Origin of the sequence: Paraglaciecola hydrolytica (genome assembly GCF_001565895.1) — a bacterium.
GTDB classification, from domain to species: domain Bacteria; phylum Pseudomonadota; class Gammaproteobacteria; order Enterobacterales; family Alteromonadaceae; genus Paraglaciecola; species Paraglaciecola hydrolytica.
On record NZ_LSNE01000006.1, the window covers coordinates 128,965 to 244,307 of the forward strand.

102 protein-coding genes (1 of these 102 running past the window's edge) are annotated in these 115,343 nt (G+C 40.8%); 51 read left to right on the forward strand and 51 right to left on the reverse strand.

Translation table 11 applies throughout. The features are described from left to right. Window positions 1-148 precede the first annotated feature (148 nt). From AX660_RS12625 to AX660_RS12635, 3 genes are all read right to left on the reverse strand, one after another. Window positions 149-874 carry a hypothetical protein gene (locus AX660_RS12625; protein WP_068377471.1) on the reverse strand — a complete coding sequence of 242 codons (726 nt, stop codon included), beginning with the start codon at window positions 872-874 and terminating at the stop codon, window positions 149-151. A 100-nt stretch (window positions 875-974) separates the two neighbouring features. Next, complete coding sequence (locus tag AX660_RS12630; protein ID WP_068377474.1) at window positions 975-1,922, reverse strand: glycosyltransferase; 948 nt, start codon at window positions 1,920-1,922, stop codon at window positions 975-977. Window positions 1,923-2,060: 138 nt separating this feature from the next. After that, window positions 2,061-3,206 (reverse strand): glycosyltransferase family 4 protein, encoded by a 1,146-nt coding sequence (locus AX660_RS12635; protein WP_068377479.1) that lies wholly within the window; start codon window positions 3,204-3,206, stop codon window positions 2,061-2,063. Window positions 3,207-3,556: 350 nt separating this feature from the next. On the opposite strand from AX660_RS12635, the gene AX660_RS12640 reads away from it, so the two are divergent. The 3 genes from AX660_RS12640 to AX660_RS12650 are packed head-to-tail and all read left to right on the forward strand — an operon-like array spanning window position 3,557 to window position 6,637. After that, complete coding sequence (locus AX660_RS12640) at window positions 3,557-4,858, forward strand: O-antigen ligase family protein (protein ID WP_068377480.1); 1,302 nt, start codon at window positions 3,557-3,559, stop codon at window positions 4,856-4,858. A 58-nt stretch (window positions 4,859-4,916) separates the two neighbouring features. Then, window positions 4,917-5,786: a glycosyltransferase family A protein gene (locus AX660_RS12645; RefSeq protein ID WP_131811800.1), complete on the forward strand. Its 870-nt coding sequence runs from the start codon at window positions 4,917-4,919 to the stop codon at window positions 5,784-5,786. Continuing rightward, entirely contained in the window at window positions 5,783-6,637 is an 855-nt protein-coding gene (locus AX660_RS12650; protein WP_157884337.1) for a sulfotransferase family protein, read from the forward strand. The genes AX660_RS12645 and AX660_RS12650 overlap by 4 nt, the downstream gene beginning before the upstream one ends. Before the next feature lie 80 nt (window positions 6,638-6,717). Here AX660_RS12650 and AX660_RS12655 read toward each other — a convergent pair whose 3' ends face one another. The 15 genes from AX660_RS12655 to AX660_RS12725 all read right to left on the reverse strand — a co-directional run bounded on the left by AX660_RS12655 (window position 6,718) and on the right by AX660_RS12725 (window position 27,013). Continuing rightward, complete coding sequence (locus AX660_RS12655) at window positions 6,718-7,806, reverse strand: glycosyltransferase (RefSeq protein ID WP_235594739.1); 1,089 nt, start codon at window positions 7,804-7,806, stop codon at window positions 6,718-6,720. Window positions 7,807-7,829: 23 nt separating this feature from the next. Beyond that, complete coding sequence (gene asnB, locus AX660_RS12660) at window positions 7,830-9,737, reverse strand: asparagine synthase (glutamine-hydrolyzing) (RefSeq protein ID WP_068377489.1); 1,908 nt, start codon at window positions 9,735-9,737, stop codon at window positions 7,830-7,832. Between the two features lie 60 nt (window positions 9,738-9,797). Next, window positions 9,798-10,862 carry a FemAB family XrtA/PEP-CTERM system-associated protein gene (locus AX660_RS12665; protein ID WP_068377492.1) on the reverse strand — a complete coding sequence of 355 codons (1,065 nt, stop codon included), beginning with the start codon at window positions 10,860-10,862 and terminating at the stop codon, window positions 9,798-9,800. Further along, window positions 10,855-11,847 (reverse strand): polysaccharide deacetylase family protein, encoded by a 993-nt coding sequence (locus AX660_RS12670; protein ID WP_068377495.1) that lies wholly within the window; start codon window positions 11,845-11,847, stop codon window positions 10,855-10,857. The genes AX660_RS12665 and AX660_RS12670 overlap by 8 nt, the downstream gene beginning before the upstream one ends. Next, window positions 11,847-12,962 (reverse strand): glycosyltransferase, encoded by a 1,116-nt coding sequence (locus AX660_RS12675; protein WP_068377497.1) that lies wholly within the window; start codon window positions 12,960-12,962, stop codon window positions 11,847-11,849. The genes AX660_RS12670 and AX660_RS12675 overlap by 1 nt, the downstream gene beginning before the upstream one ends. A 10-nt stretch (window positions 12,963-12,972) precedes the next feature. After that, a complete protein-coding gene (locus AX660_RS12680; RefSeq protein ID WP_201027448.1) occupies window positions 12,973-13,929 on the reverse strand; it encodes a glycosyltransferase in 957 nt (318 codons plus the stop codon). A gap of 14 nt (window positions 13,930-13,943) precedes the next feature. Next, a complete protein-coding gene (locus AX660_RS12685) occupies window positions 13,944-16,529 on the reverse strand; it encodes a hypothetical protein (protein WP_068377501.1) in 2,586 nt (861 codons plus the stop codon). After that, a complete protein-coding gene (locus AX660_RS12690; RefSeq protein WP_082768898.1) occupies window positions 16,523-17,674 on the reverse strand; it encodes a GNAT family N-acetyltransferase in 1,152 nt (383 codons plus the stop codon). The genes AX660_RS12685 and AX660_RS12690 overlap by 7 nt, the downstream gene beginning before the upstream one ends. Window positions 17,675-17,713: 39 nt before the next feature. Beyond that, window positions 17,714-20,452, reverse strand: coding sequence for an XrtA/PEP-CTERM system TPR-repeat protein PrsT (gene prsT, locus AX660_RS12695; protein ID WP_068377504.1), 2,739 nt, complete (start codon window positions 20,450-20,452; stop codon window positions 17,714-17,716). Between the two features lie 142 nt (window positions 20,453-20,594). Next, a complete protein-coding gene (locus tag AX660_RS12700; RefSeq protein WP_068377507.1) occupies window positions 20,595-22,232 on the reverse strand; it encodes an FAD-binding oxidoreductase in 1,638 nt (545 codons plus the stop codon). Between the two features lie 141 nt (window positions 22,233-22,373). Then, window positions 22,374-23,219, reverse strand: coding sequence for an Npun_F0296 family exosortase-dependent surface protein (locus AX660_RS12705; RefSeq protein ID WP_068377510.1), 846 nt, complete (start codon window positions 23,217-23,219; stop codon window positions 22,374-22,376). 190 nt (window positions 23,220-23,409) lie between these two features. Further along, window positions 23,410-24,228: a PEP-CTERM/exosortase system-associated acyltransferase gene (locus AX660_RS12710; RefSeq protein WP_068377513.1), complete on the reverse strand. Its 819-nt coding sequence runs from the start codon at window positions 24,226-24,228 to the stop codon at window positions 23,410-23,412. Between the two features lie 3 nt (window positions 24,229-24,231). Next, entirely contained in the window at window positions 24,232-25,092 is an 861-nt protein-coding gene (locus AX660_RS12715; RefSeq protein WP_068377516.1) for a patatin-like phospholipase family protein, read from the reverse strand. An 85-nt stretch (window positions 25,093-25,177) separates the two neighbouring features. Next, window positions 25,178-25,930 (reverse strand): YdcF family protein, encoded by a 753-nt coding sequence (locus tag AX660_RS12720; protein WP_068377519.1) that lies wholly within the window; start codon window positions 25,928-25,930, stop codon window positions 25,178-25,180. Window positions 25,931-25,999: 69 nt separating this feature from the next. Next, the gene (locus AX660_RS12725) at window positions 26,000-27,013 is read right to left on the reverse strand and encodes an NAD-dependent epimerase (protein ID WP_068377522.1); all 1,014 of its coding nucleotides are present in this window, start codon (window positions 27,011-27,013) and stop codon (window positions 26,000-26,002) included. A 122-nt stretch (window positions 27,014-27,135) separates the two neighbouring features. Here AX660_RS12725 and AX660_RS12730 point away from each other — a divergent pair, with 122 nt between their 5' ends. From AX660_RS12730 to AX660_RS12745, 4 genes are all read left to right on the forward strand, one after another. Beyond that, on the forward strand, window positions 27,136-27,903 hold the full coding sequence (locus AX660_RS12730) for a S1 family peptidase (RefSeq protein ID WP_068377525.1): 768 nt from the start codon (window positions 27,136-27,138) through the stop codon (window positions 27,901-27,903). Between the two features lie 142 nt (window positions 27,904-28,045). Next, complete coding sequence (locus AX660_RS12735; protein WP_068377532.1) at window positions 28,046-28,636, forward strand: hypothetical protein; 591 nt, start codon at window positions 28,046-28,048, stop codon at window positions 28,634-28,636. 267 nt (window positions 28,637-28,903) lie between these two features. After that, the gene (locus tag AX660_RS12740; RefSeq protein ID WP_068377535.1) at window positions 28,904-29,773 is read left to right on the forward strand and encodes an HprK-related kinase A; all 870 of its coding nucleotides are present in this window, start codon (window positions 28,904-28,906) and stop codon (window positions 29,771-29,773) included. Next, a complete protein-coding gene (locus AX660_RS12745; protein ID WP_068377538.1) occupies window positions 29,766-30,875 on the forward strand; it encodes a nucleotidyltransferase family protein in 1,110 nt (369 codons plus the stop codon). Before AX660_RS12740 ends, AX660_RS12745 begins: the two co-directional genes overlap by 8 nt. On the opposite strand, the gene AX660_RS12750 is transcribed toward AX660_RS12745, so the two are convergent. The 3 genes from AX660_RS12750 to AX660_RS12760 all read right to left on the reverse strand — a co-directional run bounded on the left by AX660_RS12750 (window position 30,872) and on the right by AX660_RS12760 (window position 36,004). Further along, window positions 30,872-33,070, reverse strand: a complete 2,199-nt coding sequence (locus AX660_RS12750; protein WP_068377540.1) for a malate synthase G — start codon at window positions 33,068-33,070, stop codon at window positions 30,872-30,874. The genes AX660_RS12745 and AX660_RS12750 overlap by 4 nt on opposite strands. Window positions 33,071-33,195: 125 nt before the next feature. After that, on the reverse strand, window positions 33,196-34,134 hold the full coding sequence (locus tag AX660_RS12755) for a LysR family transcriptional regulator (RefSeq protein ID WP_068377542.1): 939 nt from the start codon (window positions 34,132-34,134) through the stop codon (window positions 33,196-33,198). 268 nt (window positions 34,135-34,402) lie between these two features. After that, a complete protein-coding gene (locus tag AX660_RS12760) occupies window positions 34,403-36,004 on the reverse strand; it encodes an isocitrate lyase (protein WP_068377548.1) in 1,602 nt (533 codons plus the stop codon). Window positions 36,005-36,276: 272 nt separating this feature from the next. Here AX660_RS12760 and AX660_RS12765 point away from each other — a divergent pair, with 272 nt between their 5' ends. Together AX660_RS12765 and AX660_RS12770 are read left to right on the forward strand one after the other, a co-directional pair. Then, the gene (locus AX660_RS12765; protein WP_068377914.1) at window positions 36,277-37,227 is read left to right on the forward strand and encodes a chemotaxis protein CheV; all 951 of its coding nucleotides are present in this window, start codon (window positions 36,277-36,279) and stop codon (window positions 37,225-37,227) included. A gap of 141 nt (window positions 37,228-37,368) precedes the next feature. Beyond that, the gene (locus AX660_RS12770) at window positions 37,369-38,661 is read left to right on the forward strand and encodes an alkaline phosphatase (RefSeq protein ID WP_068377552.1); all 1,293 of its coding nucleotides are present in this window, start codon (window positions 37,369-37,371) and stop codon (window positions 38,659-38,661) included. A 128-nt stretch (window positions 38,662-38,789) separates the two neighbouring features. Here AX660_RS12770 and AX660_RS12775 read toward each other — a convergent pair whose 3' ends face one another. The 9 genes from AX660_RS12775 to AX660_RS12815 form a co-directional block, all read right to left on the reverse strand. Continuing rightward, the gene (locus AX660_RS12775) at window positions 38,790-39,491 is read right to left on the reverse strand and encodes a VC0807 family protein (protein WP_068377554.1); all 702 of its coding nucleotides are present in this window, start codon (window positions 39,489-39,491) and stop codon (window positions 38,790-38,792) included. An 85-nt stretch (window positions 39,492-39,576) separates the two neighbouring features. Beyond that, the gene (locus AX660_RS12780; RefSeq protein WP_068377916.1) at window positions 39,577-40,140 is read right to left on the reverse strand and encodes a rhomboid family intramembrane serine protease; all 564 of its coding nucleotides are present in this window, start codon (window positions 40,138-40,140) and stop codon (window positions 39,577-39,579) included. Between the two features lie 76 nt (window positions 40,141-40,216). After that, window positions 40,217-41,380: a glutathionylspermidine synthase family protein gene (locus AX660_RS12785; RefSeq protein WP_068377557.1), complete on the reverse strand. Its 1,164-nt coding sequence runs from the start codon at window positions 41,378-41,380 to the stop codon at window positions 40,217-40,219. Between the two features lie 10 nt (window positions 41,381-41,390). Continuing rightward, a complete protein-coding gene (locus AX660_RS12790) occupies window positions 41,391-42,056 on the reverse strand; it encodes a DUF1190 family protein (RefSeq protein ID WP_082768901.1) in 666 nt (221 codons plus the stop codon). 10 nt (window positions 42,057-42,066) lie between these two features. Next, on the reverse strand, window positions 42,067-42,483 hold the full coding sequence (locus tag AX660_RS12795; RefSeq protein WP_068377558.1) for a DUF350 domain-containing protein: 417 nt from the start codon (window positions 42,481-42,483) through the stop codon (window positions 42,067-42,069). Between the two features lie 33 nt (window positions 42,484-42,516). Beyond that, on the reverse strand, window positions 42,517-43,161 hold the full coding sequence (locus tag AX660_RS12800) for a YjfK family protein (RefSeq protein WP_068377559.1): 645 nt from the start codon (window positions 43,159-43,161) through the stop codon (window positions 42,517-42,519). Beyond that, window positions 43,154-44,215, reverse strand: a complete 1,062-nt coding sequence (locus AX660_RS12805; RefSeq protein ID WP_068377564.1) for a potassium channel family protein — start codon at window positions 44,213-44,215, stop codon at window positions 43,154-43,156. The genes AX660_RS12800 and AX660_RS12805 overlap by 8 nt, the downstream gene beginning before the upstream one ends. A 59-nt stretch (window positions 44,216-44,274) precedes the next feature. Then, window positions 44,275-44,955, reverse strand: coding sequence for a PspA/IM30 family protein (locus AX660_RS12810; protein ID WP_068377566.1), 681 nt, complete (start codon window positions 44,953-44,955; stop codon window positions 44,275-44,277). A 14-nt stretch (window positions 44,956-44,969) separates the two neighbouring features. Next, the gene (locus AX660_RS12815; RefSeq protein ID WP_068377570.1) at window positions 44,970-45,359 is read right to left on the reverse strand and encodes a YjfI family protein; all 390 of its coding nucleotides are present in this window, start codon (window positions 45,357-45,359) and stop codon (window positions 44,970-44,972) included. A gap of 217 nt (window positions 45,360-45,576) precedes the next feature. Here AX660_RS12815 and AX660_RS12820 point away from each other — a divergent pair, with 217 nt between their 5' ends. From AX660_RS12820 to AX660_RS12855, 8 genes are all read left to right on the forward strand, one after another. Further along, window positions 45,577-45,870 carry a DUF6471 domain-containing protein gene (locus tag AX660_RS12820; RefSeq protein WP_068377573.1) on the forward strand — a complete coding sequence of 98 codons (294 nt, stop codon included), beginning with the start codon at window positions 45,577-45,579 and terminating at the stop codon, window positions 45,868-45,870. A gap of 70 nt (window positions 45,871-45,940) precedes the next feature. Then, complete coding sequence (locus AX660_RS12825; protein WP_068377575.1) at window positions 45,941-46,435, forward strand: TIGR00645 family protein; 495 nt, start codon at window positions 45,941-45,943, stop codon at window positions 46,433-46,435. Between the two features lie 250 nt (window positions 46,436-46,685). Then, window positions 46,686-47,732: a tRNA preQ1(34) S-adenosylmethionine ribosyltransferase-isomerase QueA gene (gene queA, locus AX660_RS12830; protein ID WP_068377577.1), complete on the forward strand. Its 1,047-nt coding sequence runs from the start codon at window positions 46,686-46,688 to the stop codon at window positions 47,730-47,732. A gap of 221 nt (window positions 47,733-47,953) precedes the next feature. Continuing rightward, window positions 47,954-49,066 carry a tRNA guanosine(34) transglycosylase Tgt gene (tgt, locus tag AX660_RS12835; protein ID WP_068377579.1) on the forward strand — a complete coding sequence of 371 codons (1,113 nt, stop codon included), beginning with the start codon at window positions 47,954-47,956 and terminating at the stop codon, window positions 49,064-49,066. A gap of 71 nt (window positions 49,067-49,137) precedes the next feature. After that, complete coding sequence (gene yajC / locus AX660_RS12840; RefSeq protein WP_068377581.1) at window positions 49,138-49,476, forward strand: preprotein translocase subunit YajC; 339 nt, start codon at window positions 49,138-49,140, stop codon at window positions 49,474-49,476. Between the two features lie 103 nt (window positions 49,477-49,579). Beyond that, the gene (gene secD / locus AX660_RS12845; RefSeq protein WP_068377583.1) at window positions 49,580-51,424 is read left to right on the forward strand and encodes a protein translocase subunit SecD; all 1,845 of its coding nucleotides are present in this window, start codon (window positions 49,580-49,582) and stop codon (window positions 51,422-51,424) included. A 10-nt stretch (window positions 51,425-51,434) separates the two neighbouring features. Then, complete coding sequence (gene secF / locus AX660_RS12850; RefSeq protein ID WP_068377584.1) at window positions 51,435-52,376, forward strand: protein translocase subunit SecF; 942 nt, start codon at window positions 51,435-51,437, stop codon at window positions 52,374-52,376. 173 nt (window positions 52,377-52,549) lie between these two features. Continuing rightward, a complete protein-coding gene (locus AX660_RS12855; protein ID WP_068377585.1) occupies window positions 52,550-55,447 on the forward strand; it encodes an insulinase family protein in 2,898 nt (965 codons plus the stop codon). A 46-nt stretch (window positions 55,448-55,493) separates the two neighbouring features. Here AX660_RS12855 and AX660_RS12860 read toward each other — a convergent pair whose 3' ends face one another. Together AX660_RS12860 and suhB are read right to left on the reverse strand one after the other, a co-directional pair. Then, window positions 55,494-55,889 carry a rhodanese-like domain-containing protein gene (locus AX660_RS12860; RefSeq protein ID WP_068377586.1) on the reverse strand — a complete coding sequence of 132 codons (396 nt, stop codon included), beginning with the start codon at window positions 55,887-55,889 and terminating at the stop codon, window positions 55,494-55,496. Window positions 55,890-56,075: 186 nt separating this feature from the next. Further along, a complete protein-coding gene (gene suhB, locus AX660_RS12865) occupies window positions 56,076-56,849 on the reverse strand; it encodes an inositol-1-monophosphatase (RefSeq protein ID WP_068377587.1) in 774 nt (257 codons plus the stop codon). Window positions 56,850-57,107: 258 nt separating this feature from the next. Here suhB and trmJ point away from each other — a divergent pair, with 258 nt between their 5' ends. The 10 genes from trmJ to AX660_RS12915 all read left to right on the forward strand — a co-directional run bounded on the left by trmJ (window position 57,108) and on the right by AX660_RS12915 (window position 64,654). After that, the gene (trmJ, locus tag AX660_RS12870; RefSeq protein WP_068377588.1) at window positions 57,108-57,830 is read left to right on the forward strand and encodes a tRNA (cytosine(32)/uridine(32)-2'-O)-methyltransferase TrmJ; all 723 of its coding nucleotides are present in this window, start codon (window positions 57,108-57,110) and stop codon (window positions 57,828-57,830) included. A gap of 2 nt (window positions 57,831-57,832) precedes the next feature. Then, window positions 57,833-58,654, forward strand: coding sequence for a serine O-acetyltransferase (gene cysE / locus AX660_RS12875; RefSeq protein WP_068377590.1), 822 nt, complete (start codon window positions 57,833-57,835; stop codon window positions 58,652-58,654). Window positions 58,655-58,747: 93 nt separating this feature from the next. Further along, on the forward strand, window positions 58,748-59,236 hold the full coding sequence (gene iscR / locus AX660_RS12880) for a Fe-S cluster assembly transcriptional regulator IscR (RefSeq protein WP_068377593.1): 489 nt from the start codon (window positions 58,748-58,750) through the stop codon (window positions 59,234-59,236). A gap of 12 nt (window positions 59,237-59,248) precedes the next feature. Beyond that, complete coding sequence (locus tag AX660_RS12885) at window positions 59,249-60,472, forward strand: IscS subfamily cysteine desulfurase (protein WP_068377595.1); 1,224 nt, start codon at window positions 59,249-59,251, stop codon at window positions 60,470-60,472. Window positions 60,473-60,568: 96 nt separating this feature from the next. Continuing rightward, window positions 60,569-60,952 (forward strand): Fe-S cluster assembly scaffold IscU, encoded by a 384-nt coding sequence (iscU, locus tag AX660_RS12890; protein WP_068377597.1) that lies wholly within the window; start codon window positions 60,569-60,571, stop codon window positions 60,950-60,952. A gap of 24 nt (window positions 60,953-60,976) precedes the next feature. Then, complete coding sequence (gene iscA, locus AX660_RS12895) at window positions 60,977-61,300, forward strand: iron-sulfur cluster assembly protein IscA (RefSeq protein WP_068377602.1); 324 nt, start codon at window positions 60,977-60,979, stop codon at window positions 61,298-61,300. Window positions 61,301-61,382: 82 nt separating this feature from the next. Then, a complete protein-coding gene (gene hscB, locus AX660_RS12900) occupies window positions 61,383-61,910 on the forward strand; it encodes a co-chaperone HscB (RefSeq protein ID WP_068377604.1) in 528 nt (175 codons plus the stop codon). 32 nt (window positions 61,911-61,942) lie between these two features. Beyond that, entirely contained in the window at window positions 61,943-63,811 is a 1,869-nt protein-coding gene (gene hscA, locus AX660_RS12905; RefSeq protein WP_068377605.1) for a Fe-S protein assembly chaperone HscA, read from the forward strand. Between the two features lie 49 nt (window positions 63,812-63,860). After that, the gene (fdx, locus tag AX660_RS12910; RefSeq protein ID WP_068377606.1) at window positions 63,861-64,199 is read left to right on the forward strand and encodes an ISC system 2Fe-2S type ferredoxin; all 339 of its coding nucleotides are present in this window, start codon (window positions 63,861-63,863) and stop codon (window positions 64,197-64,199) included. Between the two features lie 269 nt (window positions 64,200-64,468). Continuing rightward, window positions 64,469-64,654: a hypothetical protein gene (locus AX660_RS12915; protein WP_068377607.1), complete on the forward strand. Its 186-nt coding sequence runs from the start codon at window positions 64,469-64,471 to the stop codon at window positions 64,652-64,654. Between the two features lie 64 nt (window positions 64,655-64,718). On the opposite strand, the gene AX660_RS12920 is transcribed toward AX660_RS12915, so the two are convergent. Further along, window positions 64,719-65,945: an MFS transporter gene (locus AX660_RS12920; protein ID WP_068377608.1), complete on the reverse strand. Its 1,227-nt coding sequence runs from the start codon at window positions 65,943-65,945 to the stop codon at window positions 64,719-64,721. A 477-nt stretch (window positions 65,946-66,422) separates the two neighbouring features. Here AX660_RS12920 and AX660_RS12925 point away from each other — a divergent pair, with 477 nt between their 5' ends. Further along, a complete protein-coding gene (locus AX660_RS12925) occupies window positions 66,423-66,893 on the forward strand; it encodes a YehS family protein (protein ID WP_068377609.1) in 471 nt (156 codons plus the stop codon). 180 nt (window positions 66,894-67,073) lie between these two features. On the opposite strand, the gene AX660_RS12930 is transcribed toward AX660_RS12925, so the two are convergent. From AX660_RS12930 to tsaA, 4 genes are all read right to left on the reverse strand, one after another. Continuing rightward, window positions 67,074-68,204: a patatin-like phospholipase family protein gene (locus AX660_RS12930; protein ID WP_068377614.1), complete on the reverse strand. Its 1,131-nt coding sequence runs from the start codon at window positions 68,202-68,204 to the stop codon at window positions 67,074-67,076. A gap of 12 nt (window positions 68,205-68,216) precedes the next feature. Next, window positions 68,217-69,056, reverse strand: coding sequence for an MBL fold metallo-hydrolase (locus AX660_RS12935; RefSeq protein ID WP_068377616.1), 840 nt, complete (start codon window positions 69,054-69,056; stop codon window positions 68,217-68,219). A gap of 217 nt (window positions 69,057-69,273) precedes the next feature. After that, window positions 69,274-70,989 carry a proline--tRNA ligase gene (locus AX660_RS12940; RefSeq protein WP_068377618.1) on the reverse strand — a complete coding sequence of 572 codons (1,716 nt, stop codon included), beginning with the start codon at window positions 70,987-70,989 and terminating at the stop codon, window positions 69,274-69,276. A gap of 106 nt (window positions 70,990-71,095) precedes the next feature. After that, a complete protein-coding gene (tsaA, locus tag AX660_RS12945) occupies window positions 71,096-71,800 on the reverse strand; it encodes a tRNA (N6-threonylcarbamoyladenosine(37)-N6)-methyltransferase TrmO (protein WP_068377619.1) in 705 nt (234 codons plus the stop codon). A 190-nt stretch (window positions 71,801-71,990) separates the two neighbouring features. On the opposite strand from tsaA, the gene serB reads away from it, so the two are divergent. Both serB and AX660_RS12955 read left to right on the forward strand, forming a co-directional pair. Continuing rightward, on the forward strand, window positions 71,991-73,001 hold the full coding sequence (serB, locus tag AX660_RS12950) for a phosphoserine phosphatase SerB (RefSeq protein ID WP_068377920.1): 1,011 nt from the start codon (window positions 71,991-71,993) through the stop codon (window positions 72,999-73,001). Between the two features lie 189 nt (window positions 73,002-73,190). Continuing rightward, a complete protein-coding gene (locus AX660_RS12955; RefSeq protein ID WP_068377620.1) occupies window positions 73,191-73,631 on the forward strand; it encodes a hypothetical protein in 441 nt (146 codons plus the stop codon). A gap of 207 nt (window positions 73,632-73,838) precedes the next feature. Here the strand turns inward: AX660_RS12955 and AX660_RS12960 are convergent, their stop codons facing one another. After that, window positions 73,839-76,358 carry a PilZ domain-containing protein gene (locus AX660_RS12960; RefSeq protein WP_068377621.1) on the reverse strand — a complete coding sequence of 840 codons (2,520 nt, stop codon included), beginning with the start codon at window positions 76,356-76,358 and terminating at the stop codon, window positions 73,839-73,841. 313 nt (window positions 76,359-76,671) lie between these two features. Between AX660_RS12960 and radA the strand changes: the two genes are divergently transcribed. Next, window positions 76,672-78,036, forward strand: a complete 1,365-nt coding sequence (gene radA, locus AX660_RS12965) for a DNA repair protein RadA (protein ID WP_068377623.1) — start codon at window positions 76,672-76,674, stop codon at window positions 78,034-78,036. Between the two features lie 58 nt (window positions 78,037-78,094). On the opposite strand, the gene AX660_RS12970 is transcribed toward radA, so the two are convergent. Beyond that, window positions 78,095-78,463: a PilZ domain-containing protein gene (locus AX660_RS12970; RefSeq protein ID WP_068377624.1), complete on the reverse strand. Its 369-nt coding sequence runs from the start codon at window positions 78,461-78,463 to the stop codon at window positions 78,095-78,097. 388 nt (window positions 78,464-78,851) lie between these two features. Between AX660_RS12970 and AX660_RS12975 the strand changes: the two genes are divergently transcribed. Together AX660_RS12975 and AX660_RS12980 are read left to right on the forward strand one after the other, a co-directional pair. After that, window positions 78,852-80,831 (forward strand): S9 family peptidase, encoded by a 1,980-nt coding sequence (locus tag AX660_RS12975; RefSeq protein ID WP_068377626.1) that lies wholly within the window; start codon window positions 78,852-78,854, stop codon window positions 80,829-80,831. A gap of 164 nt (window positions 80,832-80,995) precedes the next feature. Continuing rightward, window positions 80,996-81,316 (forward strand): hypothetical protein, encoded by a 321-nt coding sequence (locus AX660_RS12980; protein ID WP_068377631.1) that lies wholly within the window; start codon window positions 80,996-80,998, stop codon window positions 81,314-81,316. A 69-nt stretch (window positions 81,317-81,385) separates the two neighbouring features. On the opposite strand, the gene AX660_RS12985 is transcribed toward AX660_RS12980, so the two are convergent. Further along, entirely contained in the window at window positions 81,386-83,464 is a 2,079-nt protein-coding gene (locus AX660_RS12985) for a trypsin-like serine protease (protein WP_068377633.1), read from the reverse strand. A 398-nt stretch (window positions 83,465-83,862) separates the two neighbouring features. Here AX660_RS12985 and AX660_RS12990 point away from each other — a divergent pair, with 398 nt between their 5' ends. The 12 genes from AX660_RS12990 to AX660_RS23410 all read left to right on the forward strand — a co-directional run bounded on the left by AX660_RS12990 (window position 83,863) and on the right by AX660_RS23410 (window position 91,921). After that, window positions 83,863-84,123 (forward strand): Rho-binding antiterminator, encoded by a 261-nt coding sequence (locus tag AX660_RS12990; protein ID WP_068377635.1) that lies wholly within the window; start codon window positions 83,863-83,865, stop codon window positions 84,121-84,123. A gap of 261 nt (window positions 84,124-84,384) precedes the next feature. Beyond that, a complete protein-coding gene (rplM, locus tag AX660_RS12995) occupies window positions 84,385-84,813 on the forward strand; it encodes a 50S ribosomal protein L13 (protein WP_068377638.1) in 429 nt (142 codons plus the stop codon). Window positions 84,814-84,825: 12 nt separating this feature from the next. Further along, entirely contained in the window at window positions 84,826-85,218 is a 393-nt protein-coding gene (gene rpsI, locus AX660_RS13000) for a 30S ribosomal protein S9 (RefSeq protein WP_068377639.1), read from the forward strand. Window positions 85,219-85,490: 272 nt separating this feature from the next. After that, window positions 85,491-86,123, forward strand: a complete 633-nt coding sequence (gene petA, locus AX660_RS13005; protein ID WP_068377641.1) for a ubiquinol-cytochrome c reductase iron-sulfur subunit — start codon at window positions 85,491-85,493, stop codon at window positions 86,121-86,123. Between the two features lies 1 nt (window position 86,124). Further along, window positions 86,125-87,393 (forward strand): cytochrome b, encoded by a 1,269-nt coding sequence (locus tag AX660_RS13010; RefSeq protein WP_068377643.1) that lies wholly within the window; start codon window positions 86,125-86,127, stop codon window positions 87,391-87,393. After that, on the forward strand, window positions 87,390-88,124 hold the full coding sequence (locus tag AX660_RS13015) for a cytochrome c1 (RefSeq protein ID WP_068377645.1): 735 nt from the start codon (window positions 87,390-87,392) through the stop codon (window positions 88,122-88,124). The genes AX660_RS13010 and AX660_RS13015 overlap by 4 nt, the downstream gene beginning before the upstream one ends. A 191-nt stretch (window positions 88,125-88,315) precedes the next feature. Beyond that, entirely contained in the window at window positions 88,316-88,948 is a 633-nt protein-coding gene (sspA, locus tag AX660_RS13020; RefSeq protein ID WP_068377646.1) for a stringent starvation protein SspA, read from the forward strand. A 14-nt stretch (window positions 88,949-88,962) separates the two neighbouring features. Then, the gene (locus tag AX660_RS13025; RefSeq protein WP_068377647.1) at window positions 88,963-89,361 is read left to right on the forward strand and encodes a ClpXP protease specificity-enhancing factor; all 399 of its coding nucleotides are present in this window, start codon (window positions 88,963-88,965) and stop codon (window positions 89,359-89,361) included. A gap of 147 nt (window positions 89,362-89,508) precedes the next feature. After that, a complete protein-coding gene (locus AX660_RS13030; protein ID WP_068377648.1) occupies window positions 89,509-89,742 on the forward strand; it encodes a hypothetical protein in 234 nt (77 codons plus the stop codon). A 43-nt stretch (window positions 89,743-89,785) separates the two neighbouring features. Beyond that, entirely contained in the window at window positions 89,786-90,214 is a 429-nt protein-coding gene (locus AX660_RS13035) for a DUF192 domain-containing protein (protein WP_068377650.1), read from the forward strand. 180 nt (window positions 90,215-90,394) lie between these two features. Further along, on the forward strand, window positions 90,395-91,735 hold the full coding sequence (lysC, locus tag AX660_RS13040) for a lysine-sensitive aspartokinase 3 (RefSeq protein ID WP_068377651.1): 1,341 nt from the start codon (window positions 90,395-90,397) through the stop codon (window positions 91,733-91,735). A 15-nt stretch (window positions 91,736-91,750) separates the two neighbouring features. Beyond that, on the forward strand, window positions 91,751-91,921 hold the full coding sequence (locus AX660_RS23410) for a hypothetical protein (RefSeq protein WP_164483519.1): 171 nt from the start codon (window positions 91,751-91,753) through the stop codon (window positions 91,919-91,921). Window positions 91,922-92,007: 86 nt separating this feature from the next. Here the strand turns inward: AX660_RS23410 and AX660_RS13045 are convergent, their stop codons facing one another. From AX660_RS13045 to lptD, 7 genes are all read right to left on the reverse strand, one after another. Continuing rightward, a complete protein-coding gene (locus AX660_RS13045; RefSeq protein WP_068377653.1) occupies window positions 92,008-94,032 on the reverse strand; it encodes a methyl-accepting chemotaxis protein in 2,025 nt (674 codons plus the stop codon). A 175-nt stretch (window positions 94,033-94,207) separates the two neighbouring features. Next, window positions 94,208-95,020 (reverse strand): symmetrical bis(5'-nucleosyl)-tetraphosphatase, encoded by an 813-nt coding sequence (locus AX660_RS13050; protein WP_068377655.1) that lies wholly within the window; start codon window positions 95,018-95,020, stop codon window positions 94,208-94,210. 5 nt (window positions 95,021-95,025) lie between these two features. Next, window positions 95,026-95,403: a Co2+/Mg2+ efflux protein ApaG gene (gene apaG / locus AX660_RS13055; protein WP_068377657.1), complete on the reverse strand. Its 378-nt coding sequence runs from the start codon at window positions 95,401-95,403 to the stop codon at window positions 95,026-95,028. Continuing rightward, window positions 95,400-96,209, reverse strand: coding sequence for a 16S rRNA (adenine(1518)-N(6)/adenine(1519)-N(6))-dimethyltransferase RsmA (rsmA, locus tag AX660_RS13060; RefSeq protein WP_068377660.1), 810 nt, complete (start codon window positions 96,207-96,209; stop codon window positions 95,400-95,402). The genes apaG and rsmA overlap by 4 nt, the downstream gene beginning before the upstream one ends. After that, window positions 96,206-97,186 (reverse strand): 4-hydroxythreonine-4-phosphate dehydrogenase PdxA, encoded by a 981-nt coding sequence (gene pdxA, locus AX660_RS13065; RefSeq protein WP_068377662.1) that lies wholly within the window; start codon window positions 97,184-97,186, stop codon window positions 96,206-96,208. Before pdxA ends, rsmA begins: the two co-directional genes overlap by 4 nt. After that, window positions 97,187-98,479, reverse strand: coding sequence for a peptidylprolyl isomerase SurA (surA, locus tag AX660_RS13070; protein ID WP_068377664.1), 1,293 nt, complete (start codon window positions 98,477-98,479; stop codon window positions 97,187-97,189). Window positions 98,480-98,606: 127 nt separating this feature from the next. Next, entirely contained in the window at window positions 98,607-100,814 is a 2,208-nt protein-coding gene (gene lptD, locus AX660_RS13075) for an LPS assembly protein LptD (protein WP_068377665.1), read from the reverse strand. 295 nt (window positions 100,815-101,109) lie between these two features. Between lptD and djlA the strand changes: the two genes are divergently transcribed. Continuing rightward, window positions 101,110-101,958, forward strand: a complete 849-nt coding sequence (gene djlA, locus AX660_RS13080; protein WP_068377667.1) for a co-chaperone DjlA — start codon at window positions 101,110-101,112, stop codon at window positions 101,956-101,958. Window positions 101,959-102,079: 121 nt separating this feature from the next. Next, entirely contained in the window at window positions 102,080-102,829 is a 750-nt protein-coding gene (locus AX660_RS13085; protein WP_068377669.1) for a choice-of-anchor H family protein, read from the forward strand. 22 nt (window positions 102,830-102,851) lie between these two features. Here the strand turns inward: AX660_RS13085 and AX660_RS13090 are convergent, their stop codons facing one another. After that, entirely contained in the window at window positions 102,852-103,049 is a 198-nt protein-coding gene (locus AX660_RS13090; protein WP_106404082.1) for an Arc family DNA-binding protein, read from the reverse strand. A 49-nt stretch (window positions 103,050-103,098) separates the two neighbouring features. Continuing rightward, entirely contained in the window at window positions 103,099-103,953 is an 855-nt protein-coding gene (locus AX660_RS13095) for an SPFH domain-containing protein (protein ID WP_082768913.1), read from the reverse strand. A 477-nt stretch (window positions 103,954-104,430) separates the two neighbouring features. On the opposite strand from AX660_RS13095, the gene AX660_RS22845 reads away from it, so the two are divergent. Continuing rightward, window positions 104,431-108,882: an ExeM/NucH family extracellular endonuclease gene (locus AX660_RS22845; RefSeq protein ID WP_082768902.1), complete on the forward strand. Its 4,452-nt coding sequence runs from the start codon at window positions 104,431-104,433 to the stop codon at window positions 108,880-108,882. A 34-nt stretch (window positions 108,883-108,916) separates the two neighbouring features. After that, window positions 108,917-109,456 carry a PEP-CTERM sorting domain-containing protein gene (locus tag AX660_RS13105; RefSeq protein ID WP_068377673.1) on the forward strand — a complete coding sequence of 180 codons (540 nt, stop codon included), beginning with the start codon at window positions 108,917-108,919 and terminating at the stop codon, window positions 109,454-109,456. A gap of 85 nt (window positions 109,457-109,541) precedes the next feature. Here AX660_RS13105 and AX660_RS13110 read toward each other — a convergent pair whose 3' ends face one another. Both AX660_RS13110 and AX660_RS23565 read right to left on the reverse strand, forming a co-directional pair. Further along, window positions 109,542-111,302 carry an acyl-CoA dehydrogenase family protein gene (locus AX660_RS13110; protein WP_068377675.1) on the reverse strand — a complete coding sequence of 587 codons (1,761 nt, stop codon included), beginning with the start codon at window positions 111,300-111,302 and terminating at the stop codon, window positions 109,542-109,544. Between the two features lie 141 nt (window positions 111,303-111,443). Then, complete coding sequence (locus AX660_RS23565; RefSeq protein ID WP_235594740.1) at window positions 111,444-111,926, reverse strand: NUDIX hydrolase; 483 nt, start codon at window positions 111,924-111,926, stop codon at window positions 111,444-111,446. A 150-nt stretch (window positions 111,927-112,076) separates the two neighbouring features. On the opposite strand from AX660_RS23565, the gene AX660_RS13120 reads away from it, so the two are divergent. Next, window positions 112,077-113,141 (forward strand): efflux RND transporter periplasmic adaptor subunit, encoded by a 1,065-nt coding sequence (locus tag AX660_RS13120; RefSeq protein WP_068377678.1) that lies wholly within the window; start codon window positions 112,077-112,079, stop codon window positions 113,139-113,141. 3 nt (window positions 113,142-113,144) lie between these two features. Continuing rightward, window positions 113,145-115,343, forward strand: partial view of an efflux RND transporter permease subunit gene (locus AX660_RS13125; RefSeq protein ID WP_068377679.1) — the 5' portion only. Its footprint extends 909 nt past the window's final position; the window shows 2,199 of its 3,108 coding nt (coding positions 1-2,199); its start codon is at window positions 113,145-113,147; its stop codon lies beyond the right edge, outside the window.

Below are 115,343 nucleotides of genomic sequence, written 5' to 3' on the forward strand. Positions count from 1 at the left end.
TACCTCGGTGACTTTAGGTATTTCGAGCTTGATTTGAGGGCCCGCCAGTTTAATACGGGCGTCCTCTGCATGATAGGGGGGCTCGTGCGATACGCTAGTTTAAAACTGATGAAATAGAGAAAGCTTTCAAAACACGTGAAGGTTAATTCTAGATCACACATGGATATCTTTTACGTGCAATTAAAGTACGGTTTTCAACGGAAACATAATCTTTGACTAATTCTTTTGCCCAATAAGGTTTAAAGCATGGGGCATCATAAGACTCGAAACCTAGGGCATTTAATACAGTTGGGATCTTGTATTCTAAAAAATAAGCCTCTGGATACTCTCTATTTTTATAATATTCGAAAAATTCACGTGGTAATAATGCACATATAAATAAACTACAACTAATGATACCTTCATAATTAAAGTTATCTTTCAGATATGAACGAAATTCATTTATTCTGTTTTCTTCGAAATTAGGCCACCAAGCTTGAACATTTTTAATGTTGCGAACACCAGGAATAATGAACTGATTAGCTTTCACATCACCAATAAAATAATCTAAAGGTTGGTACATGATTAGATCCCACTGCAGGATAAACACTCTATCCCAGCTAAAAGTGCCACCAATCTGCCTATACCAGTCAACCAGCATTTGGTCTCCATTCAGCCATTTCCATTTCGCTGAAGCTTCTTTTTCAAATACGTAAAGATGCTCCATATAAGTGGCTATTTCATCCAGCTCACCTAATTTAGACTTTTCGCCCCCATATAAACCATAAATAGGCATGTCTGGATTAAGTTTTTTAAAATGTTCGAGTCTTTCTTGGCATAAAGGAATTTCCTTATAAAACCAAAATAAAATAACAATATTATTTTTTTTAGACACGTTACATTCCTTTTATAACTCATATTTTATGTGCAATTTATTGCACTATAATTACTTCCATCACTATTTTACACGACTATGATTTTTGTCAGACGCTAATCTAGATATTAGTGGTTTTTAGAGCATCTTTTAGGTTTGTCCAAATGCCAATACAAAAGCCAATGTCTAATGCTGCTTGGCATTCTGTTTCTATAGCTTTTTGTGTATTAAGCGTAACTTGGTGATAAATCGTCAGAAAACATGATTTAATTATTCTGCCTAGCCGATATCTTGCAACTCCAAAAATATGCGGTATGTTTTTTTCTGACGTGGGTGATGGTGCCCAAACCGCCATACCTAATCCCATTGCGTAACATCGTTTTCTCAGATAACTTCTTTGAAGCATATTATCTGTTATTCTATGAAATACTTCAGATTCAGGAATGTAAAGTCCTTTGTGATTGGCTAATACTCGACTCAAGAACTCTGATTCACTTCCGCTGATTCTTTTGCTCCCAATCGGACCTATTTTCTCGTTAAATCGTAAACCTTCATCAAAAATATAACGTCTAAACGCCATGTTAGGACTAGAAGGAAGCACGCCATCCTCGTATGTTAATTGTTCTACACCTAAGTTTTGGTCTGCGTAAACAAATGAGGAAAACCACGCAGATGCTTGCCATGGCGGTTGTTTCGATTGCCAAACTGGTGTTATTTTTCCTCCAAAAACGGCTGTATCTGGATGTTCTTTGGATGCGGTGTACATGGACAGAAGCCAATTTTTTTGAGGAGTTATATCATCATCGGTAAATACAACTAATTCACCTTTAATACTTGCAATAGCTGAGTTTCTGGCTGAATTTTGTCCAGGCTTTTTTTCGATGATTAAAGAGATGGGTAATCGGTCGCTAAGGTCTTTTACTACTTGTTGGGTACTAATATCGTTTGCGTTGTCTACGACAATTATTTCCCAATCAAATGAACTGGGAAATTGCCCAACCAGGCCATTTAGCGTTTCTTGGAGAGAGGTCGCTCTTTTATGAGTGCATATTAAAAGCGTTAATTCCATTTTAAATTCTATTTAAACTAAATTGATGTTTAAGTTTATGGTGTATCAAAATTTAATGCAATCGTGCTAAATATTTGCATTTTTCAACTTTGGAGTAATAAGGCCTCTTACTAAATTGATTAGCAGGCAAATGAAGACTCATCTGATTTTTCGAAATTTTACTGTCGCTTTATATAGGTCGAGCATGGTTTTAGCGCAGTCTTCCCATGTAAATTTCAATACTTGCTGGTGGCCGCGACTAATTAATCTTTCTCGAAGTTTGTAGTCTAGGCATAGGTTTCTCATTGCCTCTGCTAACTCGCTTGTTGAATCAGCGTCTACTAATACAGCTGCTTCCCCTGCAGCTTCTGGTAATGAACTGTTATTTGACGTGATAACAGGCACCCCATAAGACATTGCTTCCAGTATTACTAATCCAAAACCTTCATATTTACTTGGGTATACAAATAACTCAGCATGTTGATAAAGTGCACTACGCTGTTCATCATCTATATAACCAAGTCTTATCACTCGGTTTTGTAAGTTATGCTTGACGATTAACTTCTCTACAGCTGAACTGTCGTCACCAGGCGCGCCTGCAAGCACAAGGTTATGAGGGATTTGAAGACAAATGCTTGCAAAACTTTCTATTAAGTGGGGAATATTTTTCCTAGGTTGAATGGTACCCACAAACAATATGTAGGGGATAGAGCAGTCGGGTAACTTAGTTAAAGTAAGAGATAAGGCTTTTACGGTGGCTTGATTTGCATTTTCAAAGCCTTGGTAGATAACCGAGAGTTTGTTCTTACCTATACCTTCTTTTTCACAATCTAATGCTGTCGACCTAGACACTGTTACCACTTTAGTGGCTTTTAACATAGATTGGTTTGTCCATTGCTTCAGTATTCGATCGATTCCTTCGCCATGAACATTCATATAATAGTAAGCAATGTCATGGATTGTAACAATACTTGGAATATCGCCACTTAACGGAACATAGTGGTTTGGTCCATGAAAAACATCGATTTTATCTATGTGCAAACATAGTGGTAAATAATACTGCCACCAAATTCGGGGGTGCTCACTGAGCCAAGTGTCTGGAAATCGAAGAGGTTTATGAATTACATTTGGGCATGTTGCCAACCAATCCATTTGCTGTTTTTTTAAAATGCTTGTTTGGTAATAAAGATAATATTCATTATCTTGATCAAGGAGCGTTAGTGATTCAACTAAGCCAATGATATAACGACTAATACCAGTCTTGTTCGATACTTTGACTGGTTCAATATAGATCCCTACACGCAACAGGATGTACCTCTTTTTTAATATAAAAGCTAGAGTACGTGTTAGGTAATGGCTTTGCAATAATTTGTATTCTTGACATGTTTAATGGTGAATTATACCGCATAAATTTTAGACGTCATCGGAACAACTCGTACTTGAGTGTATATTTAAAATATCTCACTGATTTTACTAAATAATGTTAACCTAAAGCTGAAGGTGTCGGCACATAATCTTTATTAAAATGTGTGTAAGACAGTAACAACATTTATTGAATCAACTACAGTGATTGTTTTATCCTTTCAATGTCAGTTGATATTTCAAATTAATAAATTTTTTAGGTGAATAATGATAAGCAAAAAGTGTAATTAACCATGGGTGTAGTAATTTTATATTTTTTACTAATTACCACGGTTGTCAGGTCGTTTAAATATCAACAGACCTCAGTTTATGCCTATTATCTTATGTCCATTATGGCACCACAGTTTATTTGGTTTTGGATTTTCGAAGGCATCCCGGCATTTACCATTGCTGCCGGTACGGCTATAGCTGTATTTCTATTTCAATCACTTAACAAAAAACTCGACTTTTCCGTTTATCGCTATAAACAAAATATATTGCTAATCATCTTTTGGGTGATGTTTAATCTATCTGATTATTTTAGTCCTATTGGGGCGTTTAGATCAGCGACCAGCTCAGTGTTAGTCCTTGATATTTTTAATACTATAATATTGATGTATTTCATTTCGCTGCCACTTATCAACAGTGAACAGTCCTTAAAAGTACTGGTTTTGTTGTTTTCTGGCTTGATACTGTATTACGTGTACTGGAGTAATGATCAGTATTTTAGTTGGAATATGCGACAATTTTTGCATGGACGGTTGATGGGGCCCTGGAAGAGTCCTTATCGTGATGAAAATAAGTTTGCCATGTTGTTTGTTACTGGTATGCCATTTTTGTTGTTTGGGATATTTTATTTTCGCTCTTTAATAATGCGTGCTGTTTTTGGATTCGGTTTACTCCTTCTGTGGCATAGTATTATTTTGACAGGATCTCGGGGCGCGCTTGTGGCAATAGCCGCAGCTACTTTAGTATCATATTTACTCATTAAGTCGCGTTTGTTTGGAGCAATGTTAGTTTTGGGGCTAATCGCCGCGGTTATCTATCAGGGAGGGCAGTTATTAACTCGAACCACTGAGACCGTTGCGGCTGCAGAATCACAGTCCGAACAGAAACTCGATCCGAGGCTCCAGTCTTGGGATACTGGATTAGGATTGATCTCGCAATATCCATTATTAGGTGTCGGAGTACAGCGTTTTCAAGAGGCAACACGTATATTCTATCCCGGTAGGCCAGCTTATGTAGCGCACAATACCTTTTTGAATTTTGCTGCAAATACAGGGATCATAAATGGTCTAATTTATTTGAGTTTTTATTGGTTACAATTTAAACGTTTTAGACGAATACGTGCAAGTGAGGAAAATCCTCATTCAACTGTATCCTATATCAATAATTCGACTATGGTCGCTTATACAGGGTTTTATGTTGGGTCAATGTTCTTAGACCTTATCATTTTTGAACCCTTCTATTTTTTACTTTTAATAGGCTTGTTGACTGAGCATATTTATAATAAGCAAAAGACGAATAGTACTGAAATTGCAGAGTCTCGGAGATAAGATATTTCGTTGCACGACTGGGATTTTTGTTTTTTAAGATGGGTAGGAAAACACTGTTTTGTATAATATTGTCATGTTTGCACATAACGAGGGAAAACACATTGTTAACTCCATCACCAGTGTGTTGGATTCAGCAGATGAAAACCTTAATCGTTTTTATATTATAGCCAATGGCTGTACCGATAATACTTGTGCCGAAATCAAGAAAATTCAACTTATTCAAAGTGCTAAACTGTCATTAATAGAATTAGAATTTGGGGATAAATGTAATGCATGGAATCACTATGTGCATGATATTGCTGACGATTCTTCCATTCATTTTTTTGTTGACGCTGATGTTAAGTTTGTCAAAGGTAGTTTTGGCCGGTTAAATGACTGTCTTTCTAGTAATAAGATAGCCAATGCTGCTGCGGGCTTACCTTTTTCGGGGCGAAATCAGCAACAGTATCTTAACATGGTTAAACAAGGTCGTTGTTTATTTGGCAATTGTTACGCTTTAAAGAGAGAATTTATTGGATTAATCAGGCAAAAATCATTCTTTTTACCCATTGGCTTAGGCTGGATTGACTCAGCCATTACCAAAATCGTAAATCGTGACCTGGAGGATATTCCTAATCCGAAAGAGGGGCGAATCGTTTACGATCTGGAAAGTGGTTATCATTTTGATAGTTTGTCTGTTTTTTCCAAAGAGGATCGGGAACTTTATGTCAATCGTATAGTTAGATATCGGTTGGGCAAACACCAAGAAAAATATCTTGAAAAATGTTCATTTTTATCTTGGCCAAGGATACTAAATGAAATAAATACCGCGGTTTTAAATGATATTAAAACCAACGCTAAGTGGTTCAACCTTTTAGATAGATATTTTGTTGTAAAACGTATAATCCAACAAAACCAAAAATTAGAAAAAGTGATCAAAACCCAGTGAATAATTTTTATAACCCGATATTTTTACTTGGAACGCAGCGTTCTGGCACAACACTACTTACTCGCATAATGAGCAGCCATCCTCGATTGTATATCCAGAATGAACTGCCCATGGATGGCCTCTTTGCAAATCCTGTAACTAAAGAAGTATTGTTGCGCCGAATTGTGACAAAAATTTCAGATATGCATGGTGTATCTTTATCCATAGAAAGTGGTAAAGAACCCATTTGGGGATGGAAAGAACCTTTATTGACTTATGAGCTTGATAAACTTGAACGTTGTTTCCCAGATTCAAAATATATCTTAATTATCAGAGACGGTCGTGGTGTGGTGAACAGCTACATAGATAATCGTTGGGGCTTGGGTACCACAGCTTATACAGGAGCAATCAGGTGGCAAAAAGAAGTAGCACTGCAAATGGCATTTGCCAAAAAAATGCAGGATAAATGCTTAACTATTCGTTATGAAGATTTGGTACAAAATTTACCCGAAGTGCTTGTGCAACTCTGTGATTTTATCGGCGTTGAGTTTTCTGAGCACATGCTAGAATTTCACAATAAAAAATTAGATTTTCAAGTCAATCGGGAAAATGTTAATACCACTAAACCTGCTGATCAGTCCCACAGCGATAAATGGCGTAAAGCATTGTCTGCTCGAGAAATAGCTTTAGTTGAATTGGTCGCTAGTGAGGAGCTTAAGGCGAATGGTTATGCTCTCGACCAAAAGTCCATTTCACCAAGCTGGTTAGAATTAATTTATTATCGTATACACCAAAAAATAGTAGGTGAGTTTCAGCTCCAATATAAATGGAAGTATCGTGATAAGCTAAAAAAATTAGGTTTTGTTAAATAGTTCTTTCAATCTTTATATGGGATTGTGATTAAGTCTTTGCTTTTGATTAGTCGAATTTAGAATTGTCGTTTTATATATCTTTAACCGCTTTTATAGAGTTCACTAAAGCGTTTGACCATGACAGTTACCTTAAATAAGCGGCTAAATCTTTGCAGGCTAGCTATTTCATATTCATTGCGTAATGCTTCATCGTTTACCAGTTTTAAAATAGCCTGAGAAAACTCGGCAGTAGCATCATTGCTGGTGACTATTCCATTTCCTCTATCAGCTATTACCTCTTTATTACCTCCCGCATCCGTTACCACACAAGGTTTACCCAGTGACATTGCTTCAAGTAAGGTCATAGAAGTACCTTCACTTAAAGATGAAAGTAGGTAGATGTCCATCATTGCCAGTAGGGCTTGGGGTTTAGATTCGTAGCCAGTCAAAATAACCTGAGTACTTAAATCCAAGTCCTTGATCAGTGTCTCAATATTCTGTCTTTCTTCACCATCTCCTACTATCACTAATTTAGCTGCAATACCCGCATCGATAACTTGTTTAAAGGCTTTGAGCATCATAGTGTGGTTTTTAATCGGGTCGAGCCTCGCAATGGTGCCCAAACATAGTTCATGCTCAGCGATGTGGTATTGTTTTTTCAGCCGAGTGACTTCTTGCTCAGTATAAGTTACCGGAGCAATGCCGTTATAAATCACTTCAATGCAATTGCGTGGAATATTTTCATAGATAACTAGCGCATCTTTGGTGGCGGCGGATATCGCGGTGGTTGCGGTGGTAAAGCGATTTAACACTGGGTTAATCAGTTTACGTTTCCAACTACTACTATCAGGGTAAAAACGCCCGTGCTCGGTAAATATTACTTTTGTTTTAGTGCCTATTGCAGCCAATACACCATAAATCCATGGGGTGTACTGATGGCAGTGAACCACAGAAATTTTATTGTTTTTGATATGTTGGCGGATTGTCTTAATTAAACCTAGATCAAAACCAGGCAGCCTGGCATGACTGGTAATACTTATACCTTTGGCGAGTAGGTCGTCGGCAAAGGGACCTAGTGGCGATTCAATGCAAAAAATACTCATATCAAATAGGCTGCTATCAGAGCCTTCAATAATATTTTTTATCACCATTTCAGTGCCACCTATACGCATGTCATAGGTGATATGCATTACAGATGTTTTCTTGTCTTGGTTCATAACGGCGAAGCTGCCTCAGGAGCGTTTTGCATGTAACCAAACCACCACATCTGGAACATCAACATACTCCACAGCACCGTGGCGTGGTCGGCTTTTTGGCTTTGGTGTTGATCCCATAATTCTTGCACTACATGCATATCAAAAAACTGCTGAATCCCTTGGGATTTGCTGAACAAATATTCTTCTGCTAAAGCTTTGATTTCTACTCGTAACCAGCTTGCTAAAGGGACCGAGAATCCCATTTTTTTACGGTATAAAATGCCATCGGGTAACAATGGTTTAAAGGCTTCTTTGAGAATGTATTTCTTTTCGCCTTTATTAAATTTGAGCTGGGAGGGCAGGGTAGCGGCAAACTCTACTATGTCTTTGTCTAACAGTGGCGCTCGAACTTCTAAGGAGTGAGCCATGCTCATACGATCTACTTTGACTAAAATGCCGCCGGGCAGATAGGTTTTCATATCCGTATAGAGAATTTTGGATAAGTGATCTGGTCCGTCGGCGCGGGCGTAGGCGTCTAAGGTAAAAGTCGATGGGTGATATTGGCCCAGTGTTTGTTTAGTTTTATCACTGGCTAAACGTTGCCACAGTCTGTCATCTATCTGAGCATTGGTCAGGTAAAACCCCATGGCGGGTTCTAGACTTAAACTGGTTAATAAGGTCTTAGCTTTGCGAAAGAGTGGATACTCACTTTTAGCAAACAGATTGGCGAGCTTAGGAAATATATGTTGGCGAACAATGCGAGGAAATTTTTGTCTTAATCTATTTTCAATGTCATCGGTGGTATATTTTTCATAACCTGCAAACACTTCATCACCACCATCACCTGCGATGGCAACGGTTACCTGAGCACGGGCTAATTCTGACACAAAGTAGGTAGGTACTAAGGACGGGTCAGCAAAGGGCTCATCAAAATAACTGACGATTTTTTCTAGATTATCGGCAACGTTCTGATGCACCGTAAACTCAAAGTGTTCAGTGTGATATTTATCGGCAACTTCTTTTGCGAATTCGGTTTCATTAAATTTTTTATCATCAAAACCAATGGAGCAGGTTTTAACCGGTGTTTGACTGTTAAGTGCCATCATGGCCACCACACCGCTGGAATCAATACCACCACTTAAAAATGCACCTAAGGGCACATCACTGACCATACGATCTTTAGTGCGCTCTGTGGCCAGCTTGAGTAGTTCTGCCGTCAGTTCACTTTCACTTTGGGTGCTAGTTTGTTTAAAACTCACATCCCAGTATTGCTGTATTTCAATGCCTTGCTCTGAAACCCACATAAAATGGCCGGGTGGTAATTTATGGATATCCGTAAAAATGGTTTTGGGATCAGGAATATATTGATAGGCAAAAAAATCATGCACGGCATCTAAACGAATTTCTTTGTTGACATCAGGTAAGGTTAACAGCGCCTTGATCTCTGAAGCAAAGGCAAATTGTTTGGCAGTACGTAAATAATATAAGGGTTTTTTACCCATTCTGTCGCGGGCAATCAGCAGTTTTTTAGTGTGGGTATCCCACAACGCAAAGGCAAACATGCCGTTGATACTATCCAGCATTTTAATCCCGTCACGGGCGTAAAGCGCTAATATGACTTCGGTATCTGAATGGGATTTAAACGGATAGCCAGCTTTGACTAGCTCTTCTCGTGAGGACAAGAAATTATAAATTTCACCATTAAAAGCAATAATGTAGCGACCGTCATGTGACACCATAGGCTGTACGCCGAGTTCAGACAAGTCGATGATAGCCAAACGGCGGTGGGCTAAACCAACAAAGTCATCAAGGTATTCTTTACCGGCATCGGGCCCTCTGTGGATAATGCTCTCGCCCATGCGCTTTAAGGTAGTAAGGTCGCCCATGTTACCTGCGAAATGCGTAAATCCTGCGATACCACACATATTGTGTCTGACTCCTACTTTTTTATAACAGCATAATTTACAACATAAACTTAATAAATATTAGAGACTTATGTATTTTCTTATTTTGGGGCCAAGGAAAATTGTTAGACCAAGTGGCAAGTGTGACCAGGCGGTTTCAACAAATTTTCTTAAAGTGCTGGGCTGTCCGGGTGTAAGTTCACTCTCAGTTTGGCTGCTATTTAAATCCGACCATAACAGTGCAACGGGCTCCGCGCCCCATTGTTGCTTAAACTTAAATGTTCCTTCGCCAAAGGTTGACCGCCCAAAATCGAATTCAGTACAACCTAACTCACACGCATGTTGCATCAATGCCCAATACAACATCATATTAGGAGCCAGGTAGTTATAATCTGCGTCGGTAGATGCCCAAGGGATCGCGACTTTTTTAGCATTTCGAATGATAAGGCCAGCACCTATAGGGATGGCTTGTTTATACACTACGGCTAAAAATACATCTGAGCCATAATGGTTAATTAAGTTTTCAAACCATTGTTTACTGTGGACAGGAGAGCCTAATTTACGCATATTTTTAGCAAAGATGGTGTAAAAATTCGCAATGGACTGTGAGTTTTGGTTAATGGTGTAAGTCAGGCCATTTTTTTCAGCTTTACGAATTTGACTGCGTAACTTGGACTTAAATCCTTCCATTAATGCATCTGCACTGCCGGGCAAGGTGAGTAACATCCTGACTTTTATAGGCTTATCTCGCTCGTTAACTACACTATCCTGTGTGTCTCGATATTCGAAAACGTGGGCATTGGCCGCCGTTAATTGCGCCAAAGCATGCTGCTTTAGTGCATGTGTTATTTCGTGGTTATCACTTAGCGCATAACCAATATCACAAAAAGGTAGTGAGCAAAAAGTTGGTTTAGCCAAAGGTTTAAGCATTGCAATGCAAGGCAGGATGCCGACAACTTTGTTGTCAATGGTAGCTATCAAGCTGACGTTTTGATGTTTATAGGTCTGTTCAATCGACTTAACCCAAGCAAACTTATGATAAGGCGCGGCTTTAGCATGATTGGCAACATAACTATCCCAACTTATTTCTAGCTCAGTGGTAGTAACAAGTTGTATTTGAAGCGAAGTGGGAGAACTATTATTCATTTAACTTAGCTGCGGCTTGTGAAATTGTACAAAATTCAATGTGGTAGTTAGCTTTTAAATGGGTGACTACTTCAGTCACTGCTTGAGTTATAAAATTAAAAGCATTTTTATTGCCTAACAAACTATTCGAATTATCAATCAGACTGGAGCTATGCATATACATATGTAATACCGGGTAACCTTTTTCCAGTACCACATCACATAGCGAAATCATGTCTTCAATTGAGGATAATTCAGGGCACAAATAGTTTTTACGCAACAAATGAGTATGCCATGCCAAACCATTAAATCGAGTCCAACTTAATGGCGGTCTAGCAAAGGCAGTGTGGATTTTATTCCATGCTTCAAACGCCTGACGATTAAAACCAACCGTCACTGGGACTTCAAATATTTGTTGTTGATTTGCACTTTTTAGTGGATTTGCCAAATCAGGCCAGTAGGGTAATAAAGGCGCACCATTACAACTGAAATATTCATTCTGATAAAAAGGATAAACACTGGAGTCCACATTTATATCGTTTTCGATTAGTAACTGCATGACTTTGCTGTCAATACCCCAGCGTCCGGTTCTGAACGATCGGGGTTTTATACCTAAGGTGGTGGTGATTTTATCAATCAGTATTTCAAGCTTCTGTTTAACCTGCTCTGTAGGCAAATTGACCACATGGGATTCAGCTTCGCCGACTTCACCAAAATAAGGTGGGTTACACCAGGGGTGTAAATGAGCACCTATTTCACAACTATTGGTGTGGCAGAACTCCTGCATTTTTTGCACAGCTTTGTGGGAATTAACAACGGCATAGTCAACAAAGTAGGTGGGTTTAACCCCTAGTTTTGTGCACAAACGCTGAAATTCAGGGAGACTGTCAACATTTTTTACATCCGCATATTCTTGTGGAAATGGACCTGACCAGTCCCACTCTTCCTCTGTATCAACAGAAAGTACAAATAAAATGGGGGGTTTATCTTTGGCGTTTATAGACATTATGGCGTCCCTGACAACTCGAAAAACAACTGTGAGTATTCTGCCGCCATGCGATTGGCGGAATAATGTTGATAAACATATTCTTTGGCTGCATTGGCTAAGTCATTGGCTCTGTCTGGTTCAAATAACAGTTCTTGCCAATATTGTTGCAAACTAGTTTTGTCGCCTAGGGTCGCAAGCAGACCGGTAAGATTGTGGCTGATGAGTTGATCTACACCAGGGATATTATATGCCGCCACAGGAATACCCGCCGCAGTGGCTTCCATCAAACAACGTGGAATGCCTTCTAATGTGGAAGTCATCACAAAAAGGTCAAATGATTTGAGTAAACTGAGGCGGTCATCGCGAAAACCAAGAAACTCAATATAATCGACAGACTTTAAACCTTTACTGTATTTTTCTAATTCAACTCGAGCATCCCCATCACCCAATAAAAGTAAACGGGTATCGGGGTGTTGTTGATGGAGTGATTCAAATATATCGAGAATATCAAAAATGTTTTTACGACTAATCATTTGGCCAACAAAACCGATGCGTTTTTCTGTTGCACTGACACGACTAGGTTTGGGAGTGGCTTCTACTTCTGATAAATCAACACCATTTTGAATATAAAGGGCTTTATCTGCGTTAACACCCATACGCAGAATATCGTCCAACAACTGTTGAGACAAAGGCACAACTTTAGTGGCAAATTTCATTGCCTGACAGCCTAACCAGATAAATAGGCGTAATTTCAAATCTTTGGCATTCTCAAAGCCATGAGGAGTGACAATCGACTTAATACCGGCTTTTCGAGCGGCCAAGACGCCTATAATGTCTGATTTATAACCATGGGTATGGATGATATCTATGTTTTCATCTTTAATCAGTTTGACCAGTTTGTTGACGGCCGCGAAGTCAAATTTGTTACTCATGGGTATAATGTGACAACCCAACCCAAGCTTTTTATATTCGCTGACTAGTTCTAATGGCTTTTGTCCGGGCTCCATGGTCACGACTAAATCACAGCTAATTTTACTGGCATCCAGATGTTTAGCTAAGGCTAAAACCCACCGCTCTGCGCCATAAAATCCGCTTGAACAAATAAACTGTAATACTTTTACGCGGCGTTCCACTGTTACCTTCCTAGCTTTGTTTTATTTTAATAGTTTTAAACACGCCCACTAAAGTACCTATTGCCCTGGCCGGAAAATAAACGGCATAAAAAAGTACAACTTTTGCGAAAGCTACCTCTGATTTTGCGATATTTTGCAAACGTAGGCTGTACACAACCACAGGCAATAATGCGAGTGCCAAGGCTAACATCGCTAATTTAGTTATTCCAATAATTAACAATATGCCAGCGATAATTATGAGAATTAATATCGCAGGGGGCACAAAAAAACTAGGCAGTTCTCTTAAGGGCACTTTTCTGCCTGACAATGATTGAATATTCGATTGCCCACGCCATATTTCTTTATCAAACATGGCTTTATACTCTTTGTCTTCGCCGATATGACGATAGGTAGCAGCAGAAGTGTAAAAAAGCTGACCTAATTTTGCTGCCTTGTCAGTGAAATAATAATCTTCGCAGGTGACAAGATGCTCTGGGAAAAAGCCTATCTTATGAAAAGCATCTCGCGTCATAAAAAGGTTGCGACCGGGTAAAAACGCTACATTTTTGTCTATTTCAACATTACTCAAAAACGTGCGGATTTTCTCTAAGGGCGGAGCATTGTCATGACATATTTGTTGTGCACTGACGATGATGCGTCCATCGTTAGCTCTGAGTTCATTTAACATTTGTTCTGCCCAGTTTGCCGACAGATAAACATCGGCATCCAGAAAAGCTAAATATTCACCTTTGGCTTGGGTAACGCCAAAATTTCGAAGACTTGAAATCGTTTCATGAGCAGGCCTGATAAACACTTGTAGTGGCAATTCTTGATTGTCACTTAATCTGCAGGTTTGGATCTCCGGTGTCTGACTGACCACAATAATATCAATATTAAAAGACTCTGTTTGTTGTAAGGCAATCGATTCGATAGTTTCAATCAACATTTCGAATCTTCCCTTGTGGGGAATAATAAATGACAAATTTATGCGGCTGTTGTTAATCATTTTAAACGGGTCTTGAGCCAGTTGAATTCATTTTTTAGGGATAATTTTATTAAGCGTTTAGACATAACCTTAATAAAACTAGTGAATAAACCACGGTTCTCATATTGTGGTGCTGGCCAATTGCTTTGGTAACTCGCCATTTTTTGCAATTGTGGGTGGTTTTTATAAAAATCTACTAACCCACAGTTTTGCAGAACTAATACCATGATCCGAGTGTAGGTTTTACTTTCAGAGTTGTTAAGTCTGCTGGCAACTTGGTTTTCAAAATATTCCGCTTTATCCAAATAATGCTGCTCATTGTCAGGGCTAAAATAATATGCTGCCGCCAAAACCGATGCTTTCCTTAGATCTTGAGCTGTCCAAGTATCATTGGGGTATTCTAAGATTTCTGGTTTGTCTAAATACATATATTCATTGTTCACCATCCAATTGGCAAAGTTTATGAGACAGTCGCGAGCATAATACAAGTGAGTGTCTAATTCTTCCATTTGTTGTTTTAACAGTAAGTACCGACAAACCGCTTGTAAAAATACGGTGTAAAACCAGGTGTTTTCAACATCGCTTAGATTACGCAAAGTCACATCCTCATTGGGATGAACGGTATGGCTAATAATGTGTTCGACACGGATTAAATAATCTCTATCTTGAGTTAGTTCAAAACTATCAAGCAGGGCGACGACATAATTTGCCGTACCTCTATCCAGCGGATATTGGCCGGTAAAATGATTTTTGGTGCCTGCAGCGTCGCGATTTTTCAGCGCTAATAACAATTCAAAGCAAGTGTTTGTACCTTCATAAAAACAACTTATCCAATTGCATAAGGTTAAGACCGCTTGTTTTGAGCTTTCGTCACCGGTAAGTTGATAATGTAACGCCAACCCTGTGGTGTAACAGTGTTGTCCACCTGGACCACCACCACCTGCATGATCTTGGTAAGCATTGCTGTCCTGAAGTTTGGAATAAGAACGATGACTAGAAGTAAAGGCCGGTAAATAATGATCCGTGTGCCAAAAAAGACCGCCGTTGTATTCGGCTTTGTCTTCAGTGGTATGATAGATGTCAATATCTTTTACATGTTTAGCTAAGTCATCGGCAAGCTCAAACCAAGCTATATCGCCACTGATTAAATACTGTTTCAGAAAACCAAAGATCGGATCATATTGGTTGTTATAGTGTGAAACAAATAAGTCAGTGCCTTGGTAATAAGCTGTTTCATGATCTGCATATAAATCCCCAAAATTACGCCAACCATATTCATCAATGTTTTCGCGTTTTTGGAAAAAATTATTTGGACCACTAATGCCTGCTGAAATCACATCGTCTAATAGAGCAACTGCGTTTTTACTATAAAATCCAAAATGGCTTTGACTTGCCACGTTAAGCCAATCGCTATGTATACTTAACTGTTGCGGTAATATTACCTGCGACGACTGGGCTTCATTAGATTCGTGACGTAACCAGATATTATGGGTTTTACTCTCGCCACCTTGTAATTCATGAAGTTGTTCATTAGCGGGGAAGAGTTCAAAAGCCACTTTATTTTTATCAACGCTTAAGGCCTTAGGGAAATTTTGCCAAAATTGCTCCATACCCAGACTAAACTCTGCATTAATTCTAATGCTGGGATTTGCTCTAGCCAATATTGTAATGCTTCCGTCTGCATTGTATAACGTTGCTCCCTGATATTTAAGGGCGACGTTATTGTCTTTATCAACATGTACCGGACTTTGCCATGCATCGCCGCCACTACTGTGCTGTATTAAGGCAAATGCGCGGTCAGAAATCTCCTGCCATTGCTCATATTCATGTTTTTTAAGCGTAAGTGAACTTATACTTGAAAACTCAAATACCATGCTCGCAGAGTGAAATTGGACAGCATTTTCATCACCTAAGTCCCAGTGGCCATTAGGATGTTTAGCGGCTTGTGGGTTGTGTAAACGATGTTTGATATTGAGTAAATTTGGATTCTGGTACAGAGTAAAAGTTAAGGTCGAATGGAGTAGGATATTAGTGGATGGCTCCTGATGTGTAAGCGATACCTGCAGTGCTATTTTTTGGATGGAACCATCCGCTAAATTAACAAAACTCTCCAATTGGTGACTTTTGACTTTGCCCTCAAGTAAGTTGTCGTGTTGAGCGTATAAGGCCAAACAGCCATTTTTAATGTCAGTCCCTGTGTGTGGACATGCCCATTTAAAGTTTGCCGAATTCAAGTCGAAAGTGAAGCTAGTATCTTTGGTATTGATGGTAATGACATTGTTTTTTATGCATGTATTAATGCCATTATTGCTTGCTTCTTTCGGTGGAACACAGTTACTAATGGCTAAGGCATATTGAGCGTTTAGAGTATCGCCAAAAAATTCGAGAGCGACCCACTTTATACTTTTATCTGACCAGTAAGAGCTTATTTTGGCACTGCAATTTTGTGGCATACCGTTGTTCACTAAACCTAGCTGATCGAGTGAGGTAACCAAACCTAAAGGTAAAGGGACAGCAGCCTGAAACAAGCCTTCTTGAGCCTTTTGAGACGGACAAACTAGGGGAATAATGTGACTGCCGTTTTGTATAAAACTGTTTAACATTCTGGCTCTACTACCATTTTAAACTTATTAAAACATTGCCGCTTAAGCGTACGCATTTTTTGTCTGAACGATAATAAATACGAGGGTTTGTAATAGCAGACTAACTGCTGATTAGAAACACTTTGATTACTTAAAGACTTTTTGTAACGTGCTTCTCCTGCTAGAAATTCATATTTATGAATATTGTTAAGGATGGCATTTTCAATAACCATTACATGAGCAACTAATCCAACTTTGATTCGATTATCTTCGAAGGACTTTATCGCCGAAAGATAAAAATACCAGCAACCATTGTCTTTAAGTAAATATATATAGGCGAGCTTTTGCTCGTTTAAACTCATGCAGTAAATGCTGGTAAATTGGCACTCAGGATCATTCTCGATAAGGGTTTGATGGAATTGTCTAAATTGGGAATTATCAAAGCCGCTGCCATATTTTGTGTTGCGCCACTTCTCAATATGGATATCAGCCATTTCACTAAATGCTTGCATTTGTTCATCAGGATTTTGCACATCCTGCAATAAAAGCTCGCCATGTTGTCTTAACAATTTAAATGAGCGCTGTAGTTGTTGTTTGGTATTTTTTGACAGTGAATTGAGATAATCATCAACAGAATTAAAGGCGGTTAAATCTACACTGTAGTCGGGAGAATCAATATCAATTCTTTTGTTACTTGCTAAACCTTCAAAGCGTGGTAATACCTCGGTGCTAGTGAGGCCAATAAAACACTCATGCCATGTTAATTTGGTGGCAACATAAGTAATCATTGCTTGTCTGATTTCGTTAGGAAACCGACTATCCAGCAAAAAATCATTGTGCTCAATCCAAACTTGATCCAAGCGTTCGTCACCGGTTCGATGCAACCAAATTTGCTTTACAAACCAGCCTGGGAATACAAATTTGGATTTACCAAAAAAAATCCCGATACCTAAACATTGGTTGCCAATTTTTGCCTCCACTACTGTGGGGGTATTGGGGAGACTAACTAACCATCGGCTTATCCAATTCCAATGTAAAAATACCGATGGTGTAACTTTCCTACGATATAATTCATTCCACTTTTGAGCTAATTGATGCGTATTGTGCAATGCATAGTGACACACTTCCAAGTTGTGCAGGGAGTCCTCCCTTTTATCATCAATCATATCAATATATGTCTACTCAAATGCTAATGACAAATTCACTTATAACATCGATTTTAGACGTTCATAAAGCTGTTTATCTTTAGGTGATTTGGCCGTTATTTGTTTTAATAAATTGCCGGCATTTTTGCTATCGTTCAACTTGATATAATTTTCAACTAAGTGAAATTGTATTTCTATATTATCTGGTAGTAATTCGTTTGCCTTTTTAATGTAAACGAAGGAGTCCATTGGCTTATCTTGTTTAAACAAGCTCCAACCCAGGGTATCAAGTACAAAAGGAGAGGTCGTGTTTTGTTCCAGAGCTTTAGTTGCAACCTCATATGCTCGTTGGTATTTTCCCATTTTAATTAGCAGGTTGGCATAATTGTTTAATGTAGTGAACTGTTCTGGATGGGCTTCTAATATAGACTCATAATATTTAGCGGACTTGTCAAATAAGTCATTATTAGCCGTATATTCAGCTACATAATGGGTCTCTACAAATGGTGAAGGCAACTTCAATAACTCTTGCTCTAGATAAATTGCACCTTCAGCTGGGCGTTTTAATGCCTGTAGCGCTCTGGCTAACATTTTAGCCAACTCAAAGCTAGGAGTAGATTGATAGAATGCTGCTAAGTCTTTGACTGCGATATCATATTGCCGCTCTGCAAGTGCTAATTCACCGGTGAGCAGTTTCAGATTTGGACTAGTTGGATTCTCAAGTCTGTAAGCTGCAATTTTCTTTTTTGCATCATCAATTTTATTATTGTTTAACAGAAGTCTGGTGTTTTTGAATTCCAAAGTAGGTTCATTCGGAAATATGGATAGAGCTTCTTTACTTTTTTCAAGTGCCAATGGGTATTGATTCGAGCTAGCTAATGCTTCAACTAGCTGTATCCAGGCATTTATCATTTTATTATTGGTTTGCACTATTAAATTGAAGGATTTAGCTGCGTTTATATACTGCTTGGTTTGCATATATAAATTACCTAAAGCAAACGATATGCGAATATCCTGAGGATTCTCCAGTGGCTTAAGTAATTCAATAGCTTCTCTTAATTTTCCTTGTTGTTGAAAAAGTAAAGCGAGACCGATATTTAACGTAACAGGTTTCTCAGTGGTGGAATCTTTTATTTGCTTTGTCAGGAAGTTCTCTAGCTCTTTTTCCTGATTTTTATCAATCATTACATTCATGAATTCAATAAGATACTGTAAATTTTCTGGCTGTGAGGCAATAATGCTCTTGCCTAATTTGGCGGACTCATCAAAATTTTTGTCCTTTGCGTACATAAGCATTAAAAATCGTTTAGAGCTGACTAAATTACTATCAAATTCTAAACTTTTTGTTAATAAAGGCTGTGCTTTTTCTGGCTGCTCCAACTGCAAGTAGATGTAAGCCTCAAGGCTTAAACCATTTGCGGGATTGATTTTTTGATATTGTCTTGCGGTATCAAGTGCTTTTTCAATTTCCTTATTTTGTACATATGCTTGAGACAACAGCATCCAGGCTTCTTCAGATTTAGGATCTTTTTCGATAACTTTTTTTAATGTTTCAATCCCATCAAAATCATTATCAGACAACTGTACAAACCCTTGTTGCAACAAACCTTCGACATTTTCTGAATTTAAGTTATTTGATTTATCAAAAAACTCTTTAGCTTGAGATATGTTTCCCTTGCTGAAAGATTGCTTAGCAACTTCTGAATAAATGGATGCCATAATTTCTGGCTCTGCATAAAAGTCATTTATTAATTCAAGAGCTTCATTGGTATAACCAAGTCGCAATTTGACCTCTATTAAAAGCGTTCTACCGACATGGTTCTTAGGCAAGTTGCCTATAATTTTATTTAGATGCCTATAGGCGGTTTCCAACCTGTCTATTTTATAAGCACTAACGCCGGCAATTAAATTTGAATAGGTATTGTCTATACCATTTTGAGTCGCTTTTTCTGCACTTGAAAATGCTTGGGAGAATTTTTCTTGCTTAAAATTTACTTGCGCCATTAAAAAATTTGAATAGACATTATTGGGATTTAATTCCAACAGTTTTTTTACGAGTATCTCAGCTTGGTCTAACTGATTAGCTAAAATTTGCACTTCTGCTAGCTTAAAATAGGTAAAGTAATAATTTGGAGCAATAGAAATGGCTTCTTCAAAGGAATGTATTGCTTTTTCAAAGCGCCCCTGTTGAGCATGAATAAGACCGACAAGTATGTTTTTTTCCAGATTCTGCTCGTTGGGATTTTGAAAGGAGTTGGCGATTTGCAAAGCTGCGTCATTGTTCCCAGCTGCAAATTCAGCATAACTGCGGGCAATTAATAGGTCGTCAGCAACCAACACATTTTCAGGTAGCTTTATAGAAGCTGAATCTGAGTTAGACTTTAGTTGAGATAAATAAATATAGAGATTGATAATACTGTTGGATTTTAATGTAGCATCCTGCAAAGCCTCAGATTTAATTAATACTCTATCGAAATCATTTTGATAAAAAATTGCTTTGAAGATTAAGGGCTCGGTTTCACTAAGGGGGTAGCCTAGTTCTCTTGCGCGGACTAATTCTTTTTCCGCATCTGAATAGTTGCTGGCTAATAAATATACCTTGCCCAGTTCAAATCTGGCTTTAGCATTTTGTGGGTTATCATTTACCGCATTTTTTAGATCTATTGCAGCACTATTGAATTCGTTTTCTGCGACTTTTTTTTCTGCACTTAACATGAGCTCTTCTAAGCTTTTTTGCCCACAAGCACTTAATGTAAGTAATAAAACTGAGATCACTGTAAATTTTATAAACAAACGCATAATTTCTCCTTTCGCAAAAACCGATGTTATACAACAACGATTGGATACTAGCGACAACAATCTCTTTGACGTAAACATCGTCGCACCAACCTATACTTTATGTTGTATAGATTAGTAACACAATATTCAATTGATAAAGGATTTAAGACTTGATGTTATGGGGAGAATATCGACCTGGATGGAGAATATTATTTGGATCGAGAGACTCCTTGATTAATTTTACTGTTTGCCAGAATACAGGCTTAAAATCCATTTTTTGTTGCTGGCCTGTATTGAGTCTATAAGGGACAAAACCAAACTCCAGTCCTGCATTGATAAGTTCATTTAGGCAAGAGTGGGCTGCATCGCAGGCGTCTTTGTCTTCTAGATTGAATACAATAGGCACAGTTGCATCAATGCAATCGTGGCGTAAATTTGTAAATGTAATTAAGGGCTCTATCTGATATTTGGGGCATATTGTACGAACAAATTGAATGAAGTTTTCAAGACTCGCAGTTTTCATTGGGATCAACGGGGCATACCATAATAATCCACAACCATCTTTTGCAGGATTAAGGAGGATTGATTTGTCTGGAAATACCCTTGGGTTTCGCCAATATGCTAGTGGCAAAGCAATCTGATTGGGTTTACCAAGCATGATATCTGTGCCTTCTTGTAAAGATTTCATTTGCTCACGCAATGTTGTTAATATTTCTATTTGTGGAAGTGGAAGACTCAGAACCCTATTTACAAACTTCATAAGTAAACTATCTGAAAAATAGACCGTTCCCAGATTATTTGCTCTTTTAAGAATGAATTTTTTTGTCGCTTGAACTATTTTACTATCGCCGTAAATTGAACCTACAATCATCCATTCTGGTAATTGATTAGATTTGGCCAATTGCAATACTTGTTGTTCTGTCATTGTTGCGTGAGTTGCTGGGCCATTAGGGTTCTTGCTCGTCATAGAAACAAGTCTGCGGCGATCCATTAAATTAATGGAGCCCACAGTTCCCTCGAATTGTTGTAATGTATCTCTAATTAATTCGATAGCATTGGGAAAATTGGAATGATTGGGTACTTTGATATAAAAACTACAAAAATTTTTAGGTAAAGGGGCTAAACGAATAGTCATTTCTGACACTATCCCTAAGTTACTTTGCGAAAAAATACCGTCTAAATATGGTCCTAATCCCCATTTGAATGTTTTATCTATGAAGTCTTCTTTACTGCTATCTAAGGCTGAAATTGCCGATTCATAACGTGTTTCACAATGTTCTGGATGTGGAATGTAAGCTTTTAGTGCATTTACTGCTGCAAAATGATCGGTTCTTGGTGTGATCCCATAACCCCGCTCTAAGGCATTACTAACTATTGAGCAGCTTGGACCAGCTCCGGTAACAGGTGTCATATATGGCCAGTTGTTTTTTGATAAAAATTCGTATAGATCTTGTTGCGTTACACCAGGCTGCAGCGTGATTAATCCCAACTTTTTATCAGTGGATGTAATTTTTTTCAGCTTGCTTAAGTCTAAAACTACTTTGGGTTTACTACTAGATTGAAATTGAAAAGAGCCATAACCCCAATTTTTGCCAGAACTAATGGGATAGATGCAAAAGCTATAACGATTAGCTAAGGTCAATAACTTTCCAATGACACTTTCATCTAACACGATAACGGCTGCATCAATTACAAGCTGTGGTGAAAAAGTGGTTTGTCCATAGTTTTGGCTTGCTGCCGCTGTATCCAAAATTAGAACTTTTTTATTGTCCAATTCGGTTGTTAATAATTCTGACAGCATGAGTTGCTCCTGCAAAAAGATTTTAACGCAAACTCTAAAATAAACGTTTTGAAAAAGATATGAATAATATGTTCTCTTAATAAGCTATTTAACAGGCAAAAAAAAGGCCGACTAAAAGTCGGCCTAGAATTACTTTACTATTTACTTCTTGAAACGTCTGCTAAATCCGATACCAACCAAGCCTAAACCTAGTAAAGCTAAACCAGCTGGAGCAGGAACTGGAGGTGGTGGACGTTTATCTAAACCAACTACGATATTATCAAACTCACCAGCAACACCACTAGTTTTTACAACAAATTTGTTAAATGATTCTGCAGGGCTGAAGTCTATATTAACATAAACGTTAGAGCCATCACCAGTTTGATCGCCTGAAGTACCACTATTAGCAGTTAATAACTCTTGACCTGTGATACTTTTAACTAAAACATTATCTGAATAAAATTCAAAGGTATTATAGGTATCAACTGAACCCCAGTAAAAGCCTAAATAGTTAATAAATGATCCCGCTAAGCTTGGTACTAAACCACCAATACCTGCTAAAAACCCGGTGTAGTCGATCGATACAGAACTTGTGCCTGAACCATTGTTTGTGGTGTAGCCATAACAAGTCGTATCACCTGCTGGCGCAGCTGCAACACTTGCCACACTACCTGTTCTAACACCTAACGAACCTGCAGGGGCCGCCACAATACCTAGCGGAGAGTTAATTGCACAACCTGTTGAGGCTCCTGCAATATTATAATCAGTGTTATTGTCTGAACCGAAAGGTTGAACAGCAGTAGCTACATCAAATGTTTCAATAAAATAACCCAGACTTGGATCATTAATCATATTGTCAGCAGGAACAAAGCTACTTGTTTTGTTTGAACCATCAGTTGCAGCTTGACCACCGAAACTAATTGTTGCTGCACTTGCTGAACCAGCCATTGCCATTGCAAGTACTAAACTTGCTGAGAACACTTTTGATTTGTTAAATAAATTTTTCATCGTCTTATCCTTTGATTGGGGAATTTACATCTACGAATGATAAAGCATTGTTCGTGCCAAAAAAATAATATCTTTATTTTTCAATTGGTTGTGTATTTTGGTGAAATGCATCTAAAAGTGATTGTAAAGAAATTCGACAAAAATATAAGTTGCTGATGGGTAAAAACTGTCTTCATTATGCACTCAAAAGCTAAGCTTTCTTTTTAAATTGGATTTCTATACGTTTTTCGATGTGGTGTAACATTTTTTTAAATCCTGGACTCAAACCTTCCATTAATAATTTTCTACTTATGTAATAAGGGGCTCGTTTACCATGATATTCGACAACTGGGCCGACTTGCTGAAATGGTATGCCTACAAAACGTAAGCTGCGTGCAAGTCTAGGCTCCATCATCACAAAACAGTGATGTATATCATGATGAAGTGTAATCGATGCCGCAGAAAGATATAATCCAACCGCGATAAATGGAAAACACCTTAGTTCCCTTTCAGAGTAACTATGTTCGTTAATTGCACCTGTTGCAGAGCCACTAAATTTATCCGCAGCACGTTTTCTGAATTGTGCTGGGATGGCTAATCTGGATATTTCACATATATGTTCTCTGGGAAAATCACTGGGGTGCACACTTTTTTCATCAATTGAGCTAATACAATACTTTTCAATGGGTAACAGTTGTTCTGCGCTTTGTGTTCTTACAATTCTTACTGTTCCGGCATATGATCCTGTTGGGATATGTTTAATTAAACAATGTGTTGAGTGCCCATCAAAATCATCAGTTTCTTGAGAGTTGCTTCTTAAGTCTTCAAAGTTTAACTCTTCGCAATATACATTGTGCCTAATCTTATATGACTCTGCTTGAAGTTCAGGAGTAAACGCGACTACTGGTTGCAGATATTCTGAAAAATGCTGAGAAATTTGATTAGCTTGTCGGCTCACCACAAAATTCAGCATTTTTTTAATCAATACGCCAATTATGGGTTTATCTGCATATTTTCTCAGGTTTTTCATTGCTTATGATCCACTAAAACTAACGTTGGGGACATTTTTATCTCTTTTATGATCAGACAAACGTTTAGGTACAAACTCCAAAGCTGTCTCATACCCGACTTTAAATAGTTGTTCTTTTTGCTCAAGAGATACATTGAAATCAACCGGAGAAAGTACGCCAGTATTGACTACTATAGTATTCTGCCAATGATTGTCGTGCACATATTCTCTTGACATAGCGGTCATAAAAGTTCTTATCAGCATCATCACATATTGCTTAATTGGCAACCAACTTTTTTTGAATTTAGGTTCGCTGACTTGATCGCTTTTTAATCTGAAGCAAATAATCTTAGTGCCATCACCGGCCCAATCATTATAAAGCGCATCTTCTGATAATATCGCCCCATCAACTAAAATGTGACTTCCATAGCTTTGGAAACTAAAAAAAAGGGGAATTGACATTGAAAACCGAACGGCTTTTGACACTTTTAGTTTGGGAGAAGTTGTTTTATTAAAAATTACAGGCCCACCACCGTTTACGTCAGTTGCTAATATATGTAAATCTTTTTCGATATCGTCAAATGTGGCTCCATTTAACAGTTTATCCATCCACTTTTCGAATTTATCACCAGAACACAATCCGCCCTGAGTAATTAACCTAATAAGAGAAAACCCTCGGAATTCTCTAAAATCAGTATCTAAGGCTAGCTGTTTTATTTCTTCCAGTGGCATGCCAGAACAGTAAAGCGAAGAAACAATTGATCCGCCAGATACTCCTACTATATGTTTGAATTCAATGTTCAGTACATCGAGCGCTTTTAGAATGCCAATATGAGCTGATAATCTAGTTCCTCCCCCTGAAAAAATAGGTACAATTTTACTCATAGTAAAACAATCCTACGCATCATGTTTTCCTTAATTAACAACAATATCGAGTTTATTATCGTCCAGAACTAGCTAAAGTAAAATTTCACAATAAAAACCGTTGATAAATTAAACCAAGATATTCATGAATCGCGCGCTCACTTCTATATAAACTGAGAGCATTGGGTAAGCCAAGGCTAAATTCAATTTTTCGACGGCTAAAATGTTCGACTGGTACAGGTATTACGTCTATCCCAAGAGTTGAAAAATAGGCTACGGCCCTAGGTAAATGACTCGCTGATGTAACTAAAGCGATCTTTTTTCCATCGAGAATTGACACTAAAGCAGAGACTTCGGTTTCAGTACTTCTTCCTTTTGCAATTGTAAAAATATCCTCTGCCGGCACACCGAATTTTTCAAAGAACTGTTTGTTGTGCATAGCTTGTGCGATTTTGTCATTGTGACCAAGAACGTCTCCTGCTAAATATATAGGCAAAGGATAGGCTTGATACATCATTGCAGTATGCATATTTCGTTGCAAAGAACAGTTAGGCCAGCGCGAAACAAAAGGAAGTTCTTCATCCTCAAAATAGTTGCAGGCAAGTACCACTATAGCTTGTGCATCTCGCCATGTTTTTGACTCGATATTGATGACGGGATATTGATCTTCCAAAGGTTTAACTAATCTGACACTGGGATATGTCATGCTGCATAAAAAAAACCACACAATTGGAATAAAAGATAAATATTTAAAAAGTTTTTTGCGTGAGCTAAAAACGCCAATCGAAACGATAAGTAAGTAAAAAACGGGCGCATGAACTAAGGGAGAGCTTAGCACTGACGCTATTTGAGCAAGCATAATTAACAGCCTTAGTTAACAAAATCTAGTGGACGTAGTGTGTAAAACGATTTTACTAATCATACGTAACTATCCGTAAAATTTTTTATACCAACTAACAAATTGGCCTATGCCATCAACTAAATTGGTTGATGGGTTGTATCCAACATCAATATTGAGCGCGGATACATCAGCATAAGTATCCGGTACATCACCAGCTTGCATTGGTAGTAGATTTTTTTGTGCTGTTTTTCCTAGTGCGGTTTCGAGAGTTTCAATAAATTCTAATAAATTGACTGGAGTTTGCGCACCAATATTATAAATTTTCCAGGGGGCTTTGCTGGTACTGGGATCAGGGTGTTGACCATTCCAAGCCTTGTTACCGCAAACATTTTGATCCAATGACAATATGATGCCTTTTACGATGTCATCAATGTAAGTAAAGTCTCTGCGGTGGTTACCAAAATTATAAACATCGATAGCTTGATTTTTTAGTATGGCTTGAGTGAATTTAAACAAGGCCATATCAGGTCTACCCCATGGGCCGTAAACGGTGAAAAAGCGCAAGCCAGTGGTTGGTAGCTCATATAAATGACTATAAGTATGTGCCATCAACTCATTTGCTTTTTTACTTGCTGCATATAAAGAGACGGGATGATCTACATTATCTTTAACGGAAAAGGGCATAGCTTCATTGGCACCATATACTGAACTTGATGAAGCATAAACAAGATGTTGTACTTTATGATGACGGCAGCCTTCTAATATGTTCATGAAACCAACGATGTTACTGTCGATATAGGCATGAGGATTTTCGATCGAATACCTAACACCTGCCTGAGCAGCAAGATGGATGACTTTATCAAACTGTTGTTCAGCAAAAAGAGTCTCCATTGCTGAGCGTTCGGCAATATCCATTTTAATAAAGGTAAATAAATGGGCATCCTTGTGTATGGCAAGCTCTTGTAAACGCCCTTGTTTTAATTTGATGTCGTAATAATCATTGATATTGTCTATCCCAACAACAGTATCTCCTCTACTAATGAGGTAGTTGGCAACGTGGAAACCAATAAATCCCGCGACACCGGTTACTAAAACTTTCATTAAATATCCTTTAGAGTAATTCTTGTAACATAGTTTTTATAACAATAATAAAGTCTGCTGGCGGTGACTATGTATATTTGTCATTATATTTATTGATTACAACTAGAAAAGTGATGAGATGTATGTTTAGAACTTTAGTGTTTAGTTTTTTTAAGCTAACAAGTCTAATTTTTATTGTTAGTAATGTTCATGCTCATTCAATCGAAGCTGTCGTGGCAAAAATTAAACCCTCGGTTGTTGGTGTTGGATTATACGATGCACTTGGTGCGCAAACTCATCAACTGCGAGGTACTGGTTTTGTGTTTGGTGACGGTAGTTTGGTGGCGACTAACTATCACGTGGTTTCTCACGATTTAGATCCTAAAGTGGTGCAATATCATATCGTGTTTTCTGGCTCTGGCCGAGCACCCAATATACACAGGGCAGAAATCATTGCCAAAGATCCCATTCATGACCTCGCCATTTTAAAATTGGACACTAAATTAACGCCTGTTGTATTAGCTAGCGATGAGATGCTGAATGACGGTGCTGAAGTACTATTAACAGGTTTTCCGATTGGCGCTATCTTAGGGTTATTTCCAGCTACTCACAGAGGCATTGTCGCTGCATCCAGCCCGGATGTTATCCCCAGTGTTAATTCAAATATGTTGAGTAACAAGTTACTAGAAAAACTCAAAAACCCTTATCTTATTTATCAACTTGATATAACCGCCTATCCAGGTAATAGCGGTAGTCCTCTCTATAATGCCGATAATGGCGAAGTTGTTGGGGTGTTAAATAAAGTGTTTATTAAAGAAAGCAAAGAGACAGTGCTTGAAAAACCATCAGGTATTAGTTATGCCATTCCGATAAAGTACCTTAAGGTGCTTGCAAATGGTGCAAATTTATAAATAATAATCATTATTTTATATTCTGTGTCAGAATACTTTACGAAATAGATTTTTGAAAAAAATAAATCTTTGTATTTCAATCGCTTAACTTGTGGCTTGTAAATTGCTATCAAATTAAAGAAGTTAAATTTAAGGAAATAGTATGAATCTTGATAATCCAGACAGCAATGTCCCATCGACAGACGCTAATACCAGCGTGCGTCGAACATTTCTAAAACGTGCCTCTGCTGGTGCTGTTATTGCTTCAATTCCTGGGCGCTCTGCTTGGGCAACTTCAAATGGCTCTATTGCGGCTTCTGGGCATGGTTCAAACTTCGATCAAGGTGATTGCACTAAATTATTGGGTGTAACTTCATTTAACAATGATAACTATCGAGGTATGTCGTTTAAACATGTTTTTGGTGGTAAACCATTTGATAAACATGGAAATCGAGGCGACGATGATTTCACATTTGGTCAAATATTCGATGCATATAACAGCAACAACAATAGCAATAGCAATAAAAACAAGCGTGGAATAAACAGTGTTAACGTTAGTATGGTTGTTATGTACTTAAACGCAATTAACCATGATAATGGTTCTGGTGTTTTTTACCCTGTATTAGAGCTTCATCATAATAGTAAATCGGTCTTTGCATCTTTTTTATATAATTCGGCAAAAAATAATGCTGCATCTACTGGTATAACATTGAATAAAACAATTAGTGAATATAGTGGCTTTTCGAGTTGCTAAATCACTTATACTTTAAATTTTAGCTTCAATGGTTTTAGTTTGAAATACATACTAAATAAAGGAGTGCTTTGGCACTCCTTTTGTGATCTTTCTGGTTGTGTATTTTTACATTCAATCTCTGGTGAGACATTAAGTGTAAAGTTAAGCGAACTAGAATTAACTCAATTGTTATCCACTCCCTCCAAAATAGAATTATCGGAAGAAAATAAATTGGTTGTCGAATCTCTTGTAAACAAGGGATTTATAAAGCTTGGGATAAGTTAATCGATGCTGAAAAACTACTTATTAGATTTACATCCTTTTTCCTTTTCAGTTAAAACTGATTTACCTCAAGTCATTCAAAATCTATCAACTATCTATGGCAAACAATTAATACAAAATTTTGAAGAAAGTGCTGATTATCAACTTTCTGTTAAAAAATCCTCTGGGATACGCTCGTTTATTCGACCTCAAGCGCAGTTTTTTTGTGATCAACTAGAACCCTTTAAACCCTTAAGCTTTCAAAAAGCTTACGCATTTTTGGAATGGGGAATGAATTGGACAGTAGCAGCTAATGAACTACAGCACGTAATTATCCACTCTGCCGTTTTGGCTAAAGGTAATAAAGCGATATTGTTTCCAGCACCTCCAGGTTCAGGTAAAAGCACGCTGACGGCTTATTTAGCCCATAACGGTTGGCGTTTGTTTTCAGACGAAATGGCACTCATCGTGCCGTTGACTAAAACGGTAATTCCTTTTGTAAGACCAATATGTTTGAAGAATCAGTCAATCGATATCGCAAAAAACTTGTTTCCACATGGTAAATTTTCCGACATTGCAAAAGACACTCATAAGGGCGACGTGATCCACCTTTCTCCGCCTGAATTAAGCTGGGATAATCAAGTAACACCAGCCGAGTTGGTGGCCGTGGTATTTCCCAATTATCGCGCTAATCAAGACTTACAAATTTATCAGTTAGACAAAACCCAAGCCTTTATGCAGTTGGTAGATAATGCTATCAATTACGGGATGTTGCGTGATGTAGCGTTTAAAACCTTAAGCAATATCATTGATGGAGTAAAAACCTTCGAAATTTTCCATAATAATTTGCAAGATGTGGCTGATTTTTTACAACAGGAAATTATTGAGAATGCATGATATTTCTGCTGACTTAGTCATTCGAGTTTATGTCTCACCTGAAAGTGCCACCAAGTTTACTTTTAATCAGTGGCAGAATTTAGTATTAATATTACGCCATCAGCAGTTGCTAGCCTGTTATTCAGCGCGGTTCAAACAAACGTTTTTTTTTGAGCGCATACCTACACGGATACAACGTCATTTTCTTAATGCGGATATCTTAGCCACAAACCATAAAATGCAGGTTAAATATGAAGCGGCAGAATTAACTCGTGATCTGTCAGATCAGGGCGGAGAGTTAATTTTTCTTAAAGGTGCGGGTTATACTTTGGCCAATGCTGCTGTTGGTGAAGGGCGTATTTACAATGATATTGATTTATTGACGGATAAAGAATCGATCGAAGGCGTAGAGAAAAAGATGCGTTTATTGGGGTGGTTAAGCCAAGAATTAACCAGCCATGATGAAAAATATTATCGTAAATGGGCGCATGAAATTCCTCCACTAAGACATGGTAAGCGAGGTACTATTGTCGATATTCACCATAACATTGTGCCTCTTATTTCTGGCCGGCAGATTCAGCCAAGTTTGTTTATGCAACAAAGCGTAAAAACGCCTGAAGGATTTCAGGTGTTATCCGCACCAGCGATGACCTTGCACAGTTTAATTCATTTATTTTTTAATGAAGAAGTCAAAAAGGGTTATAGGGATCTTATTGATATCCATACTTTGATGATGTCGAACAATAATAAAGAGTTTTGGTTGGGTTTAATTCGTCTCGCTAAAGAAACAGGTTTTGGCCTGGAGTTGTTTTTAGCCTGTCGTTATTGTCATAGATTTTTGGGCACTCAAATCCCAGATTATGCAGAGAATGCTATAGCCCAATTCAGACCTTGGAATATTGCTTTTTTGGATTTTATTTATACCAACACCTTACAACCAAATCACCCTATTTGTCAGCCTAAGTTTTTTGGATTGGCAGAGTTTTTGGTACTGCTCAGAGGGCATTTTCAAAAAATGCCGCTACATATACTGATTTACCATTTATTCACCAAAAGCGGCGTGGCAATAATGCAAATGTTATTTGGCAAACATGTGTTTACCAAGCAACTAGATCAACCTTAAGATAATTGAGTTTGGCTTTTACTGCTCTTTCTGTGAGTCTGTTTAAATTCCCGCCTCCTTGTATGCAAAACTGGCTCGGTATAACCATTAGCTTGCTCTTTGCCTTTAAAAATTAACTGGTGAGCGGCTTGAAAAGCAATAGAGTCCTGAGTATTGGATGTCATGCTGATATAGTCTGGATCACTACAATTTTGCTCATCCACCAATTTGGCCATTTTTAATAACGACTTATCTACTTGTTTTGCACTAACAATATTATGTTCCAGCCAGTTGGCAATATGTTGACTTGAGATACGCAGCGTGGCGCGGTCTTCCATCAAACCTACATTATTAATATCAGGTACTTTAGAGCAACCAATGCCCTGATTTATCCAGCGCACCACATATCCCAGAATTCCTTGTACATTATTATCCAGTTCATCCTGAATATTGTCTGGTGTGAGTTTGTGGTCTGCAGTTAGTAAGGGTACTTGCAGCATGTCATCTAACATGCCGGAGTTAAATAAACTCAGTTGTTGACGTTGTGAAAACACATCCAGCTGGTGGTAATGCAGTGCGTGTAGGGTAGCAGCGGTAGGTGAGGGTACCCATGCCGTATTGGCTCCTGATTGAACATGGCCTAATTTAGCCTGCATCATATTGGCCATTTGATCTGGAACAGGCCACATGCCTTTGCCTATTTGCGCCTTGCCCGACATACCGGTTTGTATGCCGTTGATCACATTCAGTTTTTCGTAAGCACTTAGCCAAGCTCTGGTTTTGATCTCAGCTTTAGGCGCAAAGGCACCAAGTAACATCGAAGTATGGATTTCATCACCGGTACGGTCTAAAAATCCAGTATTGATAAATACCACGCGGGCTTTTGCAGCATGTATACAGGCTCTTAAGTTAAGGCTGGTGCGGCGCTCTTCATCCATAATGCCCATTTTGATAGTGTTGGGTGGCAGAGCTAATAATTGTTCTACTCGCGCAAACAAGGTATCAGTAAACGCGACTTCTTCAGGGCCGTGCATTTTAGGTTTAACAATGTAAATACTGCCGGTTAGGCTGTTTTTGTATTGGCCATGATTAAGCAAATCATGTTTAGCTATTAAGGAGGTGATTACAGCATCCATAATGCCTTCGGGGATGGGCTCGCCCTGACACAATATGGCATCGCTGGTCATCAAATGCCCCACGTTTCTGATAAACATCAGGCTACGGCTATTTAAGCTAAAGCTGCTGCCGCGAAAGTCTTGGTATTCACGATTTGGGTTTAATTGTCGTTTTACTAATTTACTACCTTGTTGTACTTCTGCAGTTAAATCACCTTTAATTAAACCTAACCAGTTTTGATAAACCAAGGTTTTATCTTCAGCATCAACGGCTGCTACTGAGTCTTCACAGTCCATTATAGTGGTCAATGCAGCTTCAAGTATTACGTCTTTGAGAGTAGCGGGGTCGCCACTGGCGTTAGGACTGTCAATATCAAACAACAATTCCACATGTAAACCGTGATGAGTAAATAACATGCTGGTAGCTTGCTGTTGTTTGCCATTAAAACCGACAAGCTGACTTGGGTTTTGCAAGCGAGTTGTAGCGCCATCTGCCAAGGTAACAAGCAGTTCACCTGTGTTAATGGCGTAGGCCACACTGGTTTGATGACTGCCAGATTCAAGAGGAAGCAACGAGTCAAGCCAGTTACGTACATAACTAACAACTGCTTTGCCCCTTATTGGATTAAAACCCGGACCTTTAAACTTACCTTCGGTTTCAGCAATAATATCAGAGCCATATACGGCATCGTATAAACTTCCCCATCTGGCATTTGCGGCATTTAGGGCAAAACGGGCATTGTTAATGGGTACTACCAGCTGTGGCCCTGCCATAGTGGCAATTTCTGGATCAACATTTGCTGTCGTAATTGTAAAATCTGCTGGCTCGGGTAACAAATAGCCAATCTCTTTTAAAAAGCTTTTATATTGCTGAGCAGAAGCGCTTTTGTGGTTGATACAAAAGTTATTTATCTGTTGTTGAAGTTCATTTCTTTTTTGTAAAAGAGCTTGGTTAACTGGGGTTAAATCGAATAATAGTTTTTCAAAACCTATCCAAAAATCTGACTCTACCAAGCCTGAATCAGGTAAAACTTGCTGTGTTAAAAAGGTATGTAATTGCGCTGCAATCTGCAGGTTTCCATGCTGGATATAATTATTCATTGTTTGCTCGTTTTATTCATTGCTTAAACGAATATTATTGAATAATTATCATAATGTTTAATTTATGCCATGCATTGCAGCTATTTATTTCATGAATGTGCAAGGCGCTAAGTGATAGCAGATGATTAACTCAGTTCTGCTCCAATATCCGTGATTAAGCGTCTTAGCCAGATATGCCCTGCATCGTGTTGCAATAATGCACTCCAAGCCATTTTTAAGGCGATAGGCGGAATATCAAAAGGTGGCGTTAAAATTTCTACCTGCGGGTCACTTTTATACAAGTTGGCGGCTTTAGAAGGCAAAGTAGCAACAAGGTTTTGCGCTTTGGCTAATTGCAGTGCCACATGATAGTGGCGAGTAAATACACAGATATCGCGTTTTTTGCCGATTTTGGTTAATTCAGCGTCTACCCATCCCAGTTTTTGTACTTCAGTAGGGTCGATCCCTACACCCACACCAAAACCAGTTTTACTCACCCAAATATGTCTGCTCGCCAAATAATTATATAAATCAAACTGCTTAACAATAGGATTACTACTGTTTACCACACAAGAAAAGGTGTCATACCAGATGACCTTTTGATGAAAAGAAAGTGGCAGCTCTTCAAAACGGTTGATAGCCATATCAACACGGCCTTGCTCAACATCGTGAAAACTCACGTCACTTGGGGTGATTAAATCCAGAGTGATATTGGGAGCTAACTGACTTAAGCGTCTGATCACCTCTAAAAGTAAGGTTGATTCGGCATAATCACTGGCCATAATACGAAACGTGCGAGTGCTCGATATTGGTGAAAACTCGGTTTCAGGTTGGATAGCACTCTCGAGTTTAGCTAAGACATCCCGAATAACGGGCTGTAGTTCAGTGGCTCTTTTGGTTGGTGTCATGCCATCGCTGGTGCGCACTAATAATGGATCTTTAAACACATCACGTAAACGTTTTAAACCATTACTCATGGCCGGTTGGGTAATACTTAAATGATTGGCGGCTTTGGTGACACTGCCTTCTCGAAGTAATACATCCAAATAAACCAGCAAGTTAAGATCGATCTTGGCAATATTCATATTTTTAATGGCTTGAAAGAGATAGATTATGTAGCTGAATTCTACGTGGCTGATTTTATAAGGCCAGAGAAAATTTTGTTTTTTAATTATAATAAAAACAATGGGTTATGCGTTAGTGGTTTTATATGACAGAATTTAATACCTAATTTTGCATTCAGGTTATTGATGTAAAGCTTAAGCTAAGATATTTAAGGGCTAGCAATAGCAAAGTGCAGACAAACTGAAGTTAGTGAGTCTGCACCATTGAATTATTTCGTATTAAGGCTAGTTACACGGCTACATCAAATTGATTCATCGTATTATCTTTACCTGAAGCCTTAAGGGCTTGTTCACCAGAAAAATACTCTTTGTGATCATCACCAAGATTAGATCCCGCCATCGCTTGATGTTTCACACAAGCTAACCCTTGACGAATCTCTTGACGTTGTACACCTTTCACGTAGGCCAGCATGCCTTCGCTGCCAAAGTATCCTTTAGCTAAGTTATCAGTAGATAAGGCAGCAGTGTGATAAGTTGGCAAGGTGATTAGGTGATGGAATATGCCAGCTTCACGGGCCGCATCAGCTTGAAAAGTTCTGATCTTATCATCGGCAACTTGAGCTAATTCTGAGTCATCGTATTGCGCTGACATTAAACTTTCACGTTGATAGTTGCTCAAGTCTTTTCCTTCGGTTTGCCACAGGTCAAATACCTGCTGACGGAAACTTAAAGTCCAGTTAAAAGAAGGAGAGTTGTTATATACCAACTTTGCATTGGGTATAGTTTGTCTGATAGCCCGAACCATGTCGCCTATTTGTCCGACATGAGGTTTTTCGGTTTCTATCCACAACAAATCAGCACCGTTTTGTAAGGAGGTGATGCAATCCAGTACTACACGATCAAAACCACTACCGTCTTTAAATTTGTATAAACCATTGGGCAAACGTGTGGGTTTTACTAATTTGCCGTTTTGTTTTAATACCGAATCCCCTTCAGCTAAGTCGTTTACGCTGCTTACTTCCGTAGTATCTAAAAACTGATTGTATTGGGCGGCCAAATCATTAACGTGTTGTGACACGGGGATTTTTTGCGTAAGACCAGCGCCTAATGAATCCGTGCGCGCAACAATGATACCGTCGTCTACGCCCAGTTCTAAAAATGCGTAACGTACCGCATTTATTTTGGCCAAAAAGTCTTCATGGGGTACGGTAACTTTGCCGTCTTGATGACCACATTGTTTGGCATCTGATACTTGGTTTTCAATTTGGATACAACAAGCACCTGCCTCGATCATTTTTTTCGCTAATAGGTAGGTAGCTTCTTCGTTGCCAAAACCGGCATCAATGTCAGCAATAATGGGCACCACATGGGTTTGATAGTTATCAATTTGTGCCATGATTTTACTGGTATTTAGCCCTTCTTGTTGAGCTTGGTCCAATTGCTTGAACAATTCACCTAGTTCACGGGCATCCGCCTGACGTAAAAAGGTATACAACTCTTCGATGAGGGCAGGTACGCTGGTTTTTTCATGCATGGATTGGTCGGGCAGGGGGCCAAATTCAGAACGTAACGCCGCCACCATCCAGCCAGACAAATATAAGTAGCGTTTATCGGTAGTACCATGATGTTTTTTTATCGCTAGCATCTTTTGTTGACCAATAAAACCGTGCCAACAACCTAAGGATTGAGTGTAATTAGTTGGATCTCTGTCATAATCTTCCATATCTTTACGCATAATAGCGGCAGTATATTTGGCTATGTCTAAACCTGTCTTAAAGCGGTTTTGGATCTGCATGCGAGCAGCGTAAGCAGGGCTAATTGCTTTCCAGGTACCCAGCTGTTGGTTGACAAGTTTTTCGACAGAAGCAATATTATTTTGATACTGTGACATTAGGATGTTCCTTTTGTTTGTAGGGTAAGGCGATATGGGAACCTTATTATTATTGTGTTCACCACGTTGCAAACATCCTAAGTCAGAAATACACATATAAAAATACTATATATTTCATTTTCGTTATTCATGTTGTGAATGGTTGTTGTGATTGGATTACGATTATAAGTTGAACAGTTAGGTGTTTGTGCACACAGTGGCTACTATTCATGAGAATGAATGCGTTTTAATATGCATTTATTATGGCCAGCTCAATAGAAACGGTGGGAAATATGTCAGAATTATTAGCATCCATTGATCAAAGAACTCAACTGGTTGGAGAAAACCGACTTGAGTTATTGATGTTTAAATTGGGTACTCGCCATACTTTTGCGTTAAACGTATTTAAAGTCAGAGAAGTCATTACCGTTCCTTTACTTAATCAACTACCTGGCTCTCATGCTCATCTCAAAGGTGTAACAAACTACCGGGGCTCGTCGATCCCTATTATCGATTTACGAGCTGCGATAAAAATGGCCAATAAAACAGATTATCAGCCTGCTAATGTGATCATCACGGAATACAATCGCAGTGTACAAGGTTTCCTTATTGGTCAGATCATGAGCATCATTAATACCTCTTGGAGTAATATTCAGCCTCCTCCCTCTACCGCGGGTAAAAACAATTACTTAACCGCCATCACACAGGTAGACATTGAAGGAGCAAGAGAACTAGTTGAAATTATTGATGTTGAAAAAGTTTTAGCGGAAATTGTTGAGTATGACACCACTATTTCAGCTGAAGTACTGGATGATCAAGTAACTCAGCATCTTAAAGGTAAAAAGATACTTATTGTTGATGACTCGGCAACTGCACGTTGGCAGATCAGAGAAACGCTGCAACAGCTTGGTATCATAATTATTGAACAAAAAGATGGTTTGAAAGCCCTGAACTTATTACGCAGTTGGGCTGATGAAGGCAAAACAGTCACAGACGAAATCCTCATGATGTTCACCGATGCTGAAATGCCAGAAATGGATGGTTATCGCTTAACTGCCGAAGTTCGTCAAGATCCCAGAATGAGCAATTTGTTCATCGCTTTAAATACCTCATTAAGTGGCAGTTTTAATGAAGCCATGGTGGAAAAAGTCGGTTGTAACCGTTTTATTTCAAAGTTTCAGCCCGATTTGTTAGTCGATGTTGTGCAACAGCGTATGCGCCAAGTCCTTAATATAGAAGAATAAAAGGCTAGTCCTAACCTTGTGATATAGCTTTACATAGATTGTTTTAAAGTTTATGGATTTCTCTGCAATTTTTATAGTCATTTTGTCATTAACCTGACTTATACTGCCCTGCCAAATTTGAAGAAACCCTCTGGAGATTGGATGAAAAAGAGTGCAATTTTACTATTAGCTAGCGTGTGTAGTAGCGTATTGGCGAGCCCAGCCCCTAAAAATATCATAATGGTGGTGGGCGATGGTATGGGACCTGAATATACAACAGCTTATCGTATGTACATGGATGATAAGAATACTCCAGAATTAGAATTGACCATATTTGATCAACTATTGGTGGGGATGGCAAGTACCCATCCAGATTTATCTAATGGATATGTTACCGATTCAGCCGCAGGCGCTACGTCTTTAGCCACTGGGGTAAAAACCTATAATGGCGCCATTGGCATGGATATTAACAAACAGCCAGTGCAAACCGTGTTGGAATACGCCAAACAACAGGGGCGTAAAACAGGTGTAGCCGTCACCTCACAAATTAACCATGCGACCCCTGCGGGGTTTTCGGCTCACAATGTTAGTCGGCAAAATTACGATGAAATCGCCAATAGTTATTTTGATCAAAGGATTAATGGTCAATTTACACTGGATGTAATGTTAGGTGGTGGTTGGACGTATTTTATTCGTAAAGACCGCAATCTGGTTGAGGAGTTTAAGCAAGCGGGTTACGAATATATTGATACCATGGCCGCTCTGGCTAACGTTAGCACTGGCAAACCCTTGCTTGGTCTCTTTGATGATACCGGCTTGGCGTGGGCACTAGATGCGCCGAACAAACAACGTTTACCTGCCTTAGTGAATACGGCAGTAAAACAATTGGAAAACGATAAAGGTTTCTTTTTGTTAGTAGAGGGTAGCCAAATTGATTGGGGTGGGCATTCAAATGATATCGCCGCTGCCATGGGTGAAATGCACGATTTGGGCCTTACACTACAATGGTTAGCCGATTACGTAGAGCAACACCCAGACACTCTATTTGTGGTAACAGCTGATCATAGTACTGGCGGCATGACGATAGGTGCCCGTGGTAAGTACGAATGGGATCCGAGTTTTTTACATGGTTTGAAAAGCTCCCCTTCTAATATTGCCAGTTTGTTGGTGGATGCTAAAGATCGAATTGCTGTGGCCAATGAACAACTTGGTTTTGAGCTTAATGACGAGGAACAATCCAAGTTAACAGCAATTAATTCAAAAGATAGTAAAGCGTATTATAAAGCGCTTAAGTCAATACTAGATGTTCGCAGTCATACTGGTTGGACAACCAGCGGACATACCGGTGTGGATGTGCAAATTTTTGCCAAGGGGCCGGGTAGTGATTTGTTTCGTGGTCATCTGGACAATACTGATATAGCAAAAAACGTTTTTAAATTATTAGGTAAAAAATAGTTAGTTCGACGTTTTAAAATTAAAACGCCAGTTTAATACTGGCGTTTTTCGGTTTAGTTCTAGGCTTATTTAACGCAGTGCGTTGTTTTTAGCTCGCCACTCGAAGCTCGTAACTAAAAGCTAATGGTTTATTTAGTTTCGGCTAAAAAGTGATCCAACTCTTGACCCGTAAGTTTTTTGATTTGGGCAAAGATATACCATAGGGCACCAAGCAGCATGATCATGCTGGGGATAACGATAACGGGGTAACTTAGCGCCGTCATACGTCCTAGTTCTTCAGTGTATTCGGTGGTGCCAGGTGGGCTGACTAAGATGACTTTGGCTAGTATGTAATTAAGGGCCGCTGATAAGAAAAAAGATCCCGCAACAATATACGAACTAATTGCCATCTTTTTTTCAAACAAAGAGTGTGTACCGGTGTTTTCGAGTGATTGATTAAGATTCTGCCAATTAATGATTTGCTCGTTTAGAACAAACACCTTGAGCAGTGGTTTACTGGTACGTTGGGTAATCAATACGGCTAAACCTATGATCGCAGGAATTGCAGCCTCTTTAATAGCGATATATTCAGCCGGAAGTTTTAATAGACTGATACCGCCAGTAAGAATAACACTAACAATACCCAGTATGGAAAAAGCATTCACCTTACCTGATTGTTTTAAATCCCATAGGCCAAAACCGATAGGGAATAGTAGTGCTACCACTATGCTCCAAGCAGGACCCAGGCTGTCTTCTCCGCTCAACTTGGTCATGATCAATACAGGGATTACAATATTGAATGCTAAATTGCCTAACATGCCACCCGGTTTTTTCTGATTTTCTTCGCTCATTTTAACCCTACTGTAATTCTATATTTGCTTTGCCATTATAGGCAGATTGCTTGTGCAGACCTATCAATACTTTCAACAACCAGAACTACTTTGGTTTAGCCCAAAGTTTGGCTGCAATTAACCCCGCCGCAAAACCAAATAAATGAGATTCCCAAGACACAAAAGGGCTGGTGGGCATAACACCAAAAATCAGTCCTCCATAAAAAAACGCGACGAGTAAAGAAATGATCAGTAGTTTGAAGCTTTTACTTAAAAATCCTGCCAAAACTAAATAACCAAAATAGCCGTATATCAGCCCACTGGCTCCGATATGGCTGGCAGAGCGGCCAAACAACCAGACTAAAATCCCACCTAAAATGATGATCCACAGACTGACCAGTAAATAGCGCCTAAGACCGTATTGCAACATGAGGTAGGTGAAAATAGCCACAGGTATAAGGTTAGACAAAAAGTGTTGCAGACTACCGTGAATAAACGGTCCTAAAATAATGCCTTTTAAACCGGGTACATAGCGAGGGATATTACCTAATTGATTGAGCATTCTACCGCTAAATAGATTGATCACTTCAATGGCGACTAATACCGCCAACAGGATAACTATCCATTTGATTTGTTGTTTAGTATCCCATTTTTTTGTTAGTACATTCATATAAGCCTGTTTGACCACTGTGACTACCCTAGGCCATAGTCTGAATTAATTTTTATGTTTTAGTCGTGTCCAATTGTCACAAAATAATATGTGGCAAATAACGCGAAAGATCCTGAGTGATAGGGGAGGAGTCCTCACGTACCGAAATACCTGCGGCTTGATCGTTAACTAACCAAGAGCCAATCAAAGTATGATTTTTGCCAAAGGTAGGCAAGGGAGCGTAGGCTTGATAAATAAATCCTTCTTCACCATAGGGACCTTGGCCAGTAACAATGGTTTTACCATTCTCAAGTAAACTAATATTGGCGCCTTCGCGGGAGAATAGCGGCTTTTTAATTAATTTAGTCTCACTTGCTTCACTTAAATCGTCTTCAAAATAAGAGGGCAATAGATTGGGGTGCTTAGGGAACATTTTCCATAACATCGGCAGTAAAGCCTTGTTAGATAATACGGATTTCCACAGGGGTTCAATCCAGTTCACTTGTGCCGGTATGATGGCCGTAGCAAATTCTTCACGTTGCATAAATTCCCAAGGATAAAGCTTAAATAGGGAATTGATGACATGGTCTTGCAGGTCGGTAAAGTGACCACACTCGCTCAGGCCAATATCTTCTATATAGACAAAAGGGCTGCTTAAACCCGCTTCACTGGCACAGTCTTGTAAGTACTGTACTGTGCCACGGTCTTCAGTCGTGTCTTTGCAGCACGCAAAATGCAAACTGTTTATTCCGTAAAAATCAGCAATGTTGCTTAGTTGGTGGATGAGCTTTTCTTGTAGAGAATTAAATTGATCGGCTTGTTTGCTGAGCTTGCCAGCATTGACTTGGTCTTCTAACCACAGCCATTGCCAAAAACCAGATTCATACAAAGACGTAGGTGTATCTGCATTATTTTCATAGAGTTTTGCTGGGCCTTTGCCATGATAAGCAAAGTCTAAACGAGAATATAGACTCGGGGTTTTAGCCTGCCATGAGTCTGCAATAGGTTGCCAAAACTCGTGGGGGATCTGAAATTTTTGTAGCAACTCTTCATCTTTAACTACCTTGTCTACCACAGCTAAACACAGCTGGTGAATTTCCAAGGTAGGCTCTTCTATATCCTGCTCAATTTGTTGGAGGGTAAATTGGTAATAGGCGCTTTCATCCCAATAAGGTTCACCTTGTAGGGTATGAAAGCTAAAACCAAATTCGGCTGCTTTTTTACGCCAATTTTGCCGTTCCTGAATACCTACTCTTAACATGGTACTTAGATTAACCGCCCCAACTGCTTTTAGATGAACTACTGCCCCATGAGGATTTTGCTCGTACGCTACTGCCAAAACCGCCGCGACTCATGGTTTTTGCCACTGTAGGTTTAGGTTTAAACACCTCTTTGTTAACCCGCATATTACGTTGGCGCTGATCACCAAAATCATAACCGTCTGAGCCAACCCAGCGATTACGAAAAGGTGAATTACCCGAATAGGAAGTAAACATTGGCTGGCTGTAATAACCCCGAGGCGACAATAAATTGCTCAGCATGTAGCCAGCCATAAAGGGCATAAAAAATGAGCCACTTTCGTTACGAACAACCCTACATTGATTGGTGCCAAAATCCGTTTCACAATCTTGGGCAGAAGCATATTTAGGCGCTGTGCGCTCTGCTTCTTCTACTGCTTGCTGATAGGCCGTTCTACATTGCTCGGCCATACTGGGGTTGGCCGCGGCGCATTCATCTGCATTTGTGTAGATGGTGGCCTGTTCCTTTTCTTCGCCACAAGCGCTGAGAAAAATCGCAGCTATGCCCAAAGCTAAAGGCTTAATACTAAAACCCTTACGCATGCGGGATATATTGATTGAACTCGAGCGTTTCTGACTCGGTTTTTGTGTGGTAACTCTTTGTGGAGTACCTTGGTATGAAGTAACTACAGGACGCATATCAATCCTCCTAATAGCTCATGCAAGCAGCGTTAAGCAGACCAACCGATACTGACATCGCCGCTAACATAGTGCCTGCGGAGACTTCGTTTTGGTTAATGCGTTCGGCAATTTTTGGCATAAAAGTAAAACGTAGCAGCGCAAAAGCTATTGATTGGGCGATGATGGCTACTATGCCCCATACTACAAAATCAATGATAGACAGGGAATTAGTCGCGGCACCTGCCAAAGCAATGCTGAAACCTATCATCGCACCACCAAAACCGACAGCTGCTGCGAGGTTTTTATCCTCTTTGACTAACTTCCATTCGTCGTGGGGAGTGACAAAGGCGTAAATAATCTTAAAAACAAAAAGTAGTACCACTGAGATGGCAAAATACAGGGCAAAATTAGCCAAGCCTGCAATTGAATGTAAAATCATGTCCATGTTGAATCCTCTTTTTAGTCGATAAATATTGGTTTAGCCGTTAATCGTAATATCACCCTGAGTTAAATTGAAACCGGTACTTATTACTAAACAACGATCAAAGTTGTCATTCACCAGTTTTTCTTCCGCGCTGATCAGTAAGGTTTCAACTTCTCCACCATCAAGCTGTCTTTCATACAACATCACAAACTGATCGGTTTCGCTGACATCACCGTCTTCTTCATAGGTCTTTTCAGTCATTGCTACTGGCGGCGATTCATCCCCTACTGCATCCCACACTCGGGTAAAACGAGTGTCTTCCAATGGATATTGAGCTTTAGAGATTCCGTCTTTTATTAAAGATTTCCACTGTTGCTCATTACCAATCGTCGTCGTGCTGTAAAAGTACCACAGCTTGACATCGGTAATGTGGTTTTCGGTATCACCGCCGTCCAAAATGACCTGCAAAAAGGCATCGTCGTCAGTGTAAAAACGTAATATTTTTCCACCGGTATCGAGATTAACTTCGCCCACGGCTTGAATAATGTGGGTCGATGCGGCCTTTTCGATAATCAACTGCGGTTCGAGCATGCGTAACTTAAGAGGTTCGATTTGAAATGAACCACCCAGATACAAGCCCATAATTTCTGGCGTACTGGCTTTAGGTTCAGGCTTTTTACCAAACAAGCGGCTAAACATATTTTTCTCCACTGAACTCATTCCAGTTAAAACGCTGGATGCGCTCATCGGCAATATAAAAAATCTTATCACCTGGGTTCACTATTTGATCAAGGTCAGGATTAACCTCAATTGAGAGTTTTTGGTGAGCACGTGACAAGCCAATTAAGGTGGCACGGTAATCCCGTTTTAAGCCAATAAACAACTTGCTTACCAATAATGGTGAAACGTTTTCAGGGATAGAAACTGAATATTGAGCATTGCCTTCATCCACATCTAAGAGGTCGTGGTGCAATAAACTGGAACCTGGGTCAAAAGCCGCTTTGGCTAACATTTCAACCGCGACGCTGGGAGTGCATTCCACATTGGGGCAGTGTTTTTGCAACAAAGGCACCAAGGTTTCGTCATTAAAATATGCCACCATTTGGGCATTGGGATTTCGCTGACTGCAATACAGCGCGGTAGTCATGGTCAGATCATCTTCTGGATTATCCATCAAAATCACTTTAGCTCGAGCCACACAAGCGCGATCCATGTCCTGATCATTGCTAAAGGTGGTGACTTTTACAAACTCAATGTCGTCAGGCAAAGGATTAGTGATTTCAGCCCGCACACATAAAACAATAGTGGGGTTTTCTGCAACTGACTTTTTTTCACGGATAAGCAAATTCAACAAGCGCATGGTGCGCTGACCATTCCAGCCCAGCACCAATATATGGTTCTCTACATGTAAATCTTTCAAACCTCTTACTCCTTTTTGCCATTGGTCAGACACCCATTTAGCACCATGGCCTAAAATCAGTGCAAAGATACTTAAACCCAGGGGGATGACATAAAAAGAAACGATGTATTTACCGGCTGTGGTAGACGGCGCTAGATCGCCATAACCTACAGTGGAACCCGTCACAGCTAACCAATAAATAAAATTGGTGGTTTGGGTTAAGTTTTCTTCGCCTGCTAGCCACAATAATATCCAACTTGTACAGGCATAAAAAAATAGCGCCAGTACAATGCTGTACCAGCGCATATCTGCGAATACTCTGATTATTAATTTACGTACCTTTACACTGAGCATGCAGAATTACTGTTCCATTTTTTGCTTGATTTGAGTTCAGGTATTTATCCCAACTCAGTTTATTTGCCTAAAATACGGCTTAACTCATCATCTGCTGAGGTAGCATTGCCCTTAATACCTGCTGCAGCTAAACGTTTTTCCAAATCATCACTCGACTCATCCGCGGCTAACTCTTCTGCGGCTTGCAATTCGGCATTACGCAGTGTTTGTTTTTCTTGAATTCGTGATAAGGATTCAGTCGCCGTTTTCATTTTGCTATTGGCGCCTAAATGACGAGACGACACCGCAACTTGAGCTTTTTGTACCGATTCAGTGGCTTTAACCATATCAACCTGTTGCTCAAGACGTTTTAAATTGGCTTTAGCTTGATTGATATTATTCGCCAGTTGTTTTTCAGACTGACGAAACTGATCCAAGTAACTCTGTTCAGCCTGCTGTTCGGTCTTTAAATCTGCGACTTTTTGCGCACAATCTAAGGCCAGTTGACGATCGCTATCCACGGCTTTACGGGCATGAGCTTCATATTGCTCAATCGACGTTTGTAAACTTGCGACTTTTTGCTGAGCCAGTTTACATTTAGCCAGTATTTGGGTTCTGGCGTGATCTGATTTGCGTAATTCGTCTTTGGCTTCACGGATTTCTTGTTCCAAAATACGAATAGCTTGGCCGTCTACCACTGATTGAGCCGCTTCAGTGGCTCCACCTTTAATCGCTGTAACTAATTTTCTCCAAACTGACATAATCGTTTCCTCAGTTACTGTAAATGTATTTGATAAGCATCAATAAATGCTTCGACATTTTGGAACAGTGTATTTAATTCAATAATGATGCTTTCGGCCTTAGATTGTGAACTTAAGGAGCCAAATGCGGTGTAATAATCATCGCCACCTACCTGCGAAATACCCACAGTCGTGAGTGGGAAGAGCATATGTGTCTTCAGTATTTCTTCATTCAGTGTGGCGCAGTTTTTAACTTCGCTTTTAGCAAACAATAAAGTTTCGATAATGATTTGCTCACCACTGATGGCTAACCATGCGTCGATACCATCACTGTTTGCAATTAACAAACAATCTTGTTCTTTGGTGACAACTAAATCTTGATTGTCACTTAATAGGGCCTCAAGTTGGTTAAGATCCCAAGTCATGGATACTCTCCTGTATGTCGTATGACCAAAGCGCGATGTACAATGCTGTCATCACGCTGCTAGTGTAGTCAGTTAAAAAACCTTTAGTCAACTTTTATTTTTTAACGTTTGACCATTATTTGTTTTAAATGTAAATTATACGTCACATTTGTTTGGTTTTGGCGTCTTTTAAAAGACTTTTAAAAAGGCCTGAAAATAGCTAGGTAATTAGTTAAATATGAACATACCAATAAATAATCAAGCCCGTTCCGCAGACTGGCGGCAGTTAGTCCAACGTATTATTAAAGCTGAAATGTCTAAACGTGGCACTAAATATCAGGATCTGAGCGACCGTTTGTTAACCATTGGGGTCGATCAAAGCGCAGATAACCTCAGAAATAAAGTTAATAAGGGAATTATGGGGGCAGATTTGTTGTTACAAATCATGTATGTGCTTAATATGCGCCGTATTGAGCGTGATGATATCTTGGATATTTTTACTGATATGGGGCGCACTCTAGAACAGCAATAGAGCGGCGAAAGAGCGGCAAAAGAGCAATAAAAGTGTCAGTCAATGAGTTTAATATTGAGGGAGTTAAAGAGTGGAAAAATTGTTAGAGAAAACCTTGTATGCAAGTCGCTGGTTATTAGCGCCCGTTTATTTAGGTTTAAGTTTTGCGTTATTGGCATTGGCGGTAAAGTTTTTTCAGGAAGTATTTCATCTTGTACCTATCCTTTTTAGCATCAAAGAAACGGATCTTATTTTAGTTATCTTGTCGCTGGTGGATATGGCCCTAGTGGGTGGTTTATTAGTGATGGTGATGTTTTCTGGGTACGAAAACTTTGTTAGTCAAATTGATTTACAAGAAGGCAGTGAAAAGCTCAGTTGGTTAGGCAAAATGGATGCGGGCTCCTTAAAAAACAAAGTGGCAGCATCAATTGTGGCAATTTCTTCCATTCATTTACTTAAGGTTTTTATGGATGCAGAAAACGTCTCAAATGATAAGATGTTTTGGTATGTAATTGTGCATCTCACCTTTGTTTTGTCTGCATTTTTGATGGGGTATTTGGATAAGATTACTCGTAAAACTGACTAAGCTTTGCGATAAGATATTGACGATAAGTGGTTGTTCTAGAGACAAAAAAAAAAGCCCACGACCATCTCAATGGTAGCGGGCTAAAAACAGTCTTAGGAGAAACGTCAATAAATAAACTGTGATTAAAGTTTAAGCTTTATCGCTCTAACATCAACCGCATTTGGGTATCCCGTTTGATTTGCAGGTATAAATAAAAATACCTAAAATGCGCCGTCAGCCATTTTGAGGCAGCACCAATATTGAGAATCTTATGAAACTTGCAGATTTCCGCTTTGATTTACCTGAACACTTGATTGCCCGTTACCCTACCACAGAGCGCACTGCCAGCCGTTTAATGCACCTTAAAGGTAATGGCGGTGAAGTGGTTCATCGTCAGTTTCAAGACATTGTGAATTTAATTGAGCCCGGTGATTTATTAGTATTTAACAATACTCGGGTGATACCTGCGCGTTTGCTTGGACAGAAAGTGTCAGGGGGAAAAGTTGAGGTGTTAGTTGAACGGGTATTAGACGAACAGCGGGTATTGGCTCATGTCAGAGCCAGTAAAGCACCTAAAGTGGGGAGCTTATTAATACTCGAATCCTCCATTCAGGTTGAGATGCTGGCGCGCCATGATGCTTTGTTTGAACTTAAATTTTTGACCCAGGAGCCGGTGTTAGAGGTGCTGGAACAATTTGGCCATATGCCGCTTCCTCCTTATATTGATAGACCAGACGAAGATTCAGACAAAGAACGTTATCAGACCGTCTACAATCAAGTGCCGGGCGCGGTTGCTGCACCCACTGCTGGTTTACATTTTGATCAAGCACTATTAGAAACTCTTAAAAATAGAGGCGTGAATACCGCATTTGTAACCTTACATGTTGGGGCCGGCACGTTTCAGCCGGTGAGAGTTGATAATATTCTTGAACATCAAATGCATGCTGAATACGCTGAAGTTCCGCAAAATGTAGTGGATGCAGTATTGCAAACCAAGGCTGCAGGCAAGCGGGTAATTGCGGTGGGCACAACGTCGGTGCGCTCCTTGGAGTCTGCGGCTCAAGCCTCGCTTAAAGCAGGTAATAAACTCAGTCCATTTTTTGCCGATACCAGTATTTTTATTTACCCCGGTTATCAGTTTCAATTAGTCGATGCTCTGTTAACTAACTTTCATTTGTCTGAATCAACGCTATTAATGTTGGTCAGTGCATTTGCCGGTAAACAACATATTTTTGCTGCCTATGGACAAGCGATTGCCGAGCAATATCGCTTTTTTAGTTATGGTGACGCGATGTTTATTGAAAAGCGCACTGATTAAGTCGCTTTTTAGTTTTTCCCCTTGGGGCAATTCATATATAATCCCGCGACTTTTTTGTCGTGCATGTTGGGCTCTATTGTCAACTTACACGCGATATACCCCAAATCATTGGAATGGCACGGCGGCGGCGAATGAAGACAGTCAACAAACGTGCGGTTTTAAGGATGAAGGGGATGCAATCTTTAGCACCGGACTGTTTTCTGGTCAGCAGGATAAATTAAATGAAATTTGAATTAGATAATACAGATGGCAAAGCGCGCCGTGGGCGCCTAGTTTTTGAGCGGGGCATAGTTGAAACCCCCGCTTTTATGCCAGTAGGTACCTACGGTACGGTTAAAGGCATGACGCCTGAAGAGTTGGATGCCACAGGTGCACATATTTGTTTGGGTAATACCTTTCATTTGATGTTGCGGCCAGGCACTGAAATCATCAAACAACATGGTGATTTGCACGACTTTATGCACTGGGACAAGCCGATTTTAACCGATTCGGGTGGCTTCCAGGTGTTTAGCTTAGGTGAACTGCGTAAAATTACCGAAGAAGGGGTGACCTTCCGTTCACCCATCAACGGTGAAAAAATTCTGTTAACCCCAGAAAAATCCATGCAAGTGCAGCGTGACCTAGGTTCGGATATCGTGATGATATTTGACGAATGTACTCCATACCCAGCGACAGAGAGCGAAGCTCGTGTCTCTATGGAGTTGTCTTTACGTTGGGCAAAGCGCAGTAAAGATGAACATGGTGATAGCCCCTCAGCTTTATTTGGTATTATTCAAGGCGGCATGTACGAAGGTTTGCGTGATATTTCACTGCGCGGCCTTGAAGACATTGGTTTTGATGGGTATGCCATCGGTGGTTTGTCAGTGGGTGAACCAAAAGAAGATATGATCCGCGTGCTTGATCATGTTGCAGATAAAATCCCTGCACATAAACCGCGTTATTTGATGGGCGTGGGTAAACCAGAAGATTTAGTTGAAGCAGTGCGCCGTGGTATCGATATGTTCGACTGTGTAATGCCAACTCGCAATGCCCGTAACGGCCATTTGTTTGTGACTGATGGCGTAGTCAAAATTCGTAATGCAGTGCATAAAACCGATACCGGCCCATTAGATGAAAAATGTGATTGTTACACTTGTAAAAATTATTCTCGGTCATATCTACATCATTTGGATAAATGTAACGAGATCCTTGGTGCACGCCTGAATACCATACACAATCTGCATTATTACCAGAGAGTGATGAAAGGTTTACGTGATGCGATTGCTAACAAGAGTTTAGATGCCTTTGTCAGTGAATTTTACACACAAAAACAAATGGCGATACCCAGTTTATAGCAGTTTATAGGGTGCTGGTTTGCTGCCGTCATCTTTGATTTTTAACAACATTATTACAATAAGGAAAAAAAATGAGTTTATTTATATCTGATGCCTATGCACAAGGTGCCCCTGCCGGTGGTGCTGGTGGTGGTTTTGAAATGTTGATCATGCTGGGCGTGTTTGGTTTGATCTTTTATTTTATGTTATATCGTCCACAAGCCAAACGTGTGAAAGACCATAAAAACCTAGTGTCGTCATTGAGCAAAGGTGATGAAGTATTAACCCAAGGTGGCATGGTAGGTAAGATCACTAAAGTATCTGAAGACAAAGATTTTATCGAAATTGGCTTAAACGATACCACTAATATCGTGATCCAAAAGTCAGCTGTATCAGCTGTTCTGCCCAAAGGTACTATGAAGGCCATTTAATTGGCCTTTTGTTTAAGCGCTTTTATTTAAGTACTTTTGTTTAAAAGTACTGCGCATTGTTGCAGCGCTTAACCAAATAATTGAATAACGGAAGGAATAGCTTGTGTTAAACCAAACTCCGCTGTGGAAGTACATCATAATTGCCGTGGTTATTGGCTTATGTACTTTGTATGCGTCCCCCAATTTATACGGTGAAGATCATGCAGTGCAGATCTCCGCTGGCCGCAATGCGGTAGTCGATGAGCAATTAGTTGAAAAAGTTAGCGCTGACCTAGCGGCTGCCTCCATTGAAAGTAAAAGCATTGTACTAGAAAATGAACAAATCTTAGTGCGTTTACTTGATGCGGATACTCAGCTTAGAGCCCGTGAAAGTCTTGAAAAATCCTTAGGTGAAAACTATTACGTGGCCATGAATTTGGCGCCTGATACACCTGAATGGCTGAGTGCTTTGGGTGGTGAACCCATGAAACTTGGTTTGGATTTACGTGGCGGTGTGCACTTCTTAATGGAAGTGGACATGAATAGTGCCTTAGAGAAAACACTTAAAGATAGCGACAACGATTTTCGCACGGCATTACGTGAAGAAGATATCCGTTATCGCACCATTAAGCAGGTTGAAAATGGCTTGGAAATTTATTTCCGCGATCAAGATACGTTAGATAAAGCGGAATTTTTCTTAAAAAACCGCAATCGTGATTTTGTCTTCAGTGAAAAATCTGATCTTGTGTTGTTTGCTACTATGTCTGAGCAAAAATTACTTGAGACTCGTGATTACGCTGTTAAACAAAACATCACCATTATCCGTAACCGGGTAAATCAATTGGGTGTGGCTGAGCCTGTTGTGCAAAAACAAGGTCCAGATCGCATCGTGGTGCAATTACCGGGTATTCAAGATACCGCTAAAGCCAAAGAAATTCTTAATGCCACTGCAACACTGGAATATCGCGAAGTTGATATTGAACATGATGTAAGTGATGCCATTGCAGGACGTGTACCCCCTGGTTCTGAGTTATTGAATTATGAAGGTCGTGGCCCACAATTGTTGAAAAAAGCCATTATTGTGGAAGGCAGTCATATTATTGATGCTACCAGTGGTGTGGATCAAAATGGCATGCCTAAGGTTTCCATTAAACTTGATTCACAAGGCGGCGCTAAAATGTTGGCCTTTACCAAACGTGCGGTGGGTAAACCCATGGCAGTGGTATTTATCGAATACAAGGCTACCGGCGAGCGTGATGCAGCAGGTAAGTTAATCTTTGAAGCTAAACGTACAGTAATCAGTGTTGCCACTATTAATGGCGTATTTGGTAATCAATTTGAAACCACAGGTTTAGACTCTCCTAAAGAAGCCCAAAACTTAGCCTTATTATTACGTGCAGGTGCCTTGATTGCACCGATTCAAATTATTGAAGAACGTACAGTAGGACCAAGCTTAGGTAAAGAAAACATCAAACTAGGTAAAGAAGCCATTATTGCTGGTTTTATGCTGGTATTAGTTTTTATGGTGATTTACTACAAAAAGTTTGGTTTTGTCGCCAACATAGCACTGAGTTTAAACTTGGTGATGATGGTGGGCATTATGTCTATGATCCCAGGTGCAACCTTAACCTTACCAGGTATGGCAGGTATCGTATTAACGGTGGGTATGGCAGTTGATGCTAACGTGTTAATCTTTGAGCGGATACGCGAAGAAGTCGCAGATGGGCGTAGTCCACAACAAGCGATTCATTTTGGTTACGACAGTGCGTTTTCAACCATCTTAGATGCCAACATTACCACCTTTATAGCAGGTCTTATTCTGTTTGCTGTGGGTACTGGGCCTATCAAAGGGTTTTCTATCACCTTAATGATCGGTATCGCTACCTCGATGTTCACTGCCATAGTAGTGACTCGAGCCATAGTTAATGCATGGTGGGGCGGTAAACGTCTGACCAAGCTGTCAATTTAGGAGTCAGCCCATGCAAATATTTAGTGGAAACTACACAGTCAACTTTATGAAGTTGTCTTTTCCTGCAGCGATTTTATCAACGATTTTAGTCCTCGGTTCCTTTGCTACTTTAGCTATTAATCAACTTAACTGGGGATTAGATTTTACCGGCGGTACACAAATTGAAATCGGTTATCAAAATACCGCAGATTTAGATGCCATTCGTGCCCAATTGGCGGCCTCTGAATTTAATGATGCCGTGGTACAAAACTTTGGTTCAAGTAAAGATGTATTGATACGTTTGGCTTCACGTGAGGGCATCAAACCTTCAGAGCTGGGTGACAAAGCCATCGCCATACTTAAACAAGCCGATAGCAGTGCAGAAATGCGCGGCAGTTCTTTTGTGAGTGCCAGCGTGGGTGAAGAGCTTACCGAACAAGGTGGATTAGCCATGCTGATCTGTTTGTTGTGTATCTTGGTCTACGTCACTATGCGTTTTGAATGGCGTTTTGCCTTAGGTTCGGTAATCGCTTTAGCCCATGACGTGATCATAACCTTAGGTTTGTTTTCTATTTTGGGTTTAGAGTTTGACTTAACCGTACTGGCAGCAGTATTAGCGGTAATAGGTTATTCCCTCAACGATACCATAGTGGTATTTGATCGAATTCGTGAAAATTTCCGTAAAATTCGTGATGTTGAGCCAACGGATATTATTAATACCTCCTTAACCCAAACTCTTAACCGAACCACTATTACCTCTGGTACAACCTTGTTGGTATTGTTTGCCTTGTTCTTTTTAGGCGGAGCGACTATCCATGGTTTTGCTACAGCCTTGTTGTTTGGGATCTTTATTGGTACTTATTCTTCTATTTATATCGCCAGTTTAGTGGCCTTAAAATTAGGTGTAAGCCGCGAAGATTTGATGCCAACGGTGATCGAAAAAGAAGGTGCGGATCAAGATCCCATCATGTAATACTGAGTATTAAATCCATTTTAGAAAAACCAGTTATTCAGATAACTGGTTTTTTTTTGCACGAGTAAAAACCGACACACATTTTTTAACAGTTTTCTTAATATAAAAAAGTACTAACTCAGTTATATTCAAAAGTTAGTGTTAGACAACAGCAGACATTTAAAGGGAATAGTATGATTTTATGTAAACCACGCAGTAGCAAATTAGCCATGCTGGTGACAGGGACCTTATTAGTCGCGGCTTGTGGCACCGTCAGCCAAAGCCAAAAGGTTGAGATCTCAACTTTACCCGAGACACAAAGTGCCATAGTTAAAAGCCCAATGGATACGCGCGAGTACAGCTCCATTGTATTGGCTAACCAGCTCGAAGTTGTATTGGTATCCGATCCTAGTATTGAAAAATCTGCCGCGGCTTTAAGTGTTGGGGTGGGTTCATTTCAGGAGCCCAAAGAGTTTGGTGGCCTTGCCCATTATCTTGAACACATGTTGTTTTTAGGCACCAAAACCTATCCTGAAGTCGGGGACTACAGTGAATTTGTTAGCCGTAATGGCGGTACACAAAACGCCTATACTCAGCTCGACCACACCAATTACATGGTGGCAGTAAATAACGATGCTTTTGCTGAAGCGCTTAAGCGTTTTAGTGGTTTCTTTTATGAAGCGACCTTAGACGAACATTACGCCGACAAAGAGCGTAATGCGGTGCATTCAGAGTGGTCAATGAAGGGCCCCAATGACTGGGTAATTTTAGGTCAGCTAGACGGTTTAACCCTGAATCAGGACCATCCCATTTCACAGTTTAACTGGGGTAATCTTACTTCTTTAGCTGATAAGCCAGATAATAAACTCCAAGATGCTTTGCTGAATTTATATCACACCTATTATTCAGCAAATTTGATGAAAGCAGCAATGATCAGCAATTTGCCATTAGCTGATATGGAAAAACTCGCTCGTGAATATTTTGGGAAAATTCCCAATAAAAATACGCCTGCCCCTAAGGTAACAGTGCCAGTTGCTAACACAGATAATTTGAAAAAGATTATCCATTACGTGCCTCAAGCCGAAATGAAACAACTGCGCATGAGTTTTGTTATTGAAAATAATGCCGCGCAGTTTGCAGTTAAACCTAATGGTTTTGTTAACTATATACTCAATAACGAAATGCCCGGTACATTAGCATCTACCTTACGTGATGCCGGCTTAAGTGAAGGTTTATATACCAGTTATGACGCCGATGAATATGGCAATGCGGGAAGTTTTACCCTGTATATCGACCTGACTGAAACGGGCTTACAAAACCGCGATCGGGTAATGGCCGCCGTGCTTAAATATTTGGAACTATTACGTAACAAAGGGGTAGATAAAAAATATTTCAGTGAAATTAAACAATCTCTAAGTAACAGTTTCCGCTTTAAAGAAAAAACCAATGATTACAACTACGCCATGCAAATAGCGGCGGATTTACAACACGTGCCAACCCACTATGTATTAAGCAGTAATTACGAATATCAGCGTTTTAATCCCCAGGCAGCACAACGTGTACTTGATCAGCTTACCCTCGACAATGCGCGGATTTTTTACATCGACAAAAACCAACCAAGCGATAGCGGTATGGAATATTTTGCCGGTAAATATGCCGTTGAAGATATCAGTGCTCAAACCATAGAAGTTTGGCGCGACTTGGGCAGTGAGTTTGCCCTTAATTTGCCCAGAGCCAATAACTTAATGCCGGAAAATTTCGACTTGGTTAAGGCTCAATATACCGATAAACCCAAACAGTTGGTGAATGAACCAGGTTACAGCGCATTTTTAGGCCATTCAGCTAATTTTGAACAGCCTAAAGGTCGGGTAACTCTAGACTTAAACAGCAGCCTGAGTAAATCCAGTGCACGCAATCAGGTCAGCGCTGAATTACTCAATCGCGGTTTAAATCAAAGTCTGACTGAGTTACAAAATGAAGCCGCCGGTGGTGGTATGGGCTTGGGTGTGAGTTTGTACAATGGTTTGTCGATTACCGCTACCGGCTTTAGTGATAAACAAGGTGAATTACTCAGCCAAGCAGTTAAACACATACTGGCTTACAACATGACACTAAGTGATCTGGCTAATTACAAAGCCGCGTTTAAGTCAGACATGATCAGCAAGAAAAAAGGCATATTGTTAAACCAATTATTTCCTAAGTTCAGTCAGTTAGTCATTTTAGATGAATACAGTGATGAAGCTCTGTTGGCGGAAGTTGATGCTATTACCTTAGCTGATTTAACTGAGCTAAAAATCCAATTACTCAAACAAGCCAACCTAAGAGTATTTGCTTATGGAAACTATGACGAAGCTCAAATCGCTAAGTTATCAAGCTTGATCCTGAGTGAGTTGCCAGCCGACCGTCAGTTTTCAGATGTGTATGAATCACCACGTTTAAACCCTAAAGCAGGGCAAGTCTATAACTGGCAAGAAGATGTAGAACTGGCAGACATAGCCTTGGTTAAGGCTTATATCTCTGAACGTAACGATAAGGATAATGCGGCGGCAAATGTGCTATCTCAGCTATTGCAACCGGCGTTGTTTAAACAAATCCGTACTGAAGAGCAGTTGGCATATGCAGTGGGATTTTTTAGTCAAACTAACAAAACCCAGATGTTGACGGCATTTTATATTCAATCACCGGCTAAAGGTCTGGCAGAAGTGGATGCACGTATCAATACATTCCGCGCTAACTATGTGGCAGAATTGGCTAAGGTCAGTGCTGAAGAATTTGCCACCACCAAAAACAGTGTATTGATATCACTGACTCAGCCCCCTAAAAATCTTAATGAAGAAATGGGTGAGTATTTGGGTGATTGGCGTGATCAAAATTATGCCTTTGACAGTCGTAGTCGGATAATTGCTGCGGTACAAGCAGTTAGTTTGCAGGATGTAATTGATTTATATAACAAACTGCAAGACGGTAAGTCATTTGGCCAAGTGATGATCCAAATGCGGGGTACTCAGTTTGCCGAGCAGGATTTTGCCAGTATCAAAGATGCCATTACTGTCATTGATATTGATGCTTTTCATCAGCAACAAAAGCCTTAGTAAAGACTAATTAGGCCAGATAATATCTGGCCTAATTAGCTAAAAATCAAGCACTTACTAGCTCAAAACCTTCATCTAACCAACCTGTAATACCACCAATCATCTTTTTCACCTGGCGATTAAGTTCGGCCAGTTTTATGGCGCCTTTTTCGGTGCCATTGCAATGTGGCCCTGCGCAATAGACGATAAACAAGGTATCCATTGGATACGCTGAGAGACGTTCTGCATTGAGATATTTATGCGGGATATTAATGGCTTGATCAATATGACCTTGAGCAAATAATAATTCACTACGCACATCTATTAATACAAAGTCTTGGCGTTTATTACTAAGGGCAAAATGCACATCCCAGCAATCAGTTTCAAAAGCCAATAAGCGGCTAAAGTGGGCCAGCGCTTCTTCACTGGTGGCGGCGGGAATACGAGAAACAACAGAGGGCATGGGCTTTCCTTATAAGATAAATTAAATCCATATTGTAGTGATACACTCTAAAGTGGATAGGTGGATTAAAGCCAAAATTCAATCATATCCAGACGATTTTTATTTTTCCAAAATCCCATTATAAAAAAGGCGAACCTAAGTTCGCCTTTCATTTATATCTTTGATTTTATTTAAGCAGAATTCAGTTTATTTAAGGTGTTTAACCAGTGCTTGTACTACTTTAGCGGCACCAGCGACGATTTCGCCCTTATGCATAGGATCGTTACCACCACTAAAATCGGTAACTAAACCACCTGATTCGCGCACCAACAACTCGCCGCCAGCAATATCCCATGGTTTTAAACCACGCTCCCAGTAACCGTCAAAACGACCGCTAGCCACATAGGCCAAATCTAGGGCCGCAGAACCACTGCGACGTATATCACCACATTCAGCAAATATTTTGCTAAAACTTTCCATATACTGAGGGAGGACAGCTTTGTTTTTGAAAGGAAAAGCAGTGGCTAATACGGTTTGATTAAGCTCACGTGCTTTGCTTGCACGGATACGGAAACCATTCAACTGGGCGCCTGCACCTTTACTGGCAGTAAATAATTCACCACGGATAGGATCAAATACCACAGCTTGGTCTAAACGACCTTTGTGCATTAAAGCAATGGAGACGGCAAAGTGGGGAATACCTTTGATAAAATTAGTGGTGCCGTCTAAAGGGTCGATGATCCATTTAAAATCTTCATCGCCGGCTACTATGCCACCCTCTTCACCAATAAAACTATGTTCAGGGAAGGATTGTTTGATTTTGCTGATAATTGCCTGCTCAGCTTCTTTGTCAATACGTGTTACATAATCGTTGTCGCCTTTGGCTTGAGTCATCAAATCTGATTGATTTTCAAAACCACGAGAAATAATCGTACCGGCCACGCGGGCAGCTCGCACTGCAATGTTGAGCATAGGATGCATAGATAAACCACCAATTTTAAAAGAACGTTAACTGTAGCCCAGTAGTGCAAACTTGGTTACCACTACTGAACAAAAAATCGCCGCGCAGTTTAGCAGCTCTTATAAATTACGCAATCGGAATATACATACTTGTGCAAATTGGTAGTTTATTCCTGGTCATTATCAAGGCCGCTGAACTATTCAGACTGTCGATTTATTGCTACTATCCGCGACCAATAAAATCGTAGCTAGGCTAAACAGGGTGTTAGAAAAAGCAGCATGTTAGAGAATATTCGTATTGTATTGGTCAATACTTCCCATACCGGCAACATAGGCTCTACTGCACGTGCCATGAAAACCATGGGTTTGAGTAATCTGGTGTTGGTTGATCCAATTACCGCGCCTGATGGCCAAGCAAGTGCTTTAGCGGCAGGAGCCGGTGATGTCTTGGCTAATGCTCGTCAGGTCAGTACTTTAGCCGAAGCCATCCAAGGCTGTGGTTTAGTGATTGGCACCAGTGCTCGCTCGCGTACTTTGTCTTGGCCGATGCTTGAGCCTCGTGAATGTGGTGAAAAGCTCATCAGCGAAGTAGCTCAATATCCAGTAGCACTGGTTTTTGGTCGTGAAAACAATGGTTTAAGTAATGATGAATTACAACAATGTCATTTTCATGTGTGTATCCCGGCTAATCCTGATTACAGTTCGCTTAATTTAGCGGCCGCCGTGCAAACTTTATGTTATGAAATTCGCATGGCATTTTTACATAAAACCCGTGAACCAGAAGTGCTTGAGCCTTACCCCTTGGTCGATGACCTAGAAGCTTTTTATAGTCATTTGGAACAAACCCTACTTAAAACGAATTTTATAAAACCGCAACATCCCGGTATGGTAATGCCCAAGCTGCGTCGTCTGTTTAATCGCACCCGGCCTGATGAGCAAGAATTTAATATACTTAGAGGTATACTCGCCTCTATAGACAAGAGCATAAAAGCTAAAGACTAACTATGTTTGAACGAATCAAAGAAGATATTCAAAGTGTTTTTCATCGCGATCCTGCCGCCCGTAGCACCATGGAAATATTATTTAATTATCCTGGGTTACATGCGATTTGGCTACATCGGCTCAGCCATCGTTTATGGAAAGCCAACTGGTTGTGGTTAGCTCGTTCACTATCGACCTTTTCACGATGGTTAACCGGTATTGAAATACACCCAGGTGCAACCTTAGGCCGCCGCTTTTTTATCGACCACGGCATGGGCGTAGTCATAGGTGAAACCGCAGAAATTGGCAATGATGTGACTATTTATCATGGTGTGACTTTGGGGGGGACTAGTTGGTCGGCAGGCAAACGCCATCCTACATTAATGGATAACGTAGTCATTGGTGCTGGCGCTAAAGTTTTAGGGCCAATTACCATGGGCAAAGGCGCTAAAGTGGGCTCAAACTCTGTGGTGGTGCGTGATGTGCCGGACGGCGCGACCGTAATTGGTATACCTGGTCGTATCGTGGTGCAAAAATCCAAAGGTGAAAAAGAGGCGGATAAAGAGAAAAACGGCCACCGTGAAAAAATCGCCAAAAAATATGGTTTTGATGCCTACGCAGTGGCATCAGATAACCCGGACCCTATCGCCCACGCCATCGGCATGATGGTAGACCATGTGCATTTAATTGATACCAAAGTTGAAGAAATGTGTAAGGCCATCAACAAGATGGGCGGCGGAGTGTGTGGTGAATCCTTGCCTACCCTCGAGTTAGAAGAGTTTTGCAATCAAGATACAAACTACACTAACGAACAAGCCAAAGAGTCCTTTGATCCACATATATGATATGTCAATACCCTACTAAAACAGTAGGGTATATACTTGACTAAATTAGTAGGGTATGTGAAAATTCAACCACTAATTAAGCGAGTATTGTCTATGAAATTAACTTCTAAAGGTCGTTATGCGGTGACAGCAATGTTGGATGTTTCTTTACATTCACAACGTGGCCCTGTGTCTTTAGCAGATATATCGGAACGACAAGATATTTCACTGTCCTATCTTGAACAATTGTTTTCAAGATTGCGTAAAGAAGAGCTGGTTGAAAGCGTACGTGGTCCCGGTGGTGGTTATAAATTGGGTCGCCAAGCGAGCGAGATTTCAGTCGGTGAAGTGATCCGTGCAGTTGATGAGTCGGTTGATGCTACTCGTTGTCAAGGCATGTCGGACTGTCAAGGCGGGGTGCGTTGCCTCACTCACACTTTGTGGGAAGGCCTGAGTGAACGTATCAGTATGTTTCTGGACAATATCACCTTAGGTGAATTAATGGCGCAACAAGATGTGCAAAAAATTGCCGAGCGTCAGGATAAAAATAAACATTTTAATCAATTAGCGGCTAACGAAATTTCCATCAGTTTGCAGTTATAAGCGGAGTTAACCATGAGCGATATTAAGCTTCCCATTTATTTGGATTATTCATCAACGACCCCTGTCGATCCTCGGGTTGCAGCCAAAATGGCGGAGTGCCTGACTACAGAAGGTAATTTTGGTAATCCTGCTAGCCGTTCACACCGTTTTGGTTGGGTGGCAGAAGAGGCAGTCGATATTGCCCGTAATCAAATTGCTGAATTAGTGAATGCTGATCCTCGTGAAATTGTTTTCACTTCAGGCGCGACTGAATCAAATAACTTAGCCATTAAAGGTGCTGCCAATTTTTATGGCAAACAAGGTAAACATTTAATTACCGTAAAAACCGAGCACAAAGCTGTTTTGGATACTTGTCGCCAACTCGAAAGAGAAGGTTTTGAAGTGACTTATTTGACGCCTGAACCCAGTGGTTTGTTGGATTTAGATAAGTTAGTAGCGGCTATTCGTCCTGACACTATTTTGATTAGCGTCATGCACGTTAATAACGAAATTGGTGTTATTCAAGATATTGCAGCGATTGGTGAGATTTGCCGTTCACGTAAAATTTTATTCCATGTGGATGCGGCGCAAAGTACCGGTAAGGTAAAAATTGATTTACAAGAGTTGAAGGTAGACTTGATGTCGTTTTCGGCCCATAAAACTTATGGTCCTAAAGGTATTGGTGCTTTGTATGTTAGCCGTAAACCCCGTGTTCGTTTAGAAGCGCAAATGCACGGTGGCGGCCATGAACGTGGAATGCGTTCAGGCACAATGGCGACCCACCAAATTGTTGGAATGGGTGAAGCTTTTCGTTTAGCCAAAGTTGAAATGGCCGCAGAAAACGAACGTTTATTAATGTTACGTAACCGCTTATGGGATGGCATTAAAGATATCGAAGCTGTGTACATTAACGGTGATATGGAAAGTCGTGTAGCGGCTAACTTAAACGTGAGTTTTGCTTATGTTGAAGGTGAATCCTTGATTATGGCGCTTAAAGATATGGCGGTGTCTTCAGGTTCTGCCTGCACTTCAGCCAGTTTAGAGCCGTCGTACGTATTACGTGCCTTAGGTTTAAGTGATGAATTAGCTCATAGCTCAATTCGTTTCACCATGGGACGTTTTACCACCGAAGCAGAAATCGACTACATAATTGGTGTCATCCACAATGCTATTGATAAATTGCGCGAAATGTCACCTTTGTGGGATATGTACAAAGAAGGCATAGACTTAAGCACAGTTGAGTGGGCTCATCACTAGTAAGCAGTTTTACTAAGAATACCCACTAGTTAAAAAGACAAAGTATAGAACGTTAATTTTATTGCGAGCCAAGCGGCTCGATAAAAGGCAAATATTATGGCTTACAGCGAAAAAGTAATCGATCATTATGAAAATCCCCGCAACGTAGGTGGATTTGATAAAAACGATCCCACCATTGCAACCGGTATGGTTGGTGCACCAGCCTGTGGTGACGTTATGAAGTTACAACTTAAAATTGATGCCAACGGTATTATTGAAGATGCTAAATTCAAAACTTATGGTTGTGGCTCCGCTATAGCATCCAGCTCGTTAGTTACTGAGTGGGTAAAAGGTAAATCTATTGATGAAGCGGTATTGATTAAAAATACTGATATAGCTCATGAGTTAGCGTTGCCACCGGTTAAGATCCATTGTTCGATCTTGGCTGAAGATGCAATCAAGGCCGCAGTTGCTGACTATAAAAGCAAACACAATCAATAAAGATATTAGGTAGAGGATTGAGCGGTGGGAATTAAAGTATCTGACGCAGCAGCAAACAGAGCATTAAGCTTTTTGAAAAACCGAGGCTCAGGCTTGGGTTTACGTCTTGGGGTGAAAACCACAGGGTGTTCAGGCTTGGCTTATGTGCTTGAGTTTGTTGATGAGATGAATGATGACGATCAGCTTTTTGAAGACAATGGCTTGAAAGTTATTATCGATGGTAAATCGTTGGTCTACCTAGATGGTACTCAGCTGGATTTTGCCAAAGAAGGTTTAAACGAAGGCTTTCAATTTAACAACCCCAACGCTAATGGCGAATGCGGTTGTGGCGAAAGTTTTAACGTGTAATTAAGACAATATCTAAGCAGATATTGTCTGTCTTTTTGATGCCGCAGATTCCAGATATGCGGCGACCGGCCCCAAGGTAAACATGAATTATTTTGAGCTGTTTAATATCAATCCAGAGTTTTCCCTCGATCTGGACTTGCTTGCCAACACCTACCAGAGATTACAACAACTCACTCATCCCGATAAGTTTGCTACCGCCAGCGATCGAGACAAGTTGTTGTCAGTGCAAAAAAACGCTCAGGTTAACGATGCCTATCAGGTGTTAAAGTCACCGATATCTCGTGCAGAATATATGCTTGGGCTTAGAGGCTTAGAGTTACGACATGAGCAGCAAACCTTGCAAGATACGCAATTTTTAATGCAGCAGATGGAATGGCGCGAGCAGCTTGAAGATATCGACGGTAGCGCTAATGCAGAAGATCAATTGGCTGAGCTGGATGATGAAATTGCGCAGTTAATTCGCACACAAGTTGCTAGTCTTGCAGAGCAACTGGCGATTAATAATGAGCAGGCCAATTTAGCTTGTGCTGATCTTATCCGTAAATTGAAGTTTATGTATAAATTACGCCAGGAAATTGCGCGTAAAGATGAACAACTCAACGATTTTTGAATTAATTAATAAATAAGCGAACAAATTTCACTATGGCATTTTTGCAAATATCAGAACCGGGTTTAAGCGCAGCTCCACATCAACGTAAGTTAGCTGTGGGTATCGACTTAGGCACGACTAATTCATTAGTAGCCAGTGTACGTAGTGGTCAAGCGACCACTTTGGCCGATGAAAGTGGTCAACATTTGTTGCCTTCTGTGGTGCATTATCAACAACATAACGTAGTGGTTGGGCAAGCCGCGGCAGCACAAGCTAGTTTAGATCCTATCAATACCATAGTGTCGGTTAAACGTTTTTTGGGTCGTGACCTGCAAGACATCAAAAAATCCTATGCCAACTTACCTTATGAATTTGTCGCGCCAGAATCAGCTGCGGTGCAATTGCAAGTTACTAGTGGAGTGGTAAATCCAGTACAGGTGTCGGCCGAAATATTGGCTGCCTTACGTCTGCGAGCTGAACATACTTTAGGTGATGAATTATCTGGTGCTGTGATCACCGTCCCCGCCTATTTTGACGATGCCCAGCGCCAAAGTACCAAAGATGCTGCAACCTTAGCAGGATTAAACGTACTGCGTTTACTCAACGAACCAACGGCTGCCGCTATTGCCTACGGTTTAGATTCAGGTCAAGAAGGTTTGATTGCCGTTTATGACCTAGGTGGTGGTACTTTTGATATCTCGATTTTGCGTTTACGCAAAGGCGTGTTTGAAGTATTGGCAACTGGTGGTGATTCAGCCCTAGGTGGCGACGATTTTGATATCTTGTTGGTGGAATATATACGCCAGCAAACAGGGTTGATGGGTGAGCTATCCAAATCTTTACATCGTACTTTGCTTGATATTGCGCGCTCTGCCAAAGAATCTCTAAGTAACAATGCAAGCATCAAGGTTGAATTTAACGATGATCAAGGTAAAGCTCATAAGTTAACTATTGAGTTGGCGACCTTTGAAGGTTTAATTGCTGATTTAGTTAAAAATACCCTGCGTGCCAGTCGCCGTGCATTACGTGATGCTGAACTGGAAAAAGAACACATTTTGGCGGTGGTCATGGTAGGCGGTTCTACCCGAGTGCCTTATGTACGCCAGCAAGTGGAAAGCTTTTTTGGTAAGGCACCTTTAACCTCTATCGATCCCGATAAAGTTGTGGCCATAGGCGCGGCGATCCAAGCCGATATCTTGGTGGGCAATAAACCAGATTCCGACATGTTGTTACTTGATGTACTACCTTTGTCGCTGGGCATAGAAACTATGGGTGGTTTGGTCGAAAAAATCATTCATCGTAATACCACTATTCCGGTAGCTAAAGCTCAGGAGTTTACAACCTTTAAAGATGGCCAAACCGCCATGATGGTGCACGTATTACAAGGTGAGCGTGAGATGGTGGCAGATTGCCGCTCTTTGGCTAAGTTTACCCTCACCGGTATTCCCCCAATGGCTGCTGGAGCCGCCCATATTCGCGTGACCTTTCAGGTTGATGCCGATGGTTTGCTTAATGTCACTGCCATGGAAAAGTCTACAGGTGTACAAGCGCACATAGTGGTTAAACCCTCATATGGCCTAGATGAACAGCAAATCACTCAGATGTTACAAGCGTCTATGCAACATGCTAAAAGTGATATGGCCGGACGCATGCTCAAAGAACAGCAAGTCGAAGCCGCCAGAGTAGAGGAAACCCTACGTGCGGCGATGCTCAAAGATGCTGAGACTTTATTAAATGCTGACGAAATAGCCCAAATCGAACAAGGTTTAACCATGTTGGCCGAAACCGCCCGCGGTGAAGATAAAGACGCCATCAAAGATGCTATCGAAAAAGTGGATCAACTGAGCCAAACCTTTGCTGAACGCAGGATGGATCAATCTATTCGCCAGGCTTTTGCTGGTAAATCGGTTGATATCATTTAAAACTAATTATTGTCAGAAACTACTTAATGTTTAGAACAGGAACAACAGAATGCCTCAAGTGATTTTTTTACCTCACCCAGAACTTTGCCCTGATGGCGCTGTATTTGAAGCAGATCAGGGCACATCAGTGCTGGATGTGGCCTTGTCTAATGGTATTGGCATTGAACATGCCTGCGAAAAAGTTTGTGCCTGCACTACTTGCCATGTATTGATCCGCGAAGGCTTTGACTCCTTAGATGAGGGAGATGAGTTAGAAGAAGATATGTTAGACAAAGCTTGGGGCTTAGAACGCGACTCGCGTCTAGGTTGTCAGGCGATAATTAAAGATCAAGACCTAGTAGTCGAAATCCCCAGATATACCGTCAATCAGGTCAGCGAAGGGCATTAATTGCTTACTAAGCTATGAGTGAGTAACAAAACCAACAGAGCTGTTGGTTTTTTTATAGCTGCAAAAAAAGACTCCCCATTTTTATGGGTTGTTAGAAGCCTCAAATTACCAGCATGTTTACCGCGTAAAACTTTCAATTAGCTTGAACAAAAATACATAAAGAAAATTGCTGGTTGTATATACAGTTGTTGTGCTGTATATTTAACCAGTGGTCGAAAGGCAAGCTAAGTAGAATCGAGACTAACTCGTTGTTATATATTGGAGATGATATGAACCATTCTCAGTGTAACCAACATAATGAAAACAAAAATTTTCAATCAACAGATTTTTCTGCACAATCTTCTCAACCAGTTGAGGATATTTTGAGCCGTATGGACAGATTACGTGCTTTGGCCAAGGTGCAAAATACCAAGTTAAATTCTACTAAACGTCGGCAATTTAGCTTTGCTTTTTAGTGGTATGATTAGGGGTTGCGAGTTTGGTGAAAGAAATATTCAATAGAATTATGGTCAAAGGGCCTTAGTGTGTTTCTGCCAGTTTGTTATTGGTACATAACTCGGTAGCAGGTTCGGCTTGTTGTGTTATTCGTTTTATCTGACGGCTATATTCCCAAACCATGGCCCAAAGCCATACAGCACCTATTGGGATGATCCAAAACGCTGTGGTTATAGGGGCAAAGTTGGCCCAAAAACCTGTGCCAAAAGAAGCAAGTTGCACACCGATAGACGAGCCGATGACACACACTCCGGAAATGATAGGGCCATTGTCGCTGTCAATATCCATTGCGCTAGATAACATCAGTGGGAACAAACCACCTAAACCTAAACCTACCAACAGATTACCACATGCCATTAACTGAGGAGCTACAGCAAACTTAATCATAAAAGCTCCCAGTGCCATTATGCTAGCAAGGATAATCATCAGTCGATGTGCAGAAAACCAACGTAGTAGTGACGAAAAGCCTAGACGACTGATTGCCATACCGGCGGTAAAAAACGCAAATGTTAGACGAGCATCTTCACCACTGAAGCCACGACCTTCCTGAGCATAACTGACAAACCAATTAGCATTGCCAAATTCCACCGCGCCATAACCTAGTGCCGCTAACGCCAATAGTAAAAATACTGGCTGTTTTATCACACCCCGATAGGACAAGCTTTGTTTGCGCTTGATAGTATTGTGCGGTGCCAGTTTTTTGCCCTGATGAGCAACATGCCATGCATAGGCAGCCAATAAAACAATGGCAATAGCCAACCAGCGTAAAGGCCAGCGCCAGTCGTGCTCGAACAAATACAAAACCGAGATATACAATGGGGCAGCCAAAGTACCTAAACTGAACATAAAATCCATTAGCCCCATCATGTGTGAGCGTCGCTCTGCATGAAGTCTGGCAATCATAGTATGGCCGATGGTAAATAGACTTGAGCAAATCAGTCCCAGCAAAAAGGCACCTAATAACAACCAAGCCCAGTGGTTAACACTTGATAGTCCCACAAGCAATAACGCAACTAGCAGCGTCAGGCAGGCAAACAAAGACATAAAATCAAATTTCTGAATATATTTACCACCAATAAAGGCGCCGATTATTGAGCCTAAGGAAATTAGTGTAAAAAAAGCACCACTAACTATTTCGCTCATAGCTAAACTGTTCGCCAGATCTGGCAATAGGATCCCCCATAAGATAAACACCATACCGAGTAGAAAAAAGCCGATAAAGATGACTGATGTGGCAAAGCGACGATCCATATATTCTCCGAGTTGACAGGAAAGCATCCCTTGACGTTTAAGGTGTAACAGGGATTAGTGGGTCATTGTATCCCTTGCAGTTAGAGAGTCATAGTGCTTAAAAAACATTCAAATATAAGCTGTATTTCATTGGTTAACGGCATGTAAAAGATTGTGATGGTACTTATGTGCAAGATGTTAGTGGCCTGCAAAAAAGTGGTTAAATTGAGCTAGCTTTTGTGGGTTTTGGTATTTTCTCACTTATAAAATTGCGTTATTTCAGCTTGTGCTAGATGAAAAAAATTGGTGCTTGCAATAAAAAATTATAAACAAATAACTTAATCTCCAGCAGATTTGTTGAGCAACTGCCATAGGCAAGGTAAAAAACACCAGATATCGTGCAAGTTATTTAAGATTTTTAAGTATTTTTTTTAAAAGACCGTAAACTAAGCGACATCGTGTTGGGTAGCATGGTGCTGCCACTTGTTTAGGAATTTTATGATTAATAACGATGTAATGCGTCGTGTTCGCTATATATTTGATTTTAGCGACAAGCAAATGATTGGTGTTTTTACCCAAGCTGATTATCCCGCTACCGTTGAACAATTACATGCTTGGTTACGCAAAGATGATGATCCTGCTTTTGTCGCGATTACCGACATACAGTTTTCACTGTTTTTAAATGGTCTGATTAATCTTAAGCGTGGAAAAAGAGAGGGTGTTGAAGCGCCAGTTGAAAGACGCTTAACTAACAACATTATTTTCATGAAATTGAAAATAGCGCTGAATATGCAAGCCGAAGAAGTATTAGAAGTGATGGCATTAAGTGGCTTTAAAATCAGCAAACCTGAACTCAGTGCGCTGTTCCGTAAACCTGAAAATCGTCAGTACCGTTTGTGTAAAGATCAAATCTTACGTAATTTCCTCAAGGGTGTGCAGATTAAAATGCGTGGGAATGGCGACGACTAGTCGCTGCGCTTATTTATCGTTACGCGATTAAGATTATGTGCTGCGCATCCTAAGCATGCGTTGCACTTATAAAACTGCTTACTAAACATGGCCGCAGGCCATGCTCCGACGCGTAGCGATAATCTTTCAGACTTTTAAATGCGGCAGGAACTGCTAGTGCGCACAGCGCATACTTTGCTATTAAATATCCAAAAATGTCCGTAACTCATCCCGTCTATCCATACCATCCTGATAACCAAGTGCAATTAATTCGCGGCAAAATTCTTTTTCAAACAGCAGGTAGCTTAACAAACTCGAGTCGGCTTTATCATGCAAACCCATCATTCGAAGTAGTACTTTGATCCCTGATGGCATGGCAGAAAAATGTTTGGCTGCCATTTCGTTAAAACTGATGCTGGGGTTAACTAACATACAGTCAATGGTTTTGAGCTTGGTTTGCTGTTGTTGCTGATAGGTCATATGAGCGATGGTTTCATTGATACGATTCATGCGCTCTAAATCTGAGCGTAAGGTGTCGGCAAAAATGGTGTCGAGTAAGTGACCGGCGATGGCGATACTACTTGGAAAACGGCTCATGTCTTCAAAGCGTGACAAACGTTGAGGTTGTTCTACACCTATCACTAGGATCTTTCTGGCACCTAAATGGATGGCGGGGCTTAATGGTGACAGTTGATGGACAGAACCATCACCCAAATATTCGCCTTTCATTTTGACCGGTGGAAAGAGTAAAGGAATAGCTGCTGAGGCCATTAGGTGTTCGGAGTTAATTGGACATGCAACGCCTCGGCGTTGTTCACGCACCCACCCTTGTAGTTCGTGATGTCCTTGAAAATAACTGATCGAATGGTGAGTAGTATAACTTGATGCGTTGACACATACAGCACGTAGATGGCCAGAGGCAACATTGCGATCGATACGATGAAAATCTAGGTAATGTCTTATTAGGCGGCGTAAAGGTTGGTTGTTAAGCAAGCTAGATGCGCGTCTTTGGTGTTGCTCAGATTGAAAGCTACGTAAAAAATTGCGGGACAGATGAAAAAATACATCACGTACGCCACTGTCATAGACTTGCCGAGTATGGAAATTATTCCACACCCATTCTAGTTTACGAATACCCAAATGGTAACAAGAGGCATAACAGGCAAGGCCGGTGGCATTAAAGGCACCAGCTGAGTTGCCACATAAAATCGGAAAGGGTAGGCCTTGATTGCGGCTTAGAAAACTGCCAATGGCTTTGAGTACACCTAATTGATAGGCTGCTCTGGCACCACCACCAGACAACAGTAAGGCATATTCATTACGTTCAGGCATGGAAAAGGATCCTCACAAACAAAGACTCAAACCTTCTGCTGCGGCAAACAAGACAAGTTTGGCATCCACGATGTCGATAATTCCCTTACAATGCTGCTCGATTTTTTCAATTTCTTCATCGGTGCGAATGTGATCATGGCTATATAGAGCCATTTGTTTAGCGCGACTAGCCATGGCGAGTTTAACGGCTTCTTCTGCATCAGAATGGCCCCAACCTCTTTTGTATTGCATGTCTTCCATCATATATTGTGCATCGTGAATTATTAGGTCGGCATCACGAGAAAACTCAACCCATTCTAAAAATTCAGTGGATTTTTTATAAGGTGGATACAATTCGTTGTCGGTGATGTAAACGACTTTTTTGCCGTTCTCTTCAATAGAAAAGGAACTGCCACAACCTGGGTGATTGATGCGTAAACGGCATATGCGGGCACTGCCTAGTGTCCAAGTGTCTGCACCTTGAGGTCTAGCAACAATCTTAATATTTGCCTTGAGGGTGGTGTAATCAACAGGAAAGTAACTGGCGCCCATTTGCCTGAGGATGGCATCATCTTCTGCTAAGGTTGTTTGCCCTGGAGTGATAAAAATATTACGTTCAGGTTGATAAATTGGTGCAAAAAAAGGAAAGCCCTGAATATGATCCCAGTGGTTATGGGTTAATAAAAGGTGGATATCATTGGTTTTTTTAATTAGCTTTTGACCGAGATTTTTAATGCCGGTGCCGGCATCTAGAATAATATCGGTGCCATCATCTAGCTCAACATGCACACAGGCCGTATTACCGCCATATTTAACAAATTCTGCTCCCGGTGAAGGACAAGATCCGCGTACCCCATAAAAGGTTACTTGCATAATATATCTCTCTCAATCCGGTGCATTGTTCTGGCGTTTACATCATCCAACTGATTGTAAAACAGTAACATTTTTCGTGCTTGTTAAAAGTATAATATTTTACGTTTTGGTATTCTCTCGACGAATTTTAAAATACCTATTACTAATTTCACGTCGTTTACAATCAGTTAGTAAAGCCGCGGTTTTATGTTTGTGAGTAATAAAACCGCGTATTGTATTAAAGGTTTTGCATAAAGTTAACGATAGTGTCGATGTCTAACATCTGTTTTTCACCATTACGACGATTTTTATATTCAACTTTTTTCTCATCCAGATTACGCTCACCAATCACGATAGTGTGTGGAATACCGATGAGTTCCATGTCGTTAAACATCACCCCAGGGCGTTCTTTTCTGTCATCGAGTAATACATCGATTCCTACTAATTTTAACTCAGTGTAGAGTTTTTCGGCGACTTCTTGTATGCGTGGTGACTTATGCATATTCATCGGGATGATTGCCACTCTGAATGGAGCAATTGCATCTGGCCAGATAATGCCATTTTGATCATGGTTTTGTTCGATGGCGGCTGCCACGATCCGTGAAACACCTATGCCATAACAACCCATAGTGAGGATTTGAAACTTACCGTTTTCATCCAATACACCACAATTCATGGCCTGAGAATATTTATTTCCAAGTTGGAAAATGTGCCCGACTTCGATACCTCGTTTGATTTCTAAGGTACCTTTACCATCGGGTGACAAATCTCCCGCTACTACATTACGAATATCTGCAACAGTGATGGCGCCTACGTCACGTGACCAGTTAACTCCGGTGTAATGGAAGTCGGTTTGATTGGCACCACAGACAAAATCGGCCAAGTGAGCAGCACTGCGATCAACAATAAGCGGAATAGTTAAACCTACTGGACCAATTGAGCCTATGGTGCAAGCAAGGGCTGCTTCAATTTGTTGTTCGGTGGCCATGGTCAGTGGGCTGAAAACGACAGCTTGTTTCTCGGCTTTGACTTCGTTTAACTGGTGGTCGCCGCGTAATACTAGGGCAACTAAACCTTGTTGACCTTTGTCATCAGGTGTGCCGAGTACAATGAGAGTTTTAACCGATTGCTCAGCTGGTAAATTAAGATAAGTAGAGACTTCTTCGATAGTACGTTGTTTAGGTGTGGCGACTTTTTGTAAGTCTTGCCCAGCCGCGGGGCGTTCACCCACTGGTGCTAGTGCTTCGGCCATTTCAATATTGGCGGCATAGTCAGAGGCATTACTAAAAGCGATATCATCTTCACCTGATTCAGCCAGTACATGGAACTCGTGGGAGCCGGTGCCACCTATTGAACCGTTGTCGGCAATCACTGGGCGATAATCTAAACCAATACGCTCAAACACCTGGCAATAGGCTTGATACATGTCCTGATAGGTCTTTTCTAGACTGCTTTGATCCATGTGGAAAGAGTAGGCATCTTTCATGGTAAATTCACGGCCACGCATTACGCCAAAACGTGGGCGCACTTCATCGCGGAATTTGGTTTGGATCTGATAAAGGTTTAAGGGTAATTGTTTGTAACTACTAACTTCGTTCTTTACTAAAGCGGTAACCACTTCTTCGTGAGTTGGGCCCAAGACAAAGTCACGTTTGTTACGGTCGTGAAAGCGCAGTAATTCTGGGCCATATTGCTCCCAACGCCCAGACTCTTGCCATAAGTCTGCAGGTTGTACTACGGGCATCAAAATTTCAATTGAGCCAGCTTTGTTCATTTCGTCGCGCACTATTTCAGCGACTTTATTGAGGACCCGTAAACCTGTTGGAAGCCAGTTATAGAGGCCTGCTGCCACCTTACGCACCATACCGGCACGTAACATTAATTGATGGCTGATTACTTCAGCATCGGCTGGGGTTTCTTTTTGCGTCGATAATAAATATTGGCTAGTGCGCATGTTGTACTAAGTCTCAGATAATAAATTGAAAAAACGGTGGCCATTCTATCAGTAGGCTAACTAGGGCTAAAGGCAAAAATGGTGGATAATGGCAATTATTAGCTGGTTAATCATGTGGCTGAATGTCTGCTACCTGACAACAACCATCAATAACCTGCCATTGAATATTAAGATTATACAAACTCATGCCATATACTTTGTTTGGCTCTGAATCTGCTCGATAAGCTGGACGAGGATCTTGAGCCAGTACTTCAGTGATTAAGCTAGTTAATTTAGGATATTGCTGCGCAAAATGCTGGACTTGTTTTAAGGCGCGTGGTGAAAACGTCACCGCCATCAATTCGGGCGAACTATGGGCAAATCCTCCTTTGGCATTTGGCAGTGCATCGGCATAGGGTACATAGGGTTTAACATCTAAAATAGGTGTGCCATCAAGTAAATCCATGCCACGTACATGCAACTCGAGTTTGCCTTGCTGATGCACTACTTTAACAAACTCGACCACCGACAACCCCATATTGTTTGGTCTAAAGGTACTGCGAGTAGCCAATACTCCTGTTTTTTTATTACCTCCCAAACGTGGCGGACGCACCAGTGGTGACCAACCTTGCTCAGTGGTTTGATGAAACTGAAAAATCAGCCATACATGACTGAACTCGTCGATACCACGCAAGATATTAGGATCGTTAAATTCAGGCAAAAATTGAATGATACCCAGAGCACTATTAACTAAACCGGGCTGACGAGGGATAGCAAACTTTTGTTTGTAGGGGGTGTGGATAATACCAATAGGCTGCTGAACTAGACTCATCTGATGTATTTAAGATTTTAGTTTTTTACGGATAATTCACACTATGTTTACGCAGCAGATTATTTAATTCAACTTAAAACATCTAGATTGAAAATAAGAGTACTAAGCCATGCATAGAAATCAGTGATTCCTTTAGTTAACATGCAAACAATTTTATAAGCCAGTTTTAATGTTAAAGGATCTCTGCTCAGTGTTTGAATTATCCCTATCGAGTACTCAACTGCTCTCTGCTCATTTTTTACAAGATTTGGTCGAGCATAAACATTTAAATCAATTTGTGCTTAGCCAGCAAACTTTAAGCGCCACGGAGCAAACAACTAGCACCGAACATAAGCTACTGACATTTACCGAGGGGCTAAATTTGCAGCAGCTTTTAGCAGTTGAACAAGGCTTGCAAGATTACTTAAGTATTCAATATTGGCAGATAGTACAAGTTGCCGGTGTTGCTGGTTTTGCCTGTGCTGCTAGGGTTAAGTTGTTAACTCAAAATGAGATTAAAACTGAGCTTGAACTAGTTGCAAACCAGCTTTGCCTTGAGTTGTGTTTGCTTGCACAAGTGCCATCTTTAAACGAGCCGGGTTTATTGGTCATGGATATGGATAGCACGGTAATTGCCTGTGAATGTATTGATGATATCGCGACGTTAGCCGGTGTTGGAGCAGAGGTTTCAGCTGTCACAGCACAGGCTATGCAGGGCAAATTGGATTTTGCCCAGAGTTTACGAACTCGAGTGGGCTGTTTAACTAACGCTGATGAAGCCATTTTGCAAACTGTGCGGAACGCCTTACCCTTAATGACGGGCGTAACGAGCTTGGTCAGGGTATTAAAACAACATAACTGGAAGCTGGCGATTGCCTCAGGAGGCTTTACTTATTTTGCAGATTATTTGGCTGAGCGCCTGGATTTGGATGCCGCCGTAGCCAATAAATTGGAAATAGTTGATGGTAAGTTAACGGGTAAGGTTAATGGCGGCATAGTCGATGCACAAGTTAAAGCACAAACCTTGTTAGCCCTAGCCGAGCAATGGGCTATTCCTCATCGCCAAACTATCGCCATGGGCGACGGTGCCAATGACTTAGTGATGATGGCGGCTGCCTCTTTGGGTGTTGCCTTACATGCAAAACCCATAGTACGTCAGCAAGCTGATATCTCGATTCGTCGTGGCGGTTTAGATGCCTTGTTATGGGTGTTGGCGGCTTAAAGCTGGAGAGAATAAAAGCAGTGAATATTACCTAGATACTAGTTGAGAGGATTTAACTACAAGTAACAAAAATGCAAATACGCTAAATAATCGAATTTTATATGTAGATTAAGCCATTGAATTTAGCTCAAAATTTGTTAGATTGACTAATAATGCTACCTGCAAAAAAGATAATTAGGGACGGCTGTCATGCAAGGTTTTTTTTACGGTTTTGATAAAGTTAAAGTCATTCTCGGCACCTCGGTTTTTTACTTAGCTGCTCTGGCAATTATTGTGATCAGTATTTTGTATAGTCAAAATAAGCCCTTTGTTAAAATGAGCGACTTTTATAAGGTTAGTGAACTAAATCCAGTCGAAAATGTGCCAGTGCAAGCAAGCTATAGAAGCAATAGCTCGCCACTAGGATATAGCACCACCATAGATCTCGGAGCTGAAATTAGCTTTGAAGTTGTTGCTGCTATAGTAGGTGTTCTAATGCGCTCTAAAGATTTAGAGCCAGTTAGTATGATATTAAACTGTTCAAAGGTAGATTGTAGAGTTGAGTTTACGACGGTGGACGATAATCATCGAAAACTCGCTAATAGGGCAAATGATCAATTTCAGAGTTATTTACCACTAACATCTAATTAGCAAAAAGCCGTTCATTTGAACGGCTTTTTTCGACACGTTGCTCAGAAATTTTAATCAAATCGTGCATCCCAATCAGCCGTTATTTTTTGTTCTGATTAAACCTAGCGCTTGTTATTTTGCACCGGCCCATTTAAACATGACTTTGTCGGCTTAGCTACCAGCCGACACGGACCTACTTAGGTTTTGGCTGGCTCATACTTGACAATATTAGGTTTTAAGTAATTGCTCGATACCTACTTTTTGCAATTTATGTACGGCAGGAAACTTATGGTTATCGGCAATTTTTTCTTCACTAAACTCATAACGTCGCATGACTTCATCGGTGATATCTACCAAATCACCAACTCCTATGACATTCCATAACTTTTCTTCAAGCAATTTGGCTTTATGTAAAGCGTAGACACCCACGTAATTTAATTCAGATTGCATTTTATCAATATCAGGACGGCCGGTTTTGGCAATAAAAACTTTGAGCGCAATAAATTGGCCATGTTGCATGGCCTGGGAAATAAACTGGCGTCTCTTTTCGTGTTTGATAAATTGCTCTGATACTAGGCTTTTAATTGAATCAGCCAATGCTTCTTTGCTTGGGTCAAAGGCAATAAAAACTTCACGCATTATCGGTTTATCATTGGCCTTTAAACTGTCCATCGCCTTTGGAATAAAATCGTGTTTACTCATGGCGTTACGATATAAGGGATATAAGTTAAGGTGACCTGTTTCGGTTTTGTGATGCAGCAGGTTAGTTAAGCGGTTTGTGGTAGACCACGTAGCTGTGGCATCGGGCACATAACCTAGCTCATCTTTACGCAGAAAATAGGCAATATTGACAATATTTCTGGCGCAAATGTTACGCAGGGCTTCACCTATACCTGGTACTTCCTCTTCGTCCCGATAGGATTTGAGTTTGCTGCGATTCGCTTTAATCAGTGCATCAAAAAACTGTTTGGCGGTGGTATTTTTATCATTTATTAAGGCGTGCATATGCAAGACCGTCTGGTCTTTGGATAAAAACCTAACAAAATAAGGCAGCTCTGCCAGCACATATTTAGTGGTTACTTTTTGCAAACTTGGAAAACTAACAGTTACCAAACTGTCTGGAGGTAAGTGGCAACGTGTGGTGAGTTCAACGCGCAAACCCTGAGTAGAGATATCTTCTGTATGCCCTTCAAATATGATGTCATCCACGGTAACGATAATGGGGGTGCGCAACAAAAAACGTGTTTCGCGGCGCTGATTAAAATACTTAAAGCGGTATACGGTAACATTATCAGGCAAACGATTACGCGGATGCCCAAATATTTTTAGCTGCAAAAGTTGATCACGTTTGATTTTTAGACGTTGGTAATATTCCGTGCTGATATCGTCGGTAATGTTAGTCAGCAAGGCAATGTGTGATAGGTTTTTTAATCTCGACATCAAACGTGGGGCTGGCTTTTGATTTTGCCTTTTTACACTCTCATTGACGCTATTGGCAATCGACAGTGGGCGGTAGCTTTGCTCTGGAATGATATCGGTTAATTGCAGTTTATAGATACGCCAACTGGCTTTACGTGAACCATAAGCCAAAAATAAATGTTTCAACTGAGGATGAGCGTCGAGTTCTTGAATGCTGGCGGAGTAAAAATATATTTTTTCTCCTTTGACGTGATTAAAGACATAAATAAAGGTTTCTTGTTGACCTTTGGGCAGAGATAAACAATGTTTCAGCCGCGATTCTGATAATAGATAACCAATTTTCAGATCCTGAATTTCATTTGCCCAATATTGAATTTCTTCACGGTTACAATCATTGCCAAGGGCATATTTGGCGTGCAACCCTTCACTATTATGTTCGATAAAAACCGGTATCGAGGTGAAATTAGGAATGTAATATTGTTCGTAAGTTTTATTCTGAATGGCATTAAAGGTATTGTCTAAATTCACCTTATAACGACGTTTGTTACCATGGATAAAACTTTCGAAAAATTTATCGAAGGTTGGATTAGGCACTTCCTGCATACGTTTTAGAGTTAAACGTTGATCGTCTTTAGTACGCTCAATATTGCCGACGCAGTAAACGATGCCCTGACGTTTATCTAAAGAATACTCTTTTTCTAAACCGCGAAATTGCACTGTCAGTTTTTCACCCGCTTTGACTAAGTGTTCTTTACTGACCTTGACTTTTAAACCACTGACCGATACATCAATAGTAGTGGCTTGCATGCTTTTGTTCAATTCAGTAAACATTTCGACATTAACCGAAAAGTTCATGCGCTCTTCGGTACGTTGCGGAAAATTGCCAAACTCAACCAAGGGCGCTAAATGGTTTTCCTTTTTGATCGGTAGGGGAGTGGCTTGTGCTTTTTTCTTACGTGCAGCTTGTTGTTCTCTTTTATGCATTACCCGAAAATTGTTTTCGGTATTGGTCACTGCTTCATATACACCTATGGTGTATTGCCCAAAAATTCTGACTTGACGTTCGTAAGTCTCTATCGCCACGTCATCTAAATAATGTTCACGACTTTCGTGGGTAAAAATACGACATTTTCCATCCACCAGACCACGTAAATCAATTAAACGAATACACGGCCGCGCCAAACGTTTGAGCTCCATTTTGAGCAAAAAACGCTTTTGCGCGGGCACGCTAGCCGCAACTTGCAATAAGACCTGATTAAATTCAGGCTCATTGATCATTGGCTTAAGTGCTTCAATTATGTCGTGATATTCTTCTAAGTCTTGGCTCATAACATCAGTTTGGTGTATTGTTGGCATAATCTGCTGTGTATTAAAGGCTTATCGGCAAGTTGACTAAATAGTTGATCTAGCTTGCAAATAACACTTTTATTACGATCTTTTATGTATACCCAAAATTATTGGAATTGCACGGCGGCGGCAATTGAATGAGACCCCGTGAACTTAGTTCACTAAGAGCTATGCCGTTACAAATCATGGCGAATGAGTGCAGCCAACAAACGTGCGGTTTCAAGGATGAAGGGTAGAGATGTAAAATACGTCAACCTGCATACAACAATCAACCCATATTGAGTATCTAATTAACATGGCAAAACGTAAAACTTCTTTTGTTTGCTCTGATTGTGGTGCCGAATTTCCACGTTGGCAGGGGCAGTGTAGCGATTGTCAGGCTTGGAACACTATTACTGAATTTGTTATTTCCGCCACTAAGTCTGTAGTAAGTAGAACTGGGGGAGGTTATTCTGGGCAGACCTTAGCTCAAGTCGAAAACTTGCAAGATATTGATTTGCAAGCCTTACCACGTATTTCTTCGGGTTTTAAAGAGTTAGATAGAGTCTTAGGCGGAGGCATAGTACCGGGGAGCGCCATGTTGATTGGTGGCTCGCCAGGAGCGGGTAAAAGTACCTTGTTATTGCAAGTGATGTGTTTGATGGCCAGTGGTCGTAGCGCCTTGTATGTGACCGGCGAAGAATCTTTGCAACAAGTAGCTATGCGTGCACAACGTTTGGGCTTAGCCAGAGATAAATTAAAATTATTGGCTGAAACCAATATTGAGGTGATTTGCGAACTTGCTTTACAACACAAACCTGAAATTATGGTCATTGACTCCATTCAGGTGATGCAAGTCGCCGATGTACAGTCTGCACCTGGCAGTGTTTCACAAGTGCGTGAAAGTGCCGCCTATCTAACTCGTTTTGCTAAACAGCATCATATTGCGATGTTTTTAGTAGGTCATGTAACCAAAGATGGCAGTTTAGCCGGCCCCAAAGTACTAGAACACTGTATTGACTGTTCGATGATGCTCGAAGGTGAAAGTGACAGTCGTTACCGCACTTTACGTAGTCAAAAAAACCGCTTTGGTGCAGTTAATGAGCTTGGCGTATTTGCCATGACAGAAAAAGGCTTGCGCGAAGTGAGTAACCCTTCAGCAATTTTTTTAAGCCGTGCTGATGAGCAATCTCCCGGCAGCATCGTTATGGTGGTTTGGGAAGGTACTCGACCTTTGTTAGTGGAAATTCAAGCGCTGGTGGATTATTCACAAATGGCTAATCCACGGCGTGTAGCAGTGGGTTTGGAGCAAAATCGTCTCGCTATGTTACTGGCGGTACTACATCGTCATGGCAATGTGCAAATGAACGATCAAGATGTATTTGCCAATGTGGTTGGCGGCGTTAAAGTTACAGAAACCAGCGCAGACCTTGCACTGTTGTTATCCATAGTATCAAGTTTCAGAAACAAGCCCTTAGATCGTGAACTGATTGCTTTTGGTGAAGTTGGACTAGCGGGAGAAATTCGCCCAGTACCCAATGGTTCGGAGCGCATTAGTGAAGCGGCCAAACACGGTTTTAAACGTGCCATCGTACCTAAAGCCAATGTACCTAAACAAAAAATCCCTGGGATAGACGTTGTGGGTGTTGCGCGTTTAAGTGAAGCTTTAGACGCTTTGTAGTTTTTCTGCCTAAAAATGTTAGACGTGACTTATATGAGTACCTAAGTTAACCCTATGCTTAGGTTGATTGGTTCTGTTTAATTAAGGCTTCTAAATCGAGTTGTAAAAGAGACTCATCACTAAGATTAAGTTCTATTAAACGCCGTAATTCAGTGACACTATCAATATCAATTAATTCGCACTGAAATCCCAAAAACTCCTCATTGGCATGGCAAATCTTACCTTGCATGTTAATCGCTTTATCTAGACCTTCTAAGTTGAAATTCAGATCATATAAGGCAGCGGGGTCTAATACAAAATCCTCAGGAGCATCAAGCAAGGCGCCTTTAAGCGACAAGTCTAGTACCTCGGTTTTCCATGTTTTAGTTGCTGTACTTAGCTCAGCCTGTGTCGAAAAAACAACACGGTTGAAGTTTCTACGCTCCATTGCCCATACCTATTTAAGGATAATTGCTTTAAGAATAGCCTTTGTTACTGTTTATTGTCAGTAAAAAATATTCCATCTGAAGTTTGCAATTGATATGACTTTACAAAAGTGCAGATGCGCCACGTTTGTAAGTAAAAATAGAGGTTCACCATGATGACTTACGTCAGGTAAATAAAGTAAGCATAATAGTCGGCACTAAGATCGCCAAAAGATACCATCTATAGTAGAGTTCTCTGTGAATTGATGAATGCGAGTGTAATTGAAGGTCGGTATTGATTTTAAGTAGTAGATAAACTCTTTTAAATCTTTATTATTCATAGGCTTACTTTCGAACATTACACTTTGCTATAAAACTATTAAAAACCTCTCTATGGATGGGAAATCTTAAATGAAAAAACTGCTATTAGGCCTATTACTTTGCATGACCTTTGTTGTTGGCGCGCAACCTTTACCTTTAAATGACTTTGTTAAATTTGGGGATTATCTCGACATCCAATTGTCTCCTGATGGGCTGCATATGCTTGCCCGATTACGCACTAATAATCGAGTAGTACTGGTAGTAGTGAGAGCTGCTGATGGTGAAATAGTGGGAGGAATTACTCCTAACAATAACGACATTATCCATACGGCAAGTTGGGTCAGTAATGAGCGTTATGTCTATGAATTTGCTGAAAAACAAGTATATAACGAAGCACCCATTCCCCAGGGAGAATTGTATGCTGGTAACATTGACGGAAGCCTTGGGAAATTACTCTATGGCTATAGGGCCAGTGACCAAGGAACGGGCAGCAGAATTAATTATAAAAGTGATGATAGAGCGAGTCAGGACATTCTCAATGTGTTGGAACATGACCCAGATAACATCTTGATCATTGAATATCCCTGGAGTAAAGATGGCCAGTATTGGTATGACGCTCGAACCAAACAGCCTGATATAAGTCTGTTAAATATCTACACAGGGAAAAAGAAAAAACTAGAAACTTTGCCTTATGGTGGAGCAAGAGCGATTGCTACTAATACAGGAGAAGTAAAGTTTATTTCCTGGAAGGACGAGCAGAATGTGAGTCATGCTGCTTACCGTGAAAAGCAAGACCAGCCTTGGAAGTCATTAAAAGAAGCGTTTAATATTGAGACTGCGTTAATACCTTTTGCGATGAGCGATGATGGCAATAAAGCCTATTTTGTCGGAGACGTTGGAGATAAAGAAGTTCAAACAGTCTACGAACTAAATTTGCACACCGGGGAATATCTGCAGTTATTTGATGGCATGCAAACGGATATCGTTGATTGGATATACGATGCTAAAACTCGTGCTCCAGTGGTAGCTCTTTCCTATCCATCTAAACATCAGTATCACTATAGCAGTGCTACTAGTCAGACGGCAGAAGTCCATAAAATGTTGGCCACAGCCTTTGAGGGCCAAGAAGTGTTGATCAAAGGAACCAGTCATGACGGTAACTTTATTTTGTTTAGGGTTAGTAGCGATATTAATCCTGGTGAATACTATGTATTTGATTATAAAAATAAAGATGCAAAATTTTTGTGGGCTAATCGTTCGTGGATCGATCCTCAGCAAATGCGACCTATGCAAACTGTCCAGTTTAAAACGAGTGATGGCCTAGTGATTAATGGTTACCTGACGATGCCATTACAAAAAGAAACGACTCAAAAAGTTCCATTAGTTGTGATGTTACACGGCGGACCACGTGCTCGAGATTATTGGGGGTACGATAATGAAGTACAAATGTTCGCTAACAATGGTTATGCGGTTTTGCAGGTAAATTTCAGAGGAAGTAGTGGTTATGGGGATGTATTTACCCATGCTGGTAACCAGTTATGGGGCTCTAAGATCATAGATGATGTATTGCAGGCTACTCACTGGGCAACTGAAAATACTGCAATTGATGGGGCAAAAATGTGTGTATATGGTGCCAGTTTTGGTGGTTATGCTGCGTTGATGGCAGCCGTTAAAGAGCCTGGACTTTTTAAATGTGCTATCGGTTATGCTGGTATCTATGATTTGAATTATATGTACACTGAAAGTGATATTAGTGATCTTTGGGGCGGTCCTGCCTATTTAGAAGACGCATTAGGCCATGACCAACAACAGCTTAATGACTTCTCGCCAATTAATCACGTAGACAAAATTACTGCGGCTGTCATGTTGATCCATGGTGAAAAAGACCGTCGTGTGCGAGTTATTAATGCTGAAAAAATGGCCGAAAAATTAACTGCTAAGGGTAAAAAAGTGACTAGCATGAACTTTGGTTTAAGTGCTCATGGTGTTTATGATGAAAAAAGTAAGCTGAAATTGTACGAAGCGTTAATCGAGTTTTTGAATTCTCATATCGCACCTGCTAAGTCTTAGTTTTTAAGGTTTGCTTTTAACGTTGACCACCTCTGTATAAGAAGTACGAGGTGGTATGTTTTTACTCATTCTGCGTCATATCAGTCTTTTTTAATTTTTAATAAACTTTTCCGTCGGTATTTGCGACTTAGTTATTACGTAAGAAACAAGCCGACGCTAAATCCATGTTAAAAATCATCGCTTTCGTCAGTGGTCTTATTGTTCAGACCAATATGTTTGCATCACAAGCGCAAACACCTGAATTTATGCTGGACTGTGCAGCTAATACTCGATGCAAAAACACTACAAAAAACGATTGCCTATTCTTGAACAAATCCAAAGTGATTCTATTGTCAGAATTATTCATCGCCCAAGATTTTAAAGCCATGCAGCAAACAACAGCGTCTACCTTGCTACAGCAACACCGCCCGCTGAAACAAAACAAATTAGTGAAAGTGAGTCTCCTGAAATCAAAGACTTTTGCGCTGGAATTTCCGGTGCGTTAATGCATTTAGGGGATATTGCTTAGATGTTAAATTGGACAAGGCAGGCTGACCTGCCTTGTCAATTTGAGCTTAGTTAACTCGTTTGCTTAGTCTTAACAAAACCAAGAGAGATATTAAACTTAGCCAGCCAAGGCTGCCTCCGCCACCACTATTATTATTGGTGACAGGCGTTGTTGGGGGCGGTGTTGTCGTTACTTGATTTGGGGTAAATACCACATTACGTATATAAGCTTTATCGTCGCCGGCGACTGTGGCGGGATCTTTACGATAAATCCAGGTAATGATGCTGTTGTCGGTTTCTAAATTGATTGTTGGAAAGTCCTCAAAAGCGACGCTACCAGAAATAAGATCTTGTAGTTCATTGTTCACATAGACATACAGGGCATCATAGGGATCACTTGGATCTTCTTCATTTTCTTCGGAAGACACAGACCATTGAAAGTTAAATTTACCTTTACCTTGCACATAAGCACTTAGAATACTTTCTTGATTATGATCAATTGAGCCACTTTGCACACCACTGCTTGTGGAATTAGCAAGCCAAGGTTTGTTGCCACCAGAATACCAGCTAACACTATTGTTATTAGTGCCTGCTACACCGGCTATATTAGTCGCCGTAGCGATAACTTGAGAGTTCAATGATGCACTACTGGTTGCCACCACATTATTATTGGCATTGATAGTGACAGTTGCACTGAGTTCCCCGGTTTGGTTGGCGTTTAAGTTGATGTTCAGGTCACAGCTAGCTCCTGCAGCTAAATTGGCGCATGTATTTGTACCTAAACTAAAAGTGTTACTGCCGGTAATATTGAAGCTCAAAGCAACGCTGAAAGTAGAATTATTGACGACTTGTAAGGTGCTCGACTGGCTGACGCTAATAGGAGAGATGCCAAAGTCTTGTTTTTGTCTGATCGCAATACCGGTTTGCAGGGTATGCAACCATTCAGTAAATTCAGCCACACGAGTATATACTCCAGGATAATTGGGGTCAGCACAGCCTATGCCCCAACTAACGATACCTACTTGCTGGGGGCCCGTGCCGGTTTGCACAATTAAAGGTCCTCCGCTGTCACCCTGACACGAGCCTTTACCACTGGAGGGCTGGGTGGCGCAGATCATTCTGTCGGTAATTGATTGGCTGTTTATTTTAGTACGACATTGTGCGTTAGTTGCGAGATTTAGTTCGACCTGATGGAGTACATCAGGGAAATCAGCAGTGGGACCTTCTCCAGGCGCGTAACCCACTCTACCTCCCCAGCCAGCAACGATCGCAGGACTATTTTCAATGGCATATTGGTCGGTGGTTGTTTTGCTGGCAAGTTGCACTGCCGGTGCGTCAACTGTTTCAACTAGTTCAACTAAGGCGATATCATAATCTATGAGATCCGCATCATATTGGGGATGGATATAAATATTAGCGATGCTGCTGGCGTTTTCTGCCCCATCGGATAAATCGTATTCACCGACATTCATTTTAAAAAACATCGCATCGGCCGAGTCTACACAGTGGGCGGCGGTTAATACCCATTTGTCACCTAAAAAGGTCGCGCCACAACTAGAGTCTTGCTGAAGTTGGGTAGTGGCCGATACGGATACTTGGGCAATGGCGCCCTCTTGGGTTAATAATGTGAGACCATCCTCACGGGTAATGGCAACCACTGGAATAGTGCCATTAAAATCCTCACCCAAAGTGCCAGATATTTCACCTACTTCATTGTTATAAATGATTGCCGCGATGCCGCCACCAGATTCGCAATTTAAGGCTTTTTCAGAAAAGTTGATATCACCGCGTTCAATTAAACATACTTTAGCACTGGCATTGGCGCAGGTTGCTTCTCCTTTACCACAGGCGACTAAAGCACCCGTAGCGTTACCGGCAGGACCAAAGCTAAAAGCGGTGGTGCCATATGCTAAATCATCCACTCGCAAACTGGTTGATACACCTTGAAAAGTAACCACATAAGCAGTCATCCATGGCCAGTCGCTTGATAGAGCAGGCTGACCGCCAACTATTTGAGTTGAGGCTAAGTTTGTTTTGTTTTGTAAAGAGGGAGCATAAATTGAATCTGCTGCATACAGGCAACTTGAAAAACAACTCAGACTACTTATTATGCTAAGTAAACCTATAAAACGACTACGTATTTTCATTATTGTTCCTAATTTACAACCCTACTTAGTGTTATTAATATTTTTGATGCTAAGTCACTAGGCATGTGATTTTATTCCATTATTGTAATTTTTGATTAAACATGGCTGTGACTATTTGCGAACGTGCATATTGTCCATACGAACCAATTATCAACATAGACCACTGATCTATTAGATTTGTTGCGTTATACGGCTCACAAAACTAAAACCTGATGATTTTCTATTTTTACTGTTAAAGCAATGCTTTAGCAAAAACACTCCGAATTTAGCTACAAATATTATCTGTAAACAATCTCTGCCAAAAGTGCACTATGCTAGCTTGTGTCTGTGATTTAAGTTGCAGTAACAAGTAAGTATAAATGTTCATAGCCATCTGTTGATTTTTAGGGGACGCGAAAATGCCAAGCATTAATTGTGAAGCATATGATTATCTTGAAATTGCCTGTTTATATCACTACCAAGTTGTATTAGCGTTGCGTAATGGCACATCAATCTCTGGTAAGGCACTTAATGTGGGCGTGGTGATATTGAGTGATATTAAACAAGAAGCTATGTTAATTGAACAAGCAGATGGCGAATCAATTTGGTTGCCAACCAGTGACTTAGTTAATATGCAGGTGGATACTCCTGAATCTCAATTTACGTTTGTGAGTTTTTAATTATCGAGTTGATCTAGGCATCAAAAGTCAAAACGCCCTTGTCTTCAAATAATCTTTAAATATTCTCGCGTTTTTAGTTATCTTCTGTATAATCCGCGACCTGCCCAGTTACCCCCACTTTGGGAAAGTGGAAGAATCAATCGACTCGAAGGGGTCAACGTATTGATTTTCAGCGGTTTCTGGCTGTTATTTTAAGGTTCAAACCTTGTCATAACTAGACAGAAACCAAGTAACATTTATTAATTTTTTGGGTAAATTTAGATGAAAACTTTTGTTGCTAAGCCAGAAACGGTAAAACGTGAATGGTTCGTGGTTGACGCCACAGACAAAACCTTAGGTCGCATGTGCACTGAGATTGCTAGCCGTTTACGCGGAAAGCATAAACCTGAGTACACTCCTCATGTAGACACAGGTGATTATATTGTTGTGATCAATGCTGAGAAAGTACGTGTTACTGGGAATAAAGCCCAAGGTAAAATGTATTACTCACACACTGGTTATCCAGGCGGTCTTAAAGAGACTAACTTTGAAAAGTTACAAGCCCACAAACCAGAGATGATCATTGAAAAAGCGGTTAAAGGTATGTTGCCAAAAGGTCCTCTTGGACGTGACATGTTCCGCAAAATGAAAGTCTACGCTGGTCCTGAGCATAAACATGCTGCTCAACAGCCTCAAGTTTTAGACCTTTAAGGAGCATAACACATGGCAGATACTCAATATTACGGCACAGGCCGCCGCAAAACTTCTACCGCTCGTGTTTTTCTTCGTGCAGGTAGCGGAAACATTGTGGTAAACAAACGTCCTTTAGATGTATTTTTTGGTCGTGAAACAGCGCGTATGATCGTACGTCAACCTCTTGAGTTGTTAGAAATGACTGAGAAATTTGACTTGTACGTTACCGTTTCTGGTGGTGGTATCAGCGGTCAAGCTGGTGCAATCCGTCACGGTCTTACTCGTGCATTGATGGAATTCGACGAAACCCTTCGTCCAGCATTACGTACTGCGGGCTTTGTTACCCGTGATGCACGTAAAGTTGAGCGTAAGAAAGTTGGTTTACATAAAGCACGTAAGAAACCACAATTCTCAAAACGTTAATCGTTCGAGATACAGATTCAGAAACCCGGCCTATGCCGGGTTTTTTTTGCTCTATTTTTAACCAACAAAGAATCAGTACTCGTTTTAAAATCGTTTAATTGTGGTAAGTATCAGTTATTCTTCAATTTATTGACGAAAGCCTTGTCTTTTGTGTGGGTTTTCTTTTATCATTTTCGGTTAATAGCAAAACCATTACTTCTATTTTCGAGTGACTGTCATTGTTGCTCAAAACTAGCTAAGTGTAAGCAAATGCAACCCTCGGAGAAAATTGGATGAGCGATGTATCTTTAGATGCGCATGATTCGTCTGGAACCGAAAATCAACCGCAAAACAATAGTCGCAGACGTTTTTTAACTGTTGCAACTTCTGTCGTGGGTGGTGTCGGTGTAGTTGGCGTGTCTGTGCCTTTTATAGGTTCTTGGAATCCTAGTATTAAAGCGAAAGCGGCTGGGGCTGATGTTGAAGCAGATATCAGTAAAATAGAACCTGGTCAGTTAATTCGCGTGATCTGGCGCAGTAAACCTGTGTGGATCGCCAGACGGACTCCAGAATTGTTAGCCTCACTGGCTAATGACGAAGATAAATTAAAAGATCCTAATTCCGAGCAGGAGCAGCAACCCGAGTTTGCTAAAAACCGTTATCGTTCTTTGAAAGAAGAATATTTGGTGTTAGTGGGTATTTGTACTCATTTGGGGTGTTCGCCACAACATTTAAAAGACGGCGCCTTTGAACAGTACGTTGAAGGTGTACCAGAAGGGTTTTTCTGTCCTTGTCATGGTTCTAAATTTGATATGGCAGGCCGAGTGTTTCAAAACGTGCCTGCACCACTCAACTTGGTCGTACCGCCGTATATGTTCCTTGATGACAATACTATCTTGATTGGTTCAGAAGAGGGGGCAGCATAATATGTGGAAAAACTTGATGGATTGGATCGAATATCGTCTACCAATCATGCGTGTGGCCAACATGCACGCCATTCAATACCCCGCACCGCGCAATATGAACTTCTGGTATATGTTTGGCTTCTTGGCCACCATAGTACTGGTAAATCAAATCGTTACCGGTATTTGGCTTACTATGAGCTACAACCCTACCGCAGAAGGTGCTTTTGCTTCGGTTGAGTACATCATGCGTGATGTAGATTATGGCTGGATGCTACGTTATATGCACAGTACCGGCGCTTCAGCGTTTTTTATTGTGGTTTATTTGCATATGTTCCGTGGCATGATTTATGGCTCTTACCAGAAACCTCGCGAGTTATTGTGGTTATTTGGTATGTTCATTTATCTAGCACTGATGGCTGAAGCCTTCATGGGTTACGTATTACCTTGGGGACAAATGTCGTATTGGGGCGCACAGGTAATCGTATCGCTGTTTAGTGCCATCCCCGTCATCGGTCCTGATTTAGTCATTTGGATCCAAGGTGACTATGTAATCTCTGGTGCAACACTTAACCGTTTCTTTGCCTTACACGTTATCGCTTTGCCATTAGTCATCGTTATTTTGGTGTTTTTGCATATTGTGGCATTACACGAGGTGGGTTCAAACAACCCTGATGGCACCGATGTAAAACGTAAAAAAGGCTCGTTAAGCGAAGAAGAAAAAACCAAGTTTGTGATCCATGAGTACTACACTAGCAAGTACGACATCGTTGATGACATCGTGCCGTTTTTCCCGCATATCGTATTGAAAGACTTAGTTGGATTCGCCTTCTTCTTATTGGCTTTCTGTTATGTGATGTTTTTCAATCCTGGCATGGGCGGTTACTTCCTAGAGCATCCAAACTTTGAGATTGCGAATAACCTAAAAACCCCTGAACATATTTTCCCTGTTTGGTACTTCACACCTTTCTACGCCATTTTGAAAGCTGTACCTGATAAATTGGGCGGTGTTATTGCGATGTTTGCCGCAATTATTGCGTTGGCCTTGTTACCGTGGATTGATCGTGGAAAAGTTAAATCGTGGCGTTATCGTTGTGGTTTGCATAGATGGAATCTAATTGTATTTGCTGGCGTGTTTATTTTCTTAGGTTACTTAGGTGGTACGCCACAAGAAAACTGGAAAATTACCGCATCTCAAATCCTAACCATTATGTATTTTGGCTTTTTTGCACTGTTATTTATCTACAGCAAAAATGAAAAATGCCTACCAGTACCTGCGAGGATCACAGAATGAAAAAACTAATTATCCTCTTATCTTTGCTGATGCCGATGAGCGTTTTTGCAGCAGGAGGCAATGTTCATCTTGATAAAGCAAATTATGATTTAACTGATAAAGCGTCTCTACAAAATGGTGCCAAACTGTACATGAATTACTGTTTAGGTTGTCATCAAATGCAATACCAGCGCTATCAACGAGCTTTTAACGATTTGGATATTCCACTGGAGCTTGGCCAAGATAATTTGCAATTTACTGGCGAAAAGCCTGGCGATCATATTAAAAATGCCATGCCTGCTGAGTCGGCTGCTGCTTGGTTTGGTGCGCCACCTCCTGATTTGACTTTGGTCGCTCGGGTTCGTGGTGCTGACTGGATCTACACTTATTTACGTAGCTTTTATGCAGATGAAAGTCGTCCTTTTGGAGTAAATAATTTAGTGTTTCCAGAAGTGGGTATGCCTCATGTATTACAAGAGTTACAAGGTGTGCCTAGAAAAACCTTAGAACAACACATGGTCGATGGCCAGATGGTCGATCGCTATGTGGGTTTAAAGTCAGACGGTTCGGGTTATATGACCCCTGCAGAGTATGACGGCGCTGTACTGGATTTGGTCAACTACTTGGTTTATACCGGTGAGCCTACCCGTTTAGAGTCTGAAAGTATTGGCCGCTATGTATTACTATTTTTACTCGTATTGTTGGTATTAGTTTATTTGTTGAAAAAAGAATATTGGCGAGATGTACACTAATTTGCCGGACTTTTTCGCAAAAAATAATGTATAATCCGCAAAATTTTTTTGTAAGGGGCGAATAGCCCCTTTCTTTTCAGTTTTTATCTATGTTGCCTGCCAATCAGAAGTTATTTAAGTCTCTGAACTGGCTTGGTTAAGTGTTATGTCTGCCTAGTTCAGATATAGAGAGATATTTAGGAGAGAGTTAAATGGCTGTAGCCACCAATAAACGTTCAATCATGACGTTGTTTTCAGATACTATCGATATATACAGTCACCAGGCCAGGATCGTATTGGCTGAAAAAGGCGTGGGTGTAGAAATTTGTTATACCGATCCTAATAATTTGCCAGAAGATCTCATTGACTTAAACCCTTACGGCACAGTTCCAACCTTAGTTGATCGTGAGTTGGTATTATATAACTCACATATCATTATGGAATATTTAGACGAGCGTTTTCCGCACCCACCATTGATGCCAGTTTATCCGGTATCTCGTGGTCAAAGCCGTTTAACCATGCACCGCATTCAAAATGACTGGTATGCCCTTGCTGAGCAAATTCTTAAAAGCAAAGGTGATGTTGAAGCTGCGCGTAATGAGTTGCGTGAAGCCCTGCTGAGTCTTGCACCACTATTTGCTGAAACGCCATTTTTTATGAGCGAAGAATTCAGTTTAGTAGACTGTTATTTAGCGCCATTATTGTGGCGTTTGCCTGCCCTTAAAATTGAACTAACGGGGAATGGCAGTAAAGATGTACGTAGTTATATGAAACGTATTTTCGAGCGTAGTTCGTTTAAAGCATCGTTAACCGATCAAGAACGCGAAATTCATAATCCTTTGTAAAATTTGTTAATGTTATGACAGCTAATCAACCTTATTTATTACGTGCGTTTTATGAGTGGATCGTGGATAACGATCTCACTCCCTATTTAGTCGTGAATGCTAATTACCCAGGTACGCAAGTGCCACAGGAGCATGTGCAGGACGGACAGATAGTGTTGAATGTTTCTCCTTCATCTACCGGTAAAATGCTGCTGGGTAATCATGAGGTGAGCTTTGATGCACGTTTTGGTGGAGTGGCGCGCAGCTTATTAATACCCTGCAAAGCAGTACTTGCCATTTATGCCAAAGAAAATGGCGCAGGCACAGTATTTACGCCTGAAGATGATATTGATGCTGAAGAGCTAATAAGGGATGAAGACGTTGTGACAACACCGACTAAAAAAGGTAAACCAACCTTAACCGTAGTCAAATAAACTTAGGTTTTTACGTTTACGAAAAGGCAGCTGATAGCTGCCTTTTTTATGCATGAGATTTAGCTAATCTGAACCAAATATCATTTTGAGTGACTACATATAAATGTAGACTAAGTGAGTCTGCAAAAAATACTTAGGAATAGAGTAATGCAATATAAAAGTTGGAAAATAAGTTTTGCTGCCTTAGTTGTTATTTTAAGTAGTTGTACTTCCCAAAGTGGTAGACAACTTGTGGGCAGTGCAATCGCTAATGCCGCCGATACACAAGTTCGATATACACCGTCCGCTTGCTATACCTTGCGACAGCAATGTGTTCAAGGGGATTATCAAGAATGGGAAACCAGTGATAAAGAAATGGGCTGTTCGTGCAAAAAACTGTAATCTTGGCTTTCTGCATACCTGTTGACTTGATTAAGTATTGACTATGAAAACTGCTTTTTTATTATTATTTTTATCCTTATGTTTGCCTCTTGCTGTTACCTCTGCCGAAAACATCTTTGGTACTGTGAGTGTTGAAGTTAAATCCAAGGTAGTAATGCTGGAATATGCCGATACCTTTGAACTGCGTAGCCAAGGTTTGATGTATCGTAAATCTCTATGTTCAGACTGCGGTATGCTGTTTTACTACGGCCAAAGCAAACAAGGCAGCATGTGGATGCGTAATACTTTTATCCCTTTGGATGTGGCCTTTATCCGTAAAGATGGTGTGATTACCGATATTAAAGCCATGCAAGCTCATGATGAAAATATTACGTCATCATCGCAAAACGTTTTATACGCATGGGAGATGAATCAAGGTTGGTTTGCTCATAACGGTATCGTTGTAGGTGATACCGTTACTATCAGTGAATAGATCACGCTTTTATGGCTTAAAGTTAAGACGGATACGGGGTAATTAATCAAATACATTTGATATAAGCTATGCGAAAAAAAAGCCCTTGAAATAAATTTTTATTTTCTCTATTGGTACAAAACTGCTATTTTTATCGGCTATTTTTGAGGCAAGTAGTTTAACTTAAGTGAGGAAAGACCCGTGTTGAATGTAGCCAAATTTGGCGGTACGAGTGTGGCAAATTTTGCCGCCATGCAAAATTGCGCAAATATTGTAAAAGACAACGCCAATACCAAAGTGGTAGTGGTAAGTGCGTCTGCTGGTGTGACAAATTTGTTGGTTGATATAGCCCATACGGCAATGACCACAGAACAAACCTCAGCCAAAATTGCACAAATTAGTGATATTCAGTTTGCCATCTTGCATGCCTTAAAAGATCCGCAAGAAGTCAGTGACAAACTAACAGAATTACTCGACTCCTTAAAAGAACTGGCTTTACATGAAGAGCTGTTGCATCGTCCTGATTTAAAAGATGCATTGCTGTCACATGGTGAGCGTTTATCTTCGTTGTTATTCAGTGCGGTACTCAAACAAAACGGTCTCAGTGCTAGTAATTTTGATGTACGAAAAATATTACGTACTGACAGCGAATACGGTCAAGCTGCACCACAACTCAGCGAAATAAAACAAGCGGCTCAGTGCTTAATGTTACCTGAGTTAGCTAAGTCAGTATTAGTAACTCAAGGTTTTATTGGCAGTGATGAACACGGTAATACCACTACTTTAGGTCGTGGTGGTTCTGATTTTACCGCGGCTCTTTTAGCTGAAGCACTCGACGCCGCGACTTGCGAAATTTGGACCGATGTTATCGGTGTCTATACCACCGATCCACGTATTACTAGTGCAGCTAAACCTTTGCCTGAATTGAGCTTTGAAGAAGCCGCTGAAATGGCAACCTTTGGTGCTAAGGTATTACATCCGGCGACGATGGAGCCAGCGTTAAGACAGAATATCAAAGTCTTTGTTGGTTCGAGCAAAGAGCCTGAGAAAGGCGGCACGTGGATAGTACGTGATTGTAAATCTGAACCTGCTTATCGAGCGATAACACGTCGTAAAGATCAAGTAATGGTAACGGTTAAAACACCTAAAATGATGTTTGCCCAAGGCTTTTTACAAAAAGTGTTTACCATTATTGCCCAGCATAAGCTTAGTGTTGATTTAGTCACCACCTCTGAAATTTCGGTTTCTTTTACTTTAGATAATCCACCTAATTCGGTATTACAGCGTCTTAACCGTGAAACTATCGAAGAGCTGAGTCAGTTCTGTGATGTGTTGATGGAAGACAATTACGATTTAGTCACAGTAGTGGGTAACAACATGCACAGCGCTGCGGGTGTTTCTAGTAAGATATTTACCGCTATTAGTGATTACAACTTGCGTATGATTTGTTATGGAGCCAATCCACACAATATGTCGTTTTTGGTGGGGAATGGTGATAGTACCGATGTGGTTAAAGTATTACACAAAGCTTTATTTGAATAATCATTAACACAGGACATGAAATCGGGCTCTGGAATTTATCAATCACCCTTAAGCAAGCTGTTTGCGCGCCAACAGGTGAAAGTAAAAGCCAAAAAACGCATGGCCGCTTTGTTGCTGACTTATGCAGAACAAGACCATCAGCGTATTGCCCAGTTGATCAAACACTGGATAGAGCCTAAACCTTGATAGTTTTACTGTAAAACAGACATAAAAAAACCGCCGTTTGGCGGTTTTTTATTATATAAAAGTTATCTGCAATGAATACTAGAAATTTATACTCTAAACTGCTGCACAGAGTTCTGTAACTCTTCTGCCAAGCGAGCGACTTCCATGCTTGATTCCGATGTTTGGTGTGCGCCTATGGTGGTTTGTTCGGCGATACCTACTATGTTTTCGAGCTTTTCACTGATTTCTTGTGACACCACATTTTGCTCTTTAGCCGATTGTGAAATCTGACTACTTACATCATAGGCTTTATGCACAGCATCAGTAATGAGTTGTAATGCGGCAGTAGCTTTTTCGGTTTGTGCCACACACAGGTTTGTTTGCTCTTTGCCTTGGTTCATTACGGCCACGGCTTTTTCTGCACCCGCTTGCAGTACTTCAATCATCGAATTGATTTCCTGTGTAGACTTTTGCGTGCGACTGGCAAGTGTGCGTACTTCATCGGCTACCACAGCAAAGCCTCTACCTTGCTCTCCAGCACGTGCAGCTTCAATGGCGGCATTAAGTGCTAACAAGTTAGTTTGGTCAGCTACACCACGGATAACGTCGAGAATACCACCTATGCTAGCGCTGTCTTGATGCAGTTTATTAATTACATCTGCGGCTTGTTCCACATCTTTGGCCAATACCAGAATAGTCTTTTTGTTTTCTTCAGAGATAAGTTTAACTTTTTCTGCTTCATTATCAGCATGGCGAATTTGACTAAGAGTATGTTCAGCACTTTGGGTTACAACTTGTGAGGTACTGTGCATCTCATTGGTGGCAGCAGCAACTTGAGCTACCTGAGATTTTTGTTCTTGAATAGACTTGGTGGTTTGTGCGGTAACGGTAGAAGTTTGCTCTGCGGCGGCAGCTAGTTGCGCGGCACGTGAGCTAATTCCAGAGATCAGCGCTTTTAAGCTATTAATGAGGTTATTACAGTTTTTGGCTAATTCACCAAACTCGTCGTCTTTAGAGTCATCCAGTTTACGTGTTAGATCACCAGACGAAACAATTTTAAGCATCTCGTTGACTTTTTGTAGCGGTCTAATGATCGCAATCACAGTGAAATAAGCGATGCCTGCAGCAATAATGATTGAAACCAATCCAATTATCACCGTATTGGTGATCCCTGAACTAACAGATCCTGCAACTTGCTCTTTAGATTCGGACGTTTTTTCATCGGTGAGTTTAAGTAGTTCATCCAGTTTTTTAACTGCCTGACTGATATTTTCTTCCGATGCGACATAAGACTTAGTTGCTTGATTTTTGGCGTTAAGACGTTTGACTTGTGTTTGCAATAAACCGCTATTTGAAGAGACTGCGTTAAGTACACTATCCATCAAGCTGTAAATTTCATTTAACGTACCACTAGTGTCTTTACCTCCTGCAGCAGCTTGGATCTGAGCGACTTTGTCTTTGATTTGATTAACCACCAGTACTACTTCATTGCCTAGTGTATCTGCTCGCACTAAAGTCGTTGTTTTAACGTACTCAGCGCCTACAGTAAGCAGAGACAATAAACTAGTTTCAAGGGTATTGCTGATCTCTGATGCCTTTGCCAGTTGTTTGTTGTCGGCCACAATATCCAAATCAGCGAAATCAAGAATGTATGTAGAGGTATCGTCAGCGTTATCTTCAATGTTACCCAGTAATTCCATTACCTTGTTGGCATGATCTAGGCTAGCTTGTTGGTTATCAAAAATCGAGGTGACGTTAGTAATATAGTCACTGTAGATAGATTCGACTTCGACTAATGAATTACGTAGTTCAGGATCTTTACTGACAATGGCAGTTAAAGAGCGTATTTCGTTATCAAAATTGGCTTTACTTTTTTCGAAGGAATTTTTTTTGTTTTTTAACTCTTTTATATCCGTTTCGTAAAAAGCTTCGGTAGTTAAACGGCCCATATTTAAAAATGAGACTTTTAACTGGCTGCTACCTGCAACCGTGGGAATGGTGAGTGTATTAACTTGCTCGGTTGCGTTTTCGATAGATTTTAAGTTGGTGACGGCAACGATACCAAGTAAAAAAAGTAAAATAGTAATTAAAGCAAAACCGCCTACAACGCGCGTGGCTACTGTTATTTTCATTTATTGGCCCTTAATTTAAGCTTAAACCACGGTAGTGTCCGTCCCACCCATGACTGGAATTTCAAACCCCGTATTGTATCAGCAAACTGATACTTAAAAAAATTTAAAAGATTACAAGTATAAAGTACTGTGATTTAGGGGATCTCGCAATCTTTTAACTATCGACCTCAAACGATTAATCTTGAAAATTTATCGAATATTTTTTGCCATTTTGCACTTGCCACATTGTGAGTTGTTTACCCCAGATATACCCAGTATCTAGACCAATGAGCTGCGTGTTATTGGTTTCACCTGCTAAGGTAGCCCAATGGCCAAAAATCAGTCTGCTATTAGGGCTTAGATTGTTGTTGGGGATCTCAAACCAAGGAGTGAGTTTTTTAGGTGCTTGACTGGGATGGTTTTTACAGTCTAATTCAAGTTTATTACTATCTTGCATATAGCGCATTCGAGTAAAAGCATTTATGCAAAAACGCCATCTGTCTTCATCCTTCAGGCTATCTTTCCATTTATCAGGTTTATTGCCATACATTTGTTTTAGATGAGACTGCCAGTTGGCACTTTGTAATAGGGCACTGCAATGCGCACTTAAATCTATTGCTTGGGATATTGACCACTGCGGATAAAGCCCAGCATGGCTAACCAAGGTATTGTCGTCTATTGCCAAGGCCAAGGGTTTGCTTCGTAACCAATGGATATAAGTAGCAATATTTTTATCAGCTAATAAATGATCCAGTTTATCACTGGCTTTAGCTTGACGAATGCCACTGTAAATGGCGAGTAAATGCAGATCATGGTTACCTAGAACTGTGTCGAATTGGGCGCCAAGTGAGTATAAATACTCGAGCGTTTCTAAGGATTGAGGGCCGCGTCCGATAAGGTCACCAACGGCGATTAGTTTGTCGTTGGCGGGATCAAAAGCGACACTATTCAACAGCTTTTTTAATCCTGTAAAACAGCCTTGAATATCACCAACTATATAATCTGCCATGCAGACTAATTCACAAGCTTTGGCACAACTAAGCTGAATACTTTTATACTGGCATCAAATAGTGTGCCGTCTGTGGCGCGCATTTCATAGTGGCCCTGCATACTGCCAAGCGGTGTTTCTAGGATCACACCACTGGTATATTCAAAACTGGCTCCGGTGGCAAGGAATGGCTGTTGACCGATAACACCAGGACCATGCACTTCGGTTTTTTTACCATTGCCGTCAGTGATCAACCAATAACGATTCAGAAGTTGTACTTGTTGTGAGCCTTTATTACTGATGGTGATATGGTAGGCAAAAGCAAATTTACCTTCATCTGGTGACTGGTCAGGTAAATAGCGGCTTTTTACTTCAACCGTTACATAATGTTCGTTATCACTCATGCATTTTGTTCCGCTTGGGTTGCTGCATCGGCCAATTGGGCAAATTGCTGCAAGCTGAGGTTTTCTGCCCGTAAATCAGGGTTGATACCCAGAGCGATTATTTGTTGCTCGTTTAAACTGTCTCTTAGGCTGTTGCGTATGGTTTTACGGCGCTGGTTAAAGGCTTGAGCACAGACCTTATGTAAACTGTCTTCGCTTAATACGGATACCGGTCTGACTGCATGGGGAATTAAACGTACTACCGCCGAATCAACCTTAGGTGGTGGATTAAAGGCCTCAGGTGGTACATGCAATACGGGAATAACCTGACAGTGGTATTGAGCCATTACTGATAAACGCCCGTAGTTTTTGTTACCCGGCACTGCCGCCAGACGATTAACCACTTCTTTTTGCAACATAAAATGCATGTCTTTGACTTGTGTAGCAAAAGAAAACAGGTGAAACATCAAAGGCGTAGAAATGTTATAGGGCAGGTTACCAAAAATTCGCAATGGGATATCTGCTTTTAACAAGCTTGAAAAATCAAATTTTAAAGCATCGGTTTCGATAATCGTTAGTTTACTGGCCATAAAGGGATGAGTACGTAAACGCGCTGCTAAGTCTCTATCGAGCTCAACTACTGTTAATGCCTCTATCTGCTCACAAACGGGTTCGGTTAATGCACCTAGACCAGGGCCGATTTCGACCAGATGTTCGCCATTTTGTGGATGAATGGCACTGACTATTTGGTCAATAACAAACATGTCATGTAGAAAGTTCTGACCAAAGCGTTTACGCGCAGTGTGGCCTAAATGCTGTTTACTCATTTTTTATTTACCAATGAAATTGCACTGTTAATGGCGTAAGCGAAGCTACCCGAGTCGGCCTGATTGCTGCCAGCAAAATCCAAGGCAGTGCCATGGTCTACTGAGGTACGGATGTAAGGTAAACCCAATGTTATATTAACCGAAGCGCCAAATCCTTTATATTTAAGCACCGGTAAACCTTGATCGTGATACATGGCTAATACTGCATCGGCCTGAGCCAGATATTTGGGGTTAAAAATGGTGTCGGCGGGTAGGGCGCCACTTAATTTTATACCTTCTGTTCTGAGCAAGGCTAATGCTGGGTTAATCGTGGTGATTTCTTCGCTGCCCAAATGACCATCTTCGCCAGCATGGGGATTTAAACCGCAAACAAAAATATGCGGTTGTTTAATGCCAAATTTCTCTTTTAAGTCGGTATTAACGATGCGGATCACCTGACACAAACTATCAATACTGATGGCATCTGCCACTTTATTTAGTGGAATATGGGTAGTAGCTAATACTACTCTTAGTCCTTCAGTGGCTAACATCATCACCACTTGTGGAGTATTACTTTGCTCGGCAAAAAACTCAGTATGACCGCTAAAAGGAACGCCTGCCTGATTAATAATACCCTTATGCACAGGCCCAGTTACTATGGCCGCAAATTCACCTGCGAGGGTTCTTTGCCCAGCTTGAGTTAAGGTGGCTAATACATAGTGGCTGTTGTTGACATTAAGTTGGCCTGCCACCACGGTTTCTGCGGTAAGAATATCCACACAATACAAATGACCTGCAGGTTGAGGAGCAGTATGGTTTGGATCGTAGGGCAGTAGTGTTAAGGGTAAACCGAGCATCGCCGCACGTTGCTGCAACATCTGAGCATCAGCAAAAACAACTAATAATACGTCCCACTGCTGCTGAGCTAAGGTAATGATAAGGTCTGGGCCAATCCCGGCAGGTTCGCCGGGCGTAATGGCAAGTTTAACGGTGGACACTTAACTGTCTTTTTTAACTAACACGTCGATATAGGCACCAGCACGAATTTCTCTTAACCATGCATCGGTTTCTTCATTAAACTTACGTTGGTATAACAGTTGAGTCGCTTTGTCCTCTTTGACTTTTTCAGTGGCATCATCAACACGTCTTTCTAATAACTGCATTAAATGCCAACCATGTACGGTGCGCACGGGCTCACTTATTTCATTAACTTCCAAAGTGTTCAGGGTGTCGCGGAATTCAGGAACATAAGCACTTGGATCGGCCCAGCCTAATTCACCACCCTTCAAAGCAGAGCCTGGATCGGCTGAATGTGCTTTGGCTAAGTCGGCAAACTCAGCTTCACCTGCCAATAGTTTTTGACGAAAATCTTTGAGCATTTGTTGGGCTTTTTCATCACTTAAAATGACTGAGGGTTTAATTAATATATGGCGCGAGTTAACTTCAGTGACTTCAACTTTTTCAATGCCACGAGTATCTATTACTTTTAGTACATGAAAACCTGCGCCGCTGCGGATAGGCCCAATTAGTTCGTCTTTTGCTCGGTTTTGCACGGCCTCAGCAAATAAGGTTGGCATCGAGTTAATGTTCATCCAGCCCATGTCACCACCTTCTAAAGCATTGGCACCAGAAGAAGACGCGGTAGCTATTTTGGCAAATTCAGAACCGTTGTTAAGCAACTCAATAACTTTTTGCGCTGTACCTTTGGCGGTTTCAATATCTGCATCAGTAGGATCATTCGGAAAAGCAATCAATATGTGGCCAAGGTGATATTCGGCTTCTTTACCACCTTGTTCATCAATCAACTTAACTAAGTTAGCAATTTCTTGCGGGGTAATATAAACGCGGCGACGTACATTGGCACGACGTACTTCACCGACAATTAATTCTTTGCGAATTTCTTCGCGATAAACTTCGTAGCTCATGCCTTCCGACGTTACTTTTTCACGTAATTGAGCCAGTGTTAAATTATCACCTTGAGCAATGTTAGCTATAGTTTGATCCAATTGAGGATCGCTAATCTGAATACCCATGCGCTCAGCTAATTGAGTTTGTAAACTGTCGATGATTAGGCGCTCTATGGCTTGGGTTCTAAGTGCCCGATCAGAAGGCAGGGTTTGATTGTTTTGTACGGCATTACGTTTAACCGCGGCGACGAGCTCTTCAATCTGACTTTCCAGAACCACACCCTGATCAACAATGACCGAAACACTGTCAAGCATTTGTGGTGCGCTCTTAACACTGGTTGATAGAAGGATTCCTGCTAAAAAACTGACTACTATTAATTTCATGGTCTCTATTACTTTTAAGTTAATAACACGCCTAGGGCGGGCTTAGTTTAAAACAATTTTGCCAAAGCCTGCTGATCTTTTCTGTGTACATGCACCGTAAAGATAAACAGGCTAAAAACAACTACTCTTAGTTGAGTAAGTATGGGCGGCGATAGCCGAATAATCCGTCGCTTAACATATCGCGTCCGGTGCTGTTGCCACCCATGCCTTTCAAAATAAACTGCAAAGCAACACCGGATTCAAACTCGTTGGTGCTTTGTAATCCGTCTATGTCATATCTGTTACTCAAGTGCCGCTGTGCCACTATACGCAAGGCCCAACAGCAAGATTCATACTGTAGACCAGTATATGACTCAACAGTTCGACGTTTAGTGACATCATGATACCAACGACCCACCCAATGCCAATTATTACTGATGGGCCAACTGGCTGTAATCCCAACTTGATTGATTTCTTCGCCCGATAATTCACGTACATAACGGTGGTTTATTTGCATCACGCGATCTTTAGACGAGGTATATTCTAATGAAATACTGCTGCGTTCTACTTTATCAGTAACACTAGATATTTGTGTTTCAGTATGGGCGTACCATTTACTGCCTATTTGCCAATCTAATTCAGCGGCTAAGGCCGAACGGTCATTTTGTTCAAGTGCTGCTGCCAAACGATTATCCTGTAAATAGAAAATCTGACCAAAGCTCAAGGCAAATTGTTCCCGATTATGTTCATCAAGAATACGTGTGGTTAAACCTAGGGTGAGCTGATTTTTATCACTAATGCGGTCAATGCCGGTAAATTTTTGGCCTCTGAACAAACCTTCAAAGTCGCTGAACAGACGCGTAGTATCGTACAAACCAATATCAGTTTGATCTTTGAAACTGGTATATAAATATTGAAATTTGGGCTCTAGGGTTTGCACGGTATTTTTTTGTAACCAACTTGCATCACGCTCAAACGCTAAGGCCCCGTAAATTCGTGTTTGGCCTAAAGTGCGCGATACTTTTTCACTGAGGTTAGTGTTTTCAATATTATCTTGGCGATAATAAGTTTGTAATAAAGTGGTTTCTGCTAAAAATTCACCCCAAGTCGTTTGATAAGGATAACGTAGGGTGGGGGCGAGATGCAGACGAGTTGCTTTGGGGCTTAAGTCACTATTATTATCAAAATAAGCCAACTCTGAAGCTAAATCGAACTCAAAACCATAAGCCAATGGTTTTTCATAATTGAGTTTCATTTCAGGTAAAGCACGGTAGCTATTAGCGTGTTCACCAAGTATTTCAAAATCACGAAATTGTAAATTAAAATCCAGTTGATCGTCGTAGTAGCTCAAGCCCAGTGTTTGATAAAGGTGAGTATCGGCGCGGTTATAATATTCTGATCCTAGATCAACTATGTAGTTACTGTCGCTTAAACCATTATATTCGGCATTGATTTGCCAATTTTCGAAGATTTGTCCCTGGTGTACAAAGCGATAAAAGTAGCGATCTTCGCTACTGCCTGTTGCTCTGTCATTACCTAAATATTCAAAATCTAATTGCCCTGCATGGGCTTCGGTCAAATAACGAAATTCGGATTGTAATTGCACACCGCGGTCAGTCATCATGCGCGGGGCAAACGTCGCGTCCATATTTTCTGCGATATTCCAGTAATAAGGTTGAGCATAGGATAAACCAGTAGAGGTGGAACTGGATATTACCGGGTAAAGCAAGCCCGATTGGCGCGCATCGGTGACCGGAAACGAAAAATACGGTAAATACAATACGGGTACGCCTTTAAGATAAAAGCGTGCATGACTAACTTCGCCCCGCAATTGGTCAGGACTTAAATTAATGTTACTGGCTTGAATACGCCAATCCTCTTGTCCTTCTGGACAAGTTGAAAAACTGACCTCGTTAAGTGCAATGCCAGCTTCTTGACTCAGTTCAATTTTTTGTGCCTTACCGCGTCCATTCATGGATGCCAACTGGTATTCGGTTTCGGTCATCTGCAAAGCGTTGGTTGATGTATTAAGGTAAACACTTTCGCTACTGACTTTTATCTGTAGATCTTGATAAGTCACTTGTCCACTCGCGTTTAAGGCTTGAGAGTTACGATCAACTTTAGCTTCATTGGCTTTAATCATCGCCCCTGCGCTTTCGATTTCTACTTTGCCACTAAACTGCGCACGAGTGTCTTGCTGGATCTCAGTATGTTGGGCTTTTACTCTGATTTGCCCAGGCAGCAAATCATTTGTTGTGTTGATTGGTGGGATTGGAGCAAAACAAAGCTCCTGAGCGGCACTACTGGCACTTAGTAGGGCGAAAAAACACCAAAAAGAAGAACGCTTTTTTTGCATAGAAAAGGTTTAGAATAGCCTAGGTTGCTTATCGCATTATTGTCAGTTGGCGATTTTAAGGGTTTCGACAGAATTTACCAGCAGACTTGCAAAAAAAGCACAATATCTCTGATTGGACGTCTGTGTAGTGGGTAGTATTAAGTCAGACAATCAGCAAGATTGGACTAGCGTGAACCTTCGATGTTGATCCAACAAGTAAGCTCACTGACTTGCAAAATCAGTTTTGAGACCCAGATAGTCATGCTAAATTACTTTTGCAACTCAAACTTAGTCACACAGGAAATATAGCAGGCTTATGATTGGTAGAATATTAGGTACTTTGTTTGGGTTTATGTTTGCGCGGATCCCTGGCGCTATCCTGGGTTATATTGTGGGTCATTTTTTTGACAAAGGTTATAGTCAGGATTTTAATCAGATGGGCGGTTTTAGCCGCTTTTTTACTAGCCAAGATGAATTCAAACAACAAGCGATTTTTTTTCATACGCTGTTTTCGGTAATGGGGCATATCGCCAAAGCTGATGGTCAAGTGAGTGACGCAGAGATCCGTATGGCGAGTTCACTGATGGATCAAATGGGCCTTGATGGTGATACCCGTCGTGAAGCGCAAGAAGCATTTCGTGAAGGCAAGGCCGATGATTTCCCGCTTAAACAGGTTATTTTAGAGTTTAAAGACTCTTGTCATGGTCGCCGAGACATCTTGCAGGTTTACCTCGAAATACTCATTCAAGCGGCTTATGTAGATGGCAAATTGGATAAAGCCGAACAAAAAATTCTCGAAAACGTCGCTCATTATATGGGCTTTAAAGATAATGAATTATTGTATTTGTTATCAGTGTTTGAAGCCGAATTACGCTTTCGTGCAGGTCAAGGACATAGCCGTCAGCAAGGGCATTCTCGTCAGCAGCGCAATACCTCCTACTCTGCTCAACAGTCGTTAAATGATGCTTATAAAATTTTAGGTGTAACGGCCAGTGATGATGACAAAAGTATTAAAAAGGCTTATCGCAAATTAATGAGTGAAAATCATCCTGATAAATTAGTCTCAAAAGGTTTACCCAAACAAGCGCTGGAGCTGGCTAAAAATAAAACGCAAGATATCCAAGCAGCATACGAATTGGTGAAAGAAAAACGTGGGTTTCGCTAACCTTTTTGGATATTGACGAGTACGGTTAAACTAAGTTTTTGTCGTTTCGATTAAGCTTATCTTCAGTTAAGGTTCATGCTTTTAACATCACAATCTCCTACAAGTTGAAAAGGAGAGTGTGATGAATAAAGTAGCCATCTTAAGTTTAGCCTGTGTATTTTTTAATCCCTTTGTTAGTGCCCAATCTATTAGTAGCAAAAACAGTGAGTGGTCAGCCAGCTCAGTTGAAACCCAAAATGGCATTAGCAGCCAATCCATAACAAAAAACTCAGTCAACAAATCTGTGTTAGCCACTAGCATGAGCACGTCGGCAAGTAGTGGGCAGTCTAAGTCACAGACTTTACATTCACAAAGTGCAATTCATCTGCAGCAGCGCCCTATGTTAACTAATCTAGACAATGAGTTTTGGATCTACGATGCGTGGGTGACCTTACGTAACGATATTGATTACGACGGTTATGCTTATCGATTCAGCTTAGAATTTGATGCGGATACTGTGTATGAACATGCAGAGGTATATGCACGTTTGTATTTGACTCGTGGTGAAGTTTTTAAGGAATATCATACGACCTCAGTATTTAGTATTTTTGGGGAAAACACGGATGATAGTTTAATAGTGGATAGTGAGTTACTAAACGGATTTCCCACGGGGGATTACGAAATTTTAATCGAACTTTATGATACTTATACTGACGAAGTGGTTGCGATATTGGATGGTTATAGTGATCCCGATTTGTACTTAATAACCTTAGAAAGTAAAGATTATGAATATACTAAGCCGGTAGTGGTGGTGCATGAAGGAGGGAGTATAAGCTACTTAAGTTTACTACTATTGCCTATTCTCGCGTGGCGAAAAAAGTGGTTTAGTTAATTTTATAAATCAGTAGTGGATATTAATCCTTAGGATCTTTATCCACTACTTCGGTTAAGACTTTTTGTACCAGTTTGACTCTGCCTTGTTTGACCAAGGCATCACGTAAAACATATTCGATTTGCGCATTTAAACTGCGCAAATCATCGTCCGCCCAGCGCTGTATCGCTGCCAGTACGTCTGTACTAATGCGCAAAGGGAAGGCTTTTTTAGTCAAAATAGTGTTCCTGTTTTGGTTGTATTAAATGCTTACATCAGCGAGTGGTCGCTTAATAAAGTGAACCACTATTTACTATGGGTTGCACGTTTCTATCACCGCATAATACGACCAGTAAATTACTCACCATCATGGCTTTACGCTCTTCATCTAGGTCAACCACATTTTTTTCTTTCAGACGATCCAGTGCCATTTCTACCATGCCCACAGCACCTTCAACAATTTTACTGCGTGCAGCAATAATCGCAGTGGCTTGCTGACGTTGTAACATGGCGCTGGCGATTTCTTGTGCATAAGCCAAATGACTTATTCTGGCTTCATGTACAGTTAATCCCGCCTTACCTAAACGCTCCTGAATTTCTTTTTTGAGTATTTCGGAGATGTGCTGCGGATGACTACGTAGGGCTATATCCTGACTTTCATCATCTTGTGGATCATACGCATAACTGCTGGCCATATTACGCAGAGCCGATTCACTTTGAATGGTGACATAACTAACATAATCATCTACTTCAAACATCGCCTCGGCAGAGTCAGTAACCGACCACACTACTATCGTTGCTATCTCGATGGGGTTGCCCAAGTTGTCGTTTACTTTAATTTTGGCCGATTCAAAATTGCGGATCCGTAACGAAACGGTTTTACGCATATAGAATGGGATAGTCCAACGTAAACCATTACGTTTTTCGGTGCCCACATAACTACCAAACAGGGTCATTACTTTGGCTTGGTTGGGTTGCACCATAAAAAAGCCACCCCAACACACCAGTACAATCAAAGAACCAATAATTGCCACAATAGTTAGGGTTTGTGTGAACAGCATAAAGCTAAAACTTAATTGCAGTAAGGGTAGTATTACAAAAAAAGCTAAATAACCATTTATTGAAAAACCGTTTTTTTCAGTCAGCATTTTAAAACTCCATGTGATATCAAAGTGATATGTTATTGATTTAATTTAGACGCAAATACACACAATGGCAAGTTAATTTTAATCAAGCTGCTTGGAAGCATTTAAATTTGTACAAAAATAGACAATAACGCCGATTAAATTAATTACCTCTCTCTGTTTCTCTGCTCCAAAATGATCTTTCTGTGCACCTAGCTTGAACTTTTTGTCGCTATTTAGTGCGTGGAATTTATGCAAAAAAATAATATGGACTATTTGGTCTGAATAAGTAGAAAGCGTTTAAATGTTGTGCAATTATCAGCCGTCACTTTATTTAATTAGAGGTGAATTATTAAAGTTCCACTAAGTAATTTGAATTTAGTTAGACCAAAGCTGTAGCTTGTTTTCTTACATTCATCTGGATGTAACAGAAGTACAAGAATATCGCAGGCTAAATAACAACAACCAGAAAACTGGCTAAACTAGTTAGGAGAAACGATGAAACTTAAATATCCAGCGTTGCTGGCACTTTTTATGGTGCCTGTGACGCAAGCAAGTGTGTTTATCAACGAAATACATTACGACAATATTGGTGGTGATGTAGGTGAAGCAATAGAGATTGCCGCGACTGCGGGTACTGATTTATCGGGCATGAGCTTGGTATTGTACAATGGTAACGGTAACAAACCTTACGGTTCGACCATCTCTCTATCGGGAATAGTCGCTGACCAGCAAGATGGATTTGGCACAATCTCGATAAGTTTTCCTTCAAATGGGCTGCAAAATGGCGATCCGGATGGTTTAGCGTTGATTGATGCCTCGGGAAATGTCATTCAATTTTTGAGTTACGAAGGAACAATAACTGCAACTGATGGGCCGGCATTAGGCCTGACCAGTGTTGATATTATGGTAGCTGAAAACAACGACACGACGGCTATTGGAACCTCTTTGCAATTAGTCGGTACTGGCTCGGCGTATGAAAACTTTAGCTGGGCTGCCAGCAGTACCAGTTCATTTGGTAGTGTTAATACTGGGCAAAGCTTTACTGCTGGAGGTGATGGCGGCGATACTGGTGGTGATACAGGAGATACCATCAGTGGCAGCGTATGTACTAATTGCCCTGATCTGCTCAAAGTCAAAGATGCCAGTACTTTTAGTGCTCTTGATTATTATGCGCGCGTCCAAACTGAGATTGATTTTAACTCCAGTGCTGCAGCGATAAAGACAGCAATTAATACGGTTATTTCACAAGACATAGTACAACTTACTTATGCCGAAGTATGGACTGCATTAACTTATACCGATGAAGATCCTGCCAATACTGACAATGTGATTTTATGGTATACCGCTCGTTCTCAAGCTAAATCTACTAATGGTAGTGGCGCGGCATCGACTAATCCTGACAATTGGAATCGTGAACATTCATGGCCAAAAAGCCATGGTTTTCCAAATGAAGGTCAGACCGCTTATTCAGATATTCATCACTTACGTCCTAGTGACATCAGTGTTAATAGCTCACGTGATAACTTAGACTTTGATAACAGTGATTCGCCGCTATCTGAAAGTCCGCTGAATAGTATCGATGGTGACTCGTTTGAACCTCGCGACGACATCAAAGGTGATGTAGCACGTATGATGTTTTATATGGACACTCGTTATGAAGGTGCAGGTTCGGATAGCGTTGAAGACTTAGTCTTAGTCAACCGTATAACCTCTTCATCTGAACCTAATCTTGGTAAGTTGTGTACCTTAATCGCCTGGCATAACGCAGATGCCGTGGATGCCTCTGAACAACGTCGCAACGACAGAATTTATGAGTTACAGGGCAACCGTAATCCTTTCATTGATAATCCATCATGGGTCTCTACTTTATATCCAGCGGATTCTTGTGATTCTGCAGGTGGTGGCGATACGGGAGGCGGAGACACTGGTGGTGGCGATACTGGCGGTGGTGACACTGGTGGTGGTGAGACCAACGGCAGTGCTCAGTTGATATTGAGTGGGATGATCGATGGACCTTTAACTGGCGGTGTTCCTAAAGCAGTAGAAATCTATGTAGCTGACGATATTGCAGACTTGAGTCAGTGTGGCTTGGGGTTGGCGACAAACGGTAATCCGGGCAATGGGCAGGATTTTACCTTCCCCGCGGGTTCTGCTAGTGCAGGCAGTTTTATTTATGTTGCGTCTGAAACAACGGGGTTCACAGCATTTTTTGGCTTTGCACCTGACTACACTAATGGTGTTGCCAATTTTAATGGTGATGATGTCATGGAATTATACTGTGATGGTGAGGTGATTGACGTTTTTGGCGAGATGGGGGTAGATGGCAGCGATACACCTTGGGATTATTTGGATGGTTGGGCTTATCGTAATGCCGAAACTGGCCCAGACGGTTCTACCTTTGTATTAGCAAACTGGAGCTTTAGTGGTATCAATGCATTAGATAACGAAAGTGATAATGCCAATGCCGCCACGCCTTTCCCAACAGCCACATTCTTTGCTTTGACTCCAGAAATTTTTATTTCTGAATATGTAGAAGGCTCTTCCAACAATAAAGCTATTGAGTTGTATAACCCCGGTGTTGCTGCCATTGATTTGGCGGCAGGTAATTATGTATTAACACGCTCTGCTAATGGTGGCAGCAACGTAGCGGATATTATCCTGTCAGGGGTGATTGCTGGAAAAGGCACTTATGTTATTGCCAATAATCAATCAGCAGCGGCAATTTTGGATGTAAGTGATCAAATCAGCGGTACAATCTCACATAATGGCAATGATGCTTACATCTTATTTAAAGATGGTGTGGCTATTGATTCCTTCGGACAAGCCGGTTTTGATCCTGGCACACAATGGGGCAGCGGCACTAGCTCTACAGTGGCTAACACCCTAGTCAGAAAAGCAGCAGTAAAAGTAGGTGACCCTATTTTTGACGATGTTTTTGATCCTGCCCTTGAGTGGGAAGGATTGGGCAAGGACGTGTTTAGTTCATTAGGCAGTCATAACAGCGGCGGTGATACTGACGGTGAAGTCGTTGAATTAGGCCAGTGTGCGGATCCTGCAACTTTAATCAGTGCTATTCAAGGCAGTGGTTTAGTGTCTCCAGTTGTGGGTGAGACACACGTTGTTGAAGCCATTGTTAGTGCATCCTTTACCAATCTAAGTGGTTTCTTTGTACAAGAAGAAGCGGCAGATATGGATGCAGATAGTCAAACTTCAGAGGGTTTATTTGTTTATTACTCTGGAACGTTGCCAGCCGTTGGCACAGTTGTAAGGTTGATCGGAAAAGTTGAAGAGTTCTATGAAAAGACCCAATTAAACGTCACTGAAGCGCCTTTAACTTGCGGTACAGATGTAGTTGTTGCAACGTCATTTAGTTTACCATTTGCTGATGCCTTAGTACCTGAAAGCTTGGAAGGTATGTTGGTAAGTTCGAGCAGTGAATTGGTGGTTACTGATAACTACTCATTGGGTAAATATGGTGAGGTTGCCTTAGCTTCTCAACGTTTGTTTGTACCTACTAATCTCTTTGTAGCTGGCAGCGCTGAAGCTATTGCCTTAGCGGCACAAAATGCCTTAAGTAAAATCACTTTAGATGATGCTATGAATGGTACATATCCTGATCCTGTTATTTATCCAACAGGCAACTTGTCAGCCGCCAATACCTTACGAGGTGGTGATACGGTGAGCAGTTTGACAGGGATTATGGATTATAGTTTTAACTTGTATCGCGTGCTCCCAACCGAATCTCCAACCTTTGTAGCTAGTAACCCAAGAACGGCAGAGCCTGATTTAACTTTGGGTAACCTTACAATTGCCAGTTTAAACGTACTGAACTTGTTTAATGGTGATGGATTAGGTGGTGGATTTCCAACTGCTCGTGGTGCAACTAATGCTGCTGAATTAGAACGCCAGATGACAAAAACTGTTGCAGCCTTAGCCGCCATGGATGCTGATATTGTTGGTTTAATGGAAATTGAGAATGATGGCTTTGGTGTTAATAGTGCGATTGCACAATTAACTGACAGATTAAATGCCGAAGTAGGTGCTAATACCTATACCTTTGTTAACGGTGGTGGGGTTATTGGTACTGATGAGATTAAAGTGGCACTACTTTATAAACCTGGCAAGGTTTCAACAGTAGGTAGCTACAAAATCCTCAATAGCAGCAACTCTGTTAGTGACGGTCAAGGCCCCTTATTCGTTGATAGCAAAAATAGGCCTGCTTTTAATCAAAAATTTGCATTAGTAGAAAATGGACAGGAAATCGTGGTGAGTGTTAACCACTTGAAATCCAAGGGGTCTACCTGTGGTGCAGGAGATGATGATACAACGACGGGTCAAGGAAGCTGTAATCTAACCCGGACTCGGGCGGCACAAGCTTTAACGACTTTCTTAGCGCAAGAATATGCAGACACACCAACATTAATCATTGGTGACTTAAATGCTTATGCTCAGGAAGATCCTATCTTAAAAATCAAACAAGCGGGTTATACCGACTTAGCTAATTTGTTCCAAGGTGCAGATGCTTATTCTTATGCCTTTGGTGGTGAATATGGCTATTTGGATCATGCCTTAGCCAATGATCTTTTGTTAGACAAAGTGGTTGATACGGTTGAGTGGCATATCAACGCAGATGAACCCATTGCCCTTGATTACAACATTGAGGATAAATCCATACAGCAACAAGGTGATTATTATGCGCCCGATGCCTACCGCATGTCAGACCATGATCCTGTGGTGATTGCCATCGACTTAAGTGCAGAGACTATCAAAGGTGATTGGGATGGTGACGGTGATGTGGACAGTAATGATGTGCGCGGATTAGTTTTAGCCATCCAACAACGTTTACCCATCGACATGAGTTTTGATTTAAATAATGACGGTGTAATTAATATCCTTGATTCACGTGTAATGGCTACCTTGTGTACGCGTGCTCGTTGTGCGGTTTAACTTTGAATATCAAACATTAGTTGTAGGAAATAACATGAAAAAATTAATCGTAGTTTTAGCTTTTTTTATTGGTTTTAATGCCAATGCTGGTTTAATCAATGTAGATATCAGTAACCCAACAGTATCTGTTGGTGGAACTACCGAACTAAGTATTTTGGGGGCGGGTTTTGATCCCTTCGATACCTTTGAGTTTCAACTTGAGTTTGATACCAGTTTATTTAGTATCGATTTGGTTTCGATGGTAAGTGATTTAGGTGATGCATCAGATTTCATTTTTGAAGTTACCGAACAAAGTTATGGAATAGCCTTGTCTTTTATAAATTTTGACTTGTTCACTAGCAGCGAGTTTATCGCAGCAAAGATCAATTTAACTGCTATTGCTAAAGGTTCAACAAGTTTTAATTTAGCTAATGTGATAGTGGAAGATTTTTATGGCCAAGGTCCGATTGATTTTGACATTGATGGACAATTACCTGCTGGCGTAGACGTTACTGGAGCTGTTCCTGCTCCCGCAACACTTGGTTTATTCGCAGTGGCATTGACTGCTTTTGCTGGATTTCGTCGTAAAGCTTAATCAGTGAATTGATGAGTTAGAAAAAGGCGGTTGATGCAAATCAACCGCCTTTTTTAATGTTAGCTCGTAGCTCGAATCTCACTATCTATTGATAATCAAACTCATTGTCTGCTGGTGTTAACAAATCCTCTGCACCACTAAACAAATTAGCTTTAAAACCTTCTCGGCGTGGTAATAAACGTTTTAGATAAAATGCACAGGTATTGGCTTTTCCGCTTTTAATACTCGCAAAGTTAGAGTGTTGCGCACTATCAGCCATACTAAGCCACAATATGCCTAAGATTGAATAAGCACTGTAGTGCATATAATCGTAAGCAGCGCCTGCCAAATCAGATGGGTCTAAAGTAGTTATCAACTTAGAAGTGCTAAACCAATCATCCAAAATATTTTGTGCAAACTCTAAGCTTGCGGGAAGTTGAATGTCGGCAACTAACTTTTCTAGCATCTTATGTGTGGCTGCTAACATCAAGCCATTGTCACGGGCTAATTTACGCGAGATCAGGTCCGCGGCTTGAATGCCGTTAGTGCCTTCATAGAGCTGAGCAATACGACTATCACGCATAAGTTGCTCCATGCCCCATTCACGGATATAACCGTGTCCACCAAATATTTGTATCCCTAAACTACTCACATCGGTACCAATATCAGTCATGAACCCCTTACAAATAGGCGTTAAAAATGCGATGACTTTAGCTGCTTCATGGGCCTGTTCAGTATCACCATATTTTTCGATGTCCATTTGCTGTGCGTATAAATAGGCAAGCGCACGACATCCTTCCGTTAACGCTTTTTGTGTGAGTAACATTTTACGCACATCGGGTTGAAACATGATGCTATCAGCTTTTTTAGCCGGTTCAGCGACACCTTGTGGCGCACGGGATTGCAAACGCTCACGAGCATAACTTAAGGCTCCTTGATAGGATGCTTCGGCTATACCTAAACCTTGCAGACCAACCTGAAAACGCGCCTCATTCATCATTGTAAACATACAAGCTAGACCGCGATTTTCGTCACCCACGAGCCAGCCCCTTGCACCATCAAAATTCATCACACAGGTAGGGCAGGCTTTAATGCCCATTTTCTTTTCGATACTGCCAACGGATACAGCGTTGGCTTCACCAAGAGAGCCGTCTGCTTTGGGTAAAATTTTAGGAACTAAAAATAAACTTATTCCTTTTACGCCAGCGGGAGCGTCAGGCAAGCGGGCGAGTACGAGATGGCAAATATTATCTGTCCAATCTTGATCGCCGCCGGAGATAAAAATTTTGCTGCCGCTGATGCTATAACTACCGTCAGTATTGGGTTCAGCTTTGCTACTTAATAGACTTAAATCTGTGCCTGCATGAGGTTCAGTTAAACACATGGTACCTGTCCATTCACCACTGATTAACTTCGCGAGATAGGTACGTTTTAGCTTGTCATCACCATGTTTATTCACCGCTAATACGGCGCTTTCGGTTAACATGCAGACTAAGCGCCAGCTTAAATTGGCTGAGTTAAGCATTTCATGCACAGGTACGGCCATTGAATTGGGTAAGTCTTGGCCGTCATAATCGGCACTGCCCAACATGGCGTTCCAGCCATTAGCAATATATTCATGATAGGCACTAGCAAAACCGTGGGGGGTAGTGACTTTACCATCGACTAAATGACAACTTTGTTCATCGCCTTCACGATTAAGAGGGGCAATAGCTTCTTGGGCAAATTTAGCTCCTTGATTAAGAATTTCGTTAACCAGTTCAGCGTCAAAATCCTCCAGACCAAGCGCTTGATAGTGCTTGCTGATATTCAACCAGTCATGCAACAAAAATTGCATATCAATTAAGGGGGCGTGGTATTGGGGCATAGTAATTCTCTTATGGTTCAAACAACTCTGACCAGTATATCTGTTTTTACGCTATGTTGCGGTAAACTAACTAATATTTGGTATAAGCTGCGGTGATAACTAGATATTAATTGGCTAACATTGCACTGCAAAAATAAGTAACTAATTTATTTGATTAAATAGTGCTCTAATTTCAATTAAATCAACATTATCTACCCATTGTTTAGCACTTGTTTCAAAGGGATTAACCCCTTCAATTTTTGCAATTTTATGTTGGGCCCATTCTGGCACAGGGAAATCTTGGATTTGGCTGTCAAAACCACTGGTAAGTATGCAATGGTAAATTTGCACGTGGTCACGGGTCTCGCCTAATTTTTCTGCGACTTCGACATTCAGCCCAGTGTTAAGCCACACTGCTTGATGGGCTGTACATTGCGCTGATTGATTGGCTTGTGATTTGCCAATAGGGAGTTGCCAACCAGAGTTATCAGATGCCACGGCCAGCAATTTACTGTCTAGCCTGATGATGCAGGCGGCGTTTGCTGGAGGAGCTGGAGTGTAAAGTTCGCTGCTCCGACACATGGGTTCAGCTACACGTATTTTACTGCAGCTAAACAGTACAATACCGGTAAGTACAAAAATCATTAATCTATTATGCAATTTATTAAGTACACTAAATTTGAATAAGGCTCATTATTACAGCTAACGTATTGTTTTTCAGCAGTAATTGTTTATGTCAGCGAAATAGCAATTTGCTTGCAGTTAATTTTCTTTACTAATTTTATAGGTCTATACATGTTAAAAGGATTAAAAGTCTCGCCATTATTTTTGGCTGCAGTGGCGTTTGTTGTTTTGGTTATTTATTTATATTTACCCAAAGAGCAAATAGTAAAAATGAAGTCTGAAGGACTGACTCCGGTTACTGTGCATACCATAAAAATAGAAGCCTTTCCCGTTACTGTAGAGGCATTAGGCACGGCGAAAGCCAACGAATCCGTGTTACTGACCGCCCAAACTACAGATATCGTGCAGAGTATTAATTTTGATGACGGAGATGTGGTCAAACAGGGCCAGATACTGATTCAACTTAATGATAATGAAGAAAAAGCCCGTTTTAATGAACTAGATATAAATTTGCAGGAAGCCAAACGCCAGCTAAAGCGTATCACTAATCTGGCGAAAGAAAGTGCTGCATCTGAACAGTTGCTTGATGAGCAGCAAGCTAAAGTTAAAGCGATTAAGGCACAAATGGATGTAGTCAATTCACAATTAGACGAATTACAGCTGCGGGCACCTTTTGATGGTGTATTAGGCATCCGTCAGATCAGTGTTGGTGCCTTACTCAAACCGGGTGATTTAGTGACTACTTTGGATGATATTGCGCTTGTGAAGCTTGATTTCAGTATTTCAGAAGCCCACTTGCCTTCAGTAGCAATTGGTCAGCAAATTAGTGCTACATCAGTGGCATATCCTGATGAGGTCTTTACTGGCAAAATCGCGAGTATTGCTTCACGTGTGGATCCCATTACTCGCTCTATTCCAATTCGAGCCAACATCAATAATAAACAATTAAAATTACGCCCTGGTATGTTGATGCAGGTCGAGTTACAAAAACTGATGTTAGAAACCCTTGTTCTTCCTGAACATTCTTTAGTACCCGTGGAAGATAAACAGTTTGTATTTGTGATTGTTGATGGTGTGGCCAAACGCCAGCAAGTTGAAGTGGGTCGCAGACGTCCAGGTTTTGTGCAAATAATATCGGGTCTAGAGGTGGGTGATCAAGTCGTGGTAGAAGGAACCTTGCGTTTGCGAGATGGTTCTAAAATTAGAATTCTCGATTCCGCTAAAAAAGAGGGCTAAGACATGCTTCTTTCTGATCTTTCAGTCAAACGCCCGGTTTTTGCCTCAGTTGTTAATTTATTATTGGTGGTATTTGGCATTGTATCTGTGAGTTTGATGTCACTGCGTGAATACCCTGACATCGATCCGCCCATTGTTTCCATTAATACTAATTATCCCGGTGCTTCCGCTTCCATCATCGAAACCCGAATTACCCAATTACTGGAAGATAGGATCAGTGGGATTGAGGGGATCAAAAATATTAGTTCTAGTAGTAGCAATGGTCGCTCCTCCATTAGCATCGAATTTAATTTATCCCGTAATATCGACGCGGCATCCAACGATGTACGTGAACGAGTCAGCCGTGCTTTAAATAATCTACCGGATCAAGCAGAGCCTCCAGAGGTTTCCAAAGCGGGATCAAATGAAGACGTAGTGGTGTGGTACAACCTCAGAAGCGACAGCTTATCAGTACTGGAACTGACCGATTATGCCGACCGTTATATTGTCGATCGTCTCTCCGTAGTGGACGGCGTAGCTAATATTCGTTTAGGGGGGGGGCGTAATTACGCGATTAAAGTGTGGCTTGATCGTAATGCTATGGCTGCACGTCAGATCACTGTGGCTGATGTTGAAAGTGTCATTCGTTCAGAAAACGTTGAATTACCTGCTGGCGAAGTTGAATCCATCAATCGTGATTTTGAAGTAAGAGTGGCGCGAAGTTTTTTGACACCGGAAGATTTTGCCAATCTAACCATTAAAGCCAGTGCCGATGGTTATCTGGTGAAATTAGGCGAGATTGCTAAGGTGGAATTAGGTTCAGAAGACGATGAAGCCGAATTTCGTGGTGGTGGTGTGAATATGATTGGTTTAGGTATATCCAAACAATCCAAAGCCAATACGTTAGAAGTGGCGCGTGCTGCCAAAAAAGCCATAGAAGAAATTGAACATACCTTACCGGATAACATTTTTATCGTACCCAGTTATGACTCGTCGATATTTATCGAGGCCTCTATTAACGAAGTATACGAAACGCTTGCCGTAGCTGTGTTGATGGTAGTACTGGTTATTTATGTATTTCTCGGTAACGTTCGCGCAACCTTGATACCGGCAGTGACTGTACCTGTGTCCTTGGTGGCTGCATTTATCGTGATGAACGCATTGGGTTTTTCGATCAACTTATTGACCTTGTTAGCCTTAGTACTGGCGATAGGGCTGGTGGTAGATGATGCTATCGTGGTGCTAGAAAATATTACTCGACGTATTGAATTGGGTGAGCCTCCGCTATTGGCCGCTTATCGCGGTGCCCGTGAAGTCGGTTTTGCGGTTATTGCCACCACTATGGTGTTGATCGCAGTGTTTGTCCCTCTGGTCTTTTTAGAAGGAAATATAGGCCGACTGTTTACTGAATTTGCACTGGCCATGGCTGCAGCTGTGGCATTTTCCAGCGTCACTGCATTAACACTCTCACCTATGATGTGTTCAACCTTATTAAAAAAACGTGAAGCCTCTACAGGTTTTGCACACTGGGTGGATACTCATTTTAAAAAAATTGAGCAACGTTATTTTAATAGTTTAAACACCACCTTACATCAATCTTGGTGGATGGCGTTATTGGTGGCAATGAGTATTGCCGCACTGATCCAATTAGCTTATTTAATCCCCAGTGAGTTAGTGCCAAAAGAAGACCGAAGAAACTTTTTTATTCAGATACAAAGTGCGGAGGGAGCTAGTTTTGAGTCTAATTCTGCCAACGTCAAAAAAGTCGAAACCATATTACTGAAATACTTGGATGCAGGTGAAGTAGAGCGAGTGTTGGTCAGAACCCCAGGCTTTGGTAACTCGGCTGGTATAGGGATTGTGGGCATGCCAATGAAAGGTGACTTTGAGCAATCTACCTTTGCGGTGATGGATAAAGTCAGTGCTGAGATGTCTGAAATACCGGACATTCAGGCTTTTGCAATAATGCGCAGCGGAATTTCGGGCGGTGGTATTGGGCGACCTGTACAGTTTGTACTCAAAGGTAATACTTACGAAGATCTGGTTAGTTGGCGGGATATATTGATCGATAAAGCCAGAGAAAATACCAATCTAGTGCGTGTAGATTCGGATTTCAAAGAAACCTGGCCGCAGTTATTGATTAATATTGATAAAGATCGTGCTGCTGATCTTGGCGTATCATTTAGCGATATTGGTCGTACGCTGGAAACCATGTTGGGTCAA

Excerpts from the sequence above, each read along its gene's own strand:
- AX660_RS12630 (WP_068377474.1), bottom strand. The coding sequence starts at position 1,922 with ATGGAATTAACGCTTTTAATATGCACTCATAAAAGAGCGACCTCTCTC.
- AX660_RS12640 (WP_068377480.1), top strand. The coding sequence starts at position 3,557 with ATGGGTGTAGTAATTTTATATTTTTTACTAATTACCACGGTTGTCAGG.
- AX660_RS12655 (WP_235594739.1), bottom strand. The coding sequence starts at position 7,806 with ATGCATATCACCTATGACATGCGTATAGGTGGCACTGAAATGGTGATA.
- asnB (WP_068377489.1), bottom strand. The coding sequence starts at position 9,737 with ATGTGTGGTATCGCAGGATTTACGCATTTCGCAGGTAACATGGGCGAC.
- AX660_RS12665 (WP_068377492.1), bottom strand. The coding sequence starts at position 10,862 with ATGAATAATAGTTCTCCCACTTCGCTTCAAATACAACTTGTTACTACC.
- AX660_RS12670 (WP_068377495.1), bottom strand. The coding sequence starts at position 11,847 with ATGTCTATAAACGCCAAAGATAAACCCCCCATTTTATTTGTACTTTCT.
- AX660_RS12685 (WP_068377501.1), bottom strand. The coding sequence starts at position 16,529 with ATGTTAAACAGTTTTATACAAAACGGCAGTCACATTATTCCCCTAGTT.
- AX660_RS12690 (WP_082768898.1), bottom strand. The coding sequence starts at position 17,674 with ATGATTGATGATAAAAGGGAGGACTCCCTGCACAACTTGGAAGTGTGT.
- prsT (WP_068377504.1), bottom strand. The coding sequence starts at position 20,452 with ATGCGTTTGTTTATAAAATTTACAGTGATCTCAGTTTTATTACTTACA.
- AX660_RS12700 (WP_068377507.1), bottom strand. The coding sequence starts at position 22,232 with ATGCTGTCAGAATTATTAACAACCGAATTGGACAATAAAAAAGTTCTA.
- AX660_RS12705 (WP_068377510.1), bottom strand. The coding sequence starts at position 23,219 with ATGAAAAATTTATTTAACAAATCAAAAGTGTTCTCAGCAAGTTTAGTA.
- AX660_RS12710 (WP_068377513.1), bottom strand. The coding sequence starts at position 24,228 with ATGAAAAACCTGAGAAAATATGCAGATAAACCCATAATTGGCGTATTG.
- AX660_RS12715 (WP_068377516.1), bottom strand. The coding sequence starts at position 25,092 with ATGAGTAAAATTGTACCTATTTTTTCAGGGGGAGGAACTAGATTATCA.
- AX660_RS12720 (WP_068377519.1), bottom strand. The coding sequence starts at position 25,930 with ATGCTTGCTCAAATAGCGTCAGTGCTAAGCTCTCCCTTAGTTCATGCG.
- AX660_RS12725 (WP_068377522.1), bottom strand. The coding sequence starts at position 27,013 with ATGAAAGTTTTAGTAACCGGTGTCGCGGGATTTATTGGTTTCCACGTT.
- AX660_RS12730 (WP_068377525.1), top strand. The coding sequence starts at position 27,136 with ATGTTTAGAACTTTAGTGTTTAGTTTTTTTAAGCTAACAAGTCTAATT.
- AX660_RS12735 (WP_068377532.1), top strand. The coding sequence starts at position 28,046 with ATGAATCTTGATAATCCAGACAGCAATGTCCCATCGACAGACGCTAAT.
- AX660_RS12740 (WP_068377535.1), top strand. The coding sequence starts at position 28,904 with ATGCTGAAAAACTACTTATTAGATTTACATCCTTTTTCCTTTTCAGTT.
- AX660_RS12745 (WP_068377538.1), top strand. The coding sequence starts at position 29,766 with ATGCATGATATTTCTGCTGACTTAGTCATTCGAGTTTATGTCTCACCT.
- AX660_RS12750 (WP_068377540.1), bottom strand. The coding sequence starts at position 33,070 with ATGAATAATTATATCCAGCATGGAAACCTGCAGATTGCAGCGCAATTA.
- AX660_RS12755 (WP_068377542.1), bottom strand. The coding sequence starts at position 34,134 with ATGAATATTGCCAAGATCGATCTTAACTTGCTGGTTTATTTGGATGTA.
- AX660_RS12760 (WP_068377548.1), bottom strand. The coding sequence starts at position 36,004 with ATGTCACAGTATCAAAATAATATTGCTTCTGTCGAAAAACTTGTCAAC.
- AX660_RS12765 (WP_068377914.1), top strand. The coding sequence starts at position 36,277 with ATGTCAGAATTATTAGCATCCATTGATCAAAGAACTCAACTGGTTGGA.
- AX660_RS12770 (WP_068377552.1), top strand. The coding sequence starts at position 37,369 with ATGAAAAAGAGTGCAATTTTACTATTAGCTAGCGTGTGTAGTAGCGTA.
- AX660_RS12775 (WP_068377554.1), bottom strand. The coding sequence starts at position 39,491 with ATGAGCGAAGAAAATCAGAAAAAACCGGGTGGCATGTTAGGCAATTTA.
- AX660_RS12780 (WP_068377916.1), bottom strand. The coding sequence starts at position 40,140 with ATGAATGTACTAACAAAAAAATGGGATACTAAACAACAAATCAAATGG.
- AX660_RS12785 (WP_068377557.1), bottom strand. The coding sequence starts at position 41,380 with ATGTTAAGAGTAGGTATTCAGGAACGGCAAAATTGGCGTAAAAAAGCA.
- AX660_RS12790 (WP_082768901.1), bottom strand. The coding sequence starts at position 42,056 with ATGCGTCCTGTAGTTACTTCATACCAAGGTACTCCACAAAGAGTTACC.
- AX660_RS12795 (WP_068377558.1), bottom strand. The coding sequence starts at position 42,483 with ATGGACATGATTTTACATTCAATTGCAGGCTTGGCTAATTTTGCCCTG.
- AX660_RS12800 (WP_068377559.1), bottom strand. The coding sequence starts at position 43,161 with ATGTTTAGCCGCTTGTTTGGTAAAAAGCCTGAACCTAAAGCCAGTACG.
- AX660_RS12805 (WP_068377564.1), bottom strand. The coding sequence starts at position 44,215 with ATGCTCAGTGTAAAGGTACGTAAATTAATAATCAGAGTATTCGCAGAT.
- AX660_RS12810 (WP_068377566.1), bottom strand. The coding sequence starts at position 44,955 with ATGTCAGTTTGGAGAAAATTAGTTACAGCGATTAAAGGTGGAGCCACT.
- AX660_RS12815 (WP_068377570.1), bottom strand. The coding sequence starts at position 45,359 with ATGACTTGGGATCTTAACCAACTTGAGGCCCTATTAAGTGACAATCAA.
- AX660_RS12820 (WP_068377573.1), top strand. The coding sequence starts at position 45,577 with ATGAACATACCAATAAATAATCAAGCCCGTTCCGCAGACTGGCGGCAG.
- queA (WP_068377577.1), top strand. The coding sequence starts at position 46,686 with ATGAAACTTGCAGATTTCCGCTTTGATTTACCTGAACACTTGATTGCC.
- tgt (WP_068377579.1), top strand. The coding sequence starts at position 47,954 with ATGAAATTTGAATTAGATAATACAGATGGCAAAGCGCGCCGTGGGCGC.
- yajC (WP_068377581.1), top strand. The coding sequence starts at position 49,138 with ATGAGTTTATTTATATCTGATGCCTATGCACAAGGTGCCCCTGCCGGT.
- secF (WP_068377584.1), top strand. The coding sequence starts at position 51,435 with ATGCAAATATTTAGTGGAAACTACACAGTCAACTTTATGAAGTTGTCT.
- AX660_RS12855 (WP_068377585.1), top strand. The coding sequence starts at position 52,550 with ATGATTTTATGTAAACCACGCAGTAGCAAATTAGCCATGCTGGTGACA.
- AX660_RS12860 (WP_068377586.1), bottom strand. The coding sequence starts at position 55,889 with ATGCCCTCTGTTGTTTCTCGTATTCCCGCCGCCACCAGTGAAGAAGCG.
- suhB (WP_068377587.1), bottom strand. The coding sequence starts at position 56,849 with ATGCATCCTATGCTCAACATTGCAGTGCGAGCTGCCCGCGTGGCCGGT.
- trmJ (WP_068377588.1), top strand. The coding sequence starts at position 57,108 with ATGTTAGAGAATATTCGTATTGTATTGGTCAATACTTCCCATACCGGC.
- cysE (WP_068377590.1), top strand. The coding sequence starts at position 57,833 with ATGTTTGAACGAATCAAAGAAGATATTCAAAGTGTTTTTCATCGCGAT.
- iscR (WP_068377593.1), top strand. The coding sequence starts at position 58,748 with ATGAAATTAACTTCTAAAGGTCGTTATGCGGTGACAGCAATGTTGGAT.
- AX660_RS12885 (WP_068377595.1), top strand. The coding sequence starts at position 59,249 with ATGAGCGATATTAAGCTTCCCATTTATTTGGATTATTCATCAACGACC.
- iscU (WP_068377597.1), top strand. The coding sequence starts at position 60,569 with ATGGCTTACAGCGAAAAAGTAATCGATCATTATGAAAATCCCCGCAAC.
- hscB (WP_068377604.1), top strand. The coding sequence starts at position 61,383 with ATGAATTATTTTGAGCTGTTTAATATCAATCCAGAGTTTTCCCTCGAT.
- hscA (WP_068377605.1), top strand. The coding sequence starts at position 61,943 with ATGGCATTTTTGCAAATATCAGAACCGGGTTTAAGCGCAGCTCCACAT.
- fdx (WP_068377606.1), top strand. The coding sequence starts at position 63,861 with ATGCCTCAAGTGATTTTTTTACCTCACCCAGAACTTTGCCCTGATGGC.
- AX660_RS12915 (WP_068377607.1), top strand. The coding sequence starts at position 64,469 with ATGAACCATTCTCAGTGTAACCAACATAATGAAAACAAAAATTTTCAA.
- AX660_RS12920 (WP_068377608.1), bottom strand. The coding sequence starts at position 65,945 with ATGGATCGTCGCTTTGCCACATCAGTCATCTTTATCGGCTTTTTTCTA.
- AX660_RS12925 (WP_068377609.1), top strand. The coding sequence starts at position 66,423 with ATGATTAATAACGATGTAATGCGTCGTGTTCGCTATATATTTGATTTT.
- AX660_RS12930 (WP_068377614.1), bottom strand. The coding sequence starts at position 68,204 with ATGCCTGAACGTAATGAATATGCCTTACTGTTGTCTGGTGGTGGTGCC.
- AX660_RS12935 (WP_068377616.1), bottom strand. The coding sequence starts at position 69,056 with ATGCAAGTAACCTTTTATGGGGTACGCGGATCTTGTCCTTCACCGGGA.
- AX660_RS12940 (WP_068377618.1), bottom strand. The coding sequence starts at position 70,989 with ATGCGCACTAGCCAATATTTATTATCGACGCAAAAAGAAACCCCAGCC.
- tsaA (WP_068377619.1), bottom strand. The coding sequence starts at position 71,800 with ATGAGTCTAGTTCAGCAGCCTATTGGTATTATCCACACCCCCTACAAA.
- AX660_RS12955 (WP_068377620.1), top strand. The coding sequence starts at position 73,191 with ATGCAAGGTTTTTTTTACGGTTTTGATAAAGTTAAAGTCATTCTCGGC.
- AX660_RS12960 (WP_068377621.1), bottom strand. The coding sequence starts at position 76,358 with ATGAGCCAAGACTTAGAAGAATATCACGACATAATTGAAGCACTTAAG.
- radA (WP_068377623.1), top strand. The coding sequence starts at position 76,672 with ATGGCAAAACGTAAAACTTCTTTTGTTTGCTCTGATTGTGGTGCCGAA.
- AX660_RS12970 (WP_068377624.1), bottom strand. The coding sequence starts at position 78,463 with ATGGAGCGTAGAAACTTCAACCGTGTTGTTTTTTCGACACAGGCTGAG.
- AX660_RS12975 (WP_068377626.1), top strand. The coding sequence starts at position 78,852 with ATGAAAAAACTGCTATTAGGCCTATTACTTTGCATGACCTTTGTTGTT.
- AX660_RS12980 (WP_068377631.1), top strand. The coding sequence starts at position 80,996 with ATGTTAAAAATCATCGCTTTCGTCAGTGGTCTTATTGTTCAGACCAAT.
- AX660_RS12985 (WP_068377633.1), bottom strand. The coding sequence starts at position 83,464 with ATGAAAATACGTAGTCGTTTTATAGGTTTACTTAGCATAATAAGTAGT.
- AX660_RS12990 (WP_068377635.1), top strand. The coding sequence starts at position 83,863 with ATGCCAAGCATTAATTGTGAAGCATATGATTATCTTGAAATTGCCTGT.
- rplM (WP_068377638.1), top strand. The coding sequence starts at position 84,385 with ATGAAAACTTTTGTTGCTAAGCCAGAAACGGTAAAACGTGAATGGTTC.
- rpsI (WP_068377639.1), top strand. The coding sequence starts at position 84,826 with ATGGCAGATACTCAATATTACGGCACAGGCCGCCGCAAAACTTCTACC.
- petA (WP_068377641.1), top strand. The coding sequence starts at position 85,491 with ATGAGCGATGTATCTTTAGATGCGCATGATTCGTCTGGAACCGAAAAT.
- AX660_RS13010 (WP_068377643.1), top strand. The coding sequence starts at position 86,125 with ATGTGGAAAAACTTGATGGATTGGATCGAATATCGTCTACCAATCATG.
- AX660_RS13015 (WP_068377645.1), top strand. The coding sequence starts at position 87,390 with ATGAAAAAACTAATTATCCTCTTATCTTTGCTGATGCCGATGAGCGTT.
- sspA (WP_068377646.1), top strand. The coding sequence starts at position 88,316 with ATGGCTGTAGCCACCAATAAACGTTCAATCATGACGTTGTTTTCAGAT.
- AX660_RS13025 (WP_068377647.1), top strand. The coding sequence starts at position 88,963 with ATGACAGCTAATCAACCTTATTTATTACGTGCGTTTTATGAGTGGATC.
- AX660_RS13030 (WP_068377648.1), top strand. The coding sequence starts at position 89,509 with ATGCAATATAAAAGTTGGAAAATAAGTTTTGCTGCCTTAGTTGTTATT.
- AX660_RS13035 (WP_068377650.1), top strand. The coding sequence starts at position 89,786 with ATGAAAACTGCTTTTTTATTATTATTTTTATCCTTATGTTTGCCTCTT.
- AX660_RS23410 (WP_164483519.1), top strand. The coding sequence starts at position 91,751 with ATGAAATCGGGCTCTGGAATTTATCAATCACCCTTAAGCAAGCTGTTT.
- AX660_RS13045 (WP_068377653.1), bottom strand. The coding sequence starts at position 94,032 with ATGAAAATAACAGTAGCCACGCGCGTTGTAGGCGGTTTTGCTTTAATT.
- AX660_RS13050 (WP_068377655.1), bottom strand. The coding sequence starts at position 95,020 with ATGGCAGATTATATAGTTGGTGATATTCAAGGCTGTTTTACAGGATTA.
- apaG (WP_068377657.1), bottom strand. The coding sequence starts at position 95,403 with ATGAGTGATAACGAACATTATGTAACGGTTGAAGTAAAAAGCCGCTAT.
- rsmA (WP_068377660.1), bottom strand. The coding sequence starts at position 96,209 with ATGAGTAAACAGCATTTAGGCCACACTGCGCGTAAACGCTTTGGTCAG.
- surA (WP_068377664.1), bottom strand. The coding sequence starts at position 98,479 with ATGAAATTAATAGTAGTCAGTTTTTTAGCAGGAATCCTTCTATCAACC.
- lptD (WP_068377665.1), bottom strand. The coding sequence starts at position 100,814 with ATGCAAAAAAAGCGTTCTTCTTTTTGGTGTTTTTTCGCCCTACTAAGT.
- djlA (WP_068377667.1), top strand. The coding sequence starts at position 101,110 with ATGATTGGTAGAATATTAGGTACTTTGTTTGGGTTTATGTTTGCGCGG.
- AX660_RS13085 (WP_068377669.1), top strand. The coding sequence starts at position 102,080 with ATGAATAAAGTAGCCATCTTAAGTTTAGCCTGTGTATTTTTTAATCCC.
- AX660_RS22845 (WP_082768902.1), top strand. The coding sequence starts at position 104,431 with ATGAAACTTAAATATCCAGCGTTGCTGGCACTTTTTATGGTGCCTGTG.
- AX660_RS13105 (WP_068377673.1), top strand. The coding sequence starts at position 108,917 with ATGAAAAAATTAATCGTAGTTTTAGCTTTTTTTATTGGTTTTAATGCC.
- AX660_RS13110 (WP_068377675.1), bottom strand. The coding sequence starts at position 111,302 with ATGCCCCAATACCACGCCCCCTTAATTGATATGCAATTTTTGTTGCAT.
- AX660_RS23565 (WP_235594740.1), bottom strand. The coding sequence starts at position 111,926 with ATGATTTTTGTACTTACCGGTATTGTACTGTTTAGCTGCAGTAAAATA.
- AX660_RS13120 (WP_068377678.1), top strand. The coding sequence starts at position 112,077 with ATGTTAAAAGGATTAAAAGTCTCGCCATTATTTTTGGCTGCAGTGGCG.